We start from the raw sequence: 102,802 nt of genomic DNA, 5'->3' as shown, positions 1-102,802 counted from the left end.
CGCTGACATGGGATCGCGGCAAAGAACTAGCTGACCACAAGCGCTTCACACTGGCTACAGATATCCAGGTGTATTTCTGCGATCCACGAAGCCCGTGGCAGCGCGGCTCAAACGAAAATACCAACGGCCTGCTGCGCCAGTACTTCCCGAAAGGAATGGACATCTCGGGTTACTCGCAGGCTCAATTGAATGCTGTTGCCAGACAACTCAATGAACGACCGAGAAAAACTTTAAACTACGAAACGCCGGCTCAACGGTTTTATCAATCTGTTGCATCCACCGGTTGAAACCGCCACCCAAAGTGGACGTTGAAGAATAAATATTTTTCTATAAATTCTATGGAAGTTCATATCTCTGAGTTGGGTGTATTTATAAACTTGATTGGATGTCGATATCGCCACTATCGCACTATAGTATTTCAATGGACTGCCCGTAATTGCCCTTGTATTGGAGCAGCCCGCGAACGGCACCACCTGTTACATCTTCCCTGGGAAGATCTAGCGGCGCGTGCGTTTTTTCTTCTTCCAGTATTCGGCTTACGAAAAGCTGGCTCGGCTCGCGGCGTGGGCATCATTTCAGGGCAATCTTGATGATTATTTTGATACTACATTTACGCGTGCAAATCGGTTGGGAGACTCAGTGATTAAATCCGTGTCTCCCTAGCAATAACGTGGACTGAATTTTTTCAGAAGAGGATATCAAAATGCTGCGCGGCTTATGCTTCGCAAAGCGCACTGCTACTGTCGCAGGAAGTCTACGAATTTGCTTTCGACGGAATCAGCCGAAGTGCAATTGCGATGTATGACGTAAATATCTTTTTGTAGAGTGTCTCCGTCGATACGCAAGACATTAAACTGGCGACTCAAAACTTCATCCGTGACTGCACCCGCCAATACCACTGAGACGCCAAGACCTGCCTTAACCGCATGTTTTACGGCTTCGGTACTGCCAAGTTGCATCGCTACATTAATACGCAAATCTCTAGCACCCAACATTCTCTCAATGATGCGGCCGGTTCCCGTCCCTTTCTCTCCACCGATCAGTTCAATGCCATCCAACTCTTCGAGTTGGATAGTAGATCGGCCTGCCCACGGATGGGATGTGGGAACGATCAACACCAGTTCTTCGGACCGCCAAATGCTTGCAGTAAATCCCGACCGGCTGTCCCACCATTCCATGACGGCGACGTCAATCTCCAGTCTTTGCAATTTATCAGCAATACTTGTGTTGTCGGCAATGACAATATCCAGCTTGACACCGGAACGCCGCTGAAATTCCTTCAAATAGGGCTGTAACAAATAAATTCCGACGTTAGAGCTTGCTCCGATTGTCAGCGATGACCTGCGGAACAGATCGCTGGCCTTTTTAGAAATATCGATCAGCATCTGCGCGTAAGGCAGTAACGCTTGCCCCTCGGTTGTGAGTTTGCTTACGGCATTGCTTCTGTCTATCAATACGGCATTTAAAGATCGCTCCAGCTGTTTGATATGTTGCGTTAATGTCGATTGTGAAAGTCCACGATGCATGGCGGCTCCGCGAAATCCGCCATGCTTCGCGACTGTCAGGAATGTCTCCAGCTTTTCTAAATCGATCACGCCGCGACTGATGCCTTAAGTGGTTCATTGAGAGCACCGTCAGGCCGTTGCCCGGCAAGAGCCTGCAGAATGCTGTGAGCAGAATATCGCTCGATTTCCAGCCGTACTTTTTTTACGCCAGAGCCCACATGAGGGGTAAAAAGTGTTTGCGTCCGATTGTTGAGCAAGGCTTGTGGCACCGTCAATGGGCGGTCTGGGCGTGCCCATTCTTCCATTTCAAATACATCGGCAGCATATCCTGCCAAATGACCTTGGTTCAAAGCCTCTACCACCGCATTTTCATCAACAACGGAGCCACGCGATGTATTAAGAAGATAGCTTCCACGCCTCATTTTAGAAATTGCATGAGCATCGATCAAATGGAAAGTGTCAGACGTCATGGGAAGCATGGGAACAACAAAATCACTGCAAGTCAGCAATTCATCGAATGATACTTGCCGTGCATTCCATGCTTGTTCATCGACAGGATTGAGCGGAACGCTGTCGCAGTAAACGGCGTTCATTTCAAATCCGGACAGTCGTTTGGCAATGGCCTTTCCTACGCGTCCCATTCCGATTATTCCTATGGTGCTGCCAGCCAGGCCAGCACCATAAAGCTTCGGTCGCCAGCCATGAAACGTCCCGCTTCGGACATGATCGTCACCAGCCATGACATGGCGCGTTAATCCAAGCAAAAGGCCTACGGTTAACTCTGCGGTTGGCACCGTCAACAAGTCCGGCACGATACCGAACCAGACACCGCGCTTTGTACATGCATCGACATCGAAATTGTCATAGCCTTTCAGCGCTGCAAAAACGATCTTCAATTTCGGACAAGCGGCGAGGAAGCTGTCGTCAACACTGTCAGGCATGAATGCCATGACGGCATCTGCATCCTTTGATCGACGCAGCAATTCTTCGCGCGGTAATGTTTCAAGCGTGTCGTTAGTCACGACTTCCGCAACAGACGACAGCATTTCGACGATTTCAGGGTGTACCCAATGCGTGATTACAATTTTAGGTTTCATGTTTAAAGTTATTTGAAGTGTTTACGAAGAAAACCGCTGAATCCATCGACCAGCGTCACCATGGCTAGAATGACGATAAGAATGGCCGATACTTCCTGATACTGCATGATGCGCAATGAACCCATCAGTTCAAACCCGATGCCGCCTGCTCCAACCATCCCCATTACCGTCGAAGCGCGGAAGTTATATTCCCAGCGATAGATGGCGGTATCAGCCATTTGCGGGAGTACCTGCGGTAGAACGCCATGGAAGATTACTTGAAGCGGACTGCAGCCTGCCGCTCGAGCGGCTTCAATTGGTGCCTGATCGGTATGTTCGATTGCCTCGGCAAAGAATTTTGCGATCATGCCAACTGAATGCAGCGCCAAGGCCAATACGCCAGGCAAGGCACCAAAACCGACTGCCGCGACAAAAATAATTCCCATGATCAGCTCTGGAATTGAGCGCAGTCCATTCAGCAAGGTCCGTGCAAAGTGGTACACCAGCGGATGAGGGGTAGTATTGTGCGCTGCAAGAAAGCCCAATGGAAGAGATAGCAGCACTGCGATTGACGTACCGGCGACACTCATGGCAAGCGTATCCGCTAATGGACTGATCCAGCTACGCAGCTGCGCGAAGTTTGGGGGAAACATTTCTCCCATCAGACTGATCAGGCTGGGAATGCCCTCACCCAAACGTTCGGAGTTGAATAAATCAACGTAGTACCAGCAAAAAAAGATGATTGCAAAAGTAGCCGCGACAAATATGAATGAGCGATTCCAGCCCTGTCGATGCTGCGCCAGCACAACGTTGAATTCAGCTTGCATTGAGTGCTTTCAAATGATTAAAACTTTGAGAGGTCTAGTTTGAGCAGACTGCCTAGGTTGCGAACGACGTCGTAGTCCTTGTCAGACGCCGGGCCAAAGCCTTCAGCTTTGAAAGGCTTCAACACTTCCGGATCTTTCATCTCAAGAAACACCGTGCGAATTTTGGCTTTCAATTCAGGCTTCAAATTGGAACGCATCGTCCACGGATATTGTGGAAATGGCTTGGATTCCGCGAGTACCTTGACCTTGTTGGGATCAATCATGCCGCGTTGAACCAACACCTCGAAAATCGGTTTGCTGAGACCACCTGCCTGGGCATGACCGTTTTGCACTGCCAACGCCACGGCGTCGTGCGCACCGACAAAATGTTCGCGATATTGTGTGCCGGCCAAAAGCCCACCTTCAGCAAGCATGGACTTCGGAATCAAGTGACTTGATGTCGAAGCTTTGTCACCATAGGCCACGTCCTTGTTGGCAATATCCGCAATACTGTTGATACCGGCGCCAGTATTGACGATCAACACAGCCTGATAGGTTGTGCTGCCTTTTTGCTTGATCGCAGCAAAAGGTTCAATCTCGCTTTTCTGACGTGCCAGCACATAAGACAAGGGGCCGAAGTAAGCCAGGTCGATACGACCGTGACGCATAGCTTCTATCATCGAAGAATAATCAGTCGTTACAATCAACTCGATTTTCTTGCCTAGTGCCTTTTCAAGATACAACTCCAAAGGCTTATTGTTTTTGATGACAGTAGATGCGTTTTCATCCGGCAGCAAAGCTACCTTTAAGGTCTCTGGATCAGGATTGGGAGCCGCAGTCGCGGCACCGCTCAACAACGTGATTGCCGAGAGCAGCAAAGCCGTAAATATTGATTTCATTGTCATTCCTTACATTGATAAGTTTAAGATTGAAGCGAACGGCATGGTCGGTACTTCCGAAACGGTAGATGGTTTGGCGTCATACAGTGCTGCCAACACGTTCTCATTCAAATCGGTCGGAACCGCGTCGAACATCACCTTGCCGTGGGCAAGTCCAACGATTCGGTCTGAATATTTGAGTGCAAGATCGACTTGATGGAGACTGACCACTGCAGAGATGCCATCTTCTTTGCAGATTTGACGAAGGATTTCCAGCACCTTCTCTGAGGTTGCCGGGTCAAGACTGGCGACGGGTTCGTCGGCGAGTATCAGTTTTGGTTGCTGCGTCAATGCCCTGGCAATCCCAACGCGCTGTTGTTGCCCGCCGCTTAATTGATCGACACGCGTAAGTGCTTTATGCAATAGACCGACACGATCCAGCGCTCGCAATCCGATTCGTTGTTCTTCTTGCGATAAAGGGAAAAGACTGCGAAGTGTGGTGTGATAACCTAGGCGGCCCATCAGCACGTTCTGCAAAGCAGTGCGACGAGCGATGAGTTGATGCTGTTGAAAGACCATACCGGTCTGACGACGATGTGCCTGCAATACACGTCTGTTTTGCAACAGCCCCAATCCAACGACATCAATCGTGCCAGCGCTGGGTTGGCACATCATGTTGATGCATCGAAGCAGCGTCGACTTGCCCGCGCCAGACGCCCCAAGGAGAACGGTGAACTGTCCCTTGTGGAGTTTGAGCGAGGTAGAACGTAAAGCATAGGTATCGCCGTAGCGTACCGATACATCATTAAGTTGAATCATGGCTTGCACCCCTCTGATTTCTATTTGTAATCAATCAAGTTGATTGATTACGAATTCGAATGAGGCAATGTTAATGCTCGATTGTTACGAGTTCATTACAGAAATTGCGTGCCTATATGAAATGCATAGCGACTGACTGAGCATAGTTTTGCAGCCAAACTTTCGCGCGTATATAGAGTTGTATGGATATCAGGTATGAAAGTTTAAAGACACTGCTCTTACCATAGCTGACGGTTGGCAAACTCAAAGATCCCGCCGGATTTGTTGTGCGCTTGAATGAAATGTTGCTGGGATTAGCGAGTAAATATTTTTTAATTATTTAATTGGTTCAATTTCTCAGGGCCAAATTGATAGAGGCCACGTTGGAAGTGGCGTGGCCTCTATCTTTCACAAGCATGTTTGATGAGCGGTATATTTACCTACCGCGTTTACTGCCTATGGCTAAGGAAATGCGGAAGAAATCAAATTCCGAGTGACCGGCGGCGTAGTACGCATTCTTTTCCGCGCCATGCTAAGTTTCGCGATTTTTTCGTGTCCGCGACCACGTTTCTTATTTCACGGCTCTTTCGAGGCGATATACTGGCGCTGACGGCCGGCATCATTAACCGTCCGCTTTTGGCGGCGGTTTCAACCGGTGGATGCAACACACTAAAGGCTATGCAGATAGCGGGAGTGTGTCATGGAGCGTCGCACAAGGATCATCTATACCGATAGTCAGAAGGCTGTAATGTGGGAACGCTGGAAGAAGGGAGAATCTCTTCAGCAGATCGCACAGCTCTTTGACCGCAATCATTCCTCCGTGCAGCGGATACTTGCAGAAAGTGGCGGCATCAAGCCGCCGCACCGTACCCGCTCTATAAGATCACTAACGCTAGCTGAACGCGAAGAGATCTCTCGATCCATCGTTGCAGGTCACTCTATGCATACCATCGCCAGAAGTATAGGCAGATCACCATCGACAATCAGTCGCGAACTCAACCGCAACGGCGGTGTTGAAAGCTACCGAGCAGCTGATGCAGACAAGGCCACGTGGGAACGAGCGCATCGCCCTAAACCTTGTAAGCTCCTGCAGAATCGACCGCTAGCCAGTATGGTTGCCGACAAGCTGCGCCAGCAATGGTCTCCACAGCAAGTGGCCGGCTGGCTCAAACACATCCATCCCGATGATGAGGAGTTTCAGGTGTCTCACGAAACCATCTACAGAACCTTATTCATACAGACACGCGGTGCCTTGAAGAAGGAACTGACAGAGCACCTGAGACGCACTCGAGTCATGCCTCGCTCCCTTCATCACACCCAGAAGACAGACAATCACGGCAAGATCAGCGATGCCGTATCGATCAGCGAGCGGCCTGCGATGGTGGAAGATCGTGCTGTGCCGGGTCACTGGGAAGGCGATTTGCTATGCGGAAGTGCGAACAGTCAGATTGCGACGCTAGTGGAGCGCCATACGCGCTATGTCATGCTGGTGAAGATCGATAGGAAAGATACGCAGACGGTGGTCAATGCGCTCATCAAGCATGCAGGGAAACTACCGCAAGAACTGTATAAGTCACTGACATGGGATCGTGGCAAAGAACTCGCTGACCACAAGCGCTTCACACTAGCGACTGATATCCAGGTCTATTTCTGTGATCCAAGAAGCCCGTGGCAACGAGGATCAAACGAAAATACCAACGGACTGTTACGGCAGTACTTCCCTAAAGGGTTGAATCTCTCTGGCTATTCGCAGGCACAACTCAATGCTGTAGCAAGACGATTGAATGAACGACCAAGAAAAACACTAAACTACGAAACACCGGCTCAACGGTTTTATCAATCTGTTGCATCCACCGGTTGAAACCGCCGTCGGGAGCGGACACTCAACTAATTTGCGCTACTGACAATATTTTGCACGCGAACGGGTGGGAACTTTGCGATGCGATAAAGTGCAACCTTGCTGCATATACTCAATTCAATCAAGATTTTCAGGTTGCCAGCCGTTTTTTACCGCATACAATGCAGCCAGTCTTAGGGCATGAGCGTCATGTAGCGCGTGGTGACGTGGCCGCCCTGGTCCGTAGTAATTGTTCATTAACGTTTGCAATGTCGGTTGTTTATCCTCCCCCATTGACCACGCTGTAAACTGAATTGGACGGACATCTAGATTGTTGGGCCATTTCTGTAGCAGTCTTTTTAATTGGGTAAAGTCGGCGTCTATACAATCGGTAACTATTATTGCTTTATCACTAATGTTTTCAATCCAAGCCACTAAAGATTCGCTGATCAACGCCTCGTTTTGCACGTAATCGTCGCTGCCGTGAAGATGCGGCAAGACATTGAAATGGACCCACTCGTTGCATTGAACCGTCCAATGCACTTCTGGAAGCTCCGCGTAAAATTCCTGACCCGTCTCATCAACTAGGCCAATTGAAATTAAATCAGGCTTGCGCTGGTCTAGCCCTGTGAACTCTGTATCGAGGAATATAAGCATGATGCTAGGTAGGTAGCTATGTCGGTGATTTTGTAATGAAAATCCTGCAGCATTCACAGTCGGAGCTATCGCTTAAATAGCTTATCGGTTACGCATTAGAACATTTCTTGTGCGTTCAACGTTGCATGTGACAGATGTCCGCTTTGGGCCGATAGCGGATGTCCAACGCAACCTGTGGAAAACTGGAATGCGAACGGGGGGTAAGCCGCGCCACTAACCAGTGGCAGCTTCAATGCGAATACTCAATCAGTGTCTTTAAGGATGTATCCAAAGGACTGAATGCATTTCTTCCGATTAACTAATTTCTATAATTAAATTTGGATTGAAATTGTCGTTTTCAATTTCGCCGACGCGCGTCATATAGCCGCAAGGATTGCAAAGTACTCGACATTTCCCGATTTGATAATCAAACGATTCGTGCGTGTGACCGTGAATCCAAATGTCACTTAGGCTGACGATCTCATCTAAACGAGATGCATAGCTTGCTGATATTGGGTCGGCAGAATATCTATCTGATACGGATAAAATAGATGGTGCCATGTGAGTGATGACAACTGTTTTTCCCGAAAATGGCTCCGATATTTTGGCATTAAGCCAAGATTTTTGAATCGAATGAAATTGAGCTGTATCTCCAGCTCGCAGTTTGCGATATCCCTTCGTGGCTAATCTAATTCTCTTATAGTCCACCATCACGGCTTCTGCTTCTCGCATAGCTGCTTGCCGATCATCATCGCCAAATAGACGAAAATCAGTCCACATCGTCGCACCTAAAAAACGAACGTTATTAAATATGAACTCATTACAGTTTAAAAAGTGAATGTTCGTCGATGCAAGGCATGCTTCTTGTATTTCATATTGTGTATCTTCGATATTTTTTCCGTAACACTCGTGATTTCCATGCACATACAGAACTGGTAATGCGGGAAAAGCCTTTGTAGCCCATGCAACAGCCTTCGCGCCGGTATCGATATCTCCAGCGAGAATGACAATATCTGGCCGGCTGATTGAAATGTCGAAACGTGGAGCCTTATCACGCCAAAGTTCGTGGTGAAGGTCAGAAAGAATTAGAAGGCGCATAAAAATTAGTCCGTTCCCCTAGCGATCAAATACTCATTAAAAGATTGATTTCTTACGCCATGGTTTAGGTAATTTTCTGACGCGCTAATTCTCAGGCTATTAAAACTAAAATCTCTTTTCAAGTTTTCTATGGTCGAAGTCGATAGTTCCTTAACATTCGAACTTGAACAATAGGTTCTATCTAGTGTTTTCGATTGAAAAATATTGAAAACGGTAAGTTCTCTATACATACCACTGTTGGGATACGTGAGCACTTGATTAAACAATAGGTCAAGAATCTCTGCGCCTTCAACATAGTCTTCGGCTGCGACAAATAATTTTTCGATGTAATGATGGAGAAACCTCTTCTCAAAAATTTTAATGCCCTTAGATTCGGGATATGGCTCCTGATTCAATAATGCTAAAAACTTGCAGAAGTTGATCGGCCAATCGGAAAGCAACTCAGCCGACTTTTCTAAAATTTGAATTTTGTCTAATAAGGAAATAGCCATTCGCGAGCGTCCCTTTGGAATATGGATACGTGCAGTGGTTTCGATAAACTTGATCAAAAATCTTAGAGAGATATATTTGAATGCAGTATTTCCGATATGGAGTTGATTCAAAGCCTTGGTTTGTTTGGAATACGCAGTTATCTCTAGTTGCTGGTGTAAAGTAACTAACGATTTGCTAGCTTGAACACCATCTTGTTTTATTTTCGCGCCACAGCTGCAGATGAGAAGGCCGGGTCGCTTCCAGCTTAAATGTTTATTGCATGCGGAACAACGAGTGACCAACGCAATGCGGTGGGTTGGGCAGATGCTAACCAGATCTAAATCCCAAAATGCATGTATGTACCCATTTTCCTCAACACATGAAGGACAGATTCTCGGAGTTCGCAGATTCAACATCTTAGGCGCAACTGGTTGCGTCCTAAACATAGGGGGGCTGGTTTTGGTGAGCGAGCGATAAGACATAAATCCTAGTATGGATGGAGCTTTATCGAACCAACTAGCCAGTTCACCAGGATTGAAATTGACAAGAGAAGTAGTCGCATGAAAGTTCTTACACAAGGTAGCCAGTTTTAATGCATCTGGTAGCGCATTTAATTCTGCAGCGCGCAATGCCCAGCCCAATGCACTTTCACGAGGAAATGGATTCGGTCTTTCCAAGAATATCTCGCTCATATAACGGAACCTTGGGTGAATGGACTCGACTCTTTTGGCTTTGAACTAGCTCGATTACGTTTCTGCTTAACTGGCTCGATAGGTTTGCCGACATTCTTTGCACGAGACATCGAGTCGCGAGACGGCGTTGGATTAAAATCTTTACTGAAGGGACGAAATCCGTTTTCTGCCTGCTCGTAATGTGCGTTGCGATGAGCCTCGTCGAAGTCTTCTAAGGTTAAAGCGCTATAATTTTTTTGCGCTGCTGTATTCAAACATTCTTTAAAAATTTTTAGAACTAGACCGATGACGCCGCCACTAGCGCAGTACCAGCGAAAGGCGAGCTCATCACTGGATAAGTCTGGGAGTGCAATTGGTTCGAACGCTCGAGCGCATCCCACAAGCATTTGCTTGAACTCATCGCGCCCAGAAGCTGTCCCCCAATTAAATCTCCGCAAACGCAACGCTGCACTTGCTCGTCCTGCGAGTTGTTCATTAGCGTCAATTACACCTTTAGCCTCAGGCAATCCTGCAAAAATGATGCTTATCTGAGCCTCATCTGAAAGGTACTTGAATAAGTCGGCGACAGAATAGTTAACTTGGCCTCGATCAGACAAAAAATGCTGAAACTCATCCAGCATCAAAGCACGTACTTCACATCGCTTTAAGAGATTGATCAGTGCCTGCATTTGTTGCTGCTCGGTCTTATAACGAATTGCGGAAGGGGCACCGAGTTTTGCTATTAGTTGAGTCAATAATCCTTTTACGGTCGGCTTACTTGTGATCCTAATGCTCAAAACTGGTACATGCGTTTTTTCAGCCGTTCTATGAGGTGGCCATTTTTGTTCAACGATGTCGAGCAGTCTGCTTTTCCCGCACCGTGATTCACCAAGAAGAATAGCGATCTCAGGATCCGCATATCGTTTGGCTCTTGCGATAAGGGCGTCTATTCTCGCGAGAGCATGTCGGAAATGAGTATGCATATAAACATAGCTGTCGAGCTTCGCGTATAGAGTTGTGTAATCAATGGGAGTATCTGGCATGCTTTTAACCTGGTTTTTGACAGTGTTTTTCATTTTCTTCCTCTTGGAAAAAATTCCACATTTTCTTCGTGAGCGTTTGTGATGGATGGAAACCAACGATCGGATTCTTCTGAGGATGTGTCGAACGGATATATATGATCGTCCGTCGCTTGATCTGAAGTATTGCTTCGCTTTTCGCTGGCTTCTGACAGCCCATCGAGATCCCGCTTCGCTTTCGCACTGCGTGCTGTTTCGCCTTGATATCTCGCCACACGCGCCCGAGTACGTTTCTTTTGAGTAAAAATTTCCTCTTCTACAATTTGAGCGATTTTCTCTTTGGCTTCAGCCAAAGCAAAAATATCTTCTTTTTCAAGATTCTTGGCAGCGAATCTTTGGCAAAGCTGATGCTGCCAGCGTGAAAGGCCGTTGGCATACTCATGCCACTTCACTTTCGCAGGTACCTTAAAAACGTGACCTGTGTCGTGTTCCTCTATGTATATATGGCCGAGGTCATTTGGGTTGTATCTGCATTTCACTTTGGTAGAACCCTTCATGCGCGCAAGATAAAGCCCGCATTCATCGCTGTTATATTCAAGCGTCAGGTGTTCGATTCCATTCCGAGTTAGCGTTCGCTCGAATGGAACCGCAAGAGTGGCGTCGAGATCGGTTACGCAGGCGGGAACTGGAATCGGCATTCCAGTAATATGTTTGCGCCATCTGCTTGCTGGCGGTTCACCAATCGCAGTTTGTTTTTTCTGATGATAGAGGTCGACGATCCAGATATGGACAATTTCATGGAGTTTTTCTAGCGATATAACCGCATTGCCAAGCGAGTCGTATTCATCTTTTTCCACGATGTTAGAAAATGTCGTTCCTGGAAGGGTATGAAAAAGCCCGCGATTCATTGTCCCGTAGAGTCGCTCAATCTTTCCCTTGTAACGAGGTTTCGCACGCGGACAATACTGGATTGTTGTTCCAAATCGCTTCGCAAGATCTTCCAACGCGATGCTGTGAAAATCTGATCCGTTGTCGACAACCAGATTGGTGAACACGCCGTAGCAATCCCAGGTATTTTTGATATTGGGATACATCTCTTTGATGTAGGACTTAGAAAGTATGGCGTGGCGAAGGCAATACGAAACTGACAAATAACTAGGCGGTTCGAACGAAAGGTAATATCCCAAAATGCATCGGGTATCGTCATCAATGGCTATAGTCAAATAAGGCCGTCCCAAAGGCAGACCGCTTCGCCCATCCACAACAGTCAAATCGATCACGGTGTGATCGATTTCCACTCGATCGAGTGGTCGCTCTCCTCGAGAAAATCCTTGGACAGTTTCATATCTTCTCGCAGCGTACGTCTGACCGAATCGAGCGCAACATATGTCGAACTCGCTATACGTCGATCTCAAGCGGCGCCAAAAGTATTCGATGCTTGGCATAGTGAATTTATTTTCGTTTGCCGGCGTCGATTTATTATGAGCAGCGATGTGTGTTGCCGCATGCAAGCGGGCATCACACATACTGAGTCGTTGCTGTGTCAAATACATGGTCTCAAGCGACCGATCAACTATTTCTTCAAGTTCATCGTGATATCGTCTAGTTCGGTTACCTCTTCTTTTCGTTTTGGGAAGCAAGGACGCTATATCATTTCGCCCGTTTTGATATCGACTGATCCATGCCTTAAACGTTGTAATAGACGGGGGCGTGCGATCATCGAGCTCTGCACTTACTTGATCGCTGCAGTTTTGCAGTGCTGTAGCCGATTTTGGTCCCCCGATCGCAGCATTGACGTAGGCAAACCGGCGTCGAGCTTCTGCACGGTCTGACTCTGACGCTGAACTCCAAACATCGAATTGTTTTCCGAGTTTTGTAGCCTGCATTGAATCCGCAATTTCCATTGCGTCAGGGAAGTATAAATTTCCTTTGCTTAACTCTGAATGGAGATCGCTTTCGCAGGCTTCTATGCTGCGACCGGTGAACACGTTATCCATTTTCCAAATACCGTCAGCAAACTGCTTGACCAATTTAAATCGTTCGCCGCTTCTGTTCACGATTGCATTGGGCAGAAAAAATGCTATAGCCATGAGGAATTCTCCTCTGATGTTGACGCAGATGGAGTTGTACTGATGACTGAAGTGGCTGACAACGCGTAGCGCCGGTCATACGAAAAATAGCCTTCGAGAAGAAGCCGACAGACGTCGAATACTGCATTCTCACCAAAAGTGCCGGACACGATATCTCGCCATTGTGGTGGCTTGCGTAAGAAAAAGCGGCGCAGCTGTTCTTTTCTAATGTCGGATACTGGATTGCGCCCTAATCGCAAGAGAATCTTGGCATCGGAGAACTGTGGTTCCTGACGGATTTCCAAATCAGTTACGACGAAATAATCGAAGCCTTGCATAAGCAAGACTGGCCGTATTGCATCGCCACGCTCTATCGCCTCACAGAGATCAGGATCTGTATGGGATTTAACTTCAATAAATGCTGCGCGACCGTTACCTACGACGAATAGGTCGGGAAAATGTTTGTATGTTTTTCCGTTAAGGAAGTATGTGAGCGTGGCTGGTTGTTCTTTGAAACTAACGATGCGAGGATTAGCATCTAACCGAATAACGCAGTCTCTTTCGTTAAACGATTCCCAGTGGACCGAAGTATTGTTCCGGAATGATGGAAACTTGCCGGTTACACGCAAATTTGATCGACGGACGATTTTGCGTGCACGTTGACCTGGTTTCGCCCACTCGATGGTGAGATGTTGCGCGATGAACGCAGTTGTTTGTGTTGTGGACATACGATGTCACACGCCAATCTTCCCTGTATAAAGTAGATTTTTTAGACAGCAGAAATCCCGTCGACCAAAGCTTGACAGCTTTAATCTCTCCCTTTATATTGGAAGCGTTCGATGCAAAAGAACACTTCTTTAGATGACTCAAGCGTTAGCGCGCTTGGGTCATTTTGTTTTCAGAGGTCGTGATGGCAGTGCGATACTCCTTTCAATAGTTGATAGTTGTAGTTTTACCTTAAGCCTTGGCCATTTGATGCGGCTTCGCTCAAAATGACGATTTCTTCTTGCATGCCAGCGCTATGCATGTGGCGCTGATTGTTCCTTCTCCTTTTCTTGAGAATCGGCGACCGCGCCGTCTTCGACGATACCCGCCTGTTTGATAATCCAATTTGCTACTTCTTCGGTTAGGGCAAAAATACCTCTGCGTCCTGCAATTGGGAATATGTGTACCCCAATGTCGCCCCGCTGACGCGCTCTGTGAAATGCCGCATAGGTGTTGTAACCCAACGCTCGGTAGAGAGCAGATCCCTGCAATAACGGGCCATGTTCTACGTGCATTCGAGTTTTCAGATCCTGGATTTCCGCATTGGGTGTCATCTTGATTTCCATTGATGTGCGTGCATTTTTCCAAATGATGGATATTTTTTTTGATAAATTCTAGGTTTTAACAAACGATTTATAAAAAACCTAATGGGATCAGGGAGCGGTACGAAAAAGAAGCACTGGGCTGAAAAGGCGCGGATGTGGGCGTGGTACGACGAAGTGGCACGCCGCACTGATTGGAGTGATCATCGTCTGGATAAAGAATTTGCGAGAAAACCTGGTGTGTCTCTGACTCCAGATTTGCGGGCAAGGGTATTTGGAGCGATAAAAGGGAAAAATGCGCGGCAACCGACAGGTAATAAAGACTGGCGAAGCGCATCAGAGCTAGCGGCTGCGGTAGGTGCTCACCCGTCGTTCGCAGGTACGGAAGAGCTATATCACGCTAATGTTTGGAGTTTTATTCAAGAACGATTTGTTAAAGCGGAGGATTTAGAGCGTCGAACCGATGTCCTTCTAGAGCGCTATGCGTTAGTGCGAATCGATCCGCTGACCTCAGATGATTTTAGTACCACGGTGATGAAACTCGGCCTGCCAGCCTTGTATAAGCGCTCACTTGCTTTGTCGCTTCACAATTTGCCGCATCTTGATCAATTTTCCCTACTTTGGAATTTGTATCTCGCCACAGAGCAGGCGATCGACTGGCATATTCGGAAATTTCTTGAATCGCAACTAGATCGGTGGCTCGACAATTTTTTCTTTGAGCGTTTTGCAGCGAGGGGATTTCACCTAGAGTTTTATACTGCCGCTATTGACGCAATGATGAAAGCGCGCATAGATCCTATGGCGACGACCTGCTCTGTTCAATATCTTGGTGCGCTAAGTAGTCGAATTGTACTCCCGTCGAAGTGGAGCTCTTGATTGCCATGTCGACAATTCGTAAGGCAGATATTCGCGTGCCATCGATAATTTCCTGCCCCACAGATTAAATCTGAAAGCCTTAGAATTCGATTTAAAGAGGGTATAACTAGGAGACTTGCCGAATTAAGCCAAAAGAACGTGATATGGATAGCCCAGCCGCCATGTTAGACAAACACCTTGTCTTAAGGGCGGAATTTGGTTGATTCTCTGTCATACCTGTATCGACCCAAAACGCAATAAATAGCAATACAGATGAAGCTCCTATTTGGAAAGGGCTTGGCTTTTGATCGTTTGGTATGCGCTTTCAAGCTTGAGATATAAATCTTCTGAGAAACTGGATTTTTTTGAGTCCAAGGCAGTAACAATATCCACTAAATGAACGTTGTCCTCTTTCCCATTCCATTCCTTAATATAGGTTCCTTCTTTATATCCATTTGCTTGACGAAATATATTAAGAACATTCTTAGAGGTGTATTGTGTTATAGCGATATTCCAATCCATGTCACATGCCCGAAAGCTTGCCTCAAGTAACGCGTAAGAACTACGCCGACTCACCGCCAGTCCCGCCATTAACTCTAAAAGAAATCGTATATTTTCTTCTTTGAGAGAATATGTTTTCCCATCAAATTGGATTTCATCCAATTCTGGATCGGACTGCCAGGCTATTGCCTTGGCTGCTTCTTCGATATTGCCTTGTGCATCAATAATGGATGCCGAAAGCATAAAATGCAGGATATCTATAAGTTCAATTTGAACTTGTGCTAAATCGGCAGACTGGTTCTTCCACCACTTCCAACCATAGTGTTCCAATGCTTCTGCAGCTTCAATAACCACTGCACGCAAGAATGGATATCCCGCATGTAGCCAGTCTGGATTAACGGTGGAATTCATTTTTTCCTGCAACCGCAACATACCGATTGCCTGATCTATTTTTAGTTTTTCCATACAAAGTTCCTAACGAACAGGTCAATTATTTTGGCGTCGCAATCTGTCTATTATGCGACGAAATTGAATCAATTAATTGGTTGATGGCATTGCGTGTTCCTGTGTGTTCCAACCCTTGCAGTTCTTTGCAGATGCGCGAAGCAAGGTCTGCAGCAGACACTGACTTCGGCTCAATAAGTCCACAAATATTCATGCAGTGAATAAGTACCGATGCAGGAGGTGGCACCTTGCCTGCAATATATTTGGAGAGCATGGATTGACTCTTCGTGAGTGATTTCGCAAAATTTGCCTGTGAATCACCAGAATGAAGCCATGCTGAACGCACAACATCCTTAGGTTCGATATCAATATCCATATATTCCTTGACAGCACGGGGCGTTGCGTTATTATTCCTATTAAGAATAATATTTAAATCTTAAATATGCAATGGTCAAAAGACAGCGCGCGAGGAAATCCGGATGCAGGGCAATTTGCAACACCGGATTGGATTGCCGACATTCTTTGCTCCCGACTCAGCAGCGGGCTGAAGTCGGTCGCCGATTTAGGCGTGGGTAAGGGGGCACTCTCACTAGCTTTACGTAATCGCGTGTTGGATTGTTCAATCGTTGGTATCGACAAACATTTGCTTCCAGACGGCGATCAAGAAACAATGCAGGCGCAAGGTATACATCTCATTACCAAAGACATTGGCCGCCCAAAGTTTTCCGACTGGTTTCTCAAACAATATGGCGCTGTCAGCACAGTCATTTCCAATCCGCCGTTCATCAATGTGCTCAACTCGCCATTAATTGACAGTGTGCTGGCTAAGAATTCACTTGGAAATCGCGGTGCGAAAGTTCAGCGTCTGGATCTAATCTTCTTGGCGCATGCCATGAAAATGATTACGCAACAGGGCGAAATCGCATTCATTCTTCCCCGTTCAGCATTCGCTACTGCCTCAAGCCGCACTTGGCTGCAATCGATGATTCACAATTTTGGATTGGCAGAAATAATCGCTCTTCCTTCAAATGCATATCATGAAGCAGAAGTTGAAACTGCGATATTGATCTTCCGACCAGGGATGCGCCGCGCAGGTAAAATCAACGTCACGCTATTTAGAGCGGAGGGCAAGTCGAAAATCGATCGTATTGGTAACTTCTCACCTGCTGTTCTTGTGGCAGAACTTTCTGGACTTCGTACAATTACGCCCAACTCAAAAGCAAAAACATTGCTTGGGTTAGGTACATCCGTTGCGCGTGGAAGATACTCGTCCAACTCTTTGGCATCTAACGGAATTCCACATTTTCACACTACATCTTTTCAGGCCTATCCATCTTCGCAGATCCGTTTTGACGATACTGCCGCAGCTGATGACACACATGGCGCAGCTCAAGAGGGGGATATTTTGATTGCCCGTGTTGGGACTCGATGCCTTGGTCGTGCTGCCTTCGTCTTGGGTGGAAAGCAGCAAATTTCTGACTGCGTGTATCGCATAACTGCACCAGCAGTAAATCGTCACCAAATTTGGGAGTTTCTATCATCTGAAGAAGGCCGCACGTGGCAACGATCACTGGCGCGTGGCGCATGCGCGAAATTTATAACGCAACAAGATCTATTAGCAGCACCACTACCTCGCTCGATTACGATGAGTTAGCATGCCCTATCAAATGGACTGTATCCCTTTGATTTTTACGAAATGGCATCTAGCAACCTTTTCTGATCTTTTGTCTGTACGAATAGGGTGATCATAGAAAAGACCAGTGCTGGCGGTATTGCCCTTGGTTTCTAGCAGGAACAAAGCTGCTGCAACTGTCTGAGGTTTTGTACCTAACGGAGATACCCAAAATACGCTGGATTCGTCTCCCAGCACAGAATACAAATCCCACAGCAAATGATAACTTTCGCGAATACTACTTGCTGAACAATATTTGATAGAGTTTCCCCCCAAACTCATGCGCTTGAAAATCTGCGCATGATTTGCGAGAACGTTTGTCTCCCATCCGGGCGAAAAAGCTGGTACGCCGATAATAAAAAATCGGACGTATTTGTCCTTGTTGCATTCACCTCGCTGCTCAAAAGCCTGTAGCAATCGAGAGGACTCATAGCCCAAGAAGAAAGCGTGATGTGCTCTCTGATCATCACGAAATTCTTGAGCAAATCCCTGAAGACTAACGAATTTGTTGTTATCCGTGAGCTCAAACTCACGCGGACTCAAGATGCCGTCGATAATCGGCTTAGACCTTTTGTAATCCTTTGGTTCGACATAGAAAAACTCCACTTCATCAATTTTTGCATCCTTGATCGCCTGTAAGGCTCTCACTATCTCTGCCATACCTAATGTCGTTGCTTCAAATCGTACTCGCGTCACACCTTTAAGTTGTGTTGCAAGCTTTGTGACGTTGGTCTCTTGGTCATCAACGAATAGTTTTTGATCTTGGAACCCAAGCTTAATGACCTTTTTTGCAATATTGAAAAAAGTCTTCAATGCATCGGCGCCACGGTCGTCCACCACTTTCCCTACGAATAAGATATCGCAGGTAGGAGTGTTTTTCGAGTCCAATGGACCTTCGAAAACTTGAGAAGAAAATGTTAGTTTAGACGCAGCCATATTGATCAAAAATCCAGGGGCAACGTTGGGTTGTCGATTTTTTCTCTGGCGATTCTCCGTACAATTGCATCCTTTTGTTTTACTTCGTCCTCAAGCAACCCTAATAAATCCGGCGCTGCTATTTGGATACTCTTTTTCTTACGATAAGAGATTTGAAAATAGCCGGAAAAAATTGGATTCAATATGTATTGAAGAGTCGAAACGCCAACATTCTTTTTCTTTGTTTCAGGATCTTCATAGAGAACCGACCATTTAACGGCTTCACTCAGATACTCGATCAATTTTTCAGTAAGATCACCCTCACTAATGCTGAAGTGATTGATTTCAGTCTCGCTCTGAGCAACGTGCCGTTGCTTTTCTTTGAAAATTGCTCCCAGTGACAAAGTTAATCCATGCAAGCGATTCCCATGAATGCCTGAGCTGCGTACCCCATTCAAAAATTCTGAACTCGCAGCGCGCACCGCCTCTGCTTGATCAGGAGCACTTAAGACGGGGATCTCTGACCCGTTGGCTTTCGCCCTTAGGAATGACTGATGCAAAAGTTCAAGAAAATGGCGAACGTTGCCACGTGACATGAGTACAAACGCATCAAATCCTGCAAAAAAGGGACATGGCCGATTCACCTTCGAGTACAGTTGAAGAATCACACCGACTAAATTATTTTTAATCCATTCAGCCGATTCAAAACGATTTGTCTTGCGCTCACAGTAGTTCTGTAACTCTTTGAGAAGTTCATCTGGCGTAACACTTTTGCGATTTAAAATGGCGCCACTGACAAGAGATACCTCAGGGGCATCTGCGGATATAAAGGCCGCAGCAGGTAGCGCACTTTTCCAAGCATTCAAACCTTGTCTGATATTTTGGGAGAGATGCTCGCGCAATGACGCATCAGCCATTACTTCCTGCGCGAGTTCACGCTCTCTTAATCTAGGAAATACGGTATTTGCCGCATTTAATAAACTTTTTCGATACTCAACATCATTCAATCTAACTACTACTTCTGCTGGATCTCTAAGTTGACCGATGCTAATAGGCATGGTCGATAGCAACTCTGGTGCCGTCTCCGCCAATCTGAAGAACAATAACTCTGCTGCGAATAAATCGAAGTTGCTAGAAAGGTGATCTTCAATGTCTATGAGTCGAAGATCGCCGATATCCTGGATCGATTCAGGACCTCTTGTACCAGGATTTGTCATTCCATTCCGCTTGATAGCGACATTAAAAATTAGTGGTGACTGACCATGTTTGATCAGTTCATTGATAATTTTTTGTTGGTAGGGAATGAGATTTTCATACTCATCGATGAAGGTTGCAATAACGCTATCTTTTAAATAATCCAGCGTCGATTGCAGTACATCAATGACGTCTTTAATAAATTCTTTTCCAGGTAAAAATATCGGCCGAGTATAGGAATCTAAATTGTTAATCCATGCAGTTAATTTGCTTCGTTCAAGAATCAGCGATGCTTTTAGCTCTGAAAAAGTTGTTCCTAGGTGCGGATATACTTTGGCTATAGCACTGAAATTCAGTGCTTGCAGGTTGCCAAATTGTTTCTGTCTAACTTCCGTACAGTTAATTGAGTAGACAGCGTCAATCAGTTCCAAACTGAGACTGCATGCTAGCCAGTGACTAAACGCACGCTGCCAAATTTCCTCTTGAACTCCGCCCCCGTTCATTGCTGCGAGATAATTTGTATCTGCGCGCAGGTATAACCCTACATATTTGACATCCTCGAGCGATAAATCCAATCGACGTGGCGAGAACTGACTAGTGTGGGATAGATAGCGTAGCAACATTGTCTTGCCGCAACCTCTGCCGCCTTGGAAGACTAGAGACTTTCGCTGTTCCTTTATTGGTAAGTCATTAAAGTAAAGAGGAATGACGAATTCTTCCCAAATATCCTTGGGTTGTTCTTCCGCCCGATTTTGCGCATAAGCGAGCCTAATATCTTTCATGAATTATCTTTCTAACAGGCTGCACCAGCCTTCACGATCAAACCAAAGTATGGGGAGGCTATTATTTGGTGTGCTATGCGAAAAGCCAAAGCACAGGGCAAGTTCACCGACACCAGTTGCGGGTATTATTTTCCCGGGGACGAAGCCGGTTAGCGGCAACATTTTTTTGATATAAAAATCTTCCGCGTCCGAGGCTTTAATCTGTCCATCGGATAGGAAATCCCATGTCTTTTGAGAGAAGAAATGATGATCTTCCGTCAGCTTTTCAGCAGAAATAACAGTTAATTCAGGCCAAAATTTGGATAAATGTTCAATACCTTTTTCGTGAGCAACGACGGGGGCGTAAATCACTTTTGCCTTACCTGCCATTTCGCGAACCTGCTGTTTTTTGCAGAAGCCCTCAGCTTGCTTTCCCGACCCGAGAAAGTCGTCCACCAAGATAATAACTTTGGCTCCAGCTTCCACCGCCGCGCCGATTTGCGACGGCCATATCATCCATCTGTCAGCGATCCCCAATTGCTTTTTAATTCTTCTGATTACGAGAGGGCCAGATTTGGAAGGGGGATCAGAATCACATATTACTGGAACCAGTCGGACGCCTGGATCTTTGAATTTATCGCGCAGAAGTTTGATTAAATCGACATCGTCATTAATTCGTAGATGCGATTGCACTGCAAGACTACAAGGTCCGCCAAAGAGCGAAGTAATACATGCCGAAAATTGCGTCGGTGACCGATAGACCAGTGAGTCGAGCAAACATGCTGCAAAGTATCGCTCATCGATTGTGGTGAATCCGCTGAACCATCCGACCATACGCTCTAATGGAATATCCCATAGCCCAGCGTCGATTAAATCGCGCACGCGATTGGACACACGTTCAATATAATCTTCTGCACCATTTGGAGCTTTAAAAGCCAATCAAACACTCCCCCCTAGACGCTTGCTAGTTTTTTAATTTATTTGAGGGCATCTTTTGCCCACTCTTGTTTGATTTTTATTCCAAGGGTGCAGCTTTAAAGCGCTGTTGACCATCCCATGTCTATGGGAACTCTTGTTAATAATTGTTAAACGATTCGACTAAATTTAGGGCGACTTAATTATCAATGCCAAAGTGATGCATGACTGCCGATGCATTTTAATCTTTTGTCTGATCGAGTGTCGTCGACAGGCACGGAAGGTTAAATATTTACTGCCACCCAGTAGGTTCTGCATGAAACGGGGGCTTTTATGCGCATGTGCATCAGAGGCAAAGCAGATAAATTGATGTGCACCTTCTTCAAAGTCTGAGGGCGTGTGCATGTATTAGCGTCTCAATCTATGCGTTCGTTGCGATTTGATGAGGTAATGACGCGGTCAAAGCTTGGGCAGGACAGAGCAAAAGTAACACTTGTTTTGTAACCACGCCTAAGCAAACTTCTAAACTAATGCAGCAGTAGTTTTCCAAGGGGCAGACTTATGTCCTTAAAAAGTCGGGGTTATGCCCATGCAAAGTCAGGGTTATGCCAAATCCCACACTATTTTCAATACAGTGAAATCCATTTTTACTGCATAAACACATGTGTTTATCTGATGTGCCACTTTCACTATCAATCATAAGTGCTTAATTCTTAGAGCTATTTAACAAATGTGTTGCGTCAATGTAATGCGCTAAGTCATTGACTTCATTGAAAAAATTACTGTTTTTACCCCTGAATTTCGCTTGACCGGTATTGGTGCATCCTCTAAAGTGGGCGACAGTGTGAAAAAGTGTTTATTTGTGGGTAATTTCAACTGCAAATAATGTGCACATCACCATGCAATGCATACTAAAAAAGGAATTCAGGGTGTTTCAAGGCGCGTCCTCTCTCAATCTCGATGCTAAAGGCCGGATGACTATTCCAGCCCGGCATCGCGACGCATTGCTTTTGCAATGCGAGGGCCGCATCACCCTGACCAAACATCCTGACGGTTGTTTGCTTCTCTTTCCGCGTCCCGTCTGGGAAATGCGCCGCGAAGAGATTGCCAAATGGCCGATTTCCGCGCGCTCCTGGCAGCGCATCTTTCTTGGCAATGCTTCCGATGTCGATTTCGACAGCGCCGGTCGTATCCTGATCGCCCCTGAGTTGCGTGCAGCCGTGGGTTTGACGCGCGACGTCATGGTGATGGGTATGGGTAGCCATTTCGAAATCTGGGATGCGGCCAAGCTGGGTGAGAGCGAGTCGAATGCGATCGCTGCGGGCATGCCCGATGTATTAAACGATTTTTCTTTCTGACGCCGTGATGAATGTAGAAGCGGTGCAGCAATACCAGCACCGGACCGTGCTGCTGGATGAGGCGGTCGGCGCGTTGGCGCTGGAAGGTGATCGCGCGAATGGCATTTACATCGACGGTACGTTCGGGCGTGGTGGTCATAGCCGGCTGATACTGCAGCACCTTGGCGTGGGCGGCCGCTTGCTGGCGTTCGACAAGGACACGCAGGCGATTGCAAATGCAGCCACGATAGCCGATGCGCGCTTTGAGATTGTGCACGACAGTTTTGCGACTTTGGGCGAGGCGCTGGCAACGCGCGGTATCAAGCAGGTGAATGGGGTGTTGCTGGACTTGGGAATATCGTCACCGCAGGTTGACGATGCTACGCGAGGCTTCAGCTTTCGCGCGGATGGGCCGCTGGACATGCGCATGGATACCACGCGCGGCATGTCGGCAGCGGAATGGCTGGCAACGGAAACCGAACAAAAAATCGAGAAAGTGATACGCGAATATGGGGAAGAACGGTTTGCTTTTCAGATTGCAAAGGCGATTGCTGCTCGCAGGGCAGTCGAACCAATTTCAAGCACACGACAGCTTGCCGCGATCGTGGCAAACGCCGTCAAAACCCGCGAGAAGGGCAAGGACCCGGCCACTCGCACCTTTCAGGCTATCCGGATTTTCATCAATCAAGAGCTTGAAGAACTCGAGATAGTTTTAAACGAAGCGTATCGACACTTGGCCCCGCACGGGAGAATGGTTGTGATCAGCTTTCATTCGCTGGAAGACCGCATCGTCAAGCAGTTCATGGCAGGCAAAGCCAATGTGCCGCAGCCTGACCGTCGCCTGCCGATTCGTGCGGTTGATCTGCCGCAACCAGAGATGAAGTTGATCGCGCGTATCAAACCTTCAGCAGAAGAGGTCAGTGCCAATCCCCGTTCCCGTTCTGCCGTCATGCGCGTTGCCGAGCGCTTGCCAACTCCCGGAGTTGCGCAATGAGCGGCCGCATCAGCTTTCTGATCACCTGCATCCTGGTTGTTTGTGCCTTGTCGGTCGTGAACGCGCATTATCAATTCCGCCGTTTATTCATTGAGCTTGAGCGCGCCCAGGCGCAAGCACGCCAACTTGATATCGAGTGGGCGCAGTTGCAACTCGATCAATCGACGCTCGGTAAACATTCCCGTATCGAACTCAGTGCGCGCCGCGATTTGCGCATGGTGTCGGTATCTCCCGCCAGTACGCAGTACTTGACGACGGGGGAAAAATGACACGCGGTACGTCACGTAACTCTCGCACCGCCGCCGGCAAGGGCGTGCCTTTTGTTGCCAGCCCGGTGCTGGCAACAAAGCTGCCTGCGTGGCGTTCGCGTGTCGTGTTGTTCCTGATTTTCGCTGCATTTTTGACGCTGGCGGGCCGTGCATTGTGGTTGCAAGGGATGTCTACCGACTTCCTGCAAAAGCAGGGTGCTTCGCGTTACGCGCGCACGCTTGAATTGCCGGCGACACGTGGCAAGATTACCGACCGTAATGGCCAGGTGTTGGCATCATCGATTCCGGTGCGCGCAGTGTGGGCGATTCCCGATGACGTGTTGCAGTCGCCAAAAGACAAGCTTCAGGCGCTGGCCAAACTGCTGGACATGAGCGAGCGCGACTTGCGTCGCAAGCTGGATTCGGATCGCAGTTTTGTATATCTGAAGCGGCAAGTCGAGCTCGATACTGTCGACAAGATCTTGAAACTCGGCATCGCCGGCATCGATACACGCAAGGAATACAAACGCTACTACCCGGAAGGTGAAGTGATGGCGCATGTCGTCGGCTTTACCAATGTCGAAGACAAGGGGCAGGAAGGGATGGAACTGGCATTCCAGAAAACGCTGGTCGGTGTCACCGGCAATCGTCGCGTCATCAAGGATAGACTTGGCCGCATCGTCGAGGATATCGAGTCGGTGCGCGAGCCGCACGACGGCAAAGATCTGACCTTGTCCATCGACAGCAAGATTCAGTACATCGCCTTCTCGGCATTGAAAGACGCAGTTGAATTGCATAAGGCAAAGGCTGGCGGGATCGTCGTGCTCGATGCCAAAACCGGTGAAGTGCTGGCCCTGGCGAACCTGCCTACCTATAACCCGAACAATCGCTCGGTGCTGACTGGTGCGCAATTGCGTAATCGCGTGATGACAGACACGTTTGAGCCGGGTTCGACGCTCAAACCTTTTACGATTGCACTGGCGCTGGAAAATAAATACATCACGCCGGGCACGATGATTCAAACCGCACCCGGCAAGTTGAAGATCGGTACCGCCACGATTGGGGATGCACATGCATCTGGTTTGCTGTCGGTGGCGCAAGTCATAGAAAAATCTTCCAACGTCGGCACCGCAAAAATTGCGCTGCAGATGGAGCCGCATGAAATGTGGGACATGTTTACCTCAGTCGGTTTCGGCCAGCAACCCAAGGTCGGATTTCCGGGGGCGGTCGCCGGTCGCGTACGTCCATACAAATCATGGCGTCCGATCGAGCAGGCAACCATGAGTTACGGTCATGGCATCTCCGTCTCCTTGTTGCAGATCGCACATGCATACATGATCTTTGCGCGCGATGGAGAAATCATTCCAGTGACGTTCCAGCGCTCCACCGACCAACCGATCGCTCAACGCGTGATCAGTGAAAAAACCGCGCGCGCAACGCGCGGCATGCTGGAAATGGCAGCCGGCCCAACAGGGACTGCGCCGCAAGCACAAGTACCAGGTTATCGCGTCGCTGGCAAAACCGGCACTGCATACAAGATTGAAAAAGGCCAGTACGTTAAAAAATACGTATCGTCGTTTGTCGGCTTTGCGCCGGTTTCCGATCCTCGCATCATCGTTGCGGTGATGATCGATGAACCATCGGCGGGCAAGCATTACGGCGGTCAGGTTGCGGCGCCGATTTTCTCTACCGTGACTGCCAATGCGCTGCGCTCTATGAACGTTGCTCCGGATTCAAGTATTACTAACATCATCATTCCGGCAGACGCCGCCGTGGAGAACATGTGATGTCCTCCCTACTCAATATTCAGGAAGTTCTCGACTGGCTGCAAGCGACTGTGCCGTCAGCAGAGTTGACGTCTGATTCGCGCAGCGTGCGTGCCGGCGATGTGTTCGTTGCCTACCCTGGAGATGAAGCAGATGGCCGCGCCTTCATTCTGGATGCAATTGAACGCGGTGCAGGCGCAGTTGTTTATGAAGCTGCTGATTGCGCATGGCGGCCAGAATGGGATGTGCCACATCTGGCGATCGACAATCTGAAGGTACACGCTGGCGATATCGCTGCACATTTTTATGGTCATCCAGATACGGCGATGTCGACCATCGCCGTGACGGGTACCAACGGCAAGACTTCATGCTCGCAATGGCTGGGACATGCGCTGTCTCGGTTGGGTGAGCCAACTGCCGTTGTCGGCACGCTGGGCGTCGGGGTATTCCGTAACGGCGCTGCTGGCAATTTGAAGGCGACCGGCTACACCACGCCGGACGCAGTGCTGCTGCAACGCACGCTGGCGGAGATGTGCAAGCTTGGTGCGACGACGCTGGCGATTGAAGCTTCCTCTATTGGTTTGCATCAAGGCCGTTTGTCCGGCATGCATTTCGACATCGCGCTGTTCACTAATTTCACACGTGATCATCTCGATTATCACGGTGATATGACGGCGTATGAAGATGCCAAGAATATCCTGTTCGACTGGCCGGGTTTGAAGCACGCGATCATCAATCTGGATGATGCAATGGGCTTGCGCCTGGTCGCGCGCATCAAGCGCAACAACCCTGACACCCTCATCACCGGTTATACGCTCACCAGTAATGAGTTTGCCGGTCTGGATGTTTTGCGCGCGACAGAAATTCACAGTACTCAAAACGGCACCTCGTTCCAGTTTGCTTGTCGCTTAGGCAGCACGCATGTCAAAACCCAGCTCGTCGGTCAGTTCAACATCAGCAATGTATTAGCTGTAATTGGCGCGATGCTGGCAAAAGGGATCGATTGGGGTAAGGCACTTGCAGCAGTAGAAATGCTGACCGCTGTGCCTGGACGCATGCAGCAACTGGGCGGCGGTGAAGCGCCATTGCTCGTCATCGATTATGCGCATACGCCAGACGCACTGGAAAAAGCTCTTTCCTCGTTACGCGATGTTGCAAGCGAGCGCGGCGGCGAATTGTGGTGCGTGTTCGGTTGCGGCGGTGATCGCGATGCCGGCAAGCGCCCGCAAATGGGCAAGGTCGCAACGCTTGCAGATCACATCATCGTGACCAGCGACAATCCGCGTCATGAAGAACCGGCCGACATCATCGCGCAGATCGTGGCCGGCATAGGCGCGACCAAGAACGCACCGCATATCATCGAAGACCGCGCCACCGCGATTTTGTGGGCTGGCAAACATGCGGCAAAACAGGACGTTATTTTATTGGCTGGCAAAGGGCATGAAGCGTACCAAGAGGTGAAGGGCAAGAAGCAAGCCTTCCTCGACGCCGACCATGCCGCGCTGGCTTTGTCCTCACGTGCAATGCAGGGGATGAGCTGATGAAATCGACATTGGCCAATATGCAAAAGGCAGTCGCAGATTCGACGATGACGATGGATGCATCGTTCGACGGCGTTTCCACCGATAGTCGCAACGTGGGAGCGGGTAATCTGTTCGTCGCCTTGCGCGGTGAGCGCTTTGATGCGCACGAATTTCTGCATCAGGTCGCAACACGCAAGGTCGCAGCAGTTGTCGTGGAAAAAATGCCGGCTGATTTGAATGTGCCTGCATTGGTGGTGCCGGATACACGCATCGCGCTGGGACAAATCGCACAATACTGGCGTCAGCAATTCGCGCTTCCTTTGATCGGTGTCACCGGCAGCAACGGTAAAACCACGGTCAAGGAAATGATTGCCTCTATCCTTGAAACTGCCTGCGGTACCGACCAATATCTGGCGACGCGCGGCAACTTCAATAATGATATCGGCGTGCCGTTGACCTTGCTGCGTTTGAATGCGGCTTGCAAGGCGGCTGTTATTGAGCTGGGCATGAATCATCCCGGCGAGATCGCTGTCTTGTCGGCGATTGCACAGCCGACTGTCGGTCTGGTCAACAATGCACAGCGTGAACACCAGGAATTCATGGCAAGCGTGGAGGCAGTCGCGCGTGAAAATGGCGCAGTGTTCGCACATTTGCCAGCGGACGGCATTGCGATTTTTCCGGCGGACGACACTTACACTAATCTGTGGCGCGAATATGCGGGTCAACGCAAGACATTGACCTTTGGCTTGTCGGATGACGCAGATGTACGTTGCACATATACGGCCAGCGATTTCGGCAGCCAGCTGTCAGTCACCAGCGGTCGCCAGGCATTTTCCATCAATCTTGCTGCGGCCGGCGTGCACAATGTACGCAATGCATTGGCAGCCATTGCGTGCACCTTGGCAATCGGCATTGCGCAAGATGCAATTGTGCGTGGCTTGCAAGCATTCGCGCCCGTCAATGGACGCCTGCAACGCAAGATCGCGACCAATGGCGCATTGGTCATCGACGATACCTATAACGCTAATCCGGATTCGGTACGGGCGGCGATTGATGTGCTGGCTCAGGCTGCAGCGCCACGCATTCTGGTCCTCGGTGACATGGGTGAAGTCGGTAATGACGGTCGTCAATACCATGAAGAAATCGGCGCGTATGCGCAGGAAAACGGCATAGAACACGTGCTCACATTGGGCGATCTGGCGCGTTATACCGCCAGCGCCTTCGGTGCGGGTGCGCAACATTACGAAAATCTGGAAGCCCTGAATCATGCGCTCGCTGCAATTTTCAATGCGCATGCAACCGTTTTGGTCAAGGGATCGCGATTCATGAAAATGGAACGCGTGGTACAGCATTTAATCGGTCAACAAATTCAGGAAGCTCACTAATATGCTGCTCTGGCTGGCACAATTTTTTCAAGACGACATCGGCCCCATGCGCGTCTTTAATTTCATCACGTTTCGCGCAGTGTTCGCGACATTGACGGCGCTTGCGATCGGGCTGATCTTCGGACCCGCAGTGATCCGCATGCTGACACGCCTGAAAGTCGGACAAGCAGTACGCACCGATGGTCCGCAAACACATTTGATCAAAAGCGGCACGCCCACCATGGGCGGCGCGCTGATCTTGCTGTCGATCGGAATTTCCACCCTGTTGTGGACAGACCTGAGCAATCGTTTCGTCTGGGTCGTGTTGATCGTGACATTGGGGTTTGGCGCAGTCGGCTGGGTGGATGATTACCGCAAGGTGGTCCACAAAGATCCTAAAGGCATGGCTTCGCGTGAAAAATACATGTGGCAGTCGATCATCGGTTTGTTCGCTGCGGTCTATCTGGCGTTCTCGGTTTCCGCACCTAGCAACTCGCAATTCCTCGATCTGTTTCTCGCCTGGGTGCAATCCGGTTTCAGCATGGATTTGCCGCCCAAAGCCGATTTGATCGTGCCCTTCTTCAAAACCGTCAGCTATCCGCTGGGTGTGTGGGGCTTTATCGCGCTGACTTATTTTGTGATCGTCGGCACCAGCAACGCGGTGAATCTGACCGATGGTCTTGACGGCTTGGCGATCATGCCAACCGTGATGGTCGGCACTGCACTTGGTTTGTTTGCTTATCTGACAGGTAGCGTCACTTACGCAAAATATCTGTTTATTCCACACATTCCTGGTGCTGGCGAATTGATTATTTTCTGCGGCGCGATGGCGGGTGCAGGTTTGGCTTTTCTCTGGTTTAACGCTCATCCGGCGCAAGTGTTCATGGGCGATGTCGGCGCGCTGGCGCTGGGCGGTGCACTCGGCACTATCGCAGTCATCGTGCGTCAGGAAATCGTGCTCTTTATCATGGGCGGCGTGTTCGTGGTTGAAACCCTTTCCGTGATGATCCAGGTCGCTTATTTCAAATACACCAAGATGCGCACAGGTACCGGTAAACGGGTGTTGCTGATGGCACCTTTGCATCATCACTTTGAACAAAAAGGCTGGAAAGAAACGCAAGTCGTTGTGCGCTTCTGGATCATCACGATGATGCTGGTCTTGTTTGGTTTGTCCACTTTGAAGTTACGTTAAGCGGATTAGAGAAGCATATAAAAATGAATTACGCAGGCAAACATGTTCTGGTTTTAGGCCTTGGTGAATCCGGGCTGGCGATGGCGCAGTGGCTAGTCCGCTGCGGCGCATCGTTGCGCGTGGCGGATACGCGCGAACAACCGGACCGTTTGCCGCAGTTGCGCGCAATCGCCGCTGATGTTGAATTTGTCGGTGGCGTCTTCAGTGCCGCCTTGCTCGAAGGTATCGATTTCGTGGCAGTCAGCCCTGGCTTGATGCCGAAGCGTGAACTGGCTGCGATCATCCCGGCCGCGCAGGAAAAAGAAATTCCGGTCTGGGGCGAAATTGAGTTGTTCGCGCAGGCACTGGCAGCATTGAAAGAAGACAAGGGATACGCGCCGAAAGTCATCGCGATCACCGGCACTAACGGCAAGACCACAGTCACTAGTCTGGTCGGCCTGTTGTGCCAGCGCGCAGGACTGACCGTGCAAGTGGCGGGCAACATCAGCCCGGCCGCGCTCGATTGCCTGTACAAAGCCGTTGCCGCAGATACATTGCCGCAAGTATGGGTATTGGAATTGTCGAGCTTCCAGTTGCACACGACCTACAGCTTGCAGGCAGATGTCGCTACCGTGCTGAACCTGACGCAAGACCATTTGGACTGGCACGGCGATATGGCGGGCTATGCCAATGCGAAGGCGCGCATATTCGGCAGCAACACGATACGCGTATTGAATCGCGACGATGCCCTGGTCATGAAAATGGCAGATGCCTCCGCGCCTGTCATTACCTTTGGCGCCGATGAAGCAGAGCAGGCAGATTGCTTTGGTCTGGTCGATGAAAACGGCATGCGCTGGTTGGCCGTGGCCGTGGCGGAAGAAGAGTTACCGCAAAAACGACGCAAGAAAGACAATGTCGAGTTGCAAATTTCGACTAAAAAACTGATGCCGGTCGATGCACTGAAGATACGCGGTCAGCACAACGCGATCAATGCCTTGTCGGCTCTGGCGCTTTGTCGGGCGATCGACTTGCCATTCGCGCAGTTGCTGCACGGCTTGCGCGAATATCATGGCGAACCGCATCGCGTGGAACATGTGATGACCATCAGTGGCGTGGAGTATTACGACGATAGCAAAGGCACCAATGTCGGTGCGACCGTCGCCGCATTGAATGGTTTGGGCGTGAGTCAGGATGGTGCTTCCAAACATCTGGTTCTGATCGCCGGCGGTGATGGTAAAGGACAGGATTTCTCACCTCTGGCGGACCCTGTTGCCAAATACGCGCGCGCAGTGTTGTTGATCGGCAAGGACGCTGAGGCGATACGCGCTGCAGTGCAGGCGACGGGTGTCGAATTAATTGATTGCACGACACTGGAAGAAGCGACTGAAAAAGCGTCGGCTATCGCACAGAGCGGCGACGCCGTCTTGTTGTCACCCGCGTGTGCCAGCCTCGATATGTTCAAGAACTACGCACATCGTGCGGAAGTATTTGTCGATGCCGTACGTGAAATCGGTTTGTCGCGCGGCGAGGTGGCAGCATGAAATTCGCATTCCCATCATTCTCTGGCGCGCCGGTTCAAAAGGGTGTGCCGAGTCTCAACCAGCGGTCGAAGATGATGGCTTACGACCAGCCTTTGGTATGGGTCGTGCTGCTGTTGATGTTGTTTGGCATGGTGATGGTGTATTCGGCATCGATTTCGCTGCCGGACTCTCCTAAATATGCGCGTTATGACAACGCGCATTTCCTGACGCGTCAGGCAATGTTCATTAGCGTATCGATCGTCGCCGCCTTGCTGGCCTTCCGCGTGCGGATTGAAACATGGCAGCGTCTTGCTCCCTACCTGTTCGTCGCGACCCTGATTTTGCTGGTGATGGTTTTGATTCCTGGCGTGGGTAAAGGCGTGAATGGTGCGCGTCGCTGGTTGTCGTTCAAGGTATTCAATATACAGCCGTCCGAATTGATGAAATTGTTTGTCGTGCTGTATGCCGCCGATTACACGGTGCGCAAGCAGCAGGTGATGCACAAGTTGACCAAAGGTTTTATGCCGATGACGCTGGCGATCGGTTTCGTCGGCTTGCTGTTATTGCTGGAGCCGGATCTGGGCGCATTCGGCGTGATCGTTTGTATCGCGATGGGCATTCTGTTTTTGGGTGGTATCAACGGCATCTGGTTCGGCGGGATAGGCGTGACGCTGGTCAGTATTTTCAGCATGGTGATTTTGTTGTCGCCTTGGCGCCGTGAGCGAATTTTTGCGTATCTGAATCCGTGGGATGAAGAACATGCGCTGGGTAAGGCGTATCAGTTGTCGCACTCACTGATTGCATTTGGTCGCGGCGAATTATTCGGTGTCGGTCTGGGCGGCAGCGTAGAAAAATTGCATTACCTGCCGGAAGCGCATACCGATTTCTTGCTGGCAGTAATAGGTGAGGAGTTGGGATTCGTTGGCGTGTTTGTTGTCGTGGCAATGTTTTACTGGATCATCAAGCGTTCCTTTGAAATTGGTCGCCAGGCAATTGCGATGGATTTGACGTTTGCCGGCTTGACAGCAAAAGGCATCGGTATCTGGATTGCAGTACAGACGTTTATCAATATGGGCGTGAATCTCGGTTTACTGCCGACCAAGGGTTTGACCTTGCCGCTGATGAGTTATGGCGGCTCGGGCGTGTTGATCAATTGCATCGGCCTCGCGATTTTGCTGCGTATCGACTATGAAAATCGTGTGCTGATGCGCGGAGGTCGGATATGAGCATGAAGCGACTTCTGATCATGGCCGCAGGCACCGGCGGACATATTTTTCCGGGTTTGGCAATTGCAGAAACGATGCAGGCACGCGGCTGGGAAGTGACCTGGCTCGGGACCGAACACGGGATGGAGCGCGATCTGGTGCCCAAGACCGGCATCGCAATGGATACGATTTCTTTCGCCGGTTTGCGCGGTAAAGGTTTGAAGCATACGGTCACCGGCGTGTTGCGCATGCTGGCAAGTTTCAAAACCTGCTATTCGATATTGGCGCGCCGCAATCCCGGCATCGTGCTGGGGATGGGCGGCTACGTGACAGTGCCGGGGGGCTGGATGGCAAAACTGCGCGGCGTGCCGCTGGTGTTGCTGAACGCGGATGCCGCTTTGCTGTTGTCAAATAAAACGCTGACGCCGATTGCAGAGCGCGTGTTGTTCGGTTTTCCGGCAGATTTCGGCAGCGCTGCTGGTAAGGCTGTCGTGACCGGCAACCCGGTGCGCAAAGAAATCATCGCATTGGCGCCACCGACCGAACGCTACACGCAACACAGCGGTCCATTGAAGGTATTGGTAGTCGGCGGCAGTCTTGGTGCGCAGACATTGAATGATGTATTGCCGGCCGCATTGGCGCTAATTCCTGCGGCTCAGCGTCCGGTCGTCGCGCATCAGTCGGGGAAGAAGAATATCGATGCATTGCGTAGCAATTATGCGGATGCCGATGTGGATGCCGAAGTAGTCGACTTCATCAACGATATGCCGCGTCGCTATGCGGATGCGGATCTGGTGATATGCCGCGCCGGAGCAATTACGGTTTCAGAATTGACTGCGGCCGGCGTGGCCAGTGTGCTGGTGCCTTTGCTGGTATCGACGACGACGCACCAACGCGACAATGCACTTTGGATGGAACAACAACAGGCGGCAATTCATTTGCCGCAAACCGCATTGAACGCGCAAGGTTTGGCGACCTTGCTGCAAAACATGACCCGTGAAAAATGCACAAAGATGGCCGAAGCGGCGTATGCCAATGGCCGCCGCGATGCGAATGCTGCGATCGCCGATGTACTTGAAAAGTTAGTGAAGATTGTATGAAACATAAAGTCAAAAATATCCATTTCGTAGGAATAGGCGGCAGCGGCATGAGCGGCATCGCCGAAGTATTGCTGAACCTCGGTTATACGATTTCGGGTTCCGATCTGGGCAGCAACGCCGCTACGCGACGCCTGATTGAATTCGGCGCGAAGGTCACGCTCGGTCATGCTGCAGAAAACATTGCGAACGCGGATGCCATCGTGACGTCGACTGCGGTTCAGGCTGACAATCCTGAAGTGATAGCCGCGCGCGAAAAGCATATTCCGATCGTGCCGCGTGCAGTGATGCTGGCCGAGTTGATGCGCCTGAAGCGCGGGATCGCGATTGCCGGCACCCACGGCAAAACCACGACTACCAGCCTGGTTGCTAGTGTGTTGGCGGAAGGCGGCCTTGATCCAACTTTTGTCATCGGCGGTTTGTTGAATAGCGCCGGCGCCAACGCCAAGCTAGGTACTGGTGAATTCATCGTTGCCGAAGCGGACGAATCAGATGCATCCTTCCTGAATCTGTCGCCAGTGATTGAAGTCATCACGAATATCGATGCCGATCATATGGAAACGTATGAGCACGATTTTGAAAAATTGAAAACGGCCTTCGTTGAGTTTACCCAACGCCTGCCGTTCTATGGCGTTGCTGTGTTGTGTATCGACGATGCGAATGTGCGCTCCATCATGCCGCGCATTTCCAAGTTGATCACTACTTACGGTTTCCATGAAGATGCAGAAGTGCGTGCAATCGATGCCAAGGCAGTCGATGGTCACATGCAATTCACGGTGATTCAGGATGGCTATTCACCTATGAATGTGAGCTTGAATCAGCCAGGCATGCACAACGTGCAGAACGCGTGCGCCGCGATTGCCATTGCGCGCGAATTGGGTGTGGACGACAAGGCGACGCAAAAGGCGCTGACCGAATTCAATGGTGTCGGTCGTCGTTTTACGCGTTATGGAGAAATAAATATACAAGACGTCAACGGCCAGCCTGCTGGTTCGTTTGCTCTGGTGGACGATTACGGTCATCACCCGGTAGAAACCGCAGCAACGATATCGGCCGCAAGGGGTAATTATCCGGGACGTCGTTTGGTACTGGCATTTCAGCCGCATCGTTACACTCGCACCCGCGATCTGTTCGAAGACTTCGTCAAGGTTTTATCCACGACCGATTTGCTGGTGCTGGCGGAGGTGTATGCAGCGGGTGAGCAGCCTATCGTAGCCGCCGATGGCCGGGCTTTGGCACATGCCTTGCGCGTAGCCGGCAAAATCGATCCCGTGTTTGTGGAAGAAATCGTGGATATGCCAGCGACGATCATGAATGTCATCAAGGATGGCGATGTTGTCATCACGATGGGTGCAGGATCGATTAGCGGCGTACCGGCCAAGTTAAAGCAAATGCAGGATCAGGTTTAATCATGACGACAAATTTGAAATTCGAATTCGGCAAGGTCGGCGTTTTGTTCGGCGGGCGGTCTGCCGAGCGCGAAGTGTCCCTGATGTCGGGCAAGGGTGTATTGGCTGCGCTGCAAAGCAAGGGTATCGATGCGCATCCTTTCGATCCAGCTGAACGCAGCCTGGCAGAATTGGCCGCTGAGAAATTCGACCGCGTCTTTATCGCCTTGCATGGCAGCTATGGCGAAGATGGCACCTTGCAGGGCGCATTGGAGCAACTGGGCATTCCATACACAGGCCCTGGCGTGATGGCATCGGCGATTGCGATGGACAAGGTCATGACCAAGCGCATCTGCCTGAGCCACGATGTGCCTACACCGAAGTTTGCCGTGCTGGATTCGGAAACAACGACAGCCGATCAACTGCAAGCGATCGCGACAGAATTCGGCTTGCCTTTGATGCTGAAAGCGCCGCATGAAGGATCGACGATCGGCATCGCCAAAGTGGAACAGAAAAGCGGTATGCAAGCAGGCTTTGATCTCTGTGCAAAGTATGACAGCGTGGTGTTGGTCGAACAGTTTGTAAAGGGGCGCGAGTTGACGGTGCCGGTAATCGGGAGCGGTCGCCATGCGCGTGCCCTGCCTATCGTTGAGATACGCGCGCCGCAAGGAAACTACGATTACCAGCATAAATATTTTAGCGATGACACGCAGTACTTGTGCCCTGCGCCGCTGGATGAAGTTTTCACTAAACGTGTGCAGGTATTGGCTGTAAATGCATTCAATGCAGTGGGTTGCACCGGCTGGTCGCGTGTCGATTTCATGATTCGCGAATCGGACAATGAACCGTTCCTGTTGGAGATCAATACGTCGCCGGGCATGACCAGTCATTCGCTGGTGCCTATGTCGGCCAAGGTGGCTGGCACCGATTATGAAGATTTGTGTGTAGAGATTTTGCGTTTGGCAAAACTTGAATTGAAACCGTCGCAGCACCTTAAAGGCAATTGATCAAACCATGTGGCAAGACATCAAAATGTTGAACGCAACCGCCAATGCCTTGTTCGGCCTGGTTGCGCTCGCACTGATTTCTGCCTGCCTGTGGTGGGTTGCGCAGCGGCCGTACTTCACATTGAAAGTGATACGGATTGAAGGTGCGGAACAAGCGCAATTGCGCCATATCAATCCATTGACTGTGCGCAGTGCTGCGCTGGCGCGCATCAAGGGGAATTTTTTTACGGCGAATCTGGACACGGTGAGACAGACATTTGAATCGGTACCTTGGGTACGCAAGGCGACCGTGCGCCGCGAGTGGCCGAATCAGTTGACGGTAACGCTGGAAGAGCATTCGCCGCTCGGCACGTGGGGCGAAGACGGCCGTCTGTTGTCGACCAAGGGCGATGTCTTCACCGCCAATCTGGCTGAGGCGGAAGAAGACGCCGATCTATTGGCTTTTAACGGCCCCTTGGGCAGCGAGAAAGAAATAATTGCGCGATTGAATGATTTGAATACGTGGTTTGCACCTTTGGATGTCACGGCGGATGCGCTGTATCTGTCGGGCCGCTACGCGTGGACAGTGAAGTTGAGCAATGGCGTGATGGTGGAATTGGGTAGGGAAAAAAGCAGTGCGACGTTAAAGGAGCGTGTAGAGCGATTGGTCGGGATTTATCCACAATTGGTCGCACGCTTGCAGGACAGGATTGAAAGTATCGACATGCGTTATCCAAACGGTCTGGCCTTGAAGGCGCAAGGGTTGACCGCTGGATCGGACAGTAAAAAAAAGTAAGCGGAACAATATGACAAAAGACGCAAAAAACCTGATCGTTGGCCTCGACATCGGCACCTCTAAAGTGGTGGCGGTAGTGGCGGAAGTGTTGCCTAACGGTCGCCACGAAGTGATCGGCCTTGGCCAGCACGAATCCAGGGGATTGAAAAAAGGCGTGGTCGTCAATATCGAGGCAACGGTGGAATCGATACAGCGCGCCCTGGAAGAGGCCGAGCTGATGGCCGACTGCAAGATACGCAATGTGTATACAGGTATCGCCGGCAATCACATCCGCAGCTTCAATTCCAGCGGCATGGTTGCGATCAAGGATAAAGAAGTTACCGCTACTGACGTCGCACGCGTGATTGAAACAGCGAAGGCTGTTAACATTCCGACCGATCAACAATTACTGCATACCGTACCGCAGGAATTTATTGTCGACAATCAGGAAGATGTGCGTGAACCAATCGGCATGAGCGGTATCCGACTCGAGGTAAAAGTTCACATTGTCACGGGTGCAGTGTCAGCAGTACAGAACATCGTCAAATGCATACGTCGTTGTGGTTTGGAAGTATCGGATCTGATCTTGCAGCCGATGGCTTCGGCAGATGCAGTGCTGACCGCAGACGAAAAAGAATTGGGTGTGGTCTTGATCGATATCGGTGGCGGCACAACCGACGTGGCGATCTTTACCGAAGGCGCGATTCGCCATACGGCTGTAATCCCCATCGCTGGCGACCAGATTACCAACGATATCGCGATGGCAGTGCGCACGCCGACTGCAGAAGCGGAAGAGATCAAGCTGCGTTACGGCATGGCCAAGCAAGTGTTGGCCGATCCGGGCGAAACGCTGGAAGTGCCAGGCTTGGGCGATCGCGGTACGCGTACCCTGTCGCGTCAGGCTTTGGCTGCAGTGATCGAACCGCGCATAGAAGAATTGTTTTCCCTCGTGCATCAGGTGGTGCGCGAATCCGGTTACGAAGAAGTGCTGTCATCCGGCATCGTCTTGACCGGCGGCACATCGATGATGCCCGGGATGGTGGAGTTGGCAGAAGATATTTTCCTGAAGCCTGCGCGTTTGGGTACGCCCGAATACAACGGCCAACTGGCAGATGTGGTACGTAGTCCGCGTTATGCAACGGTGTTGGGTTTGTTGTTGGAAGCAAAGAAGCAGTATTTACGCGGACACATCGTCACGCGTCAGGACGGATCGGCGACTGCGCTGGTACGTCGGATGAAAGAATGGTTCTTGGGTAATTTTTAAGTTTGGTTTCAAGCTCAGTTTTAAATTCAGTATTTAGTTTTTGTATTTATTTTGTTTATTTAATTTCGTATTTAATTTATGTATTAACCAGCAGTTGGCAGTTGCTAGTCGTCACACCGCGTGATGCCTATCAACTGGGAACTGCAACTTCTTTAAGGAAATAATCATGGAAATCGATATGCTCGAGAATGTAACGCAAGGTACCGTGATCAAAGTGGTTGGTGTTGGTGGTGCTGGTGGCAACGCCGTACAACACATGATCAACCGCGGCGTCAGCGGTGTGGAATTCATCGTCGCTAATACCGACGCGCAAGCCTTGCAGATGTCGAAGGCACATAACGTCATTCAGATCGGCGAAACCGGTTTGGGCGCTGGGATGAAGCCTGCAGTCGGCCGTCAATTGGCTGAAGAAACCCGTCCACGTATTGAAGATGCATTGCGCGGCGCGCACATGGTATTCATCGCGGCAGGTATGGGCGGCGGTACCGGTACCGGCGCAGCGCCGATCATTGCGCAAATCGCGCGTGAACAAGGTGCGTTGACGGTGGCTGTGGTTTCCAAGCCATTCTCGTACGAAGGCAAAAAATGCATGGACATCGCCGACGAAGGTCTGGAAGCGTTGGGCCAGCACGTTGATTCACTGATCATCATCCTGAACGAAAAACTGGAAGAGATCTATGAAGATGACAGCATGATCGAATGGCTGCAACACGCGGATGACGTGTTGAACAACGCAGTTGCAGGTATTGCAGAAATCATCAACGTTCCAGGTCACATCAACGTCGATTTCAATGACGTGAAAACGATCATGGGCGAACAAGGCAAGGCAATGATGGGTACCGCAACCGCGCACGGCGTTGATCGTGCACGTATCGCTGCAGAACAAGCAGTTGCGTCGCCTTTGCTCGACGGCATCGACCTGTCCGGCGCGCGCGGCGTACTGGTTAACGTGACTGCCAGCCGTAGTCTCAAAGGTAAGGAAATCAAGGAAGTCATGGCAACCGTGCGTGCATTCGCAGCACCTGATGCATCGATCGCGCAAGGTATTGCGTACGATGATGAAATGGGCGACGACATCCGCGTGACCGTAGTCGCGACTGGTTTGGGTCGTGCGCGCAAAGGCGTGCAACTGGTGCAAACACCAATGTTGCGTACCGGTACACACAATGAACCTATGATGGCAAATACCGGCATGGCTGCTGGCATGACACACGGTAGCGCTCAACCAGCGTTTGACGGTTTGAAAGCGCCGGCAGTATGGCGTCGTGAATCGGCTTCCGATACGGTACGCGCTCTGGAGAAGAATGGCATGGAAACCTATGACATTCCTGCCTTCCTGCGCAAGCAAGCTGACTAAGCCAGCTAACTGATCAATGCACTGATTCTGCTTGGCCACTCGCAGGTGGCGCGACGAAAGTTGTCAAACCACCTGCAAAAAACGACAGAACAAGGCATACTTCGGTTTCTACGCCGCGCCAAGTGCGCGGCGTTTTACTAATCGGCACTGCCGTTAAAATTAATCAAAGGAATTCACAATGACAATCAAAGTTGGCGATCAATTGCCAGAAGCGCGTCTCGCGGAATACATCGATGTAGCAACTGAAGCTTGCTCAATCGGTCCAAGCAAAGTCATGGTGCACGAAGCTACCAAAGGTAAAAAAATCGCAATTTTCGCGGTTCCAGGTGCATTCACACCAACCTGCTCAGAAACACACGCGCCTGGCTACATCAAGGCAGCGGACCAGTTCAAAGCCAAAGGCGTTGATGAAATCTGGTGCATCTCGGTTAACGATCCATTCGTCATGGGCGCATGGGGCCGTGACCAAAAAGCAGTCGGCAAAGTACGTTTTATCGCTGACGGTAGCGGCACCTTCACCAAAGCATTGGGCATGGAATTCGATCTGACCAAAGGCGGCCTAGGCGTGCGTTCGCAACGTTATTCGATGTTGGTTGAAGACGGCGTCGTCAAGCAATTGAACGTTGAAGACAGCGGCCATCTGGAAGTGTCGACAGCAGAAAAATTGCTGGAACAGATCTAAGTTTTTCTGTTTGGAAAAGCCACCCGGTTGAGAGACCGGGAGGCTTTTTTTTGGCTTTGGATTTTGTTTGGCTTAATCAGCGGCTTTGCAATTAATACGATGGTCGTTTTATGATGCGCCGTTGCCGGGCTAGCGCGGCAACGGAGCGTGACCGAAGAAATAGCATTATTAGAGTAGTGCGTCCGCGCCGCCACCAAGCAAAACTCCCTGTTGTTTTCAACACATCGAACACGAGCCTAAGCAGGTGAATTTCCCCCGTGATTGCTATAATCGCGGGATGCTAAAACAACGCACCATCCAACAAACCGTCAAGTCCGTCGGCGTAGGCCTGCATTCCGGCACCAAAGTCGAATTGACGCTCCGTCCAGCCCCTATCGATACCGGCATCGTGTTCTATCGCGTCGATCTCGATCCTGTGGTGGAGCTGCCCGCGCAAGCGCTGCGCGTCGGCGATACCCGCATGGCATCTACCTTGCAAGTGGGCGATGCCAAAGTCTCGACAGTCGAACATCTGATGTCAGCTTGTGCTGGTCTAGGTATCGATAACCTGTATGTCGACCTGACCGCGGAAGAAGTGCCGATCATGGATGGCTCTGCATCGTCCTTTGTATTCCTGTTGCAGCAAGCGGGCTTGCAGGAACAGGAAGCCGCCAAAAAATTCTTGCGCATCAAGAAGACTGTAGAAGTACGCCACGGGAGTGGTGAGCGCGAAATCTGGGCGCGACTTGAGCCGTATGAAGGCTTCAAGCTCAAGTTTTTCATCGAGTTCAATCATCCTGCGGTGGATGGCACCGGCCAGACTGCAGAGATCGATTTCAGCTTTGAGTCCTATGTCAAGGATGTGGCGCGCGCACGCACTTTCGGTTTCATGCAGGATATGGAAACCTTGCGCGGCATGGGCTTGATCCGCGGCGGTTCGCTGGAAAATGCGATCGTGATGGATGAGTACCGGATACTGAATACCGATGGCCTGCGTTACGACAATGAGTTTGTGCGTCACAAGATACTGGACGCAATTGGCGATTTGTACCTGGTTGGTTATCCGCTGATTGCCAGCTATAACGCGCACAAGTCAGGGCACATGCTGAATAATCATTTGGTCCGGGCTTTGCTTGAACAGCCGGATGCTTACGAAATTGTCACTTTCGACAAAGTCGAATCGGCACCGAAAGACTATGTGCGCCAAGCCGATCTGGAGTGGGTACTGAACTGACGAGGCCAAGTCTGAATGGGGCAGGATGGCTGTCCGAACCTTACTTTGCGATGCGTCTATGTTGCATCAAGGATCCCAGCGCATTTTTGAGAGCTTGATTGCGTGGCGAGTTTTCCAGTGCCTCGCTGAGTTCTTCGAAAGCAGAAACCGCTTGTGACGGCAGCACTAATTGGTTGGAAGCTGTTGATTTTACAAGCATTTTGCTTACTTGCACTTTGAGACGGATTGCATTAACCTGCCATCCCCGCTGTAACAATTGTTCTTGTAACTTTGGACATTGTTGCTTCAGTCTCGCTGCCAGCGCCGCGTTCGGGACCGATAGAACCAGCTGGTCCGCCTCGAACTGCAATACGGCGCAGTGTGTAAACATGGCAGGAAGCGCCGCAGCACAATCTTTTTGTAGTGCGGCCATGCGCGTGATAGATGGCAGAAGTGCAGCCATCTTGTCGTGAGAGCGTAAGAATTCCGCAGCCCCTTTCGCAGTTTTTGTGAAAGGAGAGCTTTGCTTGAAAGGGGTAAATGAGGGTGCGCGCATCGTCATGAAACCTTATCACACCTCGTCGTCAACTGGCGAGGCAAGGGAGTCGCGATGCAGATTATTTTGTTGCACCCACGTTTTACCCACGCCAAATCCGTCACCTTGACGCATCGGCATCTGATGCTGGGTGTGGTCGCTTTTGTCGCGGCAGTCTTGTTGATGACGTCCCTGTTGTTCTACTTTATATCCAGTCATGCCGCCAGTCTGCCGGCTCCGTTACGCGATATGTTTGCCGGCGCAGCGCAAGGTGACGAGGCGCAAAAAGAAAAATTCCTGAAAGAAAATCTCGCCTTGATGGCACGCCGCGTGGGCGAAATGCAGGCGCAATTGATGCGTCTGGATGCCTTGGGGGAGCGCGTGCAGGGTTTGGCCGGCGTCAAGCCGACAGAATTCAATTTCAAGGAATTGCCGGGGCGCGGCGGTGTGGAGCCTATGGATAGCACCAGCAGCCGCGATCTGACCATGTCCGAATTCAAGGCGCTGCTGGACGCGATGTCGCATGATGTGGAACGCCGTGCCGATTACATGAATGTCGTTGAATCGACACTGATGAGCGACAAGATCAAATCCAAACTGCTGCCGACCAGCCAGCCGGTTAACGTCAGTTATAACGCGTCGACTTTTGGTCGGCGCCTGGACCCTTTTTCAGGGCGCAGCGCAATGCACGAGGGGATCGATTTCGCCGCCCCTATAGGCACGCCCATCATGGCAGCTGCGGGCGGTGTGGTGACGGTGGCGGAGTTTCATCCGCAATATGGCAATATGATGGAGATCGATCACGGTAACGACATGATCACTCGTTATGCCCATACGTCGCGACTATTGATGCATGTGGGCGATATTGTGCGACGCGGTCAGCATATTGCTGATATCGGCACCACCGGGCGTTCTACCGGACCTCACCTGCATTTTGAGGTGCGCATCAAGGGCGTGGCGCAAGATCCGCACAAGTTCTTGCTGGCTGGCGCCAATCAGGCGAGGTTGGCTAGCAAGTAGAGATGGGACATCATCGCTAATAAAGGATGGAAAATCGACAGACAAAGTCAGCTAATCGTTTATCCTTCTGAAGAAGTCGTTGCAGTGGTACGGTCAAGAACAAATTTGCAGTGCCAAGGTCATATCCCTGCAATAGAAGGCCACGCATTCATGAACTAGCTATTGTTTCCGGACTGATAAGCCCAATATGCCGGAAACCACATGATAAAATCCGTAATTTAGCCCAAGCCCAATTCGATGCAGCCCAAGTGGTGGTTGCTGTATCTGATTGTTTCAAGGCGCCTTTTTTAGAATCCAAGCATGTCATTACTGACTCAGATTTTCGGTAGCCGCAATCAGCGCTTACTCAAGCAATATCAAAAGACCGTTCGCGAAATCAATGCCTTCGAGCCGGCACTGGAACAGTTGTCGGATCAGGCCTTGCAGGCCAAGACGCCGGAATTCAAGGAGCGTCTCGCCAAGGGCGAAAATATCGACGACATCCTGCCGGAAGCATTTGCTGTTTGCCGCGAAGCGAGTAAACGTGTATTGAAGATGCGTCACTTCGACGTCCAGCTAATAGGCGGCATGGCGCTGCATTTCGGCAAAATCGCGGAGATGGGCACAGGCGAGGGTAAAACCCTGATGGCGACTTTGCCGACGTACCTGAATGCGCTGGTCGGCAAAGGCGTGCACGTCGTGACGGTCAATGATTATCTGGCGCAACGCGATGCCGAATGGATGGGCACCTTGTACGGCTGGCTCGGCCTGACTACCGGTATCAATCTGTCGCAGATGGATCATGATACGAAGCAGAGCGCCTACAGCTCTGACATTACCTACGGCACCAACAACGAATTCGGTTTCGATTATCTGCGTGACAATATGGTCTACGACGTGGCGGATCGCGTACAGCGCGATTTGCACTTCGCCGTGGTCGATGAAGTCGATTCGATCCTGATCGATGAAGCGCGTACGCCGCTGATCATTTCGGGGCAGGCAGAAAATCACACAGAGCTGTATCACAAGATCAATGAAGTGCCACCGCTGCTGACTTTGCAGATCGGTGAAGAAACGCCGGACGGCAAAGGTACGGTAGAAGTCCCGGGCGACTACACCAAGGATGAAAAATCCCACCAGGTGCTGCTGACCGAAGCCGGTCACGAAAAAGCCGAGCAAATCCTGACCAGCATGGGTTTGCTGCCGGAAGGCGCTTCGCTGTACGACGCCGCCAACATTACATTGATTCACCATTTGTACGCTGCTTTGCGTGCGCATACGCTGTATCACAAGGATCAGCATTACGTAGTGCAGAACGATGAAGTCGTTATCGTCGATGAGTTTACCGGCCGTTTGATGACGGGCCGCCGCTGGTCCGATGGTTTGCATCAAGCCGTGGAAGCCAAGGAACACGTGCGTATCCAGAATGAAAATCAGACCCTGGCGTCGATTACATTCCAGAACTACTTCCGTATGTACACCAAGCTGTCCGGCATGACCGGTACTGCAGATACAGAAGCCTACGAATTCCAGGAAATTTACGGACTCGAAACGGTCGTAATTCCGCAGAACCGTCCTAACCAGCGCAAGGACCGTCAGGATCAGGTCTACAAATCGTCGGACGAGAAATACGGCGCAATGCTGAAGGATATTCAGGATTGTTACGAGCGCGGTCAGCCGGTATTGGTAGGTACAACCTCGATTGAAAATTCCGAATTGTTGTCCGGTATTTTGAGCAAAGCCAAACTGCCGCACAATGTGCTGAATGCCAAGCAGCATGCACGCGAAGCGGAAATCATTGCGCAAGCAGGTCGTCCTAAAGCGATCACGATTGCGACCAATATGGCCGGCCGCGGTACCGATATCGTCCTGGGCGGCAACGTTGCCAAACAAGTGCAGATCATCGAAGCCAATCCGGATCTGACAGATGCCGACAAGGCAGCCCAAGCGCAAAAACTGCGTGACGAATGGCAATCGCTGCACGATCACGTCGTCGCGGCTGGCGGCTTGCATATTATCGGCACAGAACGTCACGAATCGCGTCGCGTCGACAATCAGTTGCGCGGTCGTTCGGGTCGTCAAGGCGACCCGGGTTCTTCACGTTTCTACCTGTCGCTGGATGATGCCCTGTTGCGCATTTTTGCCGGTGATCGCGTACGTGCGATCATGGATAGACTGAAAATGCCGGAAGGCGAACCGATTGAAGCGGGTATCGTTTCGCGGTCGATTGAATCGGCGCAGCGCAAGGTTGAAGCGCGTAACTTCGATATTCGCAAGCAATTGCTGGAATACGATGACGTCGCCAACGATCAGCGCAAAGTGATTTATCAACAGCGTAATGAATTGCTGGCAACGCAGGATGTCTCCGAGTTGATCATGTCTTTGCGCCAAGGCGTCTTCACCGATCTGTTCCGTACTTATGTGCCAGAACAATCGATGGAAGAGCAGTGGGATTTGAAGACGCTCGACGAGGTGCTGCGCAGCGAATGGCAAGTCGATTTCTCGCTGGCAGCCTTGCTGGAAGCCGAGCCAAATATCACAGATGAAGAGTTGCTTGAACGTTTGCTGAAGGCGACTGATACTGTTTATGATGAAAAAGTCGGCATCGTCGGCAAGGAATCGTTTGGCGGCTTCGAGCGCGGAGTGATGTTGCAGGGAGTGGATTCGCACTGGCGCGAACATCTGGCAGCACTGGATCACCTGCGTCAGGGCATTCATCTGCGCGGCTATGCACAGAAGAATCCTAAGCAGGAATACAAGCGCGAAGCCTTTGAACTGTTTGGCCAGATGCTGAATCTGATCAAGGATGAAGTCGTCAAGACTGTCATGACGGTGCGTATTCAATCGCGTGAAGAAATTGAAGCTGCGGAAGAACAACTGGCGCAATCGCATGTGGAAAATGTGCATTACCAGCATTCCGAATTTGATGCTGATGCGGCGCCTGAAGAATTGCTGGCACCGACTGCACAGTCAAGCGAAGCCTTTAAGGAGTCGCAAGGCGACGCAGTACCCAAGGTGGGTCGTAACGATCCGTGCCCTTGCGGTAGCGGCAAGAAGTACAAGCAGTGTCATGGTCGCCTCGCGTAATTCTGTGATCGCACGTTGAAAAATGAAGGGCGGGGTGTCTTACTCCCCGCCCTTTTTCTTGGGCTTTGCGATGGTTGCGAAGTCTGAGCGTATTCTGCTGATACCTGCTCATGCGTTTACAATTACCGTCTGCACTATCTGTCTGATGTCATTGATTTAACCCTCTCTGTTAACCCACCATAGAATAATTGCCATGGCCGTCAATCTCCCTCTTCCCATTCCTGAAAATCTGATCGCCGTTGCCGGTATTGAGCTCGGTCATGCCGAAGCGGGAATACGCAAGGCCAATCGCAAGGATGTGCTGGTGATGAAGCTGGCTCCGACTGCGACGGTGACCGGGGTTTTCACGAAAAACCGTTTTTGCGCAGCCCCCGTTCAAGTCTGTAAAGAGCATTTGTCCAATCGCAAAGCTGGCGCACCGATACAGGCACTCGTCATCAATACCGGCAATGCCAATGCAGGTACCGGCGAAAGCGGCTTGGCGGATGCCAACGCCACATGTGCTGCCTTGGCCAAACTGCTGGGTTGCGAAGCGTCGCAAATCCTGCCGTTTTCTACCGGTGTAATTCTTGAGCCCTTGCCAGTTGATCGCTTGGTGGCAGGCTTGCCACAAGCACTCTCGAATTTGAAAGCAGATAACTGGTATAACGCGGCCTTGTCTATCATGACGACCGATACCCAACCCAAGGCTGCTTCGCGCCAGGTAAAAATCAATGGTCACTCGATCACGCTGACCGGCGTGAGCAAAGGTGCTGGCATGATCAAGCCGAATATGGCGACCATGCTGGGTTTCATGGCAACCGATGCCAAGGTCGCACAACCGGTGCTGGATCACATGGTCAAGCAGGTCGCGGATCGTTCCTTCAATTGCATCACGATTGATGGCGATACATCGACCAACGATTCCTTCATCGTTATCGCAACCGGCACCTCTGCGCTGGAGATCAATGCGATCGATACGTCGGAATACACGGCGCTTGCCGATGCAGTTCTTGGCTTGTCGCAAGAATTGGCGCAAATGATCGTGCGCGATGGCGAAGGCGCAACCAAATTCATTACGGTGACAGTAGAAGATGGAATGGATGTGGAAGAGTGCCGCAAGATCGCGTATTCGATTGCCCATTCGCCGCTGGTAAAAACCGCCTTCTTTGCCTCCGATCCAAATCTTGGCCGGATTCTCGCCGCTATCGGCTACGCCGGTGTCGATGATCTCGATGTCAGCAAATTGAATCTGTATCTGGATGACGTCTGGGTAGCCAAGAACGGTGGCCGCAATCCTGATTACAACGAAGAAGATGGCCAGCGCGTGATGAAGCAAAGCGAAATTACCGTGCGCGTCAAACTCGGACGTGGCAAGGCAGAAGCCACCATCTGGACCTGCGATCTGTCGCATGAATACGTGACGATTAATGCCGACTACCGTTCCTGATCAGCCCGAATCACGGCGCTTGGATTGCCAGGAATAGATAGTGCCAATGTCGTCTATTCATTGATAGAACCTGAATTCATTAAGCGAAACAATGACTCAACTTGAACAATTTTTAACGCGTGCCGAAGCCTTGCTAGGCCGTCTGGAATCGATACTTCCGCCAGCCTATGTCGAACCTGACTGGAAGGCTGGGATTGCCTTTCGCTGGCGCAAATCCAATGGCAAGGATGGTCGCGGCTATTTGCAGCCGGTCGCACATATTTCGCCGATTGCATTGACCGACCTGCACAATATCAGCGCGCAAAAGCAGCAGATCGAACAGAACACCAGGCAATTCGTCGAGGGCTTGCCGGCCAATAATGTACTGCTGACCGGTGCACGCGGCACTGGCAAATCATCCTTGATCAAGGCGTGCCTGAATCAATATGCGGATCAGGGTTTGCGCCTGATCGAAGTCGACAAGGATGATCTTGGCGACTTGTCGGATATCGTTGATCTGGTTGCCGGTCGGCCCGAGCGTTTCATTATTTTCTGCGACGACTTGTCGTTTGAAGAAGGCGAGGGCGGTTACAAGGCCTTGAAGGTTGCGCTCGACGGCAGCATTTCTGCGCAATCCGACAACGTGCTGATTTATGCAACATCGAATCGCCGGCACCTGATGCCGGAACGTATGTCCGATAATTCGACCTATACGCACGGTGACGATGGTGATTTGCATCCAGGCGAAACGGTCGAAGAAAAAATCTCGCTGTCAGAACGCTTCGGTTTGTGGGTGACCTTCTATCCATTCCGGCAGGACGATTACCTGGATATCGTCGCGCACTGGTTGACGCATTTTGGCTGTAACGCTCAGCAAATCGAAGTGGCGAAACCAGAGGCTCTGCGGTGGGCCTTGCAGCGCGGTTCACGCTCCGGCCGCGTTGCGTGGCAGTTCGCCAAGGATCACGCGGGCAAAGCGTCCAAGTGATGATTTGCCGGGGCTTCACTCTCTGCTCTTTGATTTTCTCTCGTTTCGTCTGTACAGGTCCCCACCATGTCTGAAAAACTCGCCGTGCCTATCGATGTAGCGGTTGGCATCTTGATGAAACCGAACGGGGACGTCCTGTTGGGTCAGCGGCCGGATGGAAAGCCGTACGCAGGTTACTGGGAATTTCCAGGCGGGAAAGTGGAAGCCGGTGAAGCGATTCTGGATGCGCTGAAGCGTGAATTCGTCGAAGAGTTGGGGGTAGATGTCGTTTCTGCCGAGCCGTGGTGCGGTGTCGAGCATGTTTATCCGCATGCGCATGTACGGCTGCACTTTTACATTAGCCGGGAATGGCGCGGGAATCCGCAAAGTCTGGAAAATCAGGCGTTCGCTTGGCAGGGATGCGTGGGAGTCGAGCCACTGTTGCCGGCAACCATTCCCTTGATTAAATGGCTGGATGAGTTACGTAAATAAGTTATGTAACTTATTTACATAATTACGCTGCCTTATTCAGCGCCGGCGCCGGTTTAAACTGGGTACGCCGATTAAGGTTGGGGCGGTGGCGGTATATCTTCGTCGAGATCATCCAGCGGATTGACGACCGGGATCACATATTTTTCTTCGGCCCAGGCACCAAGATCGATTTGCTTGCAACGATTGGAACAGAATGGGCGAAATTTGCTTATTTCCGACCATTCCACTTTGGTGCCACAAGTAGGGCAATCGACTGTTGTAACCATAAATTATAGCTAATCAAAAACTGCACAAACTCAGCTCGAACGGCACATCGCCTTCGAACGCTTTCGGTTTCTTATCGCCATCTTGCGACGTAAAGCGTATCCACAACATGTACTTGTTGGCAGATATTTCGGGAATCGCACCCAGGCTTTCATCGATATTCAAACGCAGCATCTGGTAAGCCTTGCCCTGCAACATTTGCTGATAACTACCGCTTTGCGCAATCATTTTTACCGGCCGGCCGGATTCACGCAACAGGCGCAAGATCATTCCGATTGCATCGAACAAGGGCGCCAGCGGCGTAAACCATTTGTGGATGTCGGCGAGGCGCTGTTCGGCCGAATCGTGTTGCCATGCGTAATAGGACGGCAGATCGAACTCGCATGCCCCGCCTGGAATAATGGTGCGGCCACGTATGCTCATCAGCCATTCATTTTCACGGATGTGCTGTCCGGTTTTTCCTTGCGAGGCGACGAGTGCCGTGCTGATGCGTTCAATGTCGAACAGAATCGCATCCAGCATCTCTGCTTCGACATTAGGGTTGGATTTGAATCCGAGTAAGGTTTGCTTCTGGCGTTCCAGTTCCTGCAGCAGATCTGATTTCAGATCTGCGCGACCGGCGACTTCGAGCATTTCGAAAATCGTGGAGAGGGCGACGTGATGCTGCTGCGGGTGATCATGACCGACAAAGAAAGCAAATTTCTCGTACAGGTCTTCTAGCCGCAACAACGTGCGAATACGCTCGTTGAAAGGGTATTCGTAGACAATCAAAGTGGCATCCCTTTAAAGTTTAAACCGGGCAATACGAGGTAATTGTGTGATTCTGAACGAAGCTGAGGCAAATTACAAATGCGGGCGCAATTTTGTTTTTATCTTATGCTGCCCCAAGCCTAGATTTCAGACAGTTTCAGCAAATATTGTATGCAGGCTGGGCGTATCAGCTGATTTTCAAGCACCGCTCGTCAGCGAGATGTACAAATCATGCAAGCGCTTTACTTGCGGGCCTAATGCCGTTGCATCACCGTCGTTGAGGATGACATCGTCTGCCGCTGCGAGCCTGCTTGCGCGCGAGGCCTGCGTGGCGATGATGGCACGCACTTGTGCGGCGGTCAGATTATTGCGTTGCATCACACGGCGGATTTGCATTTCTTCCGAGCAGTCAATTGCCAGGACGCGCGACAGACGTTGCTTCCACAAGCCGGATTCGACCAATAATGGGATGACGACCAAAATATACGGCCCTTTTGCTTGCGCTGCGGCATGTTCCGTTTGGGCGCGTATCAGAGGGTGAAGAATCGCTTCAAGGCGTTTTCGTTCACGTGGATCGGCAAAGACCGCCTCCCGCATTTTGACTCTATCCATGGCGCCATCAGGTGCGATGAAGTCGGCCCCAAACGCTAGTCCTATCTGTGCAATTGCAGCGCCTCCTGCCGCTGTCAGTTGGTGCGCAATCAGATCCGTATCGATGACTGCAGCGCCGTGTGCGGCAAATAAGTCAGCAACCGTGCTTTTGCCGCTACCTATGCCGCCGGTCAAGCCTACTGAGAAACGGTGAGATATTGCTGACGCAGTCATCTGCTCAGTAAAGACCAAGATACATTTGTGTTAACGGCTTTCCGTAAAACAAAGTCAACATGCCGGCCGCCGCGAGGTAGGGGCCAAAGGGGATCGGGATATCGCGACCACGCTTCGCAAGCAAAATCAGCGCGATACCGACTACGGCACCGACCAATGACGATAATAAAACGATGGCAGGCAACATTTTCCAGCCCAGCCAGGCCCCCAGTGCGGCCAATAGTTTGAAGTCGCCGTAACCCATACCTTCCTTGCCTGTCACCAGCTTGAACAGCCAGTAAATCGCCCACAAGCTCAGGTAGCCGGCAGCGGCCCCAATCACGGCTTCTTGCAAAGGCACGAAAGTACCATTCAGATTGACGAGCAGCCCGAGCCATAGCAAAGGCAGCGTCAAATCATCCGGTAGCAATTGTGTATCAGCATCAATAAACGTCATTGCGATCAGAAGATAGGTCAACACGAGGGTAGACAGGCCGAGCCAGCCACTACCGAAATGCCAGATGAGTAAAGCGGATAACACGCCGGTCAACAATTCAACTATCGGATAACGAATTGAAATATGTGTTTTGCAGGCTATGCATTTCCCACGTAAAAATGCATAGCTGAAAACCGGAATGTTTTCCTTCGCGGTGATTTGATGCCCGCATTGCGGGCAAGCCGAGCGGGGCATCAGCAAATCGTAGCGATCCTCATGCGGCAAAGGCCGGCCGCTTTCATGCGCAACATAGTTATCCGATTCGCGCTGCATCATTTTCGGGATGCGGTGGATCACAACGTTGAGAAAACTGCCAATCAGCAAACCGAATATGCCGGCAAAGATTGCGGGCAGTGCACTACCCGCAGGTGCAGACCAAAGTAACTCCATCATCAGACCACAGAACCCAGTTTGAAAATAGGCAGGTACATTGCGATGACCAGACCGCCGATGAGTACGCCGAGAATCACCATGATGAGCGGCTCCATCAAACTGGAGAGCGAAGCTACCGCCTCGTCGACTTCATCTTCATAAAAATCTGCAACCTTACCGAGCATATTGTCCAGTGAGCCGGATTCTTCGCCGATAGATACCATCTGCGTGACCATATTCGGGAATACATCAGAATTTTGCATCGCGACCGTGAGGCTGACACCAGTACTGACGTCACTTTGGATTTTTTTTGTCGCATCCAGATAGACGGCATTGCCGGCTGCACCACCGACTGAATCCAGCGATTCAACCAGTGGCACGCCCGCAGCAAACATCGTCGCCAGCGTGCGGGTCCAGCGCGCAATGGTTGCCTTGCGAATCACGGCGCCGAAGATAGGCGCTTTCAACAGCAGTCTATCCATCGTGCGTTGCATTTGCAGCGAACGTTTCCATGATTGGAAAAATAGATATAGCCCGGCGAAAAGCAGGCCGAAGATCAAATACCAGTAAGAGACAAAAAAGTCGGAAATTGCCATTACCATCAAGGTGGGCGCAGGGAGATCAGCGCCAAAGCTCTTGAACACTTCCTTGAATGCCGGTACCACCCAGATCATGATGACGGCAGTCACTAGAAATGCGACCCCCAGAATGGCGACTGGATAGATCAATGCAGATTTGATTTTGGCCTTGATGGCGAGCGTTTTTTCCTTGTAGATAGCGAGGCGGGTCAGCAAGTCTTCCAAAATACCTGCCTGTTCACCGGCGCCAACCAGATTGCAAAACAGTGGGTCGAAATATAAAGGAAACTTCCGAAATGCCTGATTCAGGCTGGTGCCGGTTTCGACATCGGCGCGAATGTCTTGAATCAATTTCGATACCGAAGGATTGTCATTGCCTTTGGCAACGATATCAAACGATTGCAGAAGTGGAACGCCTGCCTTCATCATGGTGGCCAGTTGGCGCGTGAAAAGAGTGATGTCTTTATCCGAGACTTTCTTGCCGCTGCGGTAAGTTTTCTTTTTGACCTTGGTCACCAGCACGCCTTGGCGGCGCAGCGTTGCGTTGACAACGGACTCGCCGCCGGCACGCAATTCGCCGCGCACTATTTTTCCTGACTTGTCCTTGCCTTCCCAGGCAAAAACGGCTTCCTTGGCGAGTGTTGTACTTCCAACTTTACGTGCTGAAGTTGCCATCCCTAGACCTCTTTATTATTCGTTTGTACAACCCAGAATTTCTTCCAGACTGGTCATGCCCTGCTTCACTTTTCTCAAGCCTGATTCACGCAAGGAGCGCACGCCGTCTTTTTTTGCCTGCGCTTCGATTTCCAGCGAGGTACCGTGATTTAGAATAATGTGCTCAATTTCTTCGCTGATAGGCATGATCTGATAGATGCCCAAGCGACCTTTGTAACCACTGCCGCTGCAACGTTCACAGCCTACCGGTTTATATGGAAGCCACGTGCCATCTAGGTCATCTTCAGTGAAGCCTGCATCGAGCAAAGCTTCATCGGGAATCACCGTGGTTTGCTTGCACGAACACAAGCGTCTGGCCAGACGTTGGGCAGTAATCAAAATGACGGATGACGCGATATTGAAGGGAGCAACTCCCATATTCATCAAGCGCGTGAGCGTTGCTGGCGCATCATTGGTATGCAGTGTCGAGAACACCATATGACCGGTTTGCGCTGCCTTGATCGCGATGTCAGCGGTTTCCAGATCGCGAATCTCACCCACCATGATGATGTCCGGATCCTGACGTAGAAAAGCCTTGAGTGCGACTGGAAAAGTGAGGCCGGCTCTATCGTTGACATTGACTTGATTCACGCCGGGTAAATTGATCTCGGCAGGGTCTTCCGCGGTAGAGATATTGATGCCCGGCTTGTTCAGAATATTCAGACACGTGTAAAGCGACACAGTCTTGCCGGAGCCGGTGGGGCCGGTGACCAAGACCATGCCGTAAGGACGCTGGATGGCATTCAGCAATGTTTCCTTCTGGTCAGGGTCGTAGCCTAGCGCCTCAATCCCCATTTGTGCTTGCGAGCCATCCAGAATCCGCATGACGATTTTTTCGCCGAACAGCGTGGGCAGGGTGCTGACACGAAAGTCGATGGAGCGGGTTTTCGACATGACCAGCTTCATGCGGCCATCTTGCGGGACGCGCTTCTCTGAAATATCCAGCTTGGAAATAACCTTGATGCGCGATGCCAGCTTTTCCTTGATTGCCAGCGGTGGTTGTGCGATGTCGCGCAACACGCCGTCTACACGGAAGCGTATCCGATAAAACTTTTCGAAAGGTTCGAAATGAAGATCGGACGCGCCGAGATTGATCGCATCAACCAGAATTTTTTGCAGAAATTTGACGACCGGCGCGTCATCGATGTCGGTAGTGCCACCTTCGGTCGGCGCCGCCAGATCCTCTTCAACAAAATCAATCTCTAGGTCGTCGCCAATCAGTTCATTCAGATCCTGCTCTGCACTTTGCCCCAGTTTCTCTATCAGTTTGAGCAAGGTGGCATGATCGACAATGATCGGTTCCACCGTTAATTGCGTCTGAAACTTGATCTGGTCCAGTGCCTGCGCATTGGTGGGGTCTGAAATCGCTATCAGTACTTTATTGCCACGCTTGGCAAGCGCAATGACGCGCTGACTTTGCATCAGCTTGGTGTCGATAAGCTTGTCCGGCAGATTGCCGCTATTAAATGCTGCCAAATCAAGCAGGGGATAGCCAAAAGTCTGAGAGCAAAAGGCGGCCAGTCTGGTCGCATTCATGACTTCACTTTTCAGCAGCGCATCGATGAATGTACTTTTCTCGGTGGCAGCTTGCTTGGTCAGCGTATCGGCTTGCTGGGGCGTTATTTGTCCTGCCTGCAGCAATGCGCGCGCGAGGCCGGACATCGAATTATTTGACGCCGAACTAGGGAGAACTGCAGCCATTGTAGTTATGCCGAAAAGGTCGATTGAAACATCGAAGGTGCGTTAGATAATGCCTCTAAGCATCTGTTTTGTAAAGGTATCGGAAGGCTTGTTACTTCTTTGTGCTGCTAAATGCAACATTTGGCCGACGAGCGAGTTGCCGAGTAGATGATTGAGCATGCGTTACGGTGCCGGATGGCATAAGTCTGCAGGTTGATCGAACGTCTCCCTCTCCGCACGTGCTTTGCAGATTCGACTTTTCCAAGGGGGAATTTAGTGATTTCGATTAACCGCAAACTCGCTTAGTTTAAGCAGGGCATCCTTGAACTGGCTTGCGGGGAGTGTACCGATAGAAGCGGTAGCGCGTGCGGCGGCTTCTTCGGCTTTGCGCTTGGTATAGTCCAACGCGCCGGATGTGGTAACTGCAAATAGAACTGCATCGAAATGTTGCTCATCGCCATTCTCGATGCAACTGCGGACCAGTTCGCGTTGTTCGGCCGTCCCATGTTCCATTAGGTAAATCAGCGGCAGTGTGGCTTTACCTTCGCGCAGGTCATCACCGACATTCTTGCCGATGTCGTCGGCCTGGCCTGAGTAGTCTAGTACATCGTCAATCAACTGGAAGGCAGTGCCAAGAGAGCGGCCATATTCCGCGGCGGCTTCGATTTCTTCGTCCGATGCGCCGGCAATCAACGCACCCAGTTGCGCTGCCGCTTCAAATAACTTGGCAGTTTTGGAGCGAATGACCTGTGTATAACGCTCTTCCGATACGTCCGGATCGTGCATGTTCAGCAATTGCAGGACTTCGCCTTCCGCAATCACATTCGTTGCGTCAGCCAAAATCTGCATTATGCGTATATCGCCAACCGAGACCATCATCTGGAAAGCGCGCGAATAAAGAAAATCACCGACCAGCACGGAGGCCGCATTGCCGAACAGAGCATTAGCAGTCTTGCGGCCGCGTCGCAGCGACGACTCGTCGACTACATCATCATGCAACAAGGTGGCGGTATGGATAAACTCTACAACGGCTGCCAGTTGATGATGGTCGGTGCCGCGATAACTGTAAGCGTTTGCTATCAATAAAACCAGCACCGGTCTTATACGTTTGCCGCCAGCGCTAATAATATATTCAGCAATTTGGTTGACCAGTGCCACTTCCGAGTGGAGTTTTTGGCGTATCACCGTATCGACTGCGTTCAGATCTGCGGCGATGGGCTGGATGAGCAGGTTTTGTGCGGAAGCAATGGAAGCGGAAGCCAAGTGTAAGCCTGATGAATGAGCATGAACGAGCAAGAATTATACGACGACAAATGCAGCGCAAGCGCGCATGTTGCAGCCAAGGAACGCACTATTTCTTAAAAGACATGTATTAAGTACTCAAATTGATGTGATCAAGGGCTTTGACCGGCAGGGTAAGTCCATGTATAATTGGAGGTTTTCCCGATTCCGTCTGCGCAGTTTTTGGCGATTCGAAGAGAGAAAAGTCCTTTAATCAATTGATGAGGTTTCACATGTACGCGGTCATAAAAACCGGTGGCAAACAATATAAAGTTGTCGCTGGTGAAAAATTTAAAGTAGAACAGATACCGGCAGACATTGGATCCGAAATCACCCTTGATCAGGTGCTCGCATTGGGCGCAGGAGAAACCATTAAGTTTGGTGCTCCGCTGGTTGAAGGTGCTACGGTCCTTGCTACGGTTGTCTCCCATGGTCGTCACGAAAAGGTCACGATTTTCAAGATGCGTCGCCGTAAGCATTACCAGAAGCACCAAGGCCATCGTCAAAATTATACCGAATTGCAGATCGTTTCGATCAACGGCTAAGCCGCTGACTCGGACTAAACAGATACAAGGAGTCAGAAATGGCACATAAAAAAGGCGGCGGCACTACGCGAAATGGTCGTGACTCAGAGTCAAAGCGACTGGGCGTTAAAGTCTACGGTGGTCAGGCTGTCAACGCAGGCGGAATTATTGTTCGCCAACGTGGCACCAAAATGCACCCGGGCGAAAACGTCGGCATCGGCAAGGATCACACCTTGTTCGCACTGACAGATGGCAAGGTTGCATTCGTTACCAAAGGCGCATTGCAACGTCATTACGTTACAGTAGTACCTGCTTAAGTTTTTAAGCAAGCAAGGTAAGGCGAAAGCCTTCAATCGAAAGGCTCTGCCCCAGGTAGAGCCTTTTTAGTTTTATGGCGGCACAATTATGAAGTTTATCGACGAAGCAAAAATCGAAGTCATTGCTGGCGACGGCGGCAACGGCGTCGCCTCCTTTTGTCGTGAAAAATTCAGGCCGTTCGGCGGCCCTGATGGCGGCGATGGCGGCAAGGGCGGCAGCATCTGGGCAGTTGCCGATCGCAACATCAATACGCTGGTTGATTTTCGCTACTCAAAAATGCACAAGGCACGTGACGGCGAAAATGGTCGCGGTGCGGATTGCTACGGCAAGGGCGCGGACGACATCAAGCTGCGCATGCCGGTTGGCACATTAATCATCGACAATAACGACGGTGAACTGATTGCCGACTTGACCGAACACGGTCAAGAAGTCTTGATCGCCAAAGGCGGTGAAGGCGGCTGGGGCAATATTCATTTCAAATCGTCGACTAATCGTGCGCCGCGGCAGAAGTCCGAAGGCAAGGAAGGCGAACGACGGGAACTGCGGCTAGAGCTGAAGGTACTCGCCGATATCGGTTTGCTCGGGATGCCGAATGCCGGCAAATCCACCTTTATTTCGGCTGTTTCGAATGCACGTCCGAAAATCGCCGACTATCCATTTACTACACTGCATCCTAACTTGGGTGTGGTCCGTGTCAGCCACGAAAAGAGTTTCGTGATTGCCGATATCCCTGGCTTGATTGAAGGCGCGTCCGATGGTGCCGGTTTGGGTATTCAATTCCTGCGCCATTTACAACGTACGCGTTTGTTGTTGCATATCGTTGATCTGGCACCCTTCGACAATGTCGATCCGGTCAAGGAAGCAAAAGCCATCGTCAAGGAACTGAAAAAGTATGATGAATCGTTGTTCGACAAGCCACGCTGGCTGGTCTTGAACAAACTCGACATGGTTCCAGAAGAGGATCGCAAGAAGCGGGTAAAGGATTTCATCAAGCGCTTTGGCTGGAAAGGTCCGGTCTTTGAGATTTCCGCATTGACCCACGCTGGTTGCTCCGAGTTGGTCACTGAAATTTATGACTACATCGCGGTACAGCGTCAGGCTGAGCAGCGTTCTGAAGAAACAGATATCAGCGAAGAGGCGCGCCTGATCGATTCTATCGATCCGGACGATCCGCGTTTCAAAATCATCGACTGATATGTTTTATGCGGTATGTCCCGCGCGGGCCATACTGCATAGAAATCGCACTGCATTAAAGTAGCGTCCAGATAACGTTCAAGCAACGATAAAAACAGCGTCGGATCACAAAGCATGAACTCTGTCATTCAACAAGCCAAGCGCGTCATCATCAAGGTTGGTTCATCCCTCGTCACTAACGATGGCAAGGGTTTGGATGTGGCCGCCATCCAAAAATGGGCAGAGCAAATTGTCCATCTTCGTAGTCTCGGCAAAGAAGTTGTGCTCGTCAGCTCGGGCGCGATTGCCGAAGGCATGCAGCGGCTTGGTTTTGACAAACGGCCGACCGGTATCCATGAGTTGCAAGCATGCGCCGCAGTAGGTCAAATGGGCCTAGCGCAGATTTATGAAACCAGTTTTCGTCAACATGATGTACGTACTGCGCAAGTCTTGTTGACGCATGCAGATCTCGCTGATCGCGAACGTTATCTGAACGCGCGTTCTACGCTGTTCACTCTCTTGCGCCTCGGCGTAGTACCTATCATCAATGAAAATGATACGGTCGTTACCGATGAGATCAAATTCGGCGACAACGACACTTTGGGTGCCCTTGTTGCGAATCTGATCGAAGGCGATGCCTTGATTATTCTCACGGATCAGCGTGGCTTGTTTACTGCAGATCCACGCAAAGATCCTAATGCAGAATTTGTGCATGAGGCCAAGGCTGGAGATTTAACGCTGGAAGCCATGGCGGGTGGTGCCGGCAGCAGTCTCGGTCGCGGCGGCATGCTGACAAAAATTCTTGCCGCAAAACGCGCCGCATTATCGGGTGCGCATACAGTCATCGCCTGGGGACGTGAAGATCGCGTGTTGAGTCGTCTCGCCGCGGGGGAAGCAATCGGTACGCAACTGACGGCGCAAACTGCGCAGCTGACGGCCAGAAAACAATGGATGGCCGATCATTTGCAAACAGCCGGCAAGGTTGTGCTGGATGCTGGTGCAGTGCAAAAATTGACTGCGGAAGGTAAGTCCTTGCTGCCGATCGGTGTTATCGAAGTAAAAGGCGAGTTCGGTCGTGGCGATGTCATTACGTGTGTCGATGCCGAGGGTCGTGCGATTGCACGTGGCATGACAAACTACACCAGTTCAGAGGCGCGTCGCATCATGCGTAAACCGTCTGCAGAGATTCTGTCTATTCTGGGGTTCGTCGAAGAGCCGGAATTGATACACCGCGATAATCTTGTACTGCTTTAAAGCAGTTGGTGCGATCCCTGATCGCAATCAAGATTATCGTGGTCATGCGTTGGCATAGCGCGCCGATATTTACTCTCGCAACAAGTCGTCTGTCAGCGTCTTGCCGGATTTAAGCCGGTATAACATGTCTTTTTCCGGCCCAACCACGGTCAAATTGCTGCAGAAATAATCTGCGGAGAGGGCAGCATGCTGCCGGTTTGTCTTGCTGCGCACGATAGGTTCCCATTGATCGCGCCGGGAACGACCCCATGAGCCATCTTCGCGTCCAATCGCGTAAATCTTCTTTTCAAATGATGCGCAGCGAATACCTTCATAGCTGATATTTTTCGCGCCCGAAGAACTGGTAGCAACCAAGGTGTAGCGCACTACCCCATCTGTTCCTATGGAGAGCGACTTGCTATCTATGGCAAACGTCTGTGTTGCAGTGGGGCCGACATAAAAAGGCAGCAGGTTTTCTGTCTTGGGAGCTGGCGGTAACTCAGCTGCCATCTCTTCCCATGGCTTGTCCTCCTCATCGCTGTAGTTCTTATTGAATTCCAGCTGTTGCGCGAGGGAAATGTGTGTCACAACCAGCAGTGACAGGCTGAGCAGCGTGTGCTTTAGTTTGCGACTGAGTATGGAAGACTTATTCATTGTCAGGTTTGGTCTTTGCAGTGGATAGTTCGTCTGGTTTGCGCGACGGGTGCGTCTGGCGCAAATAACGTGCCGTATTGTGTGGGGCAGAATGCTGTGTCGGGCGCACTAAAAATCGCGATAGTTCTTGCAGCGCACGTTGATAAACATCGCGTTTGAATTCGATGACCACGTCGAGCGGTACCCAATAGTCATGCCAGCGCCAGGCATCGAATTCCGGATGCTCCGTCATACGCAAATTGACATCGCAGTCACGGCCTACCATGCGGAGCAAAAACCAGATTTGCTTCTGGCCCTTGTAATGGCCACGAATTTCCCGCTTGATGAAATGATCCGGCACTTCATAGCGCAACCAGTCGCGTGTACGTCCCATGATTTTGACGTGCTCCGCCCGCAAGCCGACTTCTTCTTCCAGCTCGCGATACATGGCTTGTTCGGGTGTTTCGCCGAATTTGATACCGCCCTGGGGGAACTGCCACGAGTGTTCGCGCACCCGCTTGCCCCACCACACCTCATTTTGGGCGTTGATCAAAATAATGCCGACGTTTGGGCGAAAGCCTTCACGATCCAGCATAGTGCACCTCAAACTTTCTGCGGCTAACGGTACCCTCAATCGAAAATCGTTGTCTCTACGGACTCGTGCCGCCGCGCGCACGATGACGTGCGAACAACGGGGACAGTAATCAATTGTGCGAAGAGTGGGTGCATCAGCCAGCTAATCCTTTAAAATTGAGTTGATTATAACCCTCTCTCTTTTTAAAAAGAATTCATCGTCATGCGTGCATCCCGTTTTTTCATTTCCACTCTTAAAGAAGCCCCTTCCGACGCAGAAATCGTCAGTCATAAACTGATGATGCGCGCCGGCATGATCAAGCGGCTCGGCTCCGGTATTTACACCTACATGCCGATCGGTTTGCGCGTGATCCGCAAGGTGGAAGCCATCGTGCGGGAAGAAATGAACCGTGCGAATGCCATCGAATTATTGATGCCGCTGGTGCAACCTGCCGAACTTTGGCAAGAGACTGGGCGCTGGGACAAGATGGGTCCTGAGCTGATGCGCGTCAAGGATCGCCACGGTCGTGAGTATGCGATTCAGCCGACATCGGAAGAAGTCGTAACCGATGTGGTCCGTACCGAGATTAAATCCTATCGTCAGTTGCCACTCAATTTTTACCACATCCAAACCAAGTTCCGTGATGAACGCCGTCCGCGCTTCGGGCTGATGCGGGGGCGTGAATTCACGATGAAGGATGCTTATTCCTTTGATCGAGATGTGGAAGGTTTGAAGCGTTCGTATCAAATCATGTTCGATGCGTACGTAAAGATTTTCAATCGCTTTGGCCTGCAGTTCCGAGCGGTAGCGGCCGATAACGGCGCCATTGGTGGTTCCGGTTCCCACGAATTCCACGTGATTGCCGATACAGGTGAAGACGCGTTAGTTTATTGCCCTGACTCCGATTACGCCGCCAATATGGAGGCGGCAGAAGCAATTGCGCCAGCGGCTCCACGCGCCGCCGCGACACAAGCGCTGACCAAAGCCTCGACGCCAGGAACATCGAAATGCGAAGATGTTGCTGCATTGCTGAAGTTGTCACTCACACAGACGGTCAAGTCGATCGTGCTGACGGTGGAAAAAGAAGAGAAGGGTGTCGTCAATAAAGAAGTATGGTTATTGCTATTGCGCGGTGACCATGAATTGAACGAAGTAAAAATCGCAAAGATTCCGGGTTTGGCAGACTATCGCTTTGCCAGCGAGGCGGAGATCGTCGAGTGGTTCGGCACTACGCCAGGCTACCTTGGCCCTGTCAATACCAAGAAGCCAGTCAAGCTGATAGTCGATCGCACAGTCGCAGTCATGAGCGATTTCGTCTGCGGCGCCAATGAAGTGGACTTCCATTTCACTGGCGTCAATTGGGTGCGCGATTTGCCTGAAGCCACCGTGCTCGACATTCGCAATGTGGTCGAAGGTGATCCTTCGCCCGATGGCAAAGGCATGCTGGCGATTCAGCGCGGTATCGAAGTCGGCCACGTGTTCCAATTAGGTACTGCTTACTCCGAGAAGATGAAGGCGACTTACCTCGATGAAAATGGCAAGCCGCAATTGATTCAAATGGGTTGTTATGGCATCGGCGTCACCCGCATTGTTGGGGCTGCCATCGAGCAGAATTTCGATGACAAGGGCATCATCTGGCCGGCTGCGCTGGCACCGTTTGAAGTGGTACTGTGCCCTATGGGCTACGATCGTAGCGAAAGCGTCAAGGCAGAAACCGAAAAATTGTATGAAGCTTTGCAGGCGGCTGGCGTCGACGTCATTCTGGATGACCGTGGTGAGCGGCCAGGAGCGATGTTTGCCGATTGGGAGTTGATCGGCGCACCACATCGTATCGTGATCGGTGACCGCGGCTTGAAAGAGGGCAAGCTGGAATACCAGGGCCGCCGCGATACGGAGGCAACTGCAGTCGCACTGGATGAAATGCTCGCTTTCGTTAAAGCCAAATTGGCTGCGTGATTGTTTTGATGCAATTGGCGATGGCGAATATGGTCTTTCGACGCCATGAGGTTGAAGGCTGCAACCGGCGATATGCCGGGTCGCTATTGTCAGCGTTGAGCCGTATAGTCATCGTCAGCATATTTTTGCTGATGAATGCTCCTTATGTTTTCGCGGGCAATCAAAAAGAAGAAGCCATGGCGGATTCGGTGCGCATGGCTTTATCGCGTGCGATTTCCGATCCGCGCCCCCCTGTTCCGCAATTCATCGATATCAAGGAACGGCTGGCTTATCTGCAATGGTTGGGCGATATGTCGGATCGATTGGCTAAAAGAATTTCGGATAGACAGGTGCGCATCGAGTTCTTGCGCACGGTGTGGTACGAGGCACGGCGCGCCGGTCTGGATCCGGCCTTGGTGCTTGGCTTGATACAGGTAGAATCGGCCTTCCGTAAATATGCAGTGTCACCGGTAGGCGCGCATGGCTATATGCAAGTCATGCCATTCTGGACGCGTGTGATTGGTGACGGAGATCGCAGCAAGCTGTTCCATATGCAGACTAATTTGCGGTTTGGCTGTTCTATCTTGCGTATGTATCTGGATATGGAAAAAGGCGATTTGTTTCTTGCGCTGGGACGCTACAACGGAAGTCGTGGTCGTGCCGAATACCCGAATTCTGTATTGGCATCTTGGCGAAACTGGGAACATCACCCTTGACGTGATGGCCAGCAATGCAGATGAAAAGCGTTGCGGAGCATTTGAACATTCACATAGGCGGCGAATCGACAATGCGCAGCAAAAACAAAAACGCCCGCGCGATGCGGGCGTTTTTGTTTGGTACCTGAAAAATTATTTCAAGTGACCGGAGATGAGTTTGGTCATCTCAAACATCGATACTTGTTTCTTGCCACCAAAGACTGCTTTCAGTTTGTCATCCGCATCAATCATGCGTTTGTTTTCTGGGTTTTGCAGTTTGAATTTCTTGATGTATTCCCACACTTTTTTGGTTACTTCAGTGCGAGGTGCTGGTGCTGCACCGATAACAGCGGCCAGAACTGCGGACGGTGTTACTGGTTTCATGAACGCAGCGTTAGGCTTGCGTGCAGTCGCTGGTTTTTTAGCGGCGACTTTTTTAGCTGCCGGTTTTTTCACTGCGACTTTTTTAGCTGCTGGTTTTTTAGCGGCTACTTTTTTGGCTGGCGCTGCTTTTTTGGCTGGCGCTGCTTTTTTCGCTACTACTTTTTTTGCTACTGGTTTCTTAGCGGCCGGTTTTTTGGCCGCTGGTTTTTTGGCTGTTGCCATCTTCAAACCTCCTTCACATTGTGTTGGGAAATTGCGCCACTTCACGCACCGCTAATAGTGGTGTGGTTTTTCTTGCCGTGCAAGTGTTTTTTGAGTGTTTCACATGGTATTTGTAGGTTGTGCGCCACGCCCTGATCACAGAGGGAAAACGCCCAATGCCTTATCCGGTTCGAACGCTTCAAATTTGGATCGAATTTGATCGCGAATGAAAGCGATTTTTTGCCGATTAGCGCATTTCAAAAAAGCGGAAAGTGATTTTTTCTTGGGGACGCGGCTTCAATGATGCGCACTATTTTGAGGTGCCGCGGGATGAAAAAACCCGGCATCAGCCGGGTTGGGGGATTTTCTCAGGTGTCGAAAATCAGCGCATACCGGGTAACATGCCCTTCATGCCGCGCATCATTTTCATCATGTTGCCGCCTTTAAGCTTCTTCATCATGGTTTGCATCTGGTCGAATTGCGCCAGCATGCGGTTGACTTCCTGCACCTGAACGCCAGCGCCGGTAGCGATGCGGCGCTTGCGTGAGGCCTTGATCAGTTCAGGTTTGGCGCGTTCCTGCGGCGTCATCGAGTTGATGATGCCCTCCATGCGTATCACCTGTTTGTCTGCCATACCCATATTGGCGCCGCTGGCCGCCTGCTGTAATTGTGCTGGAAGTTTGTCCATCAGGTTGGACATGCCCCCCATCTTTTTCATCTGGGCGAGTTGTGATTTGAAGTCATTCAAATCGAATTTGCCGCCGACCTTGATCTTTTGCGCAAGTCCTTCGGCGGCTTCCATGTCGACACCCTTGCGGGCTTCTTCGACCAGCGCGAGGATATCGCCCATGCCAAGAATACGATCTGCCATGCGGACCGGATCGAAGGCTTCGAGGCCATCCAGTTTTTCTGCTACGCCAGCAAATTTGATCGGCTTGCCAGTAATGTGGCGTACCGATAGTGCCGCACCGCCGCGTGAATCACCATCCAGTTTGGTCAGCACGATACCGGTCAGCGGCAACGCGTCGCTGAAGGCCTTGGCCGTATTGATCGCATCCTGACCAAGCATCGCATCGACCACGAACAGGGTTTCGATCGGCTTGACGGCGGCATGGATCGCCGAGATTTCCTGCATCATCGCCTCGTCTATGCCGAGACGGCCAGCAGTATCGATGATCAGTACGTCGTGATAATGCCGCTTGGCGTAATCGAGCGCTGCCAGCGCGATATCAACCGGCTTGTCGGTGGCGGCGGAAGGAAAGAAGTCGGCGCCAACCTGAGCAGTCACGGTTTGCAACTGACCGATCGCAGCCGGGCGATAAACGTCGGCAGAAACGGTCAGGACTTTCTTCTTCTTTTGTTCGCGCAGATACTTCGCCAGCTTGCCGACGGTGGTGGTTTTACCTGCACCCTGCAGGCCGGCCATCAGGATGATTGCCGGCGGCTGGGTTGCAAAATTGAGTTGCGAAGCTTCGGGGCCGAGATCCGCGCCCATGATGGCAGCGAGCTCGCGTTGCACCACGCCGACCAATGCCTGGCCTGGCGAGAGCGAGCCGATGACATCTTCACCCATCGCTTTTTCTTTGACGCGGCTGATGAATTCACGTACGGCGGGGAGTGCAACGTCGGCCTCCAGGAGCGCCAGACGGACTTCGCGCAGCATTTCTGCGGTGTTCGCTTCCGTCAGGCGCGCTTCTCCGCGCATGGTTTTGACGGCTTTGGCTAGGCGTTGAGTGAGATTGTCGAGCATGGGTATTTTGAATGAGTGATGAAACAACTGATTGTGGCGAAAATTACGTGCCTGCAATGACTATGCACCTGAGGTGCGGGCAAACTTCATTTTACCTGATGCCGTGCGGGATAGCCGCGCTCTTGCCGTAGCTAATCTGGAAAACCGGTTTTTGGATAACCTTGCGGGCAGTATCTTGTAGAGGCGTTTTTATCCGGCTAATGGTAATGTCGCAATAATAATTCCCTGTGCCATGGCAATATGCTGATCGAATTTGGTGTCATCGCGCTTTGATGTCGCTTGATCCCTGTCAAATCCATCACGCGCAAGTAATCCGAATAAGTGTGGATGGAAAACATGACAATACTGTTTGTCCCGGCGGGAAGCTCTGATTACATGGTGTAAACTTAAGCGATGTATATATATCTATTTGTCCTGGCTGCCTTGTTTTATGCGGTGTGCGCCTGCCTGCCGCCGAAAAAACGCATGGCAATTTCGATCGGCACACTGGTTGGATGGGTGCTGCACGGCGGCGCGCTGTGGGCGGATGCCGTTACCTCCAATTCCCTACGGATGGGATTTGCCATCATGCTGTCCGGGACCTTGTGGATTTCTGTCGCTGCCTACTGGTTGGAAAATCGCAACTTCACACTGGATGGCTTGCGTATTCTTGTATTGCCGTGCGCAGCGATCGGCGTTCTGTTACCGATGATTTTTCCTGGTAGCGTGATTGCGCTGGATGGCCGGTCAATTCTTTATCCCTGGCACATTGTGATTGCCATGCTGGCCTACAGCACACTGACGATTGCTGCTTTTCATGCGATCTTGATGGCGCTGCAGGAATCGAAACTGCATACCGGCCTGAATGCACAAAAAGCCGGTTGGTTTGGCATGGCGCTTGATCGCCTGCCAGCCTTGTTGACGATGGAGAAATTATTATTCCGCCTGATCGGCTTCGGATTCTTCTTGCTCACCCTGACGGTTTTGTCAGGCGTCATTTTTTCCGAAGAATTGTTTGGACAAGCGTTCAAATGGGAGCACAAAACCATCTTTACGATGTTGTCCTGGCTCTTGTTCGGTATCTTGCTGGCGGGACGAAAATGGCGCGGCTGGCGCGGCAAGACCGCACTCAGTTTTACACTGACCGGCTTTACGACCTTGCTGCTTGCTTATGTCGGCAGCCGCTTCGTGCTGGAAGTTGTACTGCACCGGGGACTCGCATGAAATTGTTGTTGTGGGCCGCTATTATTTTCGCGGTGATCTGGCTGCTCCGCAGTAAAAAATCTTCAGCCAAGGTGGATGTCCCTGAGTCCCCACAGGCTCAGCATGACGGTACAGAAGCAATGTTGCGTTGTGCGCATTGCAAGACTTATTTCCCCGCCTCGGAAGCGGTATTTGATTCTTCAAATACCGCTTTTTGCAGCGTCGAGCATCGCGCTCAGCATGTTTCGCGGTAATTTATGAGTCAAGCCAAGCCGGTTTTCGAGGACGCCAAAGCGACATTTTGGCGCACGCTGCAGACGTTCGCGTTTACGCGAACCTTGATCGTGGCGGTGTTATTGGTCTACTTCGGTTTGAGCTCGGCGAAACTATGGCCGGACAAACAGCAGTTTTGGGAAATCTGCATCGCCTATTTAATCGCGGCATTCATATTCGCACTGCTGTCGTGGTACTGGCGCCGCCGTTTCATGATGCAGCTGGTGGTCCAGATATCGGTTGATATTGCTGCGATCTCCTTTCTGTATTTGTCTGCAGGTGGAATCAAAAGCGGTTTGGCGATTCTGTATTTGTTCCCACTGGCGGGCGGAGCGATTCTCGCGCCCCTGATTCTGTCGCTGTTTTTCGTTTCTGTCGTGACCCTGGTTCTGCTGGCGGACAGCGGTTACCAGTTACTGAATGAAAACTCAGACATCTCTTCATCGCAAGTCGGCCTCTATGGCGCGGCATTTTTCATCATTATTTTTGCCATCAATCGCCTCGCCGCGCGCCTAATTAAACAGGAATCGCTGGCGCTGGGACGAGGCAAGGCCTTGCATGTTCAGCAGGCCATTAATCGTCTCATCATCGCGGATATGGAGGACGGCGTTCTCGTGGTCGATCGCAAAGGTCGCGTACTGATTAGCAATCCGGCGGCAGCACACATGCTTGGGCTCACTTTTCCGCATGAAAAAATCTACGGGAAATTATCGGATATGGCGTGGTTGCGGCCGATAGCCGATGCCTATCAAGCATGGGGAGGGCTGGACGGTTTGCGCACGCCGACACAAGCCAATACGCCGACATTTGTTTTAATCAAACATGGGGAAGATTTGACCCTACAAGGCGGCACGACGGTGTTGGGTAGTCGCCGCGAGTTGATCACGCATTTGAAGTTGCGCTTTGCAAAAGTCGACGCGGAAGGCGTTCAGGAAGAGCGGGTTGTAATCTTCCTGCAGGATGTCACTGAAATCGAGAATCGTGCGCAGCAGCTCAAGCTGGCGTCAATGGGGCGTTTGACCGCCAGCATTGCACATGAGGTGCGTAACCCGTTGTCTGCGATTGGGCATGCGGCTTCGCTGCTGAGTGAAGACGCGCAGGAAGCAAGTCAGCAGCGCCTGCTAGCCATCATCAGCGATAACGTGGCTCGCTTGAATCGCATGATCGAGGATATTCTCAAGTTGTCACGCAAGGCGCATCAGTATCATGAGCCGCTTTGTTTGGGATTGCTGTTTGACGATGTTTTGAGCGAATTGCATGAGATGCACGCCGTGCTGCAGGGGATGATCGCGATCGCCGATATGACGCCCTACAAAGTACGTTTCGATCCGTTGCATTTGCGAGAAATCATCTTGAATTTGCTGACAAATGCGTTACGCTACGCGAGCGGAATGCCGGGGAGCATTCGCGTTTATATAGTTTCTGGCATCGGCCATCGGCTCGAATTGCACGTGCAGGACGACGGTCCGCAAATTACGTCTACAGTGCGTGCCCACTTGTTTGAACCGTTCTACACAACATCCAGCAAAGGCACCGGCCTCGGACTCTATCTGGCGCGCGAATTGTGTTTGAATAATGGTGCCTTGCTGAATTATGAATATCGAAGTGATGACGAAAAAAGTGCGCCGGCTGGCCGTTTCGTTATCACCTTCGCTAATAATGAAAATATTTGATCGTATTTGACCGCCCATGAACCGTAAAAACCGCGTGCTATGAGTTCTCCTCGCATATTGATCGTTGACGACGAAGCAGACCTGCGGGAATTGCTGGAGATTACTCTCATCAAAATGGGGCTGGATATCGATAGCGCCCCCACGCTCGCGGTAGCGCGCGATTATCTGTCGAAGACGGAATATGCATTGGTATTGACCGATATGCGCTTGCCGGATGGGCTCGGAATAGAGTTGGTACACGAGGTGACGGCGCAATACAAAAATACGCCGATTGCCGTGATTACCGCCTTCGGCAGTGCAGACAATGCCGTCGTGGCCTTGAAGGCGGGTGCGTTTGATTACCTGTCCAAGCCGGTCGGACTCGAACAATTGCGCGTCATGGTCCGCTCGGCCTTGCGTATTAGCCAAAGTGACGTCAACCAGACATCCAGCCAAAAAGCGATCGTACCAGCCGCATTGCGTCTGATGGGGCAGTCTGAAGCGATGCAGGGATTGCGGGCGCAAATTGCACGGCTCGCCCGCAGCATGGCACCGGTCGCCATCAGCGGCGAATCTGGGAGCGGCAAGGAATTGGCGGCCCGTGACATTCATGCGCAGAGTGCACGTAGCGACAAGCCTTTTGTCGCCGTCAACTGTGGTGCAATTCCTGATGCTTTGATGGAAGCAGAATTTTTTGGCTATCGCAAAGGCGCATTTACCGGTGCGGCGGATGACAGGGATGGCTTTTTCCAAGCCGCCAATGGCGGGACTTTGCTGCTGGATGAGGTGGCAGATTTGCCTTTGGCGATGCAGGTCAAGTTGCTGCGGGCGATTCAGGAGCGGCGGGTGCGCAAGGTAGGCGCCACGGTGGAGGAGCCGGTCGATGTGCGTATCGTCAGTGCGACGCACCAGAATTTGCATGAATGCGTAGGCAAAGGAAGCTTCCGCCAGGATTTGTATTATCGGCTGAATGTCATCGAGTTGAATTTGCCGCCGTTGCGTGAACGGCTGGATGATATCGGCTTGCTGGCGCAGGCGATTCTGAGCCGCCTTGGCGGCGGGCAGCAGACAATACTGACTCCCGCTGCGCTCGATGCGCTACGCAGTTATTCATTTCCCGGGAACGTGCGCGAACTGGAAAATATTCTGGAGCGCGCATTGGCATTTGCCAACGACGGTGTGATTGAAGTAATGGACTTGGCACTGAAAGCATCGCCGCCAATCAAGATTTTCGCGCCCTCGTCTTCCGGAGAACAGGCGATGATGGTGCCGGCATTGATTGAAACCGAAGAAATGATTTTGCCGCCGCTGTCAGACGAGTTGCCGCCATCCTTGCCCGATCATCTCGACGATGTTGAGCGGGAGATCATTCGGCGCGCATTGGAAAAAACCAAATTTAACCGCACGCAGGCTGCAGAACTGCTCGGGATCAGTTTCCGCCAACTACGTTACCGCATGCAGCGGCTGGATATCAATGCCCCCGAATAAACAGTCCGCGGGCGCTAGATCCTTGCCGTTTCAGATCGGCGCGAATGGTTGGGCTGCTGACGTCGTGCGCTTGCCATCGCCTAATTTCGACCGGCGCGCTGAAGGGATGGAAATTGCGTTGCTGGTTATTCATAACATCAGCCTGCCGCCTGGACAGTTCGGTGGCCCGTTTATCGCCGACCTGTTTTTGAATCAGCTGGATTATGATGCGGATCCTTATTTCGACCAACTGAAGCCTTTGCGCGTATCGGCGCATTTTCTGATCCGGCGTGATGGCATGGTCATGCAATTCGTATCTGCGAACGACAGGGCATGGCACGCCGGCACATCTTCGTTTTGTGGACAAGAGCGTTGCAATGATTTTTCAATCGGGATCGAGTTGGAAGGTACAGACTTTGAACCTTTCGAGCTGGCGCAGTATGCTGCGCTGGCATTGCTGACTGATGCATTGAGGCGGGCCTATCCACTTCGGCATGTGGCGGGGCATGAACAGATTGCGCCGGGACGGAAAACCGATCCGGGGCCATTTTTTGACTGGGCAGATTATCAAGAGCGCTATCACAAAGTGCGCTCGGAATCAGTGCAATCTGCGCGCATTGATGGTGATTTGCAGTTCTATTTAGATTAAAAAATGCACCATTGCAATCCCATGTATTCATATAAAAAAATATATCGAAAACTCTCACGAAAGTGATTGCATCCCCGACTTTAGCGCACTAGAATTAGTGCAGATCATAAATTCCACACTAGATGTAGTGGGTTTTGCCGATCCACCCCTTAAATCTGTTCAGTTGTTGCTTCACCATAATTTGTCCGTATATACATATTAGTCGGGGCCCTGAGCAGGTGTCTTTCAATATAACTAAATAGAGTTGGTCCCGGTGCGAACCTAGATGGACGTACGCAGGTGCCTTCCATAAAAAACATTTTTCGCAAAACCCGCAATAACAGGTTTATCTCTTACAACCAGCACGGCAAAACCTGCCTGCAATAGTTTTTAAAGGAGTTGTAATGCTCTCTACTCAAGAAAATTCAGCCAAATCGTCGACGGAAATCGGCAATATCGCGCCTCTCGCGGTTGCTCCATCGACTTCCGGCGCTCACGCCGTCGGTTTGAGCGACCACCGTATCATCCGCCGCAACGGCGCAGTGGTCGGCTTTGAGCCATCTAAAATTTCCATTGCTGTTACCAAGGCATTTTTGGCCGTTAACGGTGGTCAGGGAGCCGCATCTGCACGCGTGCGCGAACTGGTCGAGCAATTGACGGCGAATGTGGTGAACGCCTTGGTGCGTCGCCAGCCAGCAGGTGGCACTTTTCATATTGAAGATATCCAGGACCAGGTTGAGTTGGCGCTGATGCGCTCGGGCGAACACGATGTAGCCCGCGCTTATGTCTTGTACCGTGCAAAACGTATGGAGGAGCGTGCGCAGCAGCAAGCCGCGAAGCCAGTCGTTGAATCCAACCAGTTGCACGTGATCGAAGATGGTCAACGTCGTCCGCTGGATATGAATCAAGTGCGCGATCTGATCGGCGCAGCATGCATTGGTTTTGAAAAGCATGTCGACGCTGAAGCGATTCTGCGAGAAACAGTCAAGAACCTGTACGACGGTGTACCGGTCGAAGAATTGCATAAGTCCGCCATCCTGGCTGCTCGCGCGCTGATGGAAAAAGACCCTGCGTATACAACAGTGACAGCGCGTTTGCTGATGCACACTATCCGTAAAGAAGTATTCGGCAAGGAAGTCGCTCAAGCGGATGCGCCTGAAGCCTACTTGGAATACTTCCCTAAATTCATCAAGAAAGGTATTCAGGCAGATCTGCTGGATGCCAAGCTTGGTCAGTTCGATCTGAAAAAACTCGGCGACGCCCTCGTCCCTGAGCGCGATTTGCAATTCGGTTACCTTGGCTTGCAAACTTTGTATGACCGTTATTTCCTGCATATCAGCGATACCCGCATCGAAATGCCGCAAGCGTTTTACATGCGTGTTGCGATGGGCCTGGCGCTGGGCGAAATCAACCGTGAAGAACGTGCGATCGAGTTCTACAACCTGTTGTCGTCGTTTGACTTCATGAGCTCGACCCCAACCTTGTTCAACTCAGGTACTTTGCGTTCGCAATTGTCGTCATGCTATTTGACGACGGTCGCCGATGATCTCGACGGCATCTATGAAGCAATCAAGGAAAATGCATTGCTGGCGAAATACGCCGGCGGTCTGGGTAATGACTGGACGCCAGTCCGTTCACTCGGTGCGCACATTAAAGGTACCAACGGTCGTTCGCAAGGCGTTGTGCCATTCCTGAAAGTTGTCAACGACACTGCAGTTGCTGTCAATCAAGGCGGCAAACGCAAAGGTGCGGTTTGCGCCTATCTGGAAACCTGGCACATGGATATCGAGGAATTCCTCGACCTGCGTAAAAACACTGGCGATGATCGCCGTCGTACGCATGACATGAACACCGCCAACTGGATTCCTGATCTGTTCATGAAGCGCGTGATGGAAAAAGGCGAGTGGACGCTGTTCTCGCCATCCGACGCACCAGACCTGCACGACAAGGTCGGCAAGGCATTCGAAGAAGCCTATACCGGCTATGAAGCTAAAGCTGCTCGTGGTGAATTGAAACTGTTCAAGACCATTCAGGCGCTGGATCTCTGGCGCAAAATGCTGTCGATGCTGTTCGAAACCGGCCATCCATGGATCACATTTAAAGATCCTTGCAACATCCGTTCGCCGCAACAGCACGTTGGCGTCGTTCACAGCTCGAATCTGTGCACCGAGATCACATTGAATACCAACGATTCGGAAATCGCAGTCTGCAATCTGGGTTCGGTCAACATGCCGGCCCACATGAAAGACGGCAAGCTGGATCACGTCAAGCTGCAAAAAACCATCCGCACCGCGATGCGCATGCTGGATAACGTGATCGACATCAACTATTACGCAGTCAAAAAAGCGCGTGACTCGAACCTGCGTCACCGTCCAGTCGGCCTCGGCATCATGGGCTTCCAGGATTGCTTGCACATGATGCGTATTCCTTATGCATCGAACGAAGCAGTGCAATTTGCTGATAACTCGATGGAAGCCGTTTGCTACTACGCTTACTATGCATCCACCGAATTGGCAGAAGAACGTGGCCGTTACAGCTCGTATAAAGGTTCCTTGTGGGATCGTGGCATCTTGCCGCAGGATTCGCTGAAATTGCTGGCAGAAGAACGTGGCGCGAAATATCTGGAGGCGGATTACAGCGAAACATTCGACTGGACACCGTTGCGCGCACGCATCAAGGAATTCGGCATGCGCAATTCCAACTGCGTAGCAATCGCACCGACTGCGACGATTTCAAACATTATCGGCGTCTCGGCTTGTATTGAACCGACTTACCAAAATCTGTACGTCAAATCGAACTTGTCTGGTGAATTCACCGAGATCAATGAATATCTGGTCCGTGATTTGAAAGCGCGTGGCTTGTGGGATGAAGTCATGATTTCCGATCTCAAATACTTCGACGGCAGCTTGGCCAAGATCGATCGAATTCCGCAAGATCTGCGCGATATCTACGCCACCGCTTTCGAGGTGCAACCATCGTGGTTGGTTGAAGCCGCATCGCGTCGTCAAAAATGGATAGATCAAGCGCAGTCGCTGAATATCTACATGGCAGGCGCATCGGGTAAAAAACTTGATGACACTTACAAGCTGGCATGGTTGCGCGGTTTGAAAACCACGTATTACCTGCGTACCATGGGTGCAACGCACACCGAAAAATCGACATCGAAAACCGGCGCGCTCAATGCGGTGGATTCCGGCGGCGGCAATTCGACAAGTGCATCCGCGGCTGAAACCGACGGCCCAGCATGCATGCTGCGTCCAGGCGATGCCGGGTTTGAAGAGTGCGAAGCCTGCCAATAATCGTCTATTCAGACGGTGGTATTCGCTAGCAAAAATTGATATTCATGATGTTGCACTGAACTTGAATTGCATAATGCTGACAAAGCTGTATAAGGTTTTGTCGGCATTAAGGTTTTCGGCAACATCCGCACCATATATAAATAAGGAAATACATCATGCTAAGTTGGGATGAAGAAGCAAAGCCAGCAGCACCGCAGCCGGCATTGCAACCAGCACTGCAACAAGTACGTGACGCAGCAGCACAACGCGTACAAGCCCATCAAGATGTCGCATTGAATCCTGCATTGGTGGCAAATCCGGCCGCCGCAGTTGATCCAACCCGCCGCATGGATGCGGCTGACAAGCGCATCATCAATGGACAGACCGACGTCAATCAACTGGTTCCGTTCAAATACAAATGGGCATGGGATAAATATCTGGCTGGTTGCGCAAATCACTGGATGCCGCAAGAAATCAACATGCAGCGTGACATCGAGCTGTGGAAAAATCCTAACGGTTTGACTGAGGACGAACGTCGTCTGGTTAAGCGTAATCTCGGTTTTTTCGTTACTGCCGATTCTCTGGCTGCGAACAATATCGTGCTCGGTACTTACCGTCACATCACTGCACCTGAATGCCGCCAGTACTTGTTGCGTCAAGCGTTTGAAGAAGCGATTCATACCCACGCGTATCAATACATCGTGGAATCACTGGGTCTGGATGAAGGCGAAATCTTCAACGCCTATAACGAAATCGAATCGATACGCGACAAGGATCAATTCCTGATTCCGTTTATCGATGTACTGACCGATCCACACTTCACGACTGGCACGACAGAAAACGATCAAACATTATTGCGTTCGCTGATCGTGTTTGCGTGCCTGATGGAAGGCTTGTTCTTCTATGTCGGCTTCGCGCAAATCCTCGCGCTCGGTCGTCAAAATAAAATGATGGGCGCGGCCGAACAGTATCAATACATTCTGCGTGATGAATCGATGCACTGCAATTTCGGGATCGATTTGATCAACACGATCAAGTTGGAAAATCCGCATTTGTGGACACCGCAATTCCGCGAAGAGATTAAAGCGTTGTTTTTACGCGCAGTAGAGTTGGAATATCGTTACGCAGAGGATACAATGCCGCGTGGAGTGCTTGGACTGAATGCTCCGATGTTCAAAGGCTATTTGAGATTTATCGCAAATCGCCGCGCTCAACAAATCGGTTTGGAACCGATGTTCGAACAAGAGGAAAACCCTTTCCCTTGGATGAGCGAAATGATCGATCTGAAAAAAGAGCGCAACTTTTTTGAGACGCGTGTCATCGAATACCAGACAGGTGGCGCGCTCAACTGGGAATAAGCAAGTTGAGCTGCACCTTGAATATGCAGTCGTATAAATATGAATCACAAGACTGCAAAAACAGGAAAGGCAACAACCAAATTTAATGAACAGTAGAAGACCGATACGATCTGATCTGCTCAAGCCGCACCACCTGATTCAGTCAGGTGTGGCGGCTTTTTCCTTTAAAAAAGGTTTGTTTTTTCTGAAACAGAATTCCAATGCCGGCATGAGTGCTGGCGTTTTTTTTGGCTAATGCAGTAGCGCCGCTACGAAATACGCATGGTCATGTAAGGCTGAAGTGCTGCATAAGTGAGGGGATGCAGCAGTTCAGCTGGTGCCGAATTCATTAGCGCAAGCAAGAGTACGCTTGTGCCGATGAATAATCCGCCTTTTTCATCGCGATGGAAACGGCGGGTTTCCAATAGAAGCTTGATTTTTTCCATCACGTGAAGGAGAAACAAAATGGCAACAGCAGCAAAAAAACCAGCAGCGAAGAAACCAGCTGCAAAGAAAGCAGTAGCAAAAAAACCTGTCGCTAAAAAAGCAGCAGCTAAGAAGCCAGTGGCTAAAAAGGCAGTCGCCAAGAAGCCAGTAGCGAAAAAAGCAGTAGCCAAAAAAGCGGTAAAGAAAGTCGTCGCTAAAAAAGCAGCAGCTAAAAAGCCAGTTGCTAAAAAAGCGGTAAAGAAAGTCGTCGCTAAAAAAGCAGCAGCTAAAAAGCCAGTTGCCAAAAAAGCGGTAAAGAAGGTCGTCGCTAAAAAAGCAGCAGCTAAAAAGCCAGTTGCCAAAAAAGCGGTAAAGAAGGTCGTCGCTAAAAAAGCAGCAGCTAAAAAGCCAGTTGCCAAAAAAGCGGTAAAGAAAGTCGTCGCTAAAAAAGCAGCAGCTAAAAAGCCAGTTGCCAAAAAAGCGGTAAAGAAGGTCGTCGCTAAAAAAGCAGCAGCTAAACCAGCAGCTAAGCCGGTAGCTAAACCAGCAGCTAAAAAAGCAGCGCCTAAAAAGCCAGCAGCTAAACCAGCAGCAGTAGCAGCACCTGCGGTTAAAACGGTATTGAACCCGGCAGCGGCTTGGCCGTTTCCAACGGGCACTCGTCCGTAAATCCAGGTTCGCTTGGGTGCGCCTGATTAAATTCAGGCACAATCCGCTGTGTGGCTTACGTCGCACAGCGGTTTTTTTTTGAAGGAGTCTTCGTGCTGGAAAGTATATTTACGCTGATTATCGATACCATCGCCGTCGTGCTGGCGGGTGCCTTGTTACTTAGATTCTGGATGCAGGCCGTGCGCGTGCGCCCGCCGATGGAGATCGCGCAATTTACATATCAACTGACGGACTGGCTGGTACGTCCTTTGCGACGCATACTGCCGGGCGCAGGCGGTTACGATTGGGCCAGCCTGATAGGTGCATTTTTAGTGGTCTTGATCGCTACCGCGGTTGAAGTCTGGTTACGCAGTGCGTTTACGCCGCATGTGATCTTGCTGCTGACTATTCTGCGGCTCTGTCAGTGGGCATTGTACGGATTGATAGGCTTGTTGCTGATCGAGGTGATTTTCAGCTGGGTCAATCCGCATGCACCACTGGCGCCGTTTGTACGCAGCCTCAATGACCCGTTGATGCGGCCTTTGCGGCGCATAGTGCCGCTGATGGGAAGCATTGATTTGTCACCGCTGGTGGCATTGATACTGCTGCGTATTGCGATTGAATTGGTAGCGACTATCGTCGGATCACTGCTTTGACGCGTTGCACAGAATGATGCCTGCTGACAGCTGAGTATTGTCAGCAGGCCGTGTCGTTAGAAACGGTAACCGAATGCCTGATGGAAGCAGTCTTCAATTTCTATACGCGATAACACGTGATTTTGCGGTCCTTGATGGCGAATCTTGATTGATCCCATCAGGCTTGCCAGACGTCCTGTGGTTTCCCAATCCAGATTATTGGTCAAGCCGAACAACATGCCGGCACGGAATGCATCGCCACAACCGGTTGGGTCCACGACCTTGTCTACTTCTACGCAGGGAATCGCCAGATGCTGGTTGCCCGTGAAAATATCCGCGCCTTGTTCGCCACGCGTGACCACCAACGCAGAGACCTGTTCTGCGATTTTAGCCAGCGACAAGCCGGTGCGCTCTGTCAGTAATTCTGCTTCATAGTCGTTTACTGCAACATAGGTTGCCAGCTCAATGAATTGCTTCAGTTCGTCGCCGTTAAACATTGGCAGACCCTGGCCGGGATCAAAAATAAAGGGCACGTTCAAGTCTGCGCATTGTTGCGCATGTTGCAACATGCCATCACGGCCATCCGGTGCAATGATGGCGACAGCGATATCACCGGCTTGCTCCACCGTATTTTCATGTGCGAAGGTCATCGCGCCAGGATGAAACGCCGTGATTTGATTGCTATCGGTATCCGTCGTGATAAATGCCTGACCGGTAAACGACGTTTCTATGGTTTTGATGCACTGCTGAGAAATGTCCAGTTTTTCCAAATGTGCGCGATACGATGCGCCGTCTTGACCGATGGTCGCCATGATGAGCGGATCACCGCCGAGCAGCTTCAGGTTATACGCAATATTGCCGGCGCAACCGCCGAACTCGCGCCGCATTTCCGGGACAAAAAAGCACACATTGATTTTATGCAGTTGGTCCGCCAGCAAGGCTTCGGAAAAACGGCTTTGGAACGACATGATCGTATCGAAGGCGAGGGAACCGCAAATGAGTGATTTCATGGACTTAAAGTATGGAAATAAATGAGGATGGGAAATTGCTCGCAATCATACACCGCGCGAGCGGCTCGTAGTATTCGCCGGTTGGCATGAAATAGAAGTGCCTGCGCATGGACTGCTCACAGAGTCAAGAATGCCTGATGCTCAAGGATAAAACAGGTACACGCGATAGCCGGAGGCCTTGATCTGCGCCAGTTCAAAAGACAGTTTGACGGTGTGTTCGCTGCTTGCGGCAAATCCCGCGCGGATTTCCTCCGCGCTCAGGAAGTCGGTCGGTTTGAAAACACGGCGTAATAGCGGCTTTTCATTGGCATCGTTCAAGGTCAGTTCAATATGCGGCCACGCTTGCAGCGTTTCACTGTAATTGCGCAGCAGCGTAGTGAGTACAAACGACTCCTTGTTTTCGGCCAGGGTTTGCAACTCGCTGGATTCGATCGAGACGGCATTGATTTGTGCTGGCAGTTCTATGCGGCAGGCAATGACATCGCAAAGCTGCGTCAGGAAGGGCTTGGCTTGCGGAAATGCCCCAGCGATCTGATTGCGGAATAAATAAGTGCCTTGTGTTAGCGCAGCGATCAGGAGAATAAAGCAGGTGATGCCGAGCGCGATGGCAAGTTTTTTTCCGAGGCGTTGTTGTCGGCGGCCACGTTTGACGAAGGCCGGTTCATCATCGTCAATAAACTCTGATTCATCTTGATTATCACTGGCCTTCGCCTGGGCCGCTTTCTTGTTGCTGCGCCAGGGTTTGCGCTGCAAGTCCTCAATAGCTTCGTCCAGCTCATCCTTGCTGTTCGGATCGAAATCCTGGCTATCTGCGCCATTGCTGACGTTCCCTGAGGCCGTGTTTGCTTGTTCTGCATTGGCATCTTGTTCCGGATATTCGCGCGTGAAGTCGACCAGCGTCATGCGCTGCAAAGGATCTTCACGTTTGCTGGCGACAGGTTCTGCCGATGGCCCTGGTCCTTCATCTACTTCAGCTTGGGATGGCGCGGGAATATCGAAGTCGATCTGGTCGCTAGGCGTGTAACGCGCTTCTTCTTTCTCTCCTACGGCCGTTGCGGTATCCGGCGACGCTGCATCCAAAGCGGTCGTGACCAGCGACTGCTCTTCTGCAGTTTTGTCAGGAGGAGAGTCGCTTAAGCCAGTTGCTGCAAATGCGGGCTCGACCGCGCTCGCCGTGCTATCTGCTGGCTCGGCATCTGGCGGTGGCAACAGATGTTCGATCCCGTTGAAAATTTCCTTGCAGTGGCCGCAGCGTACCAAGCCTGCACGCAATTTCAATTGATCGTGTACGACGCGGAACGTCGTTTGGCAGTGGGGACATTGCGTCGCGAGTGCCATGGTGTTCGCTATTTGTTGTCTAAAGATTGTGCGGCAGATGAGCTGCCTGCCAACGCGACCCAGCCTTCATGTTCTGCCCACACCGTCAATGCGATGAATGGCGCATAAGCAGCGGCGACTTCATCAACCTGCGTGGCTAGTACGCCTGATAACACCAGCTGTCCACCAGGATTCACGCGTCCAGCCAGCATCGGCGCCATCAGTTTTAACGGATTGGCGAGAATGTTGGCGACGACGACGTCGAAGGTGTGCGCGTGACCGGATTCTGCAAACTCATCCGGCAGGTAGTAATCGACGTCGCAATGATTGCGTTCGGTATTGAATATGGCCGATTCAATTGCCTGCGGATCGATGTCGATGCCGACAACTTTTTTTGCGCCCAGTTTTTTGGCAACCATCGCCAGAATGCCGGAGCCGCAACCATAATCGAGTACGGTCAAATCGACAGGCGCATGGGCTTCCAGCCATTCCATGCAAAGTCTCGTGGTCGGATGACTGCCGGTGCCGAAGGCGAGGCCAGGATCGAGTTCCAACACCAGTGCGTCCGGATCGGGGGCATCGTGCCAACTAGGGACAACCCAGATATTTTTACCGATATGGATCGGCTCGAACTGCGATTGGGTCAGACGCACCCAATCCTGTTCTTCAACATTGCGCAACGTGAATTCAACTTCACTTGCAGCCAGACCAATCGCACTTGCAGCCGTAGCGACGATCGCGGTTTGATCTGATTCTGCTGGGGTTAATGCAACGACGCGGCTGTGTTCCCATGCCGCTTCCTTGGGTTCCATTCCCGGTTCGCCGAACAGCGGCTGTTCGGCGTCCGTGCCGAAATCGGCATCTTCGACAGATACCGATAAGGCACCGGCGTCCATCAGCGCATCGGATAGAGATTCCGCATGCGTACGGGCGACTTCGATGACAATTTCGGTCCAGCTCATGAATACCTCAATGAATTACAGTGCAGCCTATTATATTGGCTGGACGCCTGAGTCGGCGGGATGATGGATTTATTTGATGCGGCCCGTAACGACAGCGGGCTGTCGTTACGGTAATTCTGAAGCAATGGCAAGAATGAATATCCTGCCACCTTAAACCTCTTGAGGAGATTATTTCTTCGGCAAGTCAGGTTTTTCAGCCAGTTTCTGTTCCAGATAGTGAATGTTGGTGCCGCCTTCTATGAAGCGTGCGTCAACCATCAATTCACGATGCAGAGGGATGTTGGTGAGAATGCCTTCCACCACCATTTCAGACAAGGCGATTTGCATGCGCTTGATTGCCTGCTCACGCGTCGCACCGTAAGAAATCACTTTCCCTACCATTGAATCGTAATTCGGCGGGACGTAGTAACCAGCATACGCATGCGAGTCGACACGTATACCAGGGCCGCCCGGTGCATGCCAGGAAATGATTTTGCCTGGCGATGGGGTGAACTTGAACGGGTCTTCTGCGTTGATACGGCATTCGATGGAATGGCCGTTCAGGACGATGTCGCGTTGGCGATAACGCAGCTTTTCGCCAGCAGCGATACGGATCTGTTCTTGCACGATGTCGATACCGGTAATCATTTCTGTAACCGGATGTTCAACTTGCACGCGGGTGTTCATTTCGATGAAATAGAATTCGCCGTTTTCGTACAGGAATTCAAACGTGCCAGCGCCGCGATAACCCATTTTGCGGCAGGCTTCTGCGCAACGATCGCCGATGCGTTCGATGGTTTTACGTGGAATGCCTGGTGCTGGTGCTTCCTCCAGTACTTTTTGGTGGCGGCGCTGCATCGAGCAATCGCGCTCACCGAGCCACACTGCGTTCTTGTGTTCATCGGCCAGAATCTGGATTTCCACGTGACGCGGATTTTCCAGATACTTCTCCATATAGACTTCCGGATTGCCGAATGCAGCACCGGCTTCCGTTTTTGTCATGGTGACGGCATTTAACAATGCCGCTTCCGTGTGTACAACGCGCATGCCACGCCCACCACCACCGCCCGCAGCCTTGATGATGACTGGATAGCCGACTTGGCGCGCGATCTGAATGATGGATTTGGTATCTTCCGGCAATGCACCTTCCGAGCCGGGAACGCATGGCACACCTGCCTTGATCATTGCCTGTTTGGCTGACACTTTGTCGCCCATCATGCGAATCGATTCGGAACGAGGGCCTATGAAAACAAAGCCTGATTGTTCTACGCGTTCTGCAAAATCGGCGTTTTCAGATAAAAAGCCATAGCCTGGATGAATCGCTTCTGCATCGGTGACTTCTGCGGCACTGATGATCGCAGGCATGTTCAGATAGCTGAGTGCGGAGGGTGCAGGGCCGATGCAGACAGATTCGTCTGCCAGCTTGACGTATTTGGCGTCGCGGTCTGCCTCGGAATGGACGACCACGGTTTTGATGCCCATTTCTCGGCATGCGCGCTGGATACGTAGCGCGATTTCACCGCGATTGGCAATGAGAATTTTTTCAAACATAGTGGGAACGGGACTCGTCGTTATAAGGATGGAATCAAATCAGCCAGCTTCAAAGCGGGAGCGGCAATGTGCCCAAGCTCCCAGACTTCAAGCTTAGCCGATGATGAACAACGGCTGACCGAACTCAACTGGCTGACCGTTTTCGACCAGGATTTCCTTGATAACGCCGGAAGCGTCCGCATCGATTTCATTCAACAGCTTCATCGCTTCGATAATGCAGAGGGTGTCGCCTTCTTTAACTACCGAGCCGACTTCGACGAACGCTGGCGAGCCTGGTGCGGAAGAACGATAGAAGCTGCCAACCATAGGTGATTTGACGACATGACCAGATGGGACTGCCACAACTGGTGCTGCAGCGGCGGCCGGTGCGGCAGCAACTGGTGCTGCTGCCGGGGCGTACTGCTGGCCACCTTGCGGCTGCATCATGACAACCTGGTTTTGCGGGATTGGGGATGACTTGACGATGCGAACTTTGCTTTCACCTTCGGTGACTTCCAGTTCTGCGATATCAGATTCTGCGACCAAATCAATCAGGGTCTTGAGCTTGCGTAAATCCATGTGAAATTCCTTGGAAATTTTAGTTTTTATGATTAAAGATGCGGGCAATTATAAGGCATTTGCCTGAAAATGGGAGAAATTAGAGCTTTTTGAGTGCGAAGGCGATGGCGGCTGTGTAGCCGTCAACACCCAAGCCGCAGATCACGCCGACGGCGATGCCGGACAGATAGGAATGGTGGCGAAAAGTCTCGCGCTGATGAATATTGGATACGTGTACTTCCACGAATGGCAATGCTACCCCAGCCAATGCGTCGCGCAATGATACGCTGCTATGCGTCAGCCCGCCCGGATTGATGACGATAGCGTCTATGCCTTCTTGCTTCGCCGCCTGAATGCGGTCTATCAGTGCACCTTCATGATTGCTCTGAAACGCAGTCAGTTTAGCGCCAACCAAGCTGGCTTGCGCCATGGCGGCGCGTTCGACATCGGCCAAAGTGGTCGAGCCATAGACTTCAGGCTCGCGTGAACCGAGCAGGTTCAGGTTGGGACCGTTCAATAAAAGAATGTTTTTTGCCATGGAGATGCAACTCCGTTTGACGACGATGGCCGCATTTTGCCGCTAAATGACCATGGTTGGCAAGGACAAATCCTGCTCCGGACTAAAGAGCTTGGATATCGCTGCGCAACTGATCCATCTTCAATCGGCCGAGGTATGTCTTTTTGATATCGCCTTGGGGGCCTATGATCACGGTAAATGGCAGGCCGCCGGTTTGATTGCCGAACTGCCGGGAAAGCTCGGTGCCCGTCATTCCTGCTATATAAAGCGGGTAAGTGATTTTATATTTGGCGGCAAACTCGCGAATATTGCTAGGGGAGTCGATGCCTACTCCCAGTATCTGGATGCCTTTCGGTGCCAGTTCCGTTTGCAGCGCGGTGAGCTCGGGCATTTCTTCTACACAGGGCGCACACCAGGTGGCCCAAAAATTAACGATGAGCGTTTTGCCCTGCCATTGCGAGAGTTTGTGTATCTTGCCATCGGCATCCGCCATTTCCTGCGCAAACAGGGAGGATACTGCAGCGGATTCAGGTTCAGCCGGCATGTGATGTTGGGAGCCGAAATACATGCCTATCCCTGCAAACAGTAAGGCTATTGCGCCAACCAGAAATGCATTTCGCTTCATTTTTGTTTGCTTTCTAATATGAGTGTACGTACAAATTCAATATCGGCGCGTTCCTGCCGCCCCGAACCAGATTTCTTTACGGCGCCGCGCAGATCGTCGGTTTCGTAGAGCGCAAGATGCACGCCCTCTTGCTGCCACATGAAGCTCAACGTTTCTACCGGTTCACTGCGGCCTTTAAAATGACTGGATTCCGACACCTCGAAATCGATACGTTTGTTCAGCAGGTAGATTTCGACATCTTTCGGGCTGTCAGCGAACAATTGCAGATGAATGTCTGAATGTTCGCCGGCTGTGCCATTGAGCACCGCTCCGGTCAGATGCGGCTGGAAAGGGGCCAGTTCTGCCATCAAGCGCACCGCCAGCGTACGCAAATGCAGTAGTCGCGCGGGCTGCGTGTCGCCAAAGAAGAGTTCGTTATAGAGACGCACTTCATCTTCCAGCATCGCATTGTCAGGCAGGATATCGCCGCGCACTTTGTTGTTGCCAAGTATCTGTTTGGCAGCTTTGCGCTTGGCAGTGCCGTAGTCGACGCCATCTTCAGCAATCATGCGGGCGGCGGCTATCGCGATTTCGGCGCGCAAGGTTTCGGCGTCGGAGGGTGGGTGAGTTGACATGCGCGAATGATACTCCCGCCGACAGTAGGCCGTCGTCAGGTAAAATCTCGTTATTCCAATCCGAAATTGTACAATGCATATCCACATACTTGGCGTTTGCGGCACCTTCATGGGTGGTTTGGCAGTGTTGGCCAAAGCCGCCGGCCACACGGTTACCGGTTGTGACGCCAACGTCTATCCGCCTATGAGTACACAGCTCGAAGCGCAAGGCATCAAGCTGATTGAAGGCTTCGGTCCTGAACAAATCAGCCTGAACCCTGACTTATACGTGATCGGCAATGTCGTCTCGCGTGGCAATCCCTTGATGGAAGAAATTCTCAATCGCGGTCTCCCGTACACCTCAGGGCCGCAGTGGATAGGCGAACATATCTTGCAAGGTAAGTGGGTGCTCGCCGTCGCTGGAACACATGGCAAAACCACGACTTCGTCGATGCTGGCCTGGATACTGGAAGATGCAGGCTACGATCCCGGATTTTTGATTGGCGGCGTGCCAATGAACTTCGGTATTTCGGCGCGGCTGTCCGGCAGCGGCAAGGAATCGTCATTCTTCGTGATCGAAGCGGATGAATATGACACGGCGTTTTTCGACAAGCGCAGCAAGTTTGTTCATTACCGCGCGAAAACCGCGATTCTCAATAATCTGGAATTCGATCATGCCGATATTTTTCCTGATCTGGCGGCGATCGAAACCCAATTCCACCATTTGGTGCGCACGGTTCCCGGCATCGGCCGTGTCGTTGCGAATGCGCGCGAAGCATCCTTGCACCGCGTCATCAAGCGCGGTTGCTGGAGCGAGACTGAATGGTTTGGTACTGAAGAGCAAAACGGCTGGGCCATCACCACGCATGACGACGGCAACTTTGACGTCTTCTTCAACGGTGAAAAACAGGGTACGGTGAACTGGGCGTTGACCGGTGAGCATAACCGCATGAATGCGCTGGCGGCTATCGCCGCCGCGCGCCATGTCGGCGTGGTATCGGCGCAAGCCATCGCCTCTTTGAGCCAGTTTGAAAACGTCAAGCGCCGTATGGAATTGCGCGGTGTTGTAAACGATATTGCAGTCTATGACGACTTTGCGCATCATCCGACCGCAATCGCCACCACAGTTGCGGGCTTGCGTAAGAAAGTCGGCAAGTCGCGCATCCTGGCAGTGCTGGAGCCGCGCTCGAATACGATGAAACTCGGCACCATGAAGGAAGCGTTGCCCGGCAGTTTGGTGGATGCCGATCTGGTATTTGGTTACGGTGCCAGCGGGAATGGCAAGGATGCGCTGGGTTGGGATTTGGGTGAAGCGCTCGCGCCGCTCGGCAACAAAGGCCAGGCTTTCAATGACTTGAATGCGCTGGTAGCAAGCATCGCAAAAAGTGCACAAGCCGGCGACCAGATCTTGGTCATGAGCAATGGCGGTTTCGGCGGTGTACATCAAAAAATCCTGGATGCACTGGCACCATGATTTTGTATTTGCACGGTTTTCGTTCTTCACCGCAATCGGCCAAAACCAGCTTGCTGGCGGCACACATGCAGGCGCTTGGGCGGGGAGACGAATATCTGTGTCCGCAACTGCCTGCATCGCCGCGTGCGGCGGTGGAGCTGGTACTGGATATCGCCAGCGAAGTTAATCCAGCGAAACTGACGCTGATCGGTTCATCGCTGGGTGGATATTACGCAACTTATGTCGCGGAGAAGTTGGGCTGTCGTGCCGTTTTGCTCAACCCTGCGGTATTTGCTGCACGCGATCTCGCCACACAAGTTGGTGTCAAAACGCAATATCACACGAACGAGCCATTTGAATTCAAGGCCGCGTATATTGACGAATTGAAGGCGCTGGCAGTCGATCGCATCACGCATCCGGAACGTTATTTCTTGATGGCCGCCACTGGTGACGAACTGCTCGATAGCCGTGAAATGGTGGCGCACTTCGCCAGCGCCAGACAACACATTATTGACGGCAGTGATCACGGCATTTCGGATTTCGCCGAATACGCGGGTGAAGTATTGGCATTCTGTGGAGTCGATGCTGGAGCTGTGCAGTGAGTCGATTGATCCGTCGCACCAAGAATTACTCGCGCTCTCGCTCTTTGTTGCAGACACAATGGTTTTCGCATGTGAATGGCTTGCACGCTTCGCCGCAAATGTGCAGGTGGTTGACCGACTCGATGTCGTTGACGAAAAAATTGATCGCGCGTTGTGAGTGTTTTCGCGTACAGCGTTTGGCGCAACGGCATGCACTGGTACTGGCCGATGAATTTGCAGAAATTGCTTTGCCGCGTCGCGTGCAAGTGCAGGAACGCGAAGTGTTGTTGCGTTGCGATGAAAAGCCTGTGGTGTATGCGCATACGATAGTGCCGTTGTCCGCAACTGCATCCGACTGGCCATTCTTCGGCCGGCTGGGTGAGCGCTCGCTGGGCACCACTTTGTTCGGTGATCCACGTGTGGCGCGTGGTGAGTTGCAATATGCGCGCTTGCATGCACAGCATCCGCTGGTATTGCGTGCGGCAACAGCTTTGGGTGTTGTTTTGCAAGGCCCGTTGTTTGCACGTCGCTGTTTGTATAAACGTGGAAATGGATTGTTGCTGGTAACCGAAGTTTTTTTGCCTGAGATAGAGAGAATCCGGCAACGTCCGCGTGATTGATTTGTATTTATATAGCGCTCAACAAATTAAGTAATCGACTCCGATAGCGAGATCGATCTGCAAGTGAACCTGTTCCAAGAACACATTAATTAGCAAAGTATTGAATGAATCTATTTTTTGATGAATCCGGTGACTTCAAGGCCGGCGTCTCGATGTCGCAGCAGGGCGAGGCATATCAGGTTGAAATGCCTTCGGGCAAGCGCACCAAGGTGCGTGCTAAAGATGTGTTGCTGCAATTTGCAGCACCGGCTCCGGCTGAATTCATGACGGATGCGCAAGCGATTGCTGCTGAGATTGATTTGGATTTTTTGTGGGAAGTGGCGGGTCAGGACGAGTTTGGTTTTGCTGAATTGGGTACGGAATATTTCGGTCACGCACCCAAGCCGCATGAAGCCGCCGGTTTGATTTTGCGCCTGCATGCCGCACCGGTTTATTTTTATAAAAAAGGTAAGGGGCGCTACAAGGCAGCTCCGGAAGCGTCGTTGAAAGCCGCGCTGGCCGGGATCGAAAAGAAGCGCCTGCAAGGTTTGGTGCAAGCGCAGTATGTGGAAGAGTTGAAGGCGCATACATTGCCGGATGCGATGCGTCCGCTGGTTTTGCAATTACTGTTCAAGCCTGACAAAAATTCCATTGAATACAAGGCACTGGATACGGCGTGCAGCGAAATGCAGATTGCGCCACAGCGTTTGATGCTGGCTGTGGGCGGCATCAAGTCGGCCAAGGAATTGCACTTCTCAAAATTCCTGTTTGATTCTTTCCCTAAAGGGATAGGATTTCCAGAAATTAAAATTCCTGCGATGCCCGATTTGCCGGTCGCTGATGTGCAGGCATTCTCCATCGATGATGTCACCACGACGGAAATCGATGATGCGATGTCGGTCACACGTCTGCAAGACGGTAAAGTCAAAATTGGTATTCACATCGCTGCGCCGGCGCTGGGCATCAAGCGCGATGACGCGATCGATGCGATTGCGCGTCAGCGTTTATCCACCGTCTATATGCCGGGCGACAAAATTACGATGTTGCCGGACGAGTTGGTCGATGCCTTCACGCTGGCCGAAGGCAAGGTTTGTCCTGCACTTTCCTTATATGTGACGTTTGACTCCAGTGACTGGTCCATCATTTCGACCGAGACTAAAGCGGAAGGCGTGCCAATTGCCGCCAATCTTCGCCATAACGATCTGGACGAATACGTCACCGAAGAAAATCTGGCGAACGATGTGGGCGATTATCCGCACAAGGAAGATCTATCACTGTTGTGGAAGCTGGTGCAGGTTCTGGAACAAGGCCGCATGGCCAAGCGTGAAAGCTTTGGTTTGCGGCCGGAGCAAAACAATCGTATCGATTTCAACTTCTATGTGGAAGATGACATCGTCTCGATACAACGTCGCAAGCGCGGTGCTCCGCTCGATAAAATCGTTGCCGAGTTGATGATTCTTGCCAATAGCAGTTGGGGTAAATTCCTGCATGAACATGGCGTTCCAGGCATTTATCGTGCGCAAGGCGGCGGTTCCGGTAACGGTTGGGCGGCCAAGATGCAAGTGCGCATGCAGACGCATGCCGCGCCGCATCAGGGTTTGGGTGTTGATCAATATGCGTGGAGCACATCACCTTTGCGCCGCTACACGGATTTGGTCAATCAATGGCAAATCCTGGCGTGCGTCGAACACGGCGTGACAGCACCGCTGGTCGCACCATTCAAGCAACGGGATGCAGACTTGTTCGCGATTGTTTCAGCGTTTGATGCCGCTTATAGCGCATATGCTGCGTTCCAGTCTGATATGGAGCGTTACTGGTGTTTGCGCTGGCTGAGTCAGGAAAAATCAAGGGAACAAAGTCAGGAAGACAATCTGAAAGTCGAAGCAACGGTATTGAAGGAAGAAATCCTGCGCCTGACCGATATTCCGCTGGTGATCAAATTGCCTGGCATGCCGCAAGTTGCGCGTGGTTCGCAAGTCAGACTGGATCTGCTGCGCTGGGATGAAGTGGACCTGACGATAGAAGCACGTCTGCTGGATATTACGCGGGATGCGGGCAGGACGCCTGCCGGCGAAATGGATGAAGAGCTGGACGAGCCGGTTGATGACCTGACCGAGGATTTGCTGGAAGGAGATGCGGAACCGGTGCCGGATGAGCAGGCCGCTGCTGCTGTGACGGAAGAGCCGACGGCGATTGCATCGACGATCGCGCCGGAATAGGTGATGGAAACTTCATCAAATTCGGCTTGGGTTTGTCGTAGAATTCATCCCTTTAATGATTATTGTCAGCCCTTGCACGCGTGAAGTCATTTTTCCAGAATCGCATACTCGCCATCGCCGTCACGTTTTCCGTGCTGGCGCATGCGGCTTTGCTGGCGGTACGTTTCACCGCGCCGGAGGCATTCAAGTTCAAGCCTACCGATCCCGGCCTGGAAGTGATTCTGGTGAATGCCAAGCACGACAAGCAACCATTGAAGGCGGATGCACTGGCGCAAGCCAATCTGGATGGCGGCGGCAATGCAGACGCCGGACGCGCCAAATCACCGTTGCCAGATTTACGCAAGAGCGAAGATGGCGAAAGCGCCAAGGCCTCGCGCCGCAAGGTGGAAGAACTGGAGCGCCAGCAACAAAAATTGCTCGCCCAGCTGGAAAAGAAAACCTCTTTCCGCACTCCACAAGTCACCGATGTAGAGCCGCTCAAGGATGTACTGCCGCAACGCAATGCGGTCGACATGCTGGATAGCGCGCGGGCACTGTTACGCAGGGAGGCAGAAATCTCGCGCAATATCGAGGATTACAATAAACGCCCAAAGAAAACCCAGGTCACGCCGAGCACACGCGAAGTCGGATACGCGGCCTATTACAAAGCGTTTCAGGACCGCATAGAAAAATACGGCACGCTGAACTTTCCGCAAAAAGATGGCAAGAAGTTATATGGCAATCTGGTGCTTTATATTCCTATTTTTCAGGATGGCACGATATACATGAAGGAGGGTGGACCGCGCATTGAACACTCGTCCGGCGATCCTATACTGGACCAGGCGGCATTGAGTATTGTGCGGCGCTCGGTGCCATTCGGTAAATTTCCAGACAATATGCGTACGACGGGTAAAGATGACGTGTGGGAAATCATTACGCGCTTCAGTTTCACTCGCGACGATGCGTTGCAAACAGAAACACGAGGCCAATAAGTGAGCGCGATTTCGACGACAGCGGCCAAGACCGAAACGGATCAATATGCAGTGATCGGCAATCCGATCGAACATAGCAAATCCCCGGAAATTCACGCGCGATTTGCTGCGCAAACACAGCAAAATCTGCAATACGATCGCTTGCCGGCTCCGCTGGACGGCTTTCTTGCGACGGTACAAGGTTTCGTCCGCAGTGGCGGCAAGGGTTTGAATGTGACCGTGCCATTCAAGCTGGAGGCGTATGCGTTGGCGACGACCTTGACCGAGCGAGCGCGCGCTGCCGGTGCCGTGAATACCTTGAAATTTGATGGTGGCAACATGCTCGGCGATAACACCGATGGCGTGGGATTGGTCACGGATATCGTGCGCAATGCGGGCATCGCCATTGCGAACAAATCGGTGCTGTTGCTGGGCGCGGGTGGTGCTGCACGTGGCGTGATCCTGCCTTTGCTGGGCGAACAGCCAGCGAGATTGGTTGTGGCGAATCGCACGCATGCCAAGGCGCTGGATCTGGCGCGCCGATTCTCAGCTCAGCCGCGGCTCAAGGTCTGCGAATTGGCCGAGCTGGAGGATACGTTCGATATCGTGATCAATGCCACAGCAGCAAGTCTGGCATCGGAAGTGCCGCCTATTTCGCCGCGCGTATTTGGCGCGCAAACCTTGGCCTACGACATGATGTATGGCAAAGAACCGACCGCTTTCATGCGCTTTGCCAAGCAGCATGGTGCCATCGCGCGCGATGGTCTCGGCATGCTGGTTGAACAGGCCGCTGAATCGTTTTATCTATGGCGCGGTGTACGGCCGGAAACTGCTGCCGTATTTGCAGAATTGCGCGAGCGGCTCTGATTGTTGGCGCATTACTTTTATTCCAACTTAACGCGCTAAACGCTTCAACTTGAACGTATAAAAATGAAAATCATGCGCAAGCTGTTGTTCTGGCTGATCCTCGTGCCAGTTTTATTGATTTTGCTGGTACAGCTGTATTTCTTTTTGCAGATTGGCTGGTGGGTCAATCACAATCCTGATTCGACCAGCTTCATGCGGCAACAACTGTCGACACTGCAAGAAAAAAATCCGAATGCGCAGCTCAAGCAAAAATGGGTGCCATACAAACGTATCTCAAATAACTTGAAGCGCGCGATTATTGCATCGGAGGATTCGAATTTTTCCGGTCATGAAGGCATAGACTGGGAGGCGCTGGAAAAGGCCTACGAAAAAAATATCAAAAAAGGCAAAGTCGTTGCGGGCGGCTCGACCATCACGCAGCAACTGGCAAAAAACCTGTTCCTGTCCGGTGATCGCAGCTATATACGCAAGGGGCAGGAATTAATCATTACCTATATGCTCGAATTCTGGATGGACAAGGAACGCATCTTTGAAATTTATCTGAATGTCGTTGAATGGGGCGTCGGGATTTTTGGGGCGGAAGCTGCGGCCCAACATTATTACGGCACATCGGCCGCGCAATTGAACGCGGAACAGGCTGCGCGCCTTGCTGTGATGCTGCCTAATCCTCGTTACTACGATACGCATCGCGGTACCGGCTATCTGGGGCGTCGCACGGATTTGATTTTGCGTCGCATGAATGGCGCGGCTTTACCCTGAATTCCTTGAATATTCCCAAGTACGAGGATCAATCACTGGATTGATCGTCGATTCATTGAGCGATTGTCAACGATACCGTTCGGATAGCGTTCATATCGGCAGACTAGCGATTCCCTGCATGATGCAGTGATAAAAATCGAGGCGGCCAGCTTGCTAGCCTTTCGACTTATCAGTACACTTGCGCTGTTTTCGTTTCCGGAGACCCGTCTTGGGTAGTCCTTATTTAAGTTGTTCGCCGTTTTTGACGGTCCATCTGCGAGATAGCGCTTAACGCTAACGCTCCATAGCGCCTCTCGCCGATTCGGTGAGTGGTCGCGTCCAGGCCTGTTGATTCTATTTAATGGCCGCGTTCCCTCAAAATTAAATGCACTGCAGAGTTGATTCTGCAGGACGAGTTGTGTGTTTCATCAGCGCTGGTTGGTGTCTCTAACGCGACTGGGAGAGCTTATGATTAACGTATTTGTATTGCAGAACGGTCGCCTGAATCAGGTCAACATCGATAGTCGCGCCGACCTGGAAAATGCCACGCCGGTATGGGTTGATTTGACTGACCCGAATGAAGATGAGCGCGACTGGGTCAAGGGCATCTACGGCGTAACCTTGCCGGGTGAAGATGACGTCAAGGATATAGAAGCATCGGCGCGTTATTACGAAGCGGAAAACGGCGACTTGCATTTGCGTACCGATTTCCTGCTGGAAGAAGATGACGGTCCGTCGAGTGTCGTGACGGTGGCGTTCATCCTCGCCAGGGATATGCTGTTTTCTGTGCACTCAGACGACTTGCCAATTTTCCGCCTGGTGCGCATGCGCGCCCGTTCACGGCCGGGATCGATCAACGATTACAAAGACGTCTTGCTGGACCTGTATGCAACGGATGCCGAGTATTCGGCGGATGCGCTGGAAGGCGTGTATCAAAGTCTGGAAGAAGTCAGCAGAAGCGTCCTGCAAAAGGAAATCACCGATCAGGATGCCGCAACCGCGCTGAACGCGATGGCACATGAAGAAGATTTGAACGGACGCATACGTCGCAACATGATGGATACGCGACGTGCTGTCAGTTTTCTGATGCGGGGGCGTTTGTTGAATGCGGAGCAGTTCGACGAAGCTCGTCAGATCATGCGCGACATCGAATCGCTGGACGGTCACACCGCCTTCCTGTTCGACAAGATCAACTTCCTGATGGATGCGACGGTTGGTTTCATTAACATTAACCAGAATAAAATCATCAAGATATTCTCGGTTGCGAGCGTGGCACTCTTGCCGCCGACGCTGATCGCCAGCGTGTATGGTATGAATCTTCAGTTCTTCCCCGAGCTGGAATTTTTCGGGAAATACAGTTATGCCTATACCATGGGCTTGATGATAGCCAGCGCAGTTGGCCCCATGCTGTATTTCCGCAAGCGAGGCTGGTTGCGGTAAAGCCCTGCGACAGAAAATTTGAGGAATAAAAAAGCGCCGATCAACGGCGCTTTTTTATGGGGACTCCATCGTGAAGACTTATTTTTGCAGTTTCGCAAACGCGGCACTTGCCGCAGCGATCGTCGTGCTGATGATGTCGTCATCGTGTTGCGCTGAAACGAAACCGGCTTCAAATGCCGACGGTGCCAGATATACATCGGCATCCAGCATCGCGTGGAAGAAGGCATTGAACTTTGCAGTATCGCACTTCATCATTTCTGTATAAGACAAGGGCTTTTCTGCAGCAAAGTACATGCCAAACATGCCACCTACCGAATTGGCTGAGAAGGCGATGTTCGCCGCTTTTGCAGCTGCTGTAAAGCCTGCCACCAGCTTGGCGGTTTGCGCTGTCAGAGAAGAATAAAAACCTGGCGCTTGTATTAATTTCAAGGTCGCCAAACCGGCTGCAACAGTGACCGGATTGCCGGACAAAGTTCCTGCCTGATATACGCCGCCCAAAGGTGCAAGATGCTGCATCAAATCAGCGCGGCCGCCGAATGCGGCGACCGGCAAGCCGCCACCTATGACTTTGCCCAACACCGTCAGATCGGGTTTGATATCGTAAATCGATTGCGCGCCACCGAGCGCAACGCGGAAGCCGGACATCACTTCATCGAAAATCAATACAGCGCCATACTGCGTGCAGACACGACGCATGGTATGCAGGAATTCCGGCGTGGCGGGCAGCAGGTTCATATTGCCGGCAACTGGTTCGACGATCACGCAGGCAATCTGGTCGCCGATTTCCTTGAAGGTGTCTTCTAGTTGTTGCGGATTGTTATAGTCGAGCACAAGTGTGTGCTTGGCAAAGTCTTCCGGTACGCCGGCAGAAGTAGGATTGCCGAAGGTGAGCAAGCCGCTGCCGGCTTTGACCAGTAGCGAATCGGCGTGACCGTGATAACAGCCTTCAAACTTGATGATCTTGTCGCGACAGGTCGCACCACGTGCCAGACGCAAGGCGCTCATGGCTGCTTCGGTACCGCTGGAAACCAGGCGTACTTGTTCAATCGATGGCACCAGTTGGCAAATCAATTCCGCCATCTGTATTTCACCTTCGGTAGGCGCGCCGAAAGAGAGGCCGCGCGTTACCGCATCCTGAACCGCCTTGACGACGTCTGGATGTGCGTGGCCGACAATCGCCGGACCCCATGAGCCTATGTAATCGATATAACGACGGTCGTCGGCATCCCAAAAGTAAGGCCCTTCGGCGCGCGTGATAAAACGCGGTGTGCCACCGACTGAACGGAATGCGCGTACCGGCGAGTTAACCCCGCCAGGTGTACTTTTTTGGGCGCGCGCGAAAAGAATATCGTTATTGGATGTCATGTAATGCCGTGAAATAGAAGGTAAGCGGATGCGCTGGTTTACTGAATGGGCGGCGTGAGGTCGATTTCTTCGTCGGATTCGCGCGCCCAGAAATAACGATCTGGCACTAATTTTCCCATGCCCAGACGCTGGGCGTTGGCGATCGAGGCAATCGTGAATTCCTGTGCTTCAAATACGGCTTCCGGTATGTCGAGACCATTTGCAAGTAACGCCGCTATCGTTGCCGCCAATGTCGCGCCGGCACCGTTATACGAGCCGGAAATGCGCTGCCAGTTATCGTGGCGTACGACGCCGCCTTCATCGAACAGGGTATTGGCGACATCGGTCAGATCGGATGGCGTGCCGGTGACGAAAACATACTCGCAGCCCATTTCGATCAGGCGCATCGCATCAACGGCCATCATGTCTTCTTCCGATGGTTCGCGCCAGGTTTCTGCCATGCGCGCCAGCTCTACAGTCGAGAGTATCAATACCGTAGTTTGCGGAATCAGGAGTTCCCGCGTCGCCATCAGCATATCTTCAGCATCCGGTCCCTGGTCAGGCAGGGATGACAGGAAGGGATCGAAGATTAATGGAATATCAGGGTAGTCGGAGACGATTTCGGCAATTGCCGAGACGTTTTCGATGCTGCCGACTGCGCCGACCTTGAAGGCGGCGACCGGCATGTCTTCCAGCAGTACACGAGCCTGATCGGAGACCCAGTCGGCATCGATCACCTGCATGTCTTCTATGCGCGCTGTATCGCTGATGAAGAGGGCGGTGACGACCGACAAGCCATGGCAGCCCATCGCGGCAAAAGAGGCAAGATCAGCCTGAATGCCGACTGCACCTACCGGATCAGTCGGGCCAAAGGTCAATATGAGCGGAGAAGTTTGGTTTTGCACGGCGGGTATATTAAGATAGCTGATTATGCATTTTACTTGAAGGGCTGTCAGCCGTGAGCATTAACGAAACATCAACTGAAACATCGAACCAACCATTCCAAACATGGATGTGCCTGATCTGCGGCTGGATTTACGACGAAGCTGCCGGCTTGCCCGAAGAGGGGATTGCCCCTGGAACCCGCTGGGCCGATGTACCTATGAACTGGACTTGCCCGGAATGCGGTGCCCGCAAGGAAGACTTCGAGATGGTCGCAGTCTAGTCAGCAAGGCCCAGTGAGGGTTGTTACTCTGCCATTTTTGTTGAAAAACCACGGGCATTGATTTGCCCTGCAGTGGTTGGCCTAAAGAATCTTGCTTTTTGTCACTGTTGCGCCTTATATTGTGGACACAGTTTAACGAGATGACTCATGACAATATCACTGGATAATGCTGACATGAAAATCATGGTGATCGACGATAGCAGCACGATTCGTCGGTCGGCAGAGATATTTCTCGGTCAGGCAGGCTACAAGGTCGTGCTGGCGGACGATGGCTTTGATGCGCTCGCAAAAATGAACGATCACAAGCCTGCGCTTATCTTCTGCGATATCTTGATGCCTCGTCTCGACGGTTACCAAACCTGTGCACTGATCAAGAAAAGTGCCAAATTCCATTCCACGCCTGTGATCATGTTGTCGTCCAAGGACGGCTTGTTTGACCGGGCGCGCGGCGCGATGGTCGGCTCCGATGCCTACCTCACCAAGCCATTCACAAAAGATAGTCTGTTGAAAACCGTGCGCGAGTACACGGCTGAAGCAGTCGTAAAATAAATTTTGATTTAAAGGTTTCAGATGGCCATTCAAAAAATTCTCATCGTTGATGACTCTCCGACCGAGCGTTATTTTCTGACCGATATCCTGGTAAAAAAAGGTTTTTCCGTTTCTACAGCAGAAAATGGTGAAGAAGCCTTGTTGAAGATCAAGGCCGACAAGCCACAATTGATTTTGATGGATATTGTGATGCCAGGCCAAAATGGCTTTCAAATCACTCGCGCCATTACACGCGATCCAGAAACACAAGATGTGCCTATCATCATCTGCACTAGCAAAGGCCAGGAAACCGATCGGATCTGGGGTTTGCGTCAGGGCGCGCGTGATTACATCGTCAAACCGGTTGATCCGGCTGAACTTCTCTCCAAAATTGCTGCGCTCGGATAAAAGTAGCTCCAGATGAGTCAGCCCACGTCGGATTTGCACGCAGAAAAGGTATTCGTCAAAACGGATATCGTTACACGTCGCACGCGCCTGCGCGAATTCCAGGCGCAACTGGTGGAGCGAATGCAAACCGCGCGTAGTGGTGAAGATACGCGAGTAAATCAGCTGGGCGTGATGATAGGTGGTAGCCGCTATTTGCTGAATCTGCTGGCTGCGGGTGAAATCGTTTCTGTTGGTGTTATCACCGGCGTTCCGTTGACACAACCGTGGTTTCTTGGTCTGACGAATATTCGCGGCAACTTGATTAGTGTGATCGATTTTGCACAGTTTGAAGGTCATGCGGCTACCCCTGTCGACAAGGATAGCCGCATCATTGCATTTGCCCCCGGACTGTCATTCAATAGCGGCTTGCTGGTTTCGCGCGTGCTCGGCTTGCATAACGTCGCTGAAATGGTCGTGCAATCCGAGGTGCAGAATGAATCTGCACCCTGGGCGATCAAGCGTTATCTGGATCGCGAATCGCAAGTCTGGACCGAACTCGATCTATCTTTAATAATACAAAATCCTCAATTTTTGCACGTCGGTCTATGAGCGATCCGGGAGCGATAATCCGGGCGCAGTATAAACAGAATCAGGAGAATCAGAATGGCGTTTAAATTACCGCTTTCCAAAAATAAAAAAGAGGCGGCCGCACAGGGAGCGGATACTCAGGGTGATGTGCCGGAAAATACGACGACGCCGGTTGATCCGAGTGTCGTGCGTGCAGCACGTGCCAACGTCAATCCAAATGCAACATACATCGGTGACGTTCTGCAAAAGAGTGGTGATATTCGCCTGCCGCTGATCGGCAAAATGCCATTGCAGGAACAGGTTCGTGTCCTCTTGATCGCCTTGGGCGGATCGCTGGTTCTTGGTGCCGTATTCGTGTGGTTGAATGCCGATTTCTCAGCGTTGACGTCGACGCAAACACAGATCGCCGGCGACGCGCTGATGCACTCGCAGCGGGTAGGTAAGGCGACACCAAATGCGATTCAGGGTAACAAGGAAGCATTCAAGCAATTGGCTGACAGTCGTAAAGAATTCAATAATGATCTGAATGTATTGTCCAAAGGCGGCGTTTATCAGGGTCGCGACATTAGCGCGCCGGACGCAAAAATGGATAGTGCATTGCAGGAAGTGCAGAAATTGTGGGTGGGCTCCGACAAGGCTGCTGCAACGATCCTGAAACTGGAGGGCCCGCTGACAGGTTTCGGCTCGACTTTGGAAGTGTTGAACGGCATTTCACCTAACTTGCTGGAATTGACCGAGCAGATTTCAACCTTGAAAGCGCAAAGTGGCGCATCGCCACGTGAGATTGCGGCGGCAGGTCAGCTCGTGATGCTGACGCAACGTCTGGCTCGAAGCGCAAATGAATTTCTGAGTTCGGAAGGCGTGAACCCGGAAACCGCTTTCTTGCTCGGCAAAGATACCAATACCTTCCGCGACATTACCGAAGGCTTCTTGAATGGCAGCGAAGTACTACGTTTGAGTAAAACTACGGAACCGGATACGCGGGAAAAACTGGTCGAGCTGCAAACTGCATTTGCCGACTATCAAAAATCCATCGCACTGATTCTGGGTAACCTGCAAAACTTTATTGCTGCAAAACAGGCGCAGGAACTGATCTTCAAGGAAAACGAAGCACTGAAACAGCGTCTGACCGACCTGCAACAAACTTATCGTACCGATCAGGATTCTTTCACCTGGCCTTTCTGGTTGATGCTGCTGAGCGCGGTCGCTGCGCTGGTTTCCGCGGCAGGTATTGCACTGGTTCTGTTGCAGGATAGCCGTAACAGAACTAACGAAGCGGATGCGCGTCGCGAAGAGGCGGAAGGTCAGCGTTTGGAAGCGCAGAAGCAGGAAGAAGAAGCGAAGCAGGCAAACGATCAAAATCAGGCCGCTATTTTGCGTCTGATGAATGAATTGCAGGAAGTAGCGGATGGCGATTTGACCGTGCAGGCGACGGTGACCGAAGACATTACCGGCGCGATTGCCGATTCGGTTAACTATACGGTGGAAGAGTTGCGTGGTCTGGTCGGTCGCGTAACGAATACTGCAGAACAGGTTACCTTTGCATCCAATACGGCACAGAATATTTCTACTGAACTGCTGGAAGCATCACACAAGCAATCGCGCAACATTCAGGAAACCGGTCAGGCGGTACTGGAAATGGCAGTACAGATTACCGATGTTTCGAAATCTGCCAGTGAGTCGGCGGAAGTTGCGCGTCAGTCAGTGACTGCGGCGGAACAAGGTTCGCGGGCGGTAGAAAATGCGATCAAGGGCATGACCGAAATTCGCGAACAAATTCAGGAAACTTCTAAGCGAATCAAGCGTCTGGGTGAGTCTTCGCAAGAGATTGGCGAGATCACCGAGCTGATTTCCGACATTACCGAACAGACCAACGTCTTGGCGTTGAATGCTGCGATTCAGGCGGCTTCGGCCGGTGAAGCAGGTCGCGGCTTCTCGGTCGTGGCGGAAGAGGTGCAGCGTCTGGCGGAACGTTCCGGTGAGGCGACCAAGCAGATCGGTGCGCTGGTGCGTACCATTCAAACCGATACGCACGATGCGGTTGCCGCTATGGAAAAATCGACTCAGGGTGTGGTCGAGGGTGCCAAACTGTCCGATGCGGCGGGGGCAGCGCTGTCCGATATTCGGCGCGTTTCGAATCGCCTGGCTGAACTGATTCAAGGTATTTCCTCCGCAACCGAGCAGCAGGCAACATCTGCAAACGGTGTAGCGCAAAACATTCAAGGCATTCTGACTGTTACGGAACAGACGCAAGAAGGTACGCAGCAAACTGCGCATTCGATTCGCGAACTGTCGAAGCTGGCCGAAGAGCTCAAAAACTCGGTATCACGGTTCCGTGTAACGGCTTGATTTGTTTATCTTGATGCGTGCCTTTAACACGCGTCTTTGACGCGATTGGTTAGAGGCACGTATTGGTTTGAGGCCCAACAGCAATTGCGGTGATCAGTTCATGCAATGATTGATCACCCCGCACCCGCGAGGCAGTCATGAATACCCCTTCCTCATCTTTGCCGCAAGGTAAGGATCACTTCGATACCGGGCCACTGTCGTGGGTCATTGGTGAAATCGGCGAAGCGCTGACCCGCTCCAAAGTCGCTTTGGGCGAAGCGTTGATGCAGGATGCTGAAACCCAGTCGACAACCTTGCGTCATGCAAAAACATATCTGCATCAGGCGCACGGCGCCTTGCAAATAGTCGATGTGGATGGCGTCGCCATCATTACTGAAACAGTCGAAGACTTGTTTGATCGTTTTGAATCAGGTCAACTAAGCTTGACCGAAGACAGCGTGCATGCGATTGGACATGCCTATCAGGCATTGCTCGAATACCTGGAAGAATTGTTGGCGGGCTTGCCGCATCAGCCGGTTCGTTTGTTCCCTTACTATCGTTCGCTGTTGCAGGTGCGTGGAGCTGAGCGCATCCATCCCGCTGATCTGTTTTTCCCAAATTTGGCAATTCGTCCTCAATTGCCATCGGCGTCGATTACATTGAGCGCGGAAGATTATGTCGGCTTGCGCAAGCGTTTTGAACGTGCATTGTTGATATTCCTGAAGGACGCTGATAGCACCACCGGTTTGGCAAGCGCAAGGACCATGCGCGATATCGTGTTGCGCGTTGAGCAGGCGCAAGGCTCACAGCAGGCGCGCAGTTTCTGGTGGGTTATGTATGGATTTTCCGATGCAGTTTCTAGCGGACAAGTGCCGAATGAACTGTATGTCAAACAGTTATTCGCACGTATCAATTTGCAAATCCGCCGCTTGAGCGAAGGTTCTTCCAGCATTACTGAAAGATTGTTGCGAGATGCATTGTTCTTCATCGCGCGCGTCGAGCAGCCTTCCGCTGTGGTTCAGCAAATTCGTACCGCATATCAGCTCGATGGTGTAGTGCCTACTGATTACGAAAAAAAACGTTACGGTCAGATCGATGCGCAGGCATTGGCGGCAGCCAAGGAGCGATTGTCGCAAGCCAAAAATTTGTGGAATCGGATTGCTGGCGGCGACGCCAGTGTAGCGCCATCTTTCGAACAGGAAATGACTGGCCTGGCCGAAGCCGGCAAACAGTTGAATGCACCCGCATTGGCAAAGCTATTGCGCGAATTGAGCGGTATTGCACGTCACGCTGCACACTCTCGCCCCGGTGATAGTCTGAGTCTTGAAATTGCAACCAGCCTGCTGTTTGTTGAAAATGCATTGCAGCAGATCGGCCATTTATCTGATGATTTTTCCGAACGCGCGGATGCGGTAACGACGCGCCTGCTCTCTGCGGTTTCTGGTGAGACGCTGACCCATTCTGCGCAATGGCTGGATGACATGTCGCGTGAAGCGCAAGAGCGTCAAACCATGACTGCACTGTCTGGTGAAATGCAATCCAGCTTGCGTCAAGTGGAAAAAATGCTGGACGAGTATTTTCGCGATCCCGAGCAGCGTGCCGGTTTGTCGGATATCGATTCAGTGTTGTATCAAATCAGTGGCGCACTCTCTGTGCTCGGACATGAAGATGCAGTGCGTGCCGTGCAACATACGCAGGCAGCCGTGCGTCGCTTTATCGATGCAGAACAAACGCCAGGCTTGCAGGAATTCCAGCAGGTTGCGCAAAATGTCGGCGCCTTGAGTTTCTTTATCGAGACCTTGCAATTGCATCCGGATGGCGTCAACAATCGTTTTTCCTTTGATGATGAAGCTGGCATTTTTCGTGCAAACCTGACTGAAAAAAATAGTTCGTCGCATGCGACGGTCGACGTTGTTGTTATCCCGGTATCCGAAGTAGAAAACACTATTTCTGCGGCGCCGGAAATCAATATTCCGGATTTGCCGACGGTAGAATCGGAACTTGCGCTGCACCAGAAGCAATCCGAAGAGTTGGCGATTTCACTCGCCGCAGAACCGACTAATCCATTTCTGCAAGAACAGTTAAGAGAGTCACTGGAACAGGTGCGCCTTGATGCGACGCTGGTCGATAATCCTGAAGCCAATGACAGGGCGCGCGCCGTTATCGATATGCTGGAGCATCCGGATTTCGTCGCTTCGCAAGATGCAATGGACGATATCGCGCTGGCCACAGCATCCGCAAAGACGTCCCATGTGGAAGAGATAGCCCCCTTGGTTGCCCCTGCGACGGATGAAGCGGTAGATGCAGAACTGCTGGAGATTTTCCTGTCTGAGGCGGTTGAGGTATTGGACAGCGTCAGGCAGACGGTTCCCGATTCCCGCAATGCTCCGCACAATCAAGAGTTTCTGACGACCTTGCGTCGTTCCTTTCACACCTTGAAGGGTAGTGGCCGCATGGTCGGTCTGGTGACCTTTGGCGAGGCGGCATGGAGCGTCGAGCAGGTATTGAATCTGCGTTTATCGGAAACACGCGGTGGTGATGCAGATCTGTACGGATTGCTGGATCATGCCGTGCAAGTACTCGATGCATGGGTAGGTGATCTGCAGATGCAGGGTCGCTCAGACCGCAGTGGTCGTGCGCTGATCAATGCTGCCGAACGGGTTAAAAATGATGCAGGCTTTCATTACGATGAATCCGAAGAGGGACCGTCGGTAACGCTGGCAGAATCAGTTGTTGTTACAGCGACAGACAATGTCAGCACAGAGAGTGCGACCGAGAGCTTTGCTGAAAGTGCGGCAGAATTCGATAGTGGGGATGCACTCGACGCAACAGAGGCCGAGGAGTTGGAACTGAGCGATGAAGAGCTCGCACAATTCCAGAAATTCAATGCGACGGCGGACGAAGTCGAAGAAGTTCCACAGGTCGAGCAGGCCACGCCTGAGCTTGCAGCAGGCGAGCTCGATCATTTAAGTGTGGATGTGCTGCCAGATGCAGCCCCATTGCAAGTTGCCGCTGTACTGGATTTTCCGGGGAACCCTCCGGTTGCGCACAAATCGGACGACAACGTCAAATATATAGGCGACCTCGAAATCAGCCTGCCGCTACATAATATTTATCTGGCGGAAACTGATGAACTCGTGCGCCTGCTATCGCAGGATATCGCTGAATGGCGTCATGAACCTGATCGTCACGTCAACATTCTAGCCGTACATGCCGCACATTCGCTGGCCGGTAGTTCTGCCACGGTTGGTTTCAAGCCTTTGCAGCAGATAGCCTATGCGCTGGAAGCGGTGTTGCAGTATCTGGCAAGAAAACCGGTCAAGTTGCTGATATCCGAGTACGACACACTGGATCATGCGATTGCGCGCATTCGCTTCATGTTGCAGATGTTCGCCTTGGGCGAGATGCCTGATTTCGAGCCTGAACAAGTAGAAATTCTTGAACGCATGCCGGAAGATTTTGAATTCCGGATCAGCTCCAAACACGGCCAGCCAGTACTCGATACGCCGGTGTTGAATGCAGTCGAACCCGAGGCTTTAGTAGCCTCTGTGTCTGCGCTCGAGCACGACAACGTTGCGGATGTAGTGGCGCTTTCTGCCGCGTCACCTGCAGTAGCACCTACGCCTACCGCAGAACCTAAGCCTGCTGCAGAACCGCCACCGGCTCTTCCGGAAATCGAGCCTGCGCCATTTGCAGAACCCATCTATCCGCAAAACAGCGAAGAGCTAGCCGATCCTGCCCTCATCATCAAGGATGAGATCGATGCCGATCTACTGCCTGTTTTCATCGAAGAAGGCACGGACATGCTGCCGCAGATGGGGCAGGCATTGCGTGCATGGCAACAGGATCTTGGC

At 51.4% G+C, this 102,802-nt stretch carries 95 protein-coding genes (1 of these 95 running past the window's edge); 55 read left to right on the top strand and 40 right to left on the bottom strand.

Annotation, left to right across the window (positions count from 1 at the left end; genetic code table 11):
• The coding region (locus ACFQO0_RS12445) for an IS30 family transposase (RefSeq protein WP_382235064.1) at window positions 1-287 on the top strand (287 nt) is incomplete at its 5' end.
• Between the two features lie 450 nt (window positions 288-737).
• Here ACFQO0_RS12445 and ACFQO0_RS12440 read toward each other — a convergent pair.
• The 5 genes from ACFQO0_RS12440 to phnC are packed head-to-tail and all read right to left on the bottom strand — an operon-like array spanning window position 738 to window position 5,084.
• Window positions 738-1,595, bottom strand: a complete 858-nt coding sequence (locus ACFQO0_RS12440; RefSeq protein ID WP_011872575.1) for a LysR family transcriptional regulator — start codon at window positions 1,593-1,595, stop codon at window positions 738-740.
• Window positions 1,592-2,602, bottom strand: a complete 1,011-nt coding sequence (locus ACFQO0_RS12435) for a phosphonate dehydrogenase (protein WP_011872574.1) — start codon at window positions 2,600-2,602, stop codon at window positions 1,592-1,594. The genes ACFQO0_RS12440 and ACFQO0_RS12435 overlap by 4 nt, the downstream gene beginning before the upstream one ends.
• An 8-nt stretch (window positions 2,603-2,610) precedes the next feature.
• Window positions 2,611-3,408, bottom strand: a complete 798-nt coding sequence (phnE, locus tag ACFQO0_RS12430; protein ID WP_011872573.1) for a phosphonate ABC transporter, permease protein PhnE — start codon at window positions 3,406-3,408, stop codon at window positions 2,611-2,613.
• Window positions 3,409-3,425: 17 nt separating this feature from the next.
• A complete protein-coding gene (gene phnD, locus ACFQO0_RS12425; RefSeq protein ID WP_011872572.1) occupies window positions 3,426-4,286 on the bottom strand; it encodes a phosphate/phosphite/phosphonate ABC transporter substrate-binding protein in 861 nt (286 codons plus the stop codon).
• A gap of 9 nt (window positions 4,287-4,295) precedes the next feature.
• Window positions 4,296-5,084 (bottom strand): phosphonate ABC transporter ATP-binding protein, encoded by a 789-nt coding sequence (gene phnC, locus ACFQO0_RS12420; protein ID WP_011872571.1) that lies wholly within the window; start codon window positions 5,082-5,084, stop codon window positions 4,296-4,298.
• Between the two features lie 679 nt (window positions 5,085-5,763).
• Between phnC and ACFQO0_RS12415 the strand changes: the two genes are divergently transcribed.
• On the top strand, window positions 5,764-6,924 hold the full coding sequence (locus ACFQO0_RS12415) for an IS30-like element ISHar4 family transposase (RefSeq protein WP_011872570.1): 1,161 nt from the start codon (window positions 5,764-5,766) through the stop codon (window positions 6,922-6,924).
• A gap of 114 nt (window positions 6,925-7,038) precedes the next feature.
• On the opposite strand, the gene ACFQO0_RS12410 is transcribed toward ACFQO0_RS12415, so the two are convergent.
• The 7 genes from ACFQO0_RS12410 to ACFQO0_RS12380 all read right to left on the bottom strand — a co-directional run bounded on the left by ACFQO0_RS12410 (window position 7,039) and on the right by ACFQO0_RS12380 (window position 14,195).
• Window positions 7,039-7,614 carry an exonuclease domain-containing protein gene (locus ACFQO0_RS12410; RefSeq protein WP_382235060.1) on the bottom strand — a complete coding sequence of 192 codons (576 nt, stop codon included), beginning with the start codon at window positions 7,612-7,614 and terminating at the stop codon, window positions 7,039-7,041.
• 237 nt (window positions 7,615-7,851) lie between these two features.
• Complete coding sequence (locus ACFQO0_RS12405) at window positions 7,852-8,634, bottom strand: metallophosphoesterase family protein (protein WP_012080886.1); 783 nt, start codon at window positions 8,632-8,634, stop codon at window positions 7,852-7,854.
• 5 nt (window positions 8,635-8,639) lie between these two features.
• A complete protein-coding gene (locus ACFQO0_RS12400) occupies window positions 8,640-9,797 on the bottom strand; it encodes a TniQ family protein (RefSeq protein WP_012080885.1) in 1,158 nt (385 codons plus the stop codon).
• A complete protein-coding gene (locus ACFQO0_RS12395; RefSeq protein ID WP_012080884.1) occupies window positions 9,794-10,852 on the bottom strand; it encodes a TniB family NTP-binding protein in 1,059 nt (352 codons plus the stop codon). Before ACFQO0_RS12395 ends, ACFQO0_RS12400 begins: the two co-directional genes overlap by 4 nt.
• Window positions 10,849-12,885, bottom strand: a complete 2,037-nt coding sequence (locus ACFQO0_RS12390) for a Mu transposase C-terminal domain-containing protein (protein ID WP_041296666.1) — start codon at window positions 12,883-12,885, stop codon at window positions 10,849-10,851. Before ACFQO0_RS12390 ends, ACFQO0_RS12395 begins: the two co-directional genes overlap by 4 nt.
• Window positions 12,876-13,592: a TnsA endonuclease N-terminal domain-containing protein gene (locus ACFQO0_RS12385; RefSeq protein ID WP_012080882.1), complete on the bottom strand. Its 717-nt coding sequence runs from the start codon at window positions 13,590-13,592 to the stop codon at window positions 12,876-12,878. The genes ACFQO0_RS12390 and ACFQO0_RS12385 overlap by 10 nt, the downstream gene beginning before the upstream one ends.
• A 291-nt stretch (window positions 13,593-13,883) precedes the next feature.
• Complete coding sequence (locus ACFQO0_RS12380) at window positions 13,884-14,195, bottom strand: hypothetical protein (protein ID WP_012080881.1); 312 nt, start codon at window positions 14,193-14,195, stop codon at window positions 13,884-13,886.
• An 81-nt stretch (window positions 14,196-14,276) separates the two neighbouring features.
• Between ACFQO0_RS12380 and ACFQO0_RS12375 the strand changes: the two genes are divergently transcribed.
• Complete coding sequence (locus ACFQO0_RS12375; protein WP_012080880.1) at window positions 14,277-15,047, top strand: hypothetical protein; 771 nt, start codon at window positions 14,277-14,279, stop codon at window positions 15,045-15,047.
• A gap of 261 nt (window positions 15,048-15,308) precedes the next feature.
• Here the strand turns inward: ACFQO0_RS12375 and ACFQO0_RS12370 are convergent, their stop codons facing one another.
• Both ACFQO0_RS12370 and ACFQO0_RS12365 read right to left on the bottom strand, forming a co-directional pair.
• Complete coding sequence (locus tag ACFQO0_RS12370; protein WP_012080879.1) at window positions 15,309-15,992, bottom strand: dUTP diphosphatase; 684 nt, start codon at window positions 15,990-15,992, stop codon at window positions 15,309-15,311.
• Window positions 15,993-16,017: 25 nt separating this feature from the next.
• Window positions 16,018-16,347, bottom strand: coding sequence for a helix-turn-helix domain-containing protein (locus ACFQO0_RS12365; protein ID WP_012080878.1), 330 nt, complete (start codon window positions 16,345-16,347; stop codon window positions 16,018-16,020).
• 66 nt (window positions 16,348-16,413) lie between these two features.
• On the opposite strand from ACFQO0_RS12365, the gene ACFQO0_RS12360 reads away from it, so the two are divergent.
• The gene (locus ACFQO0_RS12360; RefSeq protein ID WP_012080877.1) at window positions 16,414-17,625 is read left to right on the top strand and encodes an N-6 DNA methylase; all 1,212 of its coding nucleotides are present in this window, start codon (window positions 16,414-16,416) and stop codon (window positions 17,623-17,625) included.
• A 9-nt stretch (window positions 17,626-17,634) separates the two neighbouring features.
• On the opposite strand, the gene ACFQO0_RS12355 is transcribed toward ACFQO0_RS12360, so the two are convergent.
• From ACFQO0_RS12355 to ACFQO0_RS12345, 3 genes are read right to left on the bottom strand one after another with little or no spacing between them, the layout of a single operon-like run.
• Entirely contained in the window at window positions 17,635-18,579 is a 945-nt protein-coding gene (locus ACFQO0_RS12355; protein WP_012080876.1) for a hypothetical protein, read from the bottom strand.
• A 5-nt stretch (window positions 18,580-18,584) separates the two neighbouring features.
• Window positions 18,585-20,534, bottom strand: a complete 1,950-nt coding sequence (locus tag ACFQO0_RS12350) for an ORC-CDC6 family AAA ATPase (protein WP_012080875.1) — start codon at window positions 20,532-20,534, stop codon at window positions 18,585-18,587.
• 3 nt (window positions 20,535-20,537) lie between these two features.
• On the bottom strand, window positions 20,538-21,452 hold the full coding sequence (locus ACFQO0_RS12345; protein ID WP_143710595.1) for a phosphoribosyltransferase-like protein: 915 nt from the start codon (window positions 21,450-21,452) through the stop codon (window positions 20,538-20,540).
• A 905-nt stretch (window positions 21,453-22,357) separates the two neighbouring features.
• Between ACFQO0_RS12345 and mraZ the strand changes: the two genes are divergently transcribed.
• The 17 genes from mraZ to lpxC all read left to right on the top strand — a co-directional run bounded on the left by mraZ (window position 22,358) and on the right by lpxC (window position 41,318).
• A complete protein-coding gene (gene mraZ, locus ACFQO0_RS12340) occupies window positions 22,358-22,786 on the top strand; it encodes a division/cell wall cluster transcriptional repressor MraZ (protein WP_382235054.1) in 429 nt (142 codons plus the stop codon).
• A gap of 7 nt (window positions 22,787-22,793) precedes the next feature.
• Window positions 22,794-23,759, top strand: a complete 966-nt coding sequence (rsmH, locus tag ACFQO0_RS12335; RefSeq protein WP_382235052.1) for a 16S rRNA (cytosine(1402)-N(4))-methyltransferase RsmH — start codon at window positions 22,794-22,796, stop codon at window positions 23,757-23,759.
• Window positions 23,756-24,028, top strand: a complete 273-nt coding sequence (gene ftsL, locus ACFQO0_RS12330) for a cell division protein FtsL (protein WP_382235050.1) — start codon at window positions 23,756-23,758, stop codon at window positions 24,026-24,028. The genes rsmH and ftsL overlap by 4 nt, the downstream gene beginning before the upstream one ends.
• The gene (locus ACFQO0_RS12325; protein ID WP_382235048.1) at window positions 24,025-25,794 is read left to right on the top strand and encodes a peptidoglycan D,D-transpeptidase FtsI family protein; all 1,770 of its coding nucleotides are present in this window, start codon (window positions 24,025-24,027) and stop codon (window positions 25,792-25,794) included. The genes ftsL and ACFQO0_RS12325 overlap by 4 nt, the downstream gene beginning before the upstream one ends.
• Complete coding sequence (locus tag ACFQO0_RS12320; RefSeq protein ID WP_382235046.1) at window positions 25,794-27,314, top strand: UDP-N-acetylmuramoyl-L-alanyl-D-glutamate--2,6-diaminopimelate ligase; 1,521 nt, start codon at window positions 25,794-25,796, stop codon at window positions 27,312-27,314. The genes ACFQO0_RS12325 and ACFQO0_RS12320 overlap by 1 nt, the downstream gene beginning before the upstream one ends.
• Entirely contained in the window at window positions 27,314-28,681 is a 1,368-nt protein-coding gene (locus ACFQO0_RS12315; RefSeq protein ID WP_382235044.1) for a UDP-N-acetylmuramoyl-tripeptide--D-alanyl-D-alanine ligase, read from the top strand. The genes ACFQO0_RS12320 and ACFQO0_RS12315 overlap by 1 nt, the downstream gene beginning before the upstream one ends.
• Window position 28,682: 1 nt before the next feature.
• Complete coding sequence (gene mraY / locus ACFQO0_RS12310) at window positions 28,683-29,852, top strand: phospho-N-acetylmuramoyl-pentapeptide-transferase (protein WP_382235042.1); 1,170 nt, start codon at window positions 28,683-28,685, stop codon at window positions 29,850-29,852.
• Between the two features lie 23 nt (window positions 29,853-29,875).
• A complete protein-coding gene (gene murD / locus ACFQO0_RS12305) occupies window positions 29,876-31,372 on the top strand; it encodes a UDP-N-acetylmuramoyl-L-alanine--D-glutamate ligase (RefSeq protein WP_382235040.1) in 1,497 nt (498 codons plus the stop codon).
• Complete coding sequence (ftsW, locus tag ACFQO0_RS12300; RefSeq protein ID WP_382235038.1) at window positions 31,369-32,577, top strand: putative lipid II flippase FtsW; 1,209 nt, start codon at window positions 31,369-31,371, stop codon at window positions 32,575-32,577. Before murD ends, ftsW begins: the two co-directional genes overlap by 4 nt.
• A 2-nt stretch (window positions 32,578-32,579) precedes the next feature.
• Window positions 32,580-33,656 (top strand): undecaprenyldiphospho-muramoylpentapeptide beta-N-acetylglucosaminyltransferase, encoded by a 1,077-nt coding sequence (gene murG / locus ACFQO0_RS12295; RefSeq protein WP_382235036.1) that lies wholly within the window; start codon window positions 32,580-32,582, stop codon window positions 33,654-33,656.
• Window positions 33,653-35,062, top strand: a complete 1,410-nt coding sequence (gene murC / locus ACFQO0_RS12290) for a UDP-N-acetylmuramate--L-alanine ligase (RefSeq protein ID WP_382235034.1) — start codon at window positions 33,653-33,655, stop codon at window positions 35,060-35,062. Before murG ends, murC begins: the two co-directional genes overlap by 4 nt.
• A 2-nt stretch (window positions 35,063-35,064) precedes the next feature.
• Entirely contained in the window at window positions 35,065-36,048 is a 984-nt protein-coding gene (locus ACFQO0_RS12285) for a D-alanine--D-alanine ligase (protein WP_382235032.1), read from the top strand.
• Between the two features lie 7 nt (window positions 36,049-36,055).
• Entirely contained in the window at window positions 36,056-36,823 is a 768-nt protein-coding gene (locus tag ACFQO0_RS12280) for a cell division protein FtsQ/DivIB (protein WP_382235030.1), read from the top strand.
• Window positions 36,824-36,833: 10 nt separating this feature from the next.
• Window positions 36,834-38,066 carry a cell division protein FtsA gene (ftsA, locus tag ACFQO0_RS12275; protein ID WP_382235028.1) on the top strand — a complete coding sequence of 411 codons (1,233 nt, stop codon included), beginning with the start codon at window positions 36,834-36,836 and terminating at the stop codon, window positions 38,064-38,066.
• 166 nt (window positions 38,067-38,232) lie between these two features.
• On the top strand, window positions 38,233-39,423 hold the full coding sequence (gene ftsZ, locus ACFQO0_RS12270; protein WP_304932930.1) for a cell division protein FtsZ: 1,191 nt from the start codon (window positions 38,233-38,235) through the stop codon (window positions 39,421-39,423).
• A 178-nt stretch (window positions 39,424-39,601) separates the two neighbouring features.
• The gene (locus ACFQO0_RS12265) at window positions 39,602-40,105 is read left to right on the top strand and encodes a peroxiredoxin (RefSeq protein ID WP_382235026.1); all 504 of its coding nucleotides are present in this window, start codon (window positions 39,602-39,604) and stop codon (window positions 40,103-40,105) included.
• 277 nt (window positions 40,106-40,382) lie between these two features.
• Window positions 40,383-41,318, top strand: a complete 936-nt coding sequence (gene lpxC / locus ACFQO0_RS12260; protein WP_382235024.1) for a UDP-3-O-acyl-N-acetylglucosamine deacetylase — start codon at window positions 40,383-40,385, stop codon at window positions 41,316-41,318.
• A 40-nt stretch (window positions 41,319-41,358) separates the two neighbouring features.
• Here lpxC and ACFQO0_RS12255 read toward each other — a convergent pair whose 3' ends face one another.
• Window positions 41,359-41,859 (bottom strand): DciA family protein, encoded by a 501-nt coding sequence (locus tag ACFQO0_RS12255; protein ID WP_382235022.1) that lies wholly within the window; start codon window positions 41,857-41,859, stop codon window positions 41,359-41,361.
• Between the two features lie 48 nt (window positions 41,860-41,907).
• On the opposite strand from ACFQO0_RS12255, the gene ACFQO0_RS12250 reads away from it, so the two are divergent.
• The 5 genes from ACFQO0_RS12250 (at window position 41,908) to ACFQO0_RS12230 (ending at window position 48,785) form a co-directional block, all read left to right on the top strand.
• Window positions 41,908-42,852 (top strand): M23 family metallopeptidase, encoded by a 945-nt coding sequence (locus tag ACFQO0_RS12250; protein ID WP_382235020.1) that lies wholly within the window; start codon window positions 41,908-41,910, stop codon window positions 42,850-42,852.
• Window positions 42,853-43,152: 300 nt separating this feature from the next.
• A complete protein-coding gene (gene secA, locus ACFQO0_RS12245; protein WP_382235018.1) occupies window positions 43,153-45,918 on the top strand; it encodes a preprotein translocase subunit SecA in 2,766 nt (921 codons plus the stop codon).
• A gap of 193 nt (window positions 45,919-46,111) precedes the next feature.
• The gene (gene argJ, locus ACFQO0_RS12240) at window positions 46,112-47,347 is read left to right on the top strand and encodes a bifunctional glutamate N-acetyltransferase/amino-acid acetyltransferase ArgJ (protein WP_382235016.1); all 1,236 of its coding nucleotides are present in this window, start codon (window positions 46,112-46,114) and stop codon (window positions 47,345-47,347) included.
• Between the two features lie 91 nt (window positions 47,348-47,438).
• Window positions 47,439-48,314 (top strand): ATP-binding protein, encoded by an 876-nt coding sequence (locus ACFQO0_RS12235; RefSeq protein WP_382235014.1) that lies wholly within the window; start codon window positions 47,439-47,441, stop codon window positions 48,312-48,314.
• A 66-nt stretch (window positions 48,315-48,380) separates the two neighbouring features.
• Entirely contained in the window at window positions 48,381-48,785 is a 405-nt protein-coding gene (locus tag ACFQO0_RS12230) for an NUDIX domain-containing protein (protein ID WP_382235012.1), read from the top strand.
• A gap of 71 nt (window positions 48,786-48,856) precedes the next feature.
• On the opposite strand, the gene yacG is transcribed toward ACFQO0_RS12230, so the two are convergent.
• From yacG to ispB, 7 genes are all read right to left on the bottom strand, one after another.
• Window positions 48,857-49,051, bottom strand: coding sequence for a DNA gyrase inhibitor YacG (gene yacG, locus ACFQO0_RS12225; protein WP_382235010.1), 195 nt, complete (start codon window positions 49,049-49,051; stop codon window positions 48,857-48,859).
• A gap of 13 nt (window positions 49,052-49,064) precedes the next feature.
• The gene (gene zapD / locus ACFQO0_RS12220) at window positions 49,065-49,820 is read right to left on the bottom strand and encodes a cell division protein ZapD (protein ID WP_382235008.1); all 756 of its coding nucleotides are present in this window, start codon (window positions 49,818-49,820) and stop codon (window positions 49,065-49,067) included.
• A 177-nt stretch (window positions 49,821-49,997) separates the two neighbouring features.
• Window positions 49,998-50,624, bottom strand: a complete 627-nt coding sequence (gene coaE, locus ACFQO0_RS12215) for a dephospho-CoA kinase (RefSeq protein ID WP_382235006.1) — start codon at window positions 50,622-50,624, stop codon at window positions 49,998-50,000.
• Window positions 50,625-50,628: 4 nt separating this feature from the next.
• Complete coding sequence (locus tag ACFQO0_RS12210) at window positions 50,629-51,489, bottom strand: prepilin peptidase (protein ID WP_382235094.1); 861 nt, start codon at window positions 51,487-51,489, stop codon at window positions 50,629-50,631.
• A gap of 2 nt (window positions 51,490-51,491) precedes the next feature.
• Complete coding sequence (locus ACFQO0_RS12205) at window positions 51,492-52,724, bottom strand: type II secretion system F family protein (RefSeq protein ID WP_382235004.1); 1,233 nt, start codon at window positions 52,722-52,724, stop codon at window positions 51,492-51,494.
• A 15-nt stretch (window positions 52,725-52,739) separates the two neighbouring features.
• On the bottom strand, window positions 52,740-54,464 hold the full coding sequence (gene pilB / locus ACFQO0_RS12200) for a type IV-A pilus assembly ATPase PilB (RefSeq protein ID WP_382235002.1): 1,725 nt from the start codon (window positions 54,462-54,464) through the stop codon (window positions 52,740-52,742).
• 252 nt (window positions 54,465-54,716) lie between these two features.
• Window positions 54,717-55,706, bottom strand: a complete 990-nt coding sequence (gene ispB / locus ACFQO0_RS12195; protein ID WP_382235000.1) for an octaprenyl diphosphate synthase — start codon at window positions 55,704-55,706, stop codon at window positions 54,717-54,719.
• Between the two features lie 251 nt (window positions 55,707-55,957).
• Between ispB and rplU the strand changes: the two genes are divergently transcribed.
• The 4 genes from rplU (at window position 55,958) to proB (ending at window position 58,993) form a co-directional block, all read left to right on the top strand.
• On the top strand, window positions 55,958-56,269 hold the full coding sequence (gene rplU / locus ACFQO0_RS12190) for a 50S ribosomal protein L21 (protein WP_112990891.1): 312 nt from the start codon (window positions 55,958-55,960) through the stop codon (window positions 56,267-56,269).
• Between the two features lie 38 nt (window positions 56,270-56,307).
• On the top strand, window positions 56,308-56,565 hold the full coding sequence (rpmA, locus tag ACFQO0_RS12185) for a 50S ribosomal protein L27 (protein ID WP_382234998.1): 258 nt from the start codon (window positions 56,308-56,310) through the stop codon (window positions 56,563-56,565).
• Window positions 56,566-56,653: 88 nt separating this feature from the next.
• Complete coding sequence (gene cgtA / locus ACFQO0_RS12180) at window positions 56,654-57,760, top strand: Obg family GTPase CgtA (RefSeq protein ID WP_382234996.1); 1,107 nt, start codon at window positions 56,654-56,656, stop codon at window positions 57,758-57,760.
• 114 nt (window positions 57,761-57,874) lie between these two features.
• Window positions 57,875-58,993, top strand: a complete 1,119-nt coding sequence (gene proB / locus ACFQO0_RS12175; RefSeq protein ID WP_382234994.1) for a glutamate 5-kinase — start codon at window positions 57,875-57,877, stop codon at window positions 58,991-58,993.
• Window positions 58,994-59,062: 69 nt separating this feature from the next.
• On the opposite strand, the gene ACFQO0_RS12170 is transcribed toward proB, so the two are convergent.
• The gene (locus ACFQO0_RS12170) at window positions 59,063-59,626 is read right to left on the bottom strand and encodes a CNP1-like family protein (RefSeq protein ID WP_382234992.1); all 564 of its coding nucleotides are present in this window, start codon (window positions 59,624-59,626) and stop codon (window positions 59,063-59,065) included.
• The gene (locus ACFQO0_RS12165; RefSeq protein WP_382234990.1) at window positions 59,619-60,200 is read right to left on the bottom strand and encodes an RNA pyrophosphohydrolase; all 582 of its coding nucleotides are present in this window, start codon (window positions 60,198-60,200) and stop codon (window positions 59,619-59,621) included. Before ACFQO0_RS12165 ends, ACFQO0_RS12170 begins: the two co-directional genes overlap by 8 nt.
• A gap of 201 nt (window positions 60,201-60,401) precedes the next feature.
• Here ACFQO0_RS12165 and ACFQO0_RS12160 point away from each other — a divergent pair, with 201 nt between their 5' ends.
• Together ACFQO0_RS12160 and ACFQO0_RS12155 are read left to right on the top strand one after the other, a co-directional pair.
• Entirely contained in the window at window positions 60,402-62,135 is a 1,734-nt protein-coding gene (locus tag ACFQO0_RS12160) for a proline--tRNA ligase (RefSeq protein ID WP_382234988.1), read from the top strand.
• A gap of 131 nt (window positions 62,136-62,266) precedes the next feature.
• Window positions 62,267-62,830, top strand: a complete 564-nt coding sequence (locus ACFQO0_RS12155; RefSeq protein WP_382234986.1) for a lytic transglycosylase domain-containing protein — start codon at window positions 62,267-62,269, stop codon at window positions 62,828-62,830.
• A 132-nt stretch (window positions 62,831-62,962) separates the two neighbouring features.
• On the opposite strand, the gene ACFQO0_RS12150 is transcribed toward ACFQO0_RS12155, so the two are convergent.
• The gene (locus tag ACFQO0_RS12150) at window positions 62,963-63,415 is read right to left on the bottom strand and encodes an SWIB/MDM2 domain-containing protein (RefSeq protein ID WP_382234984.1); all 453 of its coding nucleotides are present in this window, start codon (window positions 63,413-63,415) and stop codon (window positions 62,963-62,965) included.
• 361 nt (window positions 63,416-63,776) lie between these two features.
• Complete coding sequence (gene ffh / locus ACFQO0_RS12145; protein ID WP_382234982.1) at window positions 63,777-65,144, bottom strand: signal recognition particle protein; 1,368 nt, start codon at window positions 65,142-65,144, stop codon at window positions 63,777-63,779.
• 393 nt (window positions 65,145-65,537) lie between these two features.
• Here ffh and ACFQO0_RS12140 point away from each other — a divergent pair, with 393 nt between their 5' ends.
• From ACFQO0_RS12140 to ACFQO0_RS12110, 7 genes are all read left to right on the top strand, one after another.
• Window positions 65,538-66,347, top strand: a complete 810-nt coding sequence (locus tag ACFQO0_RS12140) for a cytochrome C assembly family protein (protein ID WP_382234980.1) — start codon at window positions 65,538-65,540, stop codon at window positions 66,345-66,347.
• Complete coding sequence (locus tag ACFQO0_RS12135; protein ID WP_382234978.1) at window positions 66,344-66,580, top strand: PP0621 family protein; 237 nt, start codon at window positions 66,344-66,346, stop codon at window positions 66,578-66,580. Before ACFQO0_RS12140 ends, ACFQO0_RS12135 begins: the two co-directional genes overlap by 4 nt.
• Window positions 66,581-66,583: 3 nt before the next feature.
• A complete protein-coding gene (locus ACFQO0_RS12130) occupies window positions 66,584-68,272 on the top strand; it encodes an ATP-binding protein (protein WP_382234976.1) in 1,689 nt (562 codons plus the stop codon).
• Between the two features lie 39 nt (window positions 68,273-68,311).
• Window positions 68,312-69,739 (top strand): sigma-54-dependent transcriptional regulator, encoded by a 1,428-nt coding sequence (locus ACFQO0_RS12125; protein WP_382234974.1) that lies wholly within the window; start codon window positions 68,312-68,314, stop codon window positions 69,737-69,739.
• Window positions 69,726-70,367: a 1,6-anhydro-N-acetylmuramyl-L-alanine amidase AmpD gene (gene ampD / locus ACFQO0_RS12120; protein ID WP_382234972.1), complete on the top strand. Its 642-nt coding sequence runs from the start codon at window positions 69,726-69,728 to the stop codon at window positions 70,365-70,367. Before ACFQO0_RS12125 ends, ampD begins: the two co-directional genes overlap by 14 nt.
• Before the next feature lie 383 nt (window positions 70,368-70,750).
• Window positions 70,751-73,645 (top strand): ribonucleoside-diphosphate reductase subunit alpha, encoded by a 2,895-nt coding sequence (locus ACFQO0_RS12115; protein WP_382234970.1) that lies wholly within the window; start codon window positions 70,751-70,753, stop codon window positions 73,643-73,645.
• A gap of 155 nt (window positions 73,646-73,800) precedes the next feature.
• Window positions 73,801-74,982: a ribonucleotide-diphosphate reductase subunit beta gene (locus tag ACFQO0_RS12110; RefSeq protein ID WP_382234968.1), complete on the top strand. Its 1,182-nt coding sequence runs from the start codon at window positions 73,801-73,803 to the stop codon at window positions 74,980-74,982.
• Window positions 74,983-75,230: 248 nt separating this feature from the next.
• On the opposite strand, the gene ACFQO0_RS12105 is transcribed toward ACFQO0_RS12110, so the two are convergent.
• A complete protein-coding gene (locus ACFQO0_RS12105; RefSeq protein WP_382234966.1) occupies window positions 75,231-75,407 on the bottom strand; it encodes a hypothetical protein in 177 nt (58 codons plus the stop codon).
• 19 nt (window positions 75,408-75,426) lie between these two features.
• On the opposite strand from ACFQO0_RS12105, the gene ACFQO0_RS12100 reads away from it, so the two are divergent.
• Both ACFQO0_RS12100 and ACFQO0_RS12095 read left to right on the top strand, forming a co-directional pair.
• Window positions 75,427-76,056, top strand: coding sequence for a histone H1-like DNA-binding protein (locus tag ACFQO0_RS12100; protein ID WP_382234964.1), 630 nt, complete (start codon window positions 75,427-75,429; stop codon window positions 76,054-76,056).
• 92 nt (window positions 76,057-76,148) lie between these two features.
• Complete coding sequence (locus tag ACFQO0_RS12095; protein ID WP_382234962.1) at window positions 76,149-76,691, top strand: YggT family protein; 543 nt, start codon at window positions 76,149-76,151, stop codon at window positions 76,689-76,691.
• A gap of 56 nt (window positions 76,692-76,747) precedes the next feature.
• On the opposite strand, the gene ACFQO0_RS12090 is transcribed toward ACFQO0_RS12095, so the two are convergent.
• The 8 genes from ACFQO0_RS12090 to ACFQO0_RS12055 form a co-directional block, all read right to left on the bottom strand.
• Window positions 76,748-77,680, bottom strand: a complete 933-nt coding sequence (locus ACFQO0_RS12090) for a carbohydrate kinase family protein (RefSeq protein ID WP_382234960.1) — start codon at window positions 77,678-77,680, stop codon at window positions 76,748-76,750.
• A 141-nt stretch (window positions 77,681-77,821) separates the two neighbouring features.
• Window positions 77,822-79,018 carry a DUF3426 domain-containing protein gene (locus tag ACFQO0_RS12085; protein ID WP_382234959.1) on the bottom strand — a complete coding sequence of 399 codons (1,197 nt, stop codon included), beginning with the start codon at window positions 79,016-79,018 and terminating at the stop codon, window positions 77,822-77,824.
• A gap of 8 nt (window positions 79,019-79,026) precedes the next feature.
• A complete protein-coding gene (prmA, locus tag ACFQO0_RS12080) occupies window positions 79,027-79,959 on the bottom strand; it encodes a 50S ribosomal protein L11 methyltransferase (protein WP_382234957.1) in 933 nt (310 codons plus the stop codon).
• A 168-nt stretch (window positions 79,960-80,127) separates the two neighbouring features.
• Window positions 80,128-81,489: an acetyl-CoA carboxylase biotin carboxylase subunit gene (gene accC, locus ACFQO0_RS12075; protein ID WP_382234955.1), complete on the bottom strand. Its 1,362-nt coding sequence runs from the start codon at window positions 81,487-81,489 to the stop codon at window positions 80,128-80,130.
• Between the two features lie 93 nt (window positions 81,490-81,582).
• Window positions 81,583-82,047, bottom strand: coding sequence for an acetyl-CoA carboxylase biotin carboxyl carrier protein (accB, locus tag ACFQO0_RS12070; RefSeq protein WP_382234953.1), 465 nt, complete (start codon window positions 82,045-82,047; stop codon window positions 81,583-81,585).
• Window positions 82,048-82,126: 79 nt separating this feature from the next.
• Window positions 82,127-82,564: a type II 3-dehydroquinate dehydratase gene (gene aroQ, locus ACFQO0_RS12065; RefSeq protein WP_382234951.1), complete on the bottom strand. Its 438-nt coding sequence runs from the start codon at window positions 82,562-82,564 to the stop codon at window positions 82,127-82,129.
• An 82-nt stretch (window positions 82,565-82,646) separates the two neighbouring features.
• Entirely contained in the window at window positions 82,647-83,168 is a 522-nt protein-coding gene (locus ACFQO0_RS12060) for a TlpA disulfide reductase family protein (RefSeq protein ID WP_382234949.1), read from the bottom strand.
• Window positions 83,165-83,782 carry a hypothetical protein gene (locus tag ACFQO0_RS12055; protein WP_382234948.1) on the bottom strand — a complete coding sequence of 206 codons (618 nt, stop codon included), beginning with the start codon at window positions 83,780-83,782 and terminating at the stop codon, window positions 83,165-83,167. Before ACFQO0_RS12055 ends, ACFQO0_RS12060 begins: the two co-directional genes overlap by 4 nt.
• Before the next feature lie 73 nt (window positions 83,783-83,855).
• Here ACFQO0_RS12055 and mpl point away from each other — a divergent pair, with 73 nt between their 5' ends.
• The 8 genes from mpl to corA all read left to right on the top strand — a co-directional run bounded on the left by mpl (window position 83,856) and on the right by corA (window position 92,608).
• Window positions 83,856-85,235: a UDP-N-acetylmuramate:L-alanyl-gamma-D-glutamyl-meso-diaminopimelate ligase gene (gene mpl / locus ACFQO0_RS12050; RefSeq protein ID WP_382234946.1), complete on the top strand. Its 1,380-nt coding sequence runs from the start codon at window positions 83,856-83,858 to the stop codon at window positions 85,233-85,235.
• On the top strand, window positions 85,232-85,816 hold the full coding sequence (locus tag ACFQO0_RS12045) for a YqiA/YcfP family alpha/beta fold hydrolase (RefSeq protein WP_382234944.1): 585 nt from the start codon (window positions 85,232-85,234) through the stop codon (window positions 85,814-85,816). Before mpl ends, ACFQO0_RS12045 begins: the two co-directional genes overlap by 4 nt.
• A complete protein-coding gene (locus ACFQO0_RS12040) occupies window positions 85,813-86,415 on the top strand; it encodes a chorismate--pyruvate lyase family protein (protein WP_382234942.1) in 603 nt (200 codons plus the stop codon). Before ACFQO0_RS12045 ends, ACFQO0_RS12040 begins: the two co-directional genes overlap by 4 nt.
• A 104-nt stretch (window positions 86,416-86,519) precedes the next feature.
• Entirely contained in the window at window positions 86,520-88,613 is a 2,094-nt protein-coding gene (locus ACFQO0_RS12035; protein WP_382234940.1) for a ribonuclease catalytic domain-containing protein, read from the top strand.
• An 80-nt stretch (window positions 88,614-88,693) separates the two neighbouring features.
• Window positions 88,694-89,584, top strand: coding sequence for a TonB C-terminal domain-containing protein (locus tag ACFQO0_RS12030; RefSeq protein WP_382234938.1), 891 nt, complete (start codon window positions 88,694-88,696; stop codon window positions 89,582-89,584).
• Complete coding sequence (aroE, locus tag ACFQO0_RS12025; RefSeq protein ID WP_382234936.1) at window positions 89,585-90,430, top strand: shikimate dehydrogenase; 846 nt, start codon at window positions 89,585-89,587, stop codon at window positions 90,428-90,430.
• Between the two features lie 63 nt (window positions 90,431-90,493).
• On the top strand, window positions 90,494-91,189 hold the full coding sequence (gene mtgA / locus ACFQO0_RS12020; RefSeq protein ID WP_382234934.1) for a monofunctional biosynthetic peptidoglycan transglycosylase: 696 nt from the start codon (window positions 90,494-90,496) through the stop codon (window positions 91,187-91,189).
• A gap of 447 nt (window positions 91,190-91,636) precedes the next feature.
• A complete protein-coding gene (corA, locus tag ACFQO0_RS12015; protein WP_382234932.1) occupies window positions 91,637-92,608 on the top strand; it encodes a magnesium/cobalt transporter CorA in 972 nt (323 codons plus the stop codon).
• Between the two features lie 78 nt (window positions 92,609-92,686).
• Here the strand turns inward: corA and hemL are convergent, their stop codons facing one another.
• Both hemL and thiD read right to left on the bottom strand, forming a co-directional pair.
• Complete coding sequence (hemL, locus tag ACFQO0_RS12010; RefSeq protein ID WP_382234930.1) at window positions 92,687-93,973, bottom strand: glutamate-1-semialdehyde 2,1-aminomutase; 1,287 nt, start codon at window positions 93,971-93,973, stop codon at window positions 92,687-92,689.
• 38 nt (window positions 93,974-94,011) lie between these two features.
• Window positions 94,012-94,857 carry a bifunctional hydroxymethylpyrimidine kinase/phosphomethylpyrimidine kinase gene (thiD, locus tag ACFQO0_RS12005; protein ID WP_382234928.1) on the bottom strand — a complete coding sequence of 282 codons (846 nt, stop codon included), beginning with the start codon at window positions 94,855-94,857 and terminating at the stop codon, window positions 94,012-94,014.
• 107 nt (window positions 94,858-94,964) lie between these two features.
• Between thiD and ACFQO0_RS12000 the strand changes: the two genes are divergently transcribed.
• The 6 genes from ACFQO0_RS12000 to ACFQO0_RS11975 form a co-directional block, all read left to right on the top strand.
• Window positions 94,965-95,117, top strand: coding sequence for a rubredoxin (locus ACFQO0_RS12000; protein WP_124574563.1), 153 nt, complete (start codon window positions 94,965-94,967; stop codon window positions 95,115-95,117).
• A gap of 147 nt (window positions 95,118-95,264) precedes the next feature.
• Window positions 95,265-95,666, top strand: a complete 402-nt coding sequence (locus ACFQO0_RS11995; RefSeq protein WP_382234926.1) for a response regulator — start codon at window positions 95,265-95,267, stop codon at window positions 95,664-95,666.
• A gap of 21 nt (window positions 95,667-95,687) precedes the next feature.
• Window positions 95,688-96,053 (top strand): response regulator transcription factor, encoded by a 366-nt coding sequence (locus ACFQO0_RS11990; protein ID WP_011872120.1) that lies wholly within the window; start codon window positions 95,688-95,690, stop codon window positions 96,051-96,053.
• Between the two features lie 12 nt (window positions 96,054-96,065).
• Window positions 96,066-96,641 carry a chemotaxis protein CheW gene (locus tag ACFQO0_RS11985; RefSeq protein ID WP_382234924.1) on the top strand — a complete coding sequence of 192 codons (576 nt, stop codon included), beginning with the start codon at window positions 96,066-96,068 and terminating at the stop codon, window positions 96,639-96,641.
• A gap of 54 nt (window positions 96,642-96,695) precedes the next feature.
• Entirely contained in the window at window positions 96,696-98,969 is a 2,274-nt protein-coding gene (locus tag ACFQO0_RS11980) for a methyl-accepting chemotaxis protein (RefSeq protein WP_382234922.1), read from the top strand.
• Between the two features lie 137 nt (window positions 98,970-99,106).
• Window positions 99,107-102,802 carry the 5' portion of a hybrid sensor histidine kinase/response regulator gene (locus ACFQO0_RS11975; protein ID WP_382234920.1) on the top strand. The gene runs 2,283 nt beyond the window's last position, so 3,696 of the gene's 5,979 nt are visible here — the first part of the coding sequence; it begins with the start codon at window positions 99,107-99,109; its stop codon lies beyond the right edge, outside the window.

Source organism: Herminiimonas aquatilis, from assembly GCF_042665175.1.
Taxonomy (GTDB): domain Bacteria; phylum Pseudomonadota; class Gammaproteobacteria; order Burkholderiales; family Burkholderiaceae_D; genus Oxalicibacterium; species Oxalicibacterium aquatilis.
Note: the sequence above shows the minus strand (reverse complement) of the source record. Positions and strands in the feature narration are given on the sequence as shown.

Bases quoted from the DNA above. Each gene is read 5' to 3' on its own strand.
- ACFQO0_RS12435 (WP_011872574.1), bottom strand. From the start codon at position 2,602: ATGAAACCTAAAATTGTAATCACGCATTGGGTACACCCTGAAATCGTC.
- phnE (WP_011872573.1), bottom strand. From the start codon at position 3,408: ATGCAAGCTGAATTCAACGTTGTGCTGGCGCAGCATCGACAGGGCTGG.
- phnD (WP_011872572.1), bottom strand. From the start codon at position 4,286: ATGAAATCAATATTTACGGCTTTGCTGCTCTCGGCAATCACGTTGTTG.
- phnC (WP_011872571.1), bottom strand. From the start codon at position 5,084: ATGATTCAACTTAATGATGTATCGGTACGCTACGGCGATACCTATGCT.
- ACFQO0_RS12415 (WP_011872570.1), top strand. From the start codon at position 5,764: ATGGAGCGTCGCACAAGGATCATCTATACCGATAGTCAGAAGGCTGTA.
- ACFQO0_RS12405 (WP_012080886.1), bottom strand. From the start codon at position 8,634: ATGCGCCTTCTAATTCTTTCTGACCTTCACCACGAACTTTGGCGTGAT.
- ACFQO0_RS12400 (WP_012080885.1), bottom strand. From the start codon at position 9,797: ATGAGCGAGATATTCTTGGAAAGACCGAATCCATTTCCTCGTGAAAGT.
- ACFQO0_RS12395 (WP_012080884.1), bottom strand. From the start codon at position 10,852: ATGAAAAACACTGTCAAAAACCAGGTTAAAAGCATGCCAGATACTCCC.
- ACFQO0_RS12390 (WP_041296666.1), bottom strand. From the start codon at position 12,885: ATGGCTATAGCATTTTTTCTGCCCAATGCAATCGTGAACAGAAGCGGC.
- ACFQO0_RS12385 (WP_012080882.1), bottom strand. From the start codon at position 13,592: ATGTCCACAACACAAACAACTGCGTTCATCGCGCAACATCTCACCATC.
- ACFQO0_RS12380 (WP_012080881.1), bottom strand. From the start codon at position 14,195: ATGGAAATCAAGATGACACCCAATGCGGAAATCCAGGATCTGAAAACT.
- ACFQO0_RS12375 (WP_012080880.1), top strand. From the start codon at position 14,277: ATGGGATCAGGGAGCGGTACGAAAAAGAAGCACTGGGCTGAAAAGGCG.
- ACFQO0_RS12370 (WP_012080879.1), bottom strand. From the start codon at position 15,992: ATGGAAAAACTAAAAATAGATCAGGCAATCGGTATGTTGCGGTTGCAG.
- ACFQO0_RS12365 (WP_012080878.1), bottom strand. From the start codon at position 16,347: ATGGATATTGATATCGAACCTAAGGATGTTGTGCGTTCAGCATGGCTT.
- ACFQO0_RS12360 (WP_012080877.1), top strand. From the start codon at position 16,414: ATGCAATGGTCAAAAGACAGCGCGCGAGGAAATCCGGATGCAGGGCAA.
- ACFQO0_RS12355 (WP_012080876.1), bottom strand. From the start codon at position 18,579: ATGGCTGCGTCTAAACTAACATTTTCTTCTCAAGTTTTCGAAGGTCCA.
- ACFQO0_RS12350 (WP_012080875.1), bottom strand. From the start codon at position 20,534: ATGAAAGATATTAGGCTCGCTTATGCGCAAAATCGGGCGGAAGAACAA.
- rsmH (WP_382235052.1), top strand. From the start codon at position 22,794: ATGAATGTAGAAGCGGTGCAGCAATACCAGCACCGGACCGTGCTGCTG.
- ftsL (WP_382235050.1), top strand. From the start codon at position 23,756: ATGAGCGGCCGCATCAGCTTTCTGATCACCTGCATCCTGGTTGTTTGT.
- ACFQO0_RS12325 (WP_382235048.1), top strand. From the start codon at position 24,025: ATGACACGCGGTACGTCACGTAACTCTCGCACCGCCGCCGGCAAGGGC.
- ACFQO0_RS12320 (WP_382235046.1), top strand. From the start codon at position 25,794: ATGTCCTCCCTACTCAATATTCAGGAAGTTCTCGACTGGCTGCAAGCG.
- ACFQO0_RS12315 (WP_382235044.1), top strand. From the start codon at position 27,314: ATGAAATCGACATTGGCCAATATGCAAAAGGCAGTCGCAGATTCGACG.
- mraY (WP_382235042.1), top strand. From the start codon at position 28,683: ATGCTGCTCTGGCTGGCACAATTTTTTCAAGACGACATCGGCCCCATG.
- murD (WP_382235040.1), top strand. From the start codon at position 29,876: ATGAATTACGCAGGCAAACATGTTCTGGTTTTAGGCCTTGGTGAATCC.
- ftsW (WP_382235038.1), top strand. From the start codon at position 31,369: ATGAAATTCGCATTCCCATCATTCTCTGGCGCGCCGGTTCAAAAGGGT.
- murG (WP_382235036.1), top strand. From the start codon at position 32,580: ATGAAGCGACTTCTGATCATGGCCGCAGGCACCGGCGGACATATTTTT.
- murC (WP_382235034.1), top strand. From the start codon at position 33,653: ATGAAACATAAAGTCAAAAATATCCATTTCGTAGGAATAGGCGGCAGC.
- ACFQO0_RS12285 (WP_382235032.1), top strand. From the start codon at position 35,065: ATGACGACAAATTTGAAATTCGAATTCGGCAAGGTCGGCGTTTTGTTC.
- ACFQO0_RS12280 (WP_382235030.1), top strand. From the start codon at position 36,056: ATGTGGCAAGACATCAAAATGTTGAACGCAACCGCCAATGCCTTGTTC.
- ftsA (WP_382235028.1), top strand. From the start codon at position 36,834: ATGACAAAAGACGCAAAAAACCTGATCGTTGGCCTCGACATCGGCACC.
- ftsZ (WP_304932930.1), top strand. From the start codon at position 38,233: ATGGAAATCGATATGCTCGAGAATGTAACGCAAGGTACCGTGATCAAA.
- ACFQO0_RS12265 (WP_382235026.1), top strand. From the start codon at position 39,602: ATGACAATCAAAGTTGGCGATCAATTGCCAGAAGCGCGTCTCGCGGAA.
- lpxC (WP_382235024.1), top strand. From the start codon at position 40,383: ATGCTAAAACAACGCACCATCCAACAAACCGTCAAGTCCGTCGGCGTA.
- ACFQO0_RS12255 (WP_382235022.1), bottom strand. From the start codon at position 41,859: ATGACGATGCGCGCACCCTCATTTACCCCTTTCAAGCAAAGCTCTCCT.
- ACFQO0_RS12250 (WP_382235020.1), top strand. From the start codon at position 41,908: ATGCAGATTATTTTGTTGCACCCACGTTTTACCCACGCCAAATCCGTC.
- secA (WP_382235018.1), top strand. From the start codon at position 43,153: ATGTCATTACTGACTCAGATTTTCGGTAGCCGCAATCAGCGCTTACTC.
- argJ (WP_382235016.1), top strand. From the start codon at position 46,112: ATGGCCGTCAATCTCCCTCTTCCCATTCCTGAAAATCTGATCGCCGTT.
- ACFQO0_RS12235 (WP_382235014.1), top strand. From the start codon at position 47,439: ATGACTCAACTTGAACAATTTTTAACGCGTGCCGAAGCCTTGCTAGGC.
- ACFQO0_RS12230 (WP_382235012.1), top strand. From the start codon at position 48,381: ATGTCTGAAAAACTCGCCGTGCCTATCGATGTAGCGGTTGGCATCTTG.
- yacG (WP_382235010.1), bottom strand. From the start codon at position 49,051: ATGGTTACAACAGTCGATTGCCCTACTTGTGGCACCAAAGTGGAATGG.
- coaE (WP_382235006.1), bottom strand. From the start codon at position 50,624: ATGACTGCGTCAGCAATATCTCACCGTTTCTCAGTAGGCTTGACCGGC.
- ACFQO0_RS12210 (WP_382235094.1), bottom strand. From the start codon at position 51,489: ATGGAGTTACTTTGGTCTGCACCTGCGGGTAGTGCACTGCCCGCAATC.
- ACFQO0_RS12205 (WP_382235004.1), bottom strand. From the start codon at position 52,724: ATGGCAACTTCAGCACGTAAAGTTGGAAGTACAACACTCGCCAAGGAA.
- pilB (WP_382235002.1), bottom strand. From the start codon at position 54,464: ATGGCTGCAGTTCTCCCTAGTTCGGCGTCAAATAATTCGATGTCCGGC.
- rplU (WP_112990891.1), top strand. From the start codon at position 55,958: ATGTACGCGGTCATAAAAACCGGTGGCAAACAATATAAAGTTGTCGCT.
- rpmA (WP_382234998.1), top strand. From the start codon at position 56,308: ATGGCACATAAAAAAGGCGGCGGCACTACGCGAAATGGTCGTGACTCA.
- cgtA (WP_382234996.1), top strand. From the start codon at position 56,654: ATGAAGTTTATCGACGAAGCAAAAATCGAAGTCATTGCTGGCGACGGC.
- proB (WP_382234994.1), top strand. From the start codon at position 57,875: ATGAACTCTGTCATTCAACAAGCCAAGCGCGTCATCATCAAGGTTGGT.
- ACFQO0_RS12170 (WP_382234992.1), bottom strand. From the start codon at position 59,626: ATGAATAAGTCTTCCATACTCAGTCGCAAACTAAAGCACACGCTGCTC.
- ACFQO0_RS12165 (WP_382234990.1), bottom strand. From the start codon at position 60,200: ATGCTGGATCGTGAAGGCTTTCGCCCAAACGTCGGCATTATTTTGATC.
- ACFQO0_RS12160 (WP_382234988.1), top strand. From the start codon at position 60,402: ATGCGTGCATCCCGTTTTTTCATTTCCACTCTTAAAGAAGCCCCTTCC.
- ACFQO0_RS12155 (WP_382234986.1), top strand. From the start codon at position 62,267: ATGAATGCTCCTTATGTTTTCGCGGGCAATCAAAAAGAAGAAGCCATG.
- ACFQO0_RS12150 (WP_382234984.1), bottom strand. From the start codon at position 63,415: ATGGCAACAGCCAAAAAACCAGCGGCCAAAAAACCGGCCGCTAAGAAA.
- ffh (WP_382234982.1), bottom strand. From the start codon at position 65,144: ATGCTCGACAATCTCACTCAACGCCTAGCCAAAGCCGTCAAAACCATG.
- ACFQO0_RS12140 (WP_382234980.1), top strand. From the start codon at position 65,538: ATGTATATATATCTATTTGTCCTGGCTGCCTTGTTTTATGCGGTGTGC.
- ACFQO0_RS12135 (WP_382234978.1), top strand. From the start codon at position 66,344: ATGAAATTGTTGTTGTGGGCCGCTATTATTTTCGCGGTGATCTGGCTG.
- ACFQO0_RS12130 (WP_382234976.1), top strand. From the start codon at position 66,584: ATGAGTCAAGCCAAGCCGGTTTTCGAGGACGCCAAAGCGACATTTTGG.
- ACFQO0_RS12125 (WP_382234974.1), top strand. From the start codon at position 68,312: ATGAGTTCTCCTCGCATATTGATCGTTGACGACGAAGCAGACCTGCGG.
- ampD (WP_382234972.1), top strand. From the start codon at position 69,726: ATGCCCCCGAATAAACAGTCCGCGGGCGCTAGATCCTTGCCGTTTCAG.
- ACFQO0_RS12115 (WP_382234970.1), top strand. From the start codon at position 70,751: ATGCTCTCTACTCAAGAAAATTCAGCCAAATCGTCGACGGAAATCGGC.
- ACFQO0_RS12110 (WP_382234968.1), top strand. From the start codon at position 73,801: ATGCTAAGTTGGGATGAAGAAGCAAAGCCAGCAGCACCGCAGCCGGCA.
- ACFQO0_RS12105 (WP_382234966.1), bottom strand. From the start codon at position 75,407: ATGGAAAAAATCAAGCTTCTATTGGAAACCCGCCGTTTCCATCGCGAT.
- ACFQO0_RS12100 (WP_382234964.1), top strand. From the start codon at position 75,427: ATGGCAACAGCAGCAAAAAAACCAGCAGCGAAGAAACCAGCTGCAAAG.
- ACFQO0_RS12090 (WP_382234960.1), bottom strand. From the start codon at position 77,680: ATGAAATCACTCATTTGCGGTTCCCTCGCCTTCGATACGATCATGTCG.
- ACFQO0_RS12085 (WP_382234959.1), bottom strand. From the start codon at position 79,018: ATGGCACTCGCGACGCAATGTCCCCACTGCCAAACGACGTTCCGCGTC.
- prmA (WP_382234957.1), bottom strand. From the start codon at position 79,959: ATGAGCTGGACCGAAATTGTCATCGAAGTCGCCCGTACGCATGCGGAA.
- accC (WP_382234955.1), bottom strand. From the start codon at position 81,489: ATGTTTGAAAAAATTCTCATTGCCAATCGCGGTGAAATCGCGCTACGT.
- accB (WP_382234953.1), bottom strand. From the start codon at position 82,047: ATGGATTTACGCAAGCTCAAGACCCTGATTGATTTGGTCGCAGAATCT.
- aroQ (WP_382234951.1), bottom strand. From the start codon at position 82,564: ATGGCAAAAAACATTCTTTTATTGAACGGTCCCAACCTGAACCTGCTC.
- ACFQO0_RS12060 (WP_382234949.1), bottom strand. From the start codon at position 83,168: ATGAAGCGAAATGCATTTCTGGTTGGCGCAATAGCCTTACTGTTTGCA.
- ACFQO0_RS12055 (WP_382234948.1), bottom strand. From the start codon at position 83,782: ATGTCAACTCACCCACCCTCCGACGCCGAAACCTTGCGCGCCGAAATC.
- mpl (WP_382234946.1), top strand. From the start codon at position 83,856: ATGCATATCCACATACTTGGCGTTTGCGGCACCTTCATGGGTGGTTTG.
- ACFQO0_RS12045 (WP_382234944.1), top strand. From the start codon at position 85,232: ATGATTTTGTATTTGCACGGTTTTCGTTCTTCACCGCAATCGGCCAAA.
- ACFQO0_RS12035 (WP_382234940.1), top strand. From the start codon at position 86,520: ATGAATCTATTTTTTGATGAATCCGGTGACTTCAAGGCCGGCGTCTCG.
- mtgA (WP_382234934.1), top strand. From the start codon at position 90,494: ATGAAAATCATGCGCAAGCTGTTGTTCTGGCTGATCCTCGTGCCAGTT.
- corA (WP_382234932.1), top strand. From the start codon at position 91,637: ATGATTAACGTATTTGTATTGCAGAACGGTCGCCTGAATCAGGTCAAC.
- hemL (WP_382234930.1), bottom strand. From the start codon at position 93,973: ATGACATCCAATAACGATATTCTTTTCGCGCGCGCCCAAAAAAGTACA.
- ACFQO0_RS12000 (WP_124574563.1), top strand. From the start codon at position 94,965: ATGTGCCTGATCTGCGGCTGGATTTACGACGAAGCTGCCGGCTTGCCC.
- ACFQO0_RS11995 (WP_382234926.1), top strand. From the start codon at position 95,265: ATGACAATATCACTGGATAATGCTGACATGAAAATCATGGTGATCGAC.
- ACFQO0_RS11990 (WP_011872120.1), top strand. From the start codon at position 95,688: ATGGCCATTCAAAAAATTCTCATCGTTGATGACTCTCCGACCGAGCGT.
- ACFQO0_RS11985 (WP_382234924.1), top strand. From the start codon at position 96,066: ATGAGTCAGCCCACGTCGGATTTGCACGCAGAAAAGGTATTCGTCAAA.
- ACFQO0_RS11980 (WP_382234922.1), top strand. From the start codon at position 96,696: ATGGCGTTTAAATTACCGCTTTCCAAAAATAAAAAAGAGGCGGCCGCA.